At 66.7% G+C, this 115,343-nt stretch carries 93 protein-coding genes and 1 pseudogene (1 of these 94 running past the window's edge); 58 read left to right on the top strand and 36 right to left on the bottom strand.

Annotation, left to right across the window (positions count from 1 at the left end):
- A protein-coding gene (locus MC380_RS05725) for a DUF2268 domain-containing putative Zn-dependent protease (protein WP_242163559.1) crosses the window boundary here: on the bottom strand, window positions 1-62 show its beginning. The gene continues 889 nt to the left of window position 1, outside the view; only the first 62 of its 951 coding nucleotides appear in the window; the start codon lies at window positions 60-62; its stop codon lies beyond the left edge, outside the window.
- A 661-nt stretch (window positions 63-723) separates the two neighbouring features.
- On the opposite strand from MC380_RS05725, the gene MC380_RS05720 reads away from it, so the two are divergent.
- The 3 genes from MC380_RS05720 to xylA all read left to right on the top strand — a co-directional run bounded on the left by MC380_RS05720 (window position 724) and on the right by xylA (window position 4,463).
- Window positions 724-1,092, top strand: a complete 369-nt coding sequence (locus MC380_RS05720) for a hypothetical protein (protein ID WP_242163557.1) — start codon at window positions 724-726, stop codon at window positions 1,090-1,092.
- Window positions 1,093-1,521: 429 nt separating this feature from the next.
- Window positions 1,522-3,036 carry a xylulokinase gene (xylB, locus tag MC380_RS05715; RefSeq protein ID WP_242163555.1) on the top strand — a complete coding sequence of 505 codons (1,515 nt, stop codon included), beginning with the start codon at window positions 1,522-1,524 and terminating at the stop codon, window positions 3,034-3,036.
- An 89-nt stretch (window positions 3,037-3,125) separates the two neighbouring features.
- Entirely contained in the window at window positions 3,126-4,463 is a 1,338-nt protein-coding gene (xylA, locus tag MC380_RS05710; protein WP_242102543.1) for a xylose isomerase, read from the top strand.
- A 362-nt stretch (window positions 4,464-4,825) separates the two neighbouring features.
- Here the strand turns inward: xylA and MC380_RS05705 are convergent, their stop codons facing one another.
- A complete protein-coding gene (locus MC380_RS05705) occupies window positions 4,826-6,007 on the bottom strand; it encodes a LacI family DNA-binding transcriptional regulator (protein WP_242163553.1) in 1,182 nt (393 codons plus the stop codon).
- Window positions 6,008-6,144: 137 nt separating this feature from the next.
- Here MC380_RS05705 and MC380_RS05700 point away from each other — a divergent pair, with 137 nt between their 5' ends.
- From MC380_RS05700 to MC380_RS05685, 4 genes are all read left to right on the top strand, one after another.
- Window positions 6,145-8,358, top strand: coding sequence for an alpha-glucuronidase family glycosyl hydrolase (locus tag MC380_RS05700; protein ID WP_242163551.1), 2,214 nt, complete (start codon window positions 6,145-6,147; stop codon window positions 8,356-8,358).
- A 32-nt stretch (window positions 8,359-8,390) separates the two neighbouring features.
- Window positions 8,391-10,361: a sialate O-acetylesterase gene (locus MC380_RS05695; RefSeq protein ID WP_242163695.1), complete on the top strand. Its 1,971-nt coding sequence runs from the start codon at window positions 8,391-8,393 to the stop codon at window positions 10,359-10,361.
- A gap of 106 nt (window positions 10,362-10,467) precedes the next feature.
- A complete protein-coding gene (locus MC380_RS05690) occupies window positions 10,468-12,138 on the top strand; it encodes a glycoside hydrolase family 43 protein (RefSeq protein ID WP_242163549.1) in 1,671 nt (556 codons plus the stop codon).
- A gap of 36 nt (window positions 12,139-12,174) precedes the next feature.
- The gene (locus MC380_RS05685) at window positions 12,175-14,841 is read left to right on the top strand and encodes a beta-glucosidase (protein WP_242163547.1); all 2,667 of its coding nucleotides are present in this window, start codon (window positions 12,175-12,177) and stop codon (window positions 14,839-14,841) included.
- A 99-nt stretch (window positions 14,842-14,940) separates the two neighbouring features.
- Here MC380_RS05685 and MC380_RS05680 read toward each other — a convergent pair whose 3' ends face one another.
- The 5 genes from MC380_RS05680 to MC380_RS05660 form a co-directional block, all read right to left on the bottom strand.
- The gene (locus MC380_RS05680; protein ID WP_242163545.1) at window positions 14,941-15,978 is read right to left on the bottom strand and encodes an SMP-30/gluconolactonase/LRE family protein; all 1,038 of its coding nucleotides are present in this window, start codon (window positions 15,976-15,978) and stop codon (window positions 14,941-14,943) included.
- Between the two features lie 115 nt (window positions 15,979-16,093).
- On the bottom strand, window positions 16,094-17,608 hold the full coding sequence (locus MC380_RS05675) for a tryptophan halogenase family protein (protein WP_242163543.1): 1,515 nt from the start codon (window positions 17,606-17,608) through the stop codon (window positions 16,094-16,096).
- Between the two features lie 34 nt (window positions 17,609-17,642).
- Entirely contained in the window at window positions 17,643-18,665 is a 1,023-nt protein-coding gene (locus MC380_RS05670) for a cupin-like domain-containing protein (RefSeq protein WP_242163541.1), read from the bottom strand.
- A 5-nt stretch (window positions 18,666-18,670) separates the two neighbouring features.
- The gene (locus tag MC380_RS05665; RefSeq protein WP_242163539.1) at window positions 18,671-19,417 is read right to left on the bottom strand and encodes a SapC family protein; all 747 of its coding nucleotides are present in this window, start codon (window positions 19,415-19,417) and stop codon (window positions 18,671-18,673) included.
- Window positions 19,418-19,529: 112 nt separating this feature from the next.
- The gene (locus MC380_RS05660) at window positions 19,530-22,715 is read right to left on the bottom strand and encodes a TonB-dependent receptor (protein ID WP_242163537.1); all 3,186 of its coding nucleotides are present in this window, start codon (window positions 22,713-22,715) and stop codon (window positions 19,530-19,532) included.
- Between the two features lie 579 nt (window positions 22,716-23,294).
- Between MC380_RS05660 and MC380_RS05655 the strand changes: the two genes are divergently transcribed.
- Window positions 23,295-24,779, top strand: coding sequence for an MFS transporter (locus MC380_RS05655; protein ID WP_242163535.1), 1,485 nt, complete (start codon window positions 23,295-23,297; stop codon window positions 24,777-24,779).
- 28 nt (window positions 24,780-24,807) lie between these two features.
- Entirely contained in the window at window positions 24,808-25,827 is a 1,020-nt protein-coding gene (locus MC380_RS05650; RefSeq protein ID WP_242163533.1) for a glycoside hydrolase family 43 protein, read from the top strand.
- A 98-nt stretch (window positions 25,828-25,925) separates the two neighbouring features.
- Here the strand turns inward: MC380_RS05650 and MC380_RS05645 are convergent, their stop codons facing one another.
- Window positions 25,926-26,576 carry a gluconate 2-dehydrogenase subunit 3 family protein gene (locus MC380_RS05645; protein ID WP_242163531.1) on the bottom strand — a complete coding sequence of 217 codons (651 nt, stop codon included), beginning with the start codon at window positions 26,574-26,576 and terminating at the stop codon, window positions 25,926-25,928.
- Window positions 26,577-26,665: 89 nt separating this feature from the next.
- A complete protein-coding gene (locus MC380_RS05640; protein WP_242163530.1) occupies window positions 26,666-28,345 on the bottom strand; it encodes a GMC family oxidoreductase in 1,680 nt (559 codons plus the stop codon).
- 241 nt (window positions 28,346-28,586) lie between these two features.
- Between MC380_RS05640 and MC380_RS05635 the strand changes: the two genes are divergently transcribed.
- The 4 genes from MC380_RS05635 (at window position 28,587) to MC380_RS05620 (ending at window position 32,151) form a co-directional block, all read left to right on the top strand.
- A complete protein-coding gene (locus tag MC380_RS05635; protein ID WP_242163528.1) occupies window positions 28,587-29,492 on the top strand; it encodes a sugar phosphate isomerase/epimerase in 906 nt (301 codons plus the stop codon).
- A gap of 257 nt (window positions 29,493-29,749) precedes the next feature.
- Entirely contained in the window at window positions 29,750-30,100 is a 351-nt protein-coding gene (locus MC380_RS05630; protein WP_242102558.1) for a hypothetical protein, read from the top strand.
- Window positions 30,101-30,297: 197 nt separating this feature from the next.
- Window positions 30,298-31,062: a hypothetical protein gene (locus MC380_RS05625; RefSeq protein ID WP_242102559.1), complete on the top strand. Its 765-nt coding sequence runs from the start codon at window positions 30,298-30,300 to the stop codon at window positions 31,060-31,062.
- Window positions 31,063-31,266: 204 nt separating this feature from the next.
- A complete protein-coding gene (locus MC380_RS05620; protein WP_242163526.1) occupies window positions 31,267-32,151 on the top strand; it encodes a hypothetical protein in 885 nt (294 codons plus the stop codon).
- Between the two features lie 206 nt (window positions 32,152-32,357).
- Here MC380_RS05620 and MC380_RS05615 read toward each other — a convergent pair whose 3' ends face one another.
- Together MC380_RS05615 and MC380_RS05610 are read right to left on the bottom strand one after the other, a co-directional pair.
- On the bottom strand, window positions 32,358-35,399 hold the full coding sequence (locus MC380_RS05615; RefSeq protein WP_242163524.1) for an SBBP repeat-containing protein: 3,042 nt from the start codon (window positions 35,397-35,399) through the stop codon (window positions 32,358-32,360).
- A 445-nt stretch (window positions 35,400-35,844) separates the two neighbouring features.
- Window positions 35,845-36,867 (bottom strand): alpha/beta hydrolase, encoded by a 1,023-nt coding sequence (locus MC380_RS05610; protein WP_242102562.1) that lies wholly within the window; start codon window positions 36,865-36,867, stop codon window positions 35,845-35,847.
- 147 nt (window positions 36,868-37,014) lie between these two features.
- Between MC380_RS05610 and MC380_RS05605 the strand changes: the two genes are divergently transcribed.
- Together MC380_RS05605 and MC380_RS05600 are read left to right on the top strand one after the other, a co-directional pair.
- A complete protein-coding gene (locus tag MC380_RS05605) occupies window positions 37,015-37,920 on the top strand; it encodes an aldo/keto reductase (protein WP_277929292.1) in 906 nt (301 codons plus the stop codon).
- 440 nt (window positions 37,921-38,360) lie between these two features.
- Window positions 38,361-39,182 carry a DUF4344 domain-containing metallopeptidase gene (locus tag MC380_RS05600; protein WP_242102564.1) on the top strand — a complete coding sequence of 274 codons (822 nt, stop codon included), beginning with the start codon at window positions 38,361-38,363 and terminating at the stop codon, window positions 39,180-39,182.
- Window positions 39,183-39,239: 57 nt separating this feature from the next.
- Here the strand turns inward: MC380_RS05600 and MC380_RS05595 are convergent, their stop codons facing one another.
- Window positions 39,240-40,013, bottom strand: coding sequence for a phytochelatin synthase family protein (locus MC380_RS05595; protein ID WP_242102565.1), 774 nt, complete (start codon window positions 40,011-40,013; stop codon window positions 39,240-39,242).
- A gap of 244 nt (window positions 40,014-40,257) precedes the next feature.
- On the bottom strand, window positions 40,258-41,091 hold the full coding sequence (locus MC380_RS05590) for a hypothetical protein (RefSeq protein ID WP_242102566.1): 834 nt from the start codon (window positions 41,089-41,091) through the stop codon (window positions 40,258-40,260).
- Window positions 41,092-41,406: 315 nt separating this feature from the next.
- On the opposite strand from MC380_RS05590, the gene MC380_RS05585 reads away from it, so the two are divergent.
- The 3 genes from MC380_RS05585 to MC380_RS05575 are packed head-to-tail and all read left to right on the top strand — an operon-like array spanning window position 41,407 to window position 44,001.
- A complete protein-coding gene (locus MC380_RS05585) occupies window positions 41,407-42,216 on the top strand; it encodes an iron-containing redox enzyme family protein (protein ID WP_242102567.1) in 810 nt (269 codons plus the stop codon).
- Window positions 42,213-42,632 carry a VOC family protein gene (locus MC380_RS05580; RefSeq protein ID WP_242102568.1) on the top strand — a complete coding sequence of 140 codons (420 nt, stop codon included), beginning with the start codon at window positions 42,213-42,215 and terminating at the stop codon, window positions 42,630-42,632. The genes MC380_RS05585 and MC380_RS05580 overlap by 4 nt, the downstream gene beginning before the upstream one ends.
- A 22-nt stretch (window positions 42,633-42,654) precedes the next feature.
- Complete coding sequence (locus tag MC380_RS05575; RefSeq protein WP_242163521.1) at window positions 42,655-44,001, top strand: aspartate aminotransferase family protein; 1,347 nt, start codon at window positions 42,655-42,657, stop codon at window positions 43,999-44,001.
- 68 nt (window positions 44,002-44,069) lie between these two features.
- On the opposite strand, the gene adh is transcribed toward MC380_RS05575, so the two are convergent.
- Window positions 44,070-45,590, bottom strand: a complete 1,521-nt coding sequence (gene adh, locus MC380_RS05570; protein WP_242163519.1) for an aldehyde dehydrogenase — start codon at window positions 45,588-45,590, stop codon at window positions 44,070-44,072.
- Between the two features lie 268 nt (window positions 45,591-45,858).
- Window positions 45,859-46,665, bottom strand: coding sequence for a sterol desaturase family protein (locus tag MC380_RS05565; RefSeq protein ID WP_242163517.1), 807 nt, complete (start codon window positions 46,663-46,665; stop codon window positions 45,859-45,861).
- 95 nt (window positions 46,666-46,760) lie between these two features.
- Between MC380_RS05565 and MC380_RS05560 the strand changes: the two genes are divergently transcribed.
- Window positions 46,761-47,795, top strand: coding sequence for a helix-turn-helix domain-containing protein (locus MC380_RS05560; protein WP_242163515.1), 1,035 nt, complete (start codon window positions 46,761-46,763; stop codon window positions 47,793-47,795).
- 122 nt (window positions 47,796-47,917) lie between these two features.
- Here the strand turns inward: MC380_RS05560 and MC380_RS05555 are convergent, their stop codons facing one another.
- Together MC380_RS05555 and MC380_RS05550 are read right to left on the bottom strand one after the other, a co-directional pair.
- The gene (locus MC380_RS05555; RefSeq protein ID WP_242163513.1) at window positions 47,918-48,202 is read right to left on the bottom strand and encodes a hypothetical protein; all 285 of its coding nucleotides are present in this window, start codon (window positions 48,200-48,202) and stop codon (window positions 47,918-47,920) included.
- A gap of 403 nt (window positions 48,203-48,605) precedes the next feature.
- Window positions 48,606-48,920, bottom strand: coding sequence for a hypothetical protein (locus MC380_RS05550; protein ID WP_242102574.1), 315 nt, complete (start codon window positions 48,918-48,920; stop codon window positions 48,606-48,608).
- 207 nt (window positions 48,921-49,127) lie between these two features.
- Here MC380_RS05550 and MC380_RS05545 point away from each other — a divergent pair, with 207 nt between their 5' ends.
- Window positions 49,128-50,198, top strand: a complete 1,071-nt coding sequence (locus MC380_RS05545) for an oxidoreductase (protein WP_242163511.1) — start codon at window positions 49,128-49,130, stop codon at window positions 50,196-50,198.
- Window positions 50,199-50,301: 103 nt separating this feature from the next.
- Here the strand turns inward: MC380_RS05545 and MC380_RS05540 are convergent, their stop codons facing one another.
- The 5 genes from MC380_RS05540 to fabR all read right to left on the bottom strand — a co-directional run bounded on the left by MC380_RS05540 (window position 50,302) and on the right by fabR (window position 56,094).
- Window positions 50,302-51,858, bottom strand: a complete 1,557-nt coding sequence (locus MC380_RS05540) for an alpha-N-arabinofuranosidase (protein ID WP_242163509.1) — start codon at window positions 51,856-51,858, stop codon at window positions 50,302-50,304.
- A 282-nt stretch (window positions 51,859-52,140) separates the two neighbouring features.
- Window positions 52,141-52,464, bottom strand: a complete 324-nt coding sequence (locus tag MC380_RS05535) for a hypothetical protein (RefSeq protein WP_242163507.1) — start codon at window positions 52,462-52,464, stop codon at window positions 52,141-52,143.
- A 354-nt stretch (window positions 52,465-52,818) separates the two neighbouring features.
- The gene (locus MC380_RS05530) at window positions 52,819-54,648 is read right to left on the bottom strand and encodes a serine hydrolase domain-containing protein (protein WP_242163505.1); all 1,830 of its coding nucleotides are present in this window, start codon (window positions 54,646-54,648) and stop codon (window positions 52,819-52,821) included.
- Window positions 54,649-54,876: 228 nt separating this feature from the next.
- The gene (locus MC380_RS05525) at window positions 54,877-55,395 is read right to left on the bottom strand and encodes an adenine phosphoribosyltransferase (protein ID WP_242102579.1); all 519 of its coding nucleotides are present in this window, start codon (window positions 55,393-55,395) and stop codon (window positions 54,877-54,879) included.
- A gap of 45 nt (window positions 55,396-55,440) precedes the next feature.
- Window positions 55,441-56,094, bottom strand: a complete 654-nt coding sequence (gene fabR, locus MC380_RS05520; RefSeq protein ID WP_242102580.1) for an HTH-type transcriptional repressor FabR — start codon at window positions 56,092-56,094, stop codon at window positions 55,441-55,443.
- Between the two features lie 114 nt (window positions 56,095-56,208).
- Here fabR and MC380_RS05515 point away from each other — a divergent pair, with 114 nt between their 5' ends.
- The 7 genes from MC380_RS05515 (at window position 56,209) to MC380_RS05485 (ending at window position 62,653) form a co-directional block, all read left to right on the top strand.
- On the top strand, window positions 56,209-57,306 hold the full coding sequence (locus MC380_RS05515; protein ID WP_242163503.1) for a ferredoxin reductase: 1,098 nt from the start codon (window positions 56,209-56,211) through the stop codon (window positions 57,304-57,306).
- 8 nt (window positions 57,307-57,314) lie between these two features.
- A complete protein-coding gene (locus MC380_RS05510; RefSeq protein ID WP_242163501.1) occupies window positions 57,315-58,439 on the top strand; it encodes an acyl-CoA desaturase in 1,125 nt (374 codons plus the stop codon).
- Window positions 58,440-58,633: 194 nt separating this feature from the next.
- A complete protein-coding gene (locus tag MC380_RS05505; RefSeq protein WP_242163499.1) occupies window positions 58,634-60,442 on the top strand; it encodes a M14 family zinc carboxypeptidase in 1,809 nt (602 codons plus the stop codon).
- A gap of 101 nt (window positions 60,443-60,543) precedes the next feature.
- The gene (locus tag MC380_RS05500) at window positions 60,544-60,741 is read left to right on the top strand and encodes a hypothetical protein (protein ID WP_242163497.1); all 198 of its coding nucleotides are present in this window, start codon (window positions 60,544-60,546) and stop codon (window positions 60,739-60,741) included.
- A gap of 7 nt (window positions 60,742-60,748) precedes the next feature.
- The gene (locus MC380_RS05495; RefSeq protein WP_242163495.1) at window positions 60,749-61,081 is read left to right on the top strand and encodes a thioredoxin family protein; all 333 of its coding nucleotides are present in this window, start codon (window positions 60,749-60,751) and stop codon (window positions 61,079-61,081) included.
- Between the two features lie 207 nt (window positions 61,082-61,288).
- Window positions 61,289-62,074 (top strand): EF-hand domain-containing protein, encoded by a 786-nt coding sequence (locus MC380_RS05490; protein ID WP_242163493.1) that lies wholly within the window; start codon window positions 61,289-61,291, stop codon window positions 62,072-62,074.
- Between the two features lie 177 nt (window positions 62,075-62,251).
- Window positions 62,252-62,653: a host attachment family protein gene (locus MC380_RS05485; protein ID WP_242163491.1), complete on the top strand. Its 402-nt coding sequence runs from the start codon at window positions 62,252-62,254 to the stop codon at window positions 62,651-62,653.
- A gap of 9 nt (window positions 62,654-62,662) precedes the next feature.
- Here the strand turns inward: MC380_RS05485 and MC380_RS05480 are convergent, their stop codons facing one another.
- On the bottom strand, window positions 62,663-63,943 hold the full coding sequence (locus MC380_RS05480; RefSeq protein WP_242163489.1) for an APC family permease: 1,281 nt from the start codon (window positions 63,941-63,943) through the stop codon (window positions 62,663-62,665).
- 400 nt (window positions 63,944-64,343) lie between these two features.
- A pseudogene (locus MC380_RS05475) lies at window positions 64,344-64,838 on the bottom strand (pyridoxamine 5'-phosphate oxidase family protein); the annotation flags it as partial.
- Between the two features lie 277 nt (window positions 64,839-65,115).
- On the opposite strand from MC380_RS05475, the gene MC380_RS05470 reads away from it, so the two are divergent.
- Window positions 65,116-65,814 carry an AIM24 family protein gene (locus tag MC380_RS05470; RefSeq protein ID WP_242163485.1) on the top strand — a complete coding sequence of 233 codons (699 nt, stop codon included), beginning with the start codon at window positions 65,116-65,118 and terminating at the stop codon, window positions 65,812-65,814.
- An 86-nt stretch (window positions 65,815-65,900) separates the two neighbouring features.
- Here the strand turns inward: MC380_RS05470 and MC380_RS05465 are convergent, their stop codons facing one another.
- From MC380_RS05465 to MC380_RS05455, 3 genes are all read right to left on the bottom strand, one after another.
- Window positions 65,901-66,797: a dienelactone hydrolase family protein gene (locus tag MC380_RS05465; RefSeq protein ID WP_242163483.1), complete on the bottom strand. Its 897-nt coding sequence runs from the start codon at window positions 66,795-66,797 to the stop codon at window positions 65,901-65,903.
- 128 nt (window positions 66,798-66,925) lie between these two features.
- The gene (locus MC380_RS05460) at window positions 66,926-67,255 is read right to left on the bottom strand and encodes a metalloregulator ArsR/SmtB family transcription factor (RefSeq protein WP_242163481.1); all 330 of its coding nucleotides are present in this window, start codon (window positions 67,253-67,255) and stop codon (window positions 66,926-66,928) included.
- 18 nt (window positions 67,256-67,273) lie between these two features.
- Window positions 67,274-67,645, bottom strand: coding sequence for a rhodanese-like domain-containing protein (locus tag MC380_RS05455; RefSeq protein WP_242163479.1), 372 nt, complete (start codon window positions 67,643-67,645; stop codon window positions 67,274-67,276).
- 137 nt (window positions 67,646-67,782) lie between these two features.
- Here MC380_RS05455 and MC380_RS05450 point away from each other — a divergent pair, with 137 nt between their 5' ends.
- The 8 genes from MC380_RS05450 to MC380_RS05415 all read left to right on the top strand — a co-directional run bounded on the left by MC380_RS05450 (window position 67,783) and on the right by MC380_RS05415 (window position 76,520).
- Window positions 67,783-69,072, top strand: coding sequence for an FAD/NAD(P)-binding oxidoreductase (locus MC380_RS05450; protein ID WP_242163477.1), 1,290 nt, complete (start codon window positions 67,783-67,785; stop codon window positions 69,070-69,072).
- Window positions 69,073-69,105: 33 nt separating this feature from the next.
- Window positions 69,106-69,657, top strand: coding sequence for a cytochrome b (locus MC380_RS05445; RefSeq protein WP_242163476.1), 552 nt, complete (start codon window positions 69,106-69,108; stop codon window positions 69,655-69,657).
- Window positions 69,658-69,695: 38 nt separating this feature from the next.
- A complete protein-coding gene (locus MC380_RS05440) occupies window positions 69,696-69,911 on the top strand; it encodes a DUF2892 domain-containing protein (RefSeq protein ID WP_242163474.1) in 216 nt (71 codons plus the stop codon).
- A gap of 50 nt (window positions 69,912-69,961) precedes the next feature.
- Window positions 69,962-71,020: an efflux RND transporter periplasmic adaptor subunit gene (locus MC380_RS05435; protein ID WP_242163472.1), complete on the top strand. Its 1,059-nt coding sequence runs from the start codon at window positions 69,962-69,964 to the stop codon at window positions 71,018-71,020.
- On the top strand, window positions 71,013-74,252 hold the full coding sequence (locus MC380_RS05430; protein WP_242163470.1) for an efflux RND transporter permease subunit: 3,240 nt from the start codon (window positions 71,013-71,015) through the stop codon (window positions 74,250-74,252). Before MC380_RS05435 ends, MC380_RS05430 begins: the two co-directional genes overlap by 8 nt.
- 20 nt (window positions 74,253-74,272) lie before the next feature.
- The gene (locus MC380_RS05425) at window positions 74,273-74,752 is read left to right on the top strand and encodes an OsmC family protein (RefSeq protein ID WP_242102596.1); all 480 of its coding nucleotides are present in this window, start codon (window positions 74,273-74,275) and stop codon (window positions 74,750-74,752) included.
- Window positions 74,749-75,186, top strand: coding sequence for a thioredoxin TrxC (trxC, locus tag MC380_RS05420; RefSeq protein WP_242163469.1), 438 nt, complete (start codon window positions 74,749-74,751; stop codon window positions 75,184-75,186). The genes MC380_RS05425 and trxC overlap by 4 nt, the downstream gene beginning before the upstream one ends.
- A gap of 95 nt (window positions 75,187-75,281) precedes the next feature.
- Window positions 75,282-76,520, top strand: coding sequence for a cation:proton antiporter (locus tag MC380_RS05415; RefSeq protein ID WP_242163467.1), 1,239 nt, complete (start codon window positions 75,282-75,284; stop codon window positions 76,518-76,520).
- A gap of 24 nt (window positions 76,521-76,544) precedes the next feature.
- Here the strand turns inward: MC380_RS05415 and MC380_RS05410 are convergent, their stop codons facing one another.
- Window positions 76,545-77,360: an endonuclease/exonuclease/phosphatase family protein gene (locus MC380_RS05410; protein ID WP_242163693.1), complete on the bottom strand. Its 816-nt coding sequence runs from the start codon at window positions 77,358-77,360 to the stop codon at window positions 76,545-76,547.
- Window positions 77,361-77,561: 201 nt separating this feature from the next.
- On the opposite strand from MC380_RS05410, the gene MC380_RS05405 reads away from it, so the two are divergent.
- The 4 genes from MC380_RS05405 (at window position 77,562) to MC380_RS05390 (ending at window position 81,497) form a co-directional block, all read left to right on the top strand.
- A complete protein-coding gene (locus MC380_RS05405; protein WP_242163465.1) occupies window positions 77,562-77,729 on the top strand; it encodes a DUF2798 domain-containing protein in 168 nt (55 codons plus the stop codon).
- 40 nt (window positions 77,730-77,769) lie between these two features.
- Window positions 77,770-79,596 carry an alpha-amylase family glycosyl hydrolase gene (locus MC380_RS05400; RefSeq protein WP_242163463.1) on the top strand — a complete coding sequence of 609 codons (1,827 nt, stop codon included), beginning with the start codon at window positions 77,770-77,772 and terminating at the stop codon, window positions 79,594-79,596.
- Window positions 79,597-79,638: 42 nt separating this feature from the next.
- On the top strand, window positions 79,639-80,628 hold the full coding sequence (locus tag MC380_RS05395; RefSeq protein ID WP_242163461.1) for a hypothetical protein: 990 nt from the start codon (window positions 79,639-79,641) through the stop codon (window positions 80,626-80,628).
- Window positions 80,629-80,714: 86 nt separating this feature from the next.
- A complete protein-coding gene (locus MC380_RS05390) occupies window positions 80,715-81,497 on the top strand; it encodes a lytic transglycosylase domain-containing protein (RefSeq protein WP_242102602.1) in 783 nt (260 codons plus the stop codon).
- Between the two features lie 137 nt (window positions 81,498-81,634).
- Here the strand turns inward: MC380_RS05390 and MC380_RS05385 are convergent, their stop codons facing one another.
- Window positions 81,635-82,825 carry a PQQ-dependent sugar dehydrogenase gene (locus tag MC380_RS05385; RefSeq protein WP_242102603.1) on the bottom strand — a complete coding sequence of 397 codons (1,191 nt, stop codon included), beginning with the start codon at window positions 82,823-82,825 and terminating at the stop codon, window positions 81,635-81,637.
- 115 nt (window positions 82,826-82,940) lie between these two features.
- Here MC380_RS05385 and MC380_RS05380 point away from each other — a divergent pair, with 115 nt between their 5' ends.
- Entirely contained in the window at window positions 82,941-83,423 is a 483-nt protein-coding gene (locus MC380_RS05380) for a hypothetical protein (RefSeq protein ID WP_242102604.1), read from the top strand.
- Window positions 83,424-83,433: 10 nt separating this feature from the next.
- Here MC380_RS05380 and MC380_RS05375 read toward each other — a convergent pair whose 3' ends face one another.
- From MC380_RS05375 to MC380_RS05355, 5 genes are all read right to left on the bottom strand, one after another.
- Window positions 83,434-84,696, bottom strand: coding sequence for a cation:dicarboxylase symporter family transporter (locus tag MC380_RS05375; protein WP_242163459.1), 1,263 nt, complete (start codon window positions 84,694-84,696; stop codon window positions 83,434-83,436).
- A gap of 116 nt (window positions 84,697-84,812) precedes the next feature.
- On the bottom strand, window positions 84,813-85,550 hold the full coding sequence (locus tag MC380_RS05370; protein WP_242102970.1) for a L,D-transpeptidase family protein: 738 nt from the start codon (window positions 85,548-85,550) through the stop codon (window positions 84,813-84,815).
- A gap of 53 nt (window positions 85,551-85,603) precedes the next feature.
- Window positions 85,604-86,449, bottom strand: a complete 846-nt coding sequence (locus MC380_RS05365) for a MurR/RpiR family transcriptional regulator (RefSeq protein WP_242102606.1) — start codon at window positions 86,447-86,449, stop codon at window positions 85,604-85,606.
- Between the two features lie 9 nt (window positions 86,450-86,458).
- Window positions 86,459-87,556, bottom strand: a complete 1,098-nt coding sequence (locus MC380_RS05360) for a dipeptide epimerase (RefSeq protein WP_242102607.1) — start codon at window positions 87,554-87,556, stop codon at window positions 86,459-86,461.
- 85 nt (window positions 87,557-87,641) lie between these two features.
- Entirely contained in the window at window positions 87,642-89,048 is a 1,407-nt protein-coding gene (locus MC380_RS05355) for an SH3 domain-containing protein (protein ID WP_242163457.1), read from the bottom strand.
- 171 nt (window positions 89,049-89,219) lie between these two features.
- On the opposite strand from MC380_RS05355, the gene MC380_RS05350 reads away from it, so the two are divergent.
- The 4 genes from MC380_RS05350 to MC380_RS05335 all read left to right on the top strand — a co-directional run bounded on the left by MC380_RS05350 (window position 89,220) and on the right by MC380_RS05335 (window position 98,471).
- Window positions 89,220-90,728, top strand: coding sequence for a transglutaminase-like domain-containing protein (locus MC380_RS05350; RefSeq protein WP_242163455.1), 1,509 nt, complete (start codon window positions 89,220-89,222; stop codon window positions 90,726-90,728).
- Between the two features lie 139 nt (window positions 90,729-90,867).
- Window positions 90,868-93,765, top strand: a complete 2,898-nt coding sequence (locus MC380_RS05345) for a carboxypeptidase regulatory-like domain-containing protein (RefSeq protein ID WP_242163691.1) — start codon at window positions 90,868-90,870, stop codon at window positions 93,763-93,765.
- A 262-nt stretch (window positions 93,766-94,027) separates the two neighbouring features.
- Window positions 94,028-96,871: a TonB-dependent receptor gene (locus MC380_RS05340; RefSeq protein ID WP_242163453.1), complete on the top strand. Its 2,844-nt coding sequence runs from the start codon at window positions 94,028-94,030 to the stop codon at window positions 96,869-96,871.
- A gap of 34 nt (window positions 96,872-96,905) precedes the next feature.
- Window positions 96,906-98,471, top strand: a complete 1,566-nt coding sequence (locus MC380_RS05335; protein ID WP_242163451.1) for a serine hydrolase domain-containing protein — start codon at window positions 96,906-96,908, stop codon at window positions 98,469-98,471.
- A gap of 35 nt (window positions 98,472-98,506) precedes the next feature.
- Here MC380_RS05335 and MC380_RS05330 read toward each other — a convergent pair whose 3' ends face one another.
- A complete protein-coding gene (locus tag MC380_RS05330) occupies window positions 98,507-99,922 on the bottom strand; it encodes an SH3 domain-containing protein (protein WP_242163450.1) in 1,416 nt (471 codons plus the stop codon).
- Between the two features lie 72 nt (window positions 99,923-99,994).
- On the opposite strand from MC380_RS05330, the gene MC380_RS05325 reads away from it, so the two are divergent.
- The 12 genes from MC380_RS05325 (at window position 99,995) to MC380_RS05270 (ending at window position 111,084) form a co-directional block, all read left to right on the top strand.
- Window positions 99,995-100,696, top strand: coding sequence for a M15 family metallopeptidase (locus MC380_RS05325; RefSeq protein WP_343223541.1), 702 nt, complete (start codon window positions 99,995-99,997; stop codon window positions 100,694-100,696).
- 7 nt (window positions 100,697-100,703) lie between these two features.
- On the top strand, window positions 100,704-100,892 hold the full coding sequence (locus MC380_RS05320; RefSeq protein WP_242102613.1) for a CPXCG motif-containing cysteine-rich protein: 189 nt from the start codon (window positions 100,704-100,706) through the stop codon (window positions 100,890-100,892).
- A 164-nt stretch (window positions 100,893-101,056) separates the two neighbouring features.
- Window positions 101,057-101,479 carry an EF-hand domain-containing protein gene (locus MC380_RS05315; RefSeq protein WP_242102614.1) on the top strand — a complete coding sequence of 141 codons (423 nt, stop codon included), beginning with the start codon at window positions 101,057-101,059 and terminating at the stop codon, window positions 101,477-101,479.
- Window positions 101,480-101,590: 111 nt separating this feature from the next.
- Complete coding sequence (locus tag MC380_RS05310; protein ID WP_242102615.1) at window positions 101,591-101,809, top strand: hypothetical protein; 219 nt, start codon at window positions 101,591-101,593, stop codon at window positions 101,807-101,809.
- 85 nt (window positions 101,810-101,894) lie between these two features.
- Window positions 101,895-102,611 carry an HAD family hydrolase gene (locus MC380_RS05305; RefSeq protein ID WP_242102616.1) on the top strand — a complete coding sequence of 239 codons (717 nt, stop codon included), beginning with the start codon at window positions 101,895-101,897 and terminating at the stop codon, window positions 102,609-102,611.
- On the top strand, window positions 102,608-103,054 hold the full coding sequence (locus MC380_RS05300; protein WP_242102617.1) for a copper resistance protein NlpE N-terminal domain-containing protein: 447 nt from the start codon (window positions 102,608-102,610) through the stop codon (window positions 103,052-103,054). The genes MC380_RS05305 and MC380_RS05300 overlap by 4 nt, the downstream gene beginning before the upstream one ends.
- Window positions 103,055-103,157: 103 nt before the next feature.
- Window positions 103,158-103,835 (top strand): hypothetical protein, encoded by a 678-nt coding sequence (locus MC380_RS05295; RefSeq protein ID WP_242102618.1) that lies wholly within the window; start codon window positions 103,158-103,160, stop codon window positions 103,833-103,835.
- Between the two features lie 258 nt (window positions 103,836-104,093).
- Window positions 104,094-104,738 carry a 2-dehydro-3-deoxy-6-phosphogalactonate aldolase gene (locus MC380_RS05290; protein ID WP_242102619.1) on the top strand — a complete coding sequence of 215 codons (645 nt, stop codon included), beginning with the start codon at window positions 104,094-104,096 and terminating at the stop codon, window positions 104,736-104,738.
- Entirely contained in the window at window positions 104,735-106,345 is a 1,611-nt protein-coding gene (locus MC380_RS05285; RefSeq protein WP_242102973.1) for a sodium/sugar symporter, read from the top strand. Before MC380_RS05290 ends, MC380_RS05285 begins: the two co-directional genes overlap by 4 nt.
- 4 nt (window positions 106,346-106,349) lie before the next feature.
- A complete protein-coding gene (locus MC380_RS05280; protein WP_242102620.1) occupies window positions 106,350-107,255 on the top strand; it encodes an SMP-30/gluconolactonase/LRE family protein in 906 nt (301 codons plus the stop codon).
- Between the two features lie 546 nt (window positions 107,256-107,801).
- A complete protein-coding gene (locus MC380_RS05275) occupies window positions 107,802-108,566 on the top strand; it encodes a response regulator transcription factor (RefSeq protein ID WP_242102621.1) in 765 nt (254 codons plus the stop codon).
- Window positions 108,567-108,690: 124 nt separating this feature from the next.
- Complete coding sequence (locus MC380_RS05270) at window positions 108,691-111,084, top strand: two-component regulator propeller domain-containing protein (RefSeq protein ID WP_242102622.1); 2,394 nt, start codon at window positions 108,691-108,693, stop codon at window positions 111,082-111,084.
- Between the two features lie 125 nt (window positions 111,085-111,209).
- Here MC380_RS05270 and MC380_RS05265 read toward each other — a convergent pair whose 3' ends face one another.
- Window positions 111,210-112,922 (bottom strand): ATP-binding protein, encoded by a 1,713-nt coding sequence (locus tag MC380_RS05265; RefSeq protein ID WP_242102623.1) that lies wholly within the window; start codon window positions 112,920-112,922, stop codon window positions 111,210-111,212.
- Window positions 112,923-113,320: 398 nt separating this feature from the next.
- Between MC380_RS05265 and MC380_RS05260 the strand changes: the two genes are divergently transcribed.
- On the top strand, window positions 113,321-115,343 hold a 2,023-nt coding region (locus tag MC380_RS05260; protein ID WP_242163448.1), incomplete at its 3' end, for an isopeptide-forming domain-containing fimbrial protein.

The following is a 115,343-nucleotide window of genomic DNA, read 5'->3' as shown; positions in this document are numbered from 1 at the left end:
GCGAAGGCCAGCAGGCCAAGCAGGAACGCGGCCAGAATGTGCTTTGGGTTCGAACGTGTCATGCAGCAATTCCCAGTGTGGTGAACGAACCGGAGTCTGTCGCTATCCAACAACGATTCGACCTCCCGGCCAAGTCAGCGTAGCGAGGGTGATTGCAGCGTACCCGGGGCATTGGTCATGTCGCGATCCGGCCGGTGCAGGGCCTTGCCCGGGCGAGGTGTCCAGTCGAATGCCCGCCTGGAGCGCCAGCATCCGCTCAACGCATCGGCGAACGTCGGGTTCGATCGATGACTGGATGCCACCGCTGGAAGCAAATCCTCCAGGAAGAACGGCGACAGTTCCGGACGACCCGCAAGTCCGGACTCCGCATACTCGCGCCGGACACACGTGTGCCATCTTCTCAGCGGTACGACGTGCGGTGGGGGAACGTTCGCCAGCAGACGGGCCGCCGCCCGCGCCGTGCCGACAGAAGGTGCCGGCATCTGTCCGTCCTGGCCGCCTGTCGGCGTTGTCTGCGACCGAGCGGATGCGGCTCGGCGCATCGTGCGAGTCACCGGACAGCTTCCCAGTCGAGCCCAGCAGGAGCCAGCCGCGGTCAATGGGTGCGGATGATGCGAAGCGTGGAGCCGGCAGCGCCGGGGCCATGGCCGGGCGTCCGCGTTCATGCCCACGCGTCAGTGGCGATCACCCGGCCGGTCGCGCCGCCACAACCGGAGACATCCCATGAATCGAACCATCATGCTGGCCGCCTGCGTCGTTACCCTGGGCGTCCCCCTGTCATCTTTCGCGCAGGACATGGCGGTGACGGCGGGCGAGCAGGCCAAGGTCGTCCTGGACAACGACAAGGTCCGGGTGATCCAGCTGGACATCGCGCCCGGCGGCAAGACCGGCATGCATTCGCATGGCGACAGCCTCGTCGTATTCCTCACGGGGGCCGATGCGACCCAGACCGGCGCTGACGGCACCAAGACGCAGCGGCGTACCGAAGCGGGTGAAGTCATGTGGAGCGAGCCGGTCACCCACGACACCGAGAACACCGGCAAGGAAGCGGTGAAGGTGCTGGTCGTGGAGTTGAAGGAGCCGGCGAAATAGGAGGGGCGCTGCCCGGGTTGGGCGGTCCAGCCCGGGCTCGGCTGTGTGGCTTGCAGAGCTGGGATGGAGGCAGCCGCTCGCATAGTCGCGTTCCAGTGGATGCCTCCGCCCCGACCTCTGCGTCTGCATGCCGAAACGGCGCTCAGTCCGTCGCTCCGCAGCGCGAAAACGGGCCCGCCGCCAAGCCTTTTTGCACCGCAACATGCCTCTGGTGGATCCGCTGGTAGAGTTCGCCCTCTGCGTGTAATTCGGATCGCAAACGATGTTCCCGATCAGCCGTGCCAACGGCGCCTCCCCCACAACCGGCCGGACAGCGCCTTTTTTTAGGCCGCGTTCTGTTAGCGCTAACATCTACTTGGCCCAAATTGCCGTCGTGCCGGCATTCCGGCGAGAAGGAAGCGATCTGCCGGCTCCAGCCGGGAGGCTTGCATGAGCCTGTTCCTCGGACTCGATGTAGGCACCCAGAGCGTCAAGCTGATCGCCTATGACGCGCAGGCGCGCAAGGTCGTCGCCAGCCATGGCCATGCGCTGGAGCTGATCGCCCACGACGACGGCAGCCGTGAGCAGCGCACGGAGTGGTGGATCGATGCGATCCGCGCGTGTTTCGCCAGGCTTGAGCCCGTGCAGCGTGCGCAGGTCGTGGCGATCGGAGTGTCCGGGCAGCAGCATGGGTTCGTGCCCCTGGACGAAGCCGGGGGAGTCTTGGCCCCGGCCAAGTTGTGGTGCGATACCAGCACGCAGCTGGAATGCGACGAGATCATGGCCGCAGCCGGCGGCGCGGCGAAGAGCGTGCAGCTGGCCGGCAACCCGATCCTGGCCGGCTACACCGCATCGAAGCTGCCGTGGACACGCAAGCATCGGCCCGAGACCTATGCGCAGCTCGCATCGATCCTGCTGCCGCACGACTACGTCAACTTCTGGCTGACCGGCGAGCGCTGGATGGAGCATGGCGATGCGTCCGGCACCGGCTGGCTCGACGTGCGCACGCGACAGTGGTCGAAGCCGATGCTGGCCGCGACCGACGCGCAGCGCGACCTGTCGGCGCTGCTGCCGCCACTGGTCGCGGCCGATGCGAACTTCGCCATCTCACCGGACATCGCAGATGAACTCGGACTGCCGCGCGGCGTGCTCGTGAGCGCGGGCGGCGGCGACAACATGATGGCGGCGATCGGCACCGGCAACGTCGAGCCCGGCGTGCTGAGCATGAGCCTGGGCACCTCGGGTACGTTGTTCGCCTACGCCGACCACCCGGTGGTGGACGATGCGGCTGGATGGGCGGCGTTCTGCTCGTCCACCGGTGGCTGGTTGCCGCTGATCTGCACCATGAACTGCACGGTCGCCACCGAGAACGTGGCGAAGGCGTTCGGTTTCAGCACGCGCGACGGCGATGCGGTGATGGATGGCACCACGCCCGGCGCCGATGGCCTGGTGATGCTTCCGTTCTTCAACGGCGAGCGCACCCCGGATCTGCCGAATGCGCGCGCCAGCCTGTTCGGCATGGACCTGAACAATCTGAGTCGCGGCAACGTGTACCGCGCGGCGATGGAAGGCGCGACCTACGCGCTGCGCAATGGTTTCGATGCGCTGCAGGCCGCGGGCCTGCGTTTCGATGCCATCCGCCTGACCGGCGGCGGCAGCCAGAGCGCGGCCTGGCGGCAGATGGTGGCCGACGTGTTCGAAGTGAAGGTGGATGTCCCGGAACAGGCCGAAGGCGCCGCGTTTGGTGCCGCATTGCAGGCGCTGTGGGCGCATGGTCGTGCCAGCGGCGGCGACGCCGACATCGCCGACATCGCCCGCGAACACGTGCGCGTGGACCCCGCGCTGTCTGCGCATCCCGATCCTGTCGCGGTAGCGGCCTACCGCATGCATTACCCGCGCTTCCTGCGCCATCTGGATGTGGCGAGGGAACTCAACGCCAGCCAAGCAGGGACCGGCATGACCTGATGTCCCGCCGGGCAGCGCGCCCGGCGCGGTCCGGTTCATGCCCCGGGGTTACGGATTCCAGAACTCAACTCACGCCAACGAGCACAGCCATGAGCACACAACCCTTCATTGGTGCCAGGGAGTATTTCCCTGGTATCGGCCGCATTCCCTTCGAGGGCCGCGATTCCGACAACCCGCTCGCGTTCAAGGTGTATGACGCGAACAAGCGCATCGGCGACAAGACCATGGCCGAGCACCTGCGGTTCGCGGTGTGCTACTGGCATACGTTCACCAATGCCGGCCACGACCCGTTCGGCCCGGGCACCCGCAGGTTCCCGTGGGAAGCCGGTTCTTCCATGGCCACCGCCGAAGCCAAGGTCGATGCCGCGTTCGAGTTCATCACCAAGCTCGGCGTGCCGTATTACTGCTTCCACGACGTCGATCTGGCGCCGGACGCCGAAGATATCGGCGAGTACGAGAAGAACCTCAGGCACATGGTCGCCAAGGCCAAGGAGCGCCAGCAGGCCACCGGGGTGAAGCTGCTGTGGGGCACGGCCAACCTGTTTTCGCATCCGCGCTACATGAACGGCGCGGCGACCAATCCCGATTTCAATGTCGTCGCCCGCGCGGCGGTGCAGGTCAAGGCCGCGCTCGACGCCACGGTCGAGCTCGGCGGTGAGCATTACGTCTTCTGGGGCGGCCGCGAAGGCTACGCCTGCCTGCACAACACCGACATGAAGCGCGAGCTGGACCATTTCGCGCGCTTCCTGTCCATGGCCCGCGACTACGGCCGCCTCATCGGCTTCGAGGGGTATTACTTCATCGAACCCAAGCCGATGGAGCCGATGAAGCACCAATACGACTTCGACAGCGCCACCGTCGCCGGCTTTCTGCGCGAGCACGGCCTGGACAAGGACTTCAAGCTCAATATCGAAGCCAACCACGCCACGCTCTCGGGCCACACCTTCGAACACGACCTGCAGGTCGCCTCCGACCATGACCTGCTCGGCAGCATCGACGCCAACCGCGGCAACCCGCAGAACGGCTGGGACACCGACCAGTTCCCGACCGATCTGTACGACACCGTCGGCGCGATGATGGTGGTGCTGCGCCAGGGCGGCCTGGTCGGCGGCCTGAACTTCGACGCCAAGGCGCGGCGCGAATCGACCGACATGGAGGATCTGTTCATCGCCCACATCGGCGGAATGGATGCGTTCGCGCGCGGACTGGAAGTTGCGCACGGGTTGCTGACCGCATCTCCCTGGGAGCAGTGGCGCAAGGACCGGTACGCCAGCTTCGATGGTGGTGCCGGCAGGGACTTCGCCGACGGCAAGCTGTCGCTGGCCGAGCTGCACGCGCTGGCGGTGAGGAATGCCGAGCCGAGGCAGATCAGCGGCAAGCAGGAGCGCTACGAGAACCTGTTGAACCAGTATCTGCTGAAGGTTTGAGTTGCGAGGTGAGCCCTTCCCCGCAAGCGCGGGGAAGGCATGGACGGGAAGTTGTGGAAGGCGGCTTGTCCCGCACTTCAGCCTCCTAGCCCTTCCTGTAAACGGCGGAAGAAGCGGTGGATCGCGTGGTGAGCGGCGTCCGCGGGGCATGCGGATGCAGGGGTTTGACCACTACCAGGGAAGCAGCGGGCATGCGCAGCGCAATGCTTGGAAGTGCCACCTCTACGAACAGCGTGGCGAACATCCGCTTCATCGTTTCCGCCGCTGCTCGCGGTTATCGGACTGGCCAGTGCTCATGTGGAGGGCTGGGCACGCAGCTTCATGCCACCGACCACAGGCGCATTCCGCCCGCTGCGTCCCGGTCAGGCTCCGCTCCTCGTACCCGAGGTGCGCGCAGCCACCGAACCACGCTTGACCAGCACGTGCGCCACGACGTGGTCGACCACCACGCGCGTGTGTTGTTCCTTGCCCCGAATACTGCGCTGCAGGATGTTGACGGCCAGGTCCGCCATCGAGGCGACGGGCTGGTGGATCGTGGTGAGTTCCGGCCAGACATTGGTTGCGGCCGACGTATCGTCGAAGCCGACCACCGACAGGTCGCGCGGAACATCGAGCCCGCGACGGTGCGCCACCGAAACCACGGCTGCGGCCATGTCGTCGTTGCTGGCGAAGATCGCGGTGGGCGCCTTGCGACGGGCCAGCAGCTTTTCCGCGGCTTCCAGCCCGGACCGGTAGGTGTAGTAACCCTGTTGGACCAGGGAGTCATCGAGGTCGATGCCGGCCTCGCCCAATGCAGCCACATAGCCCTGGTAGCGCAGTTCGCTCGCGGTCTGGTTGGGGTGCCCCTTGATGTAGCCGATGCGGGTGTGGCCCAGCGCGGCCAGGTACGCGGTGATTTCCTTGCTTGCATGGAAGTCGTCGATGCGTACGCAGGAAATATCGTCGCTGGAGCGTCCCGACGCGATCGCCACTACCGGAATGCCGGCGCCGACCAGCTCGGAAACCACCGGCCTGGATTCGCACAGCGGCGGTGGCAGGATCACGCCGGCGACGCGCTTGGCGAGCATGCGCGCGGCGTGGCGCTGGGACTTGGCATCGGCCTCGTCCCAGGCCTCGATCACCAGTTGGGTCGCGGTGCGCGCGGTGCCTCGCAGCGCGCCCACCAGCAGCTCGCTGAGGTATGCGCCGCTGGGGTTGGTGTAGATCAGGCCGATGCGGGTGGCCTGGGCGGCGGCAAGCGAACTGGCGGCGAGGTTGGGTGTGTACCCCAGTTCCTCGACCGCGCGGATCACCCGCTCGCGCGTCGACTCACGCACATTGCTGGTGTTGTTGACCACACGCGATACAGTCATCGGCGATACGTTGGCGTGGGCCGCCACTTCGTCGATCGTGACCGCGTGGCCCCTACGACGAACCGATTTCCGGGACTTTGCTTTCTTGACGTTCCCCAAAGCTCGTCCCTCCAGGTGTGCGATGGCCGCAGTCGCAATCGAAAATCGCCGCCGCGCCGGCCGGATCGTGCAAGGCAAGAACCGGCAAGGCATAAGCCGGCAGCACGCAAAGGCGACGCGACGCAAGGCATGACGGTATTGGCCATGTTAGCGGGTACCGGCTGGACCGGCGACATGGCGCGCCGAGCCGCGAGCCGGGCGGACGCGATGAGGATGGACGGGCAGGGCAGATGAAGGGACCGCTCGCACTGCAAGCCGCGCCCGGCCGCCGCTACGGCAATTTCGCATTGAGCCGGGTTCTGGTTGCAGGCGCGTTGGTGCTGACCTCGATCCTGCCCGTGCAGCAGCTGCGCGCCGAGGACGGCTACGAGCTGTGGCTGCGTTACCGGCCGGTCGAATCCGCGCACTCAGGCGAGTACCGCGGTGCCGCCATGCAGCTGGTCGCGGCTGCCACGACGCCAACGCAGATCGTTACGCGCGCGGAGCTGCGGCGCGGCCTGAGGGGATTGCTCGGTGCCGCCGTGCCGCTGTCGGACGTGGTTACATCCAATGGCGCGCTCATCGTCGGCACGCCGGCCTCGTCGCCGCTGGTCGGGAAGCTGGAGCTCGACACCGGCCAACTCGGCGGCGATGGTTATCTCATCCGTAGCGTCGTCGTCGACGGACATCGGGCGACGGTGATTGCGGCGAACGATGATCTCGGCGCGCTGTACGGCGCCTTCCACTTCCTGCGCCTGCTGCAGACGCGGCAATCGCTCGATCGGATCGATGTGCGCGTAGTCCCTCGGATCAAGCTGCGCGTGCTCAACCACTGGGACAATCTCGACGGCCATGTCGAACGGGGCTACGCCGGGGCCTCGATCTGGGACTGGCACAAGCTGCCCGACTGGGTGGATCCGCGCTACACCGATTACGCGCGCGCCAACGCCTCGCTCGGCATCAACGGCACGGTGCTGAACAACGTCAATTCCAACGCGCTCAGCCTCACGCCGATGTACCTGGCGAAGGCGGCCGCGCTGGCGAACGTGTTGCGCCCTTACGGCATCCGCGTCTATCTCAGCGCGCGCTTCTCCGCGCCGAAGGAAATCGGCGGAATGAAGACCGCCGACCCGCTCGATCCGGCGGTGCGTCGGTGGTGGAAGGACAAGGCGGGCGAGATCTGCAAGACGATCCCGGACTTCGGCGGGTTCCTGGTCAAGGCCAACTCCGAAGGCCAGCCCGGTCCGCAGGACTATGGTCGCAGCCACGCCGACGGCGCCAACATGCTCGCCGACGCGCTCGCTCCGCACGGGGGCGTGGTGATGTGGCGCGCTTTCGTCTATTCCAGCGAACAGCCCGACGACCGCGCCAAGCAGGCCTATACCGAGTTCGTACCGCTGGACGGCAAGTTCCGCGACAACGTGATCGTGCAGGTGAAGAACGGCGCCATCGACTTCCAGCCGCGCGAGCCGTTCCATCCGCTGTTCGGCGCGATGCCGAAGACGCCGCTGATGATGGAGTTCCAGATCACCAAGGAATACCTCGGCTTCGCGACCCACCTGGCCTACCTCGGCACGCTGTACCAGGAGACGCTCCAGTCCGACACGATGGCGCAGGGCCAGGGCTCGACCGTGGCCCGGGTGATCGACGGGTCGCTGCACGGCCACAAAGTCACGGGCATGGCCGGTGTCGCCAACATCGGCACCGACCGCAACTGGAGCGGCTCGCATTTCGACCAGGCCAACTGGTACGCCTACGGTCGGCTCGCCTGGGATCCATCGCAGTCCTCGCGCGAGATCGCCCGGGACTGGGTCCGGATGACCTTCTCGAACGACCAGCCCTTCGTGGACTCCGTTGTCGACATGATGATGGGTTCGCGCGAAGCGGTGGTCGATTACATGACACCGCTTGGCCTGCACCACCTGATGGGCCGCGACCATCATTACGGCCCCGGCCCGTGGGTCGCCGGCGGACCGCGTGCCGACTGGACCTCGGTCTACTACCACCGCGCCGACCGAAACGGCATCGGGTTCGACCGCAGCGCAACGGGTAGCAATGCCGTTGCGCAATACGCGCCGCCACTGGCGGACAGCTTCGGCGATGTGAAGCGAGTACCGGAGCAGTTCCTGCTGTGGTTCCACCATCTGCCCTGGGATTACCGCACCCGATCCGGGCGCCCGCTCTGGCACGAACTGGTGCACCGCTACACGCGCGGCGTGAACGAAGTGAAGAAGATGCGCACGACCTGGAACGGCCTGCGCGGCCATGTCGACGCCGAACGCCATGCACAGGTCGCGGCCTTCCTCGCGATCCAGCAGAAGGAAGCGCAGTGGTGGCGCGACGCCAGCATCGCCTACTTCCAGCGCATCAATGGATTGCCGCTGCCGCCGGGATACGCACCGCCGGCGCAGCCGCTCGAGTACTACGAAGCGCTCTCATTTCCATATGCTCCGGGGAATGGGTGATGGCCAGGGCCTTGCTCTCGAAGGCACTGTCTATGTGCTCCGCGGCGGGTGCGCTGCTGGCGGTTTCGCTGTGCCTTGCGCTTCCCGCGCATGCTGCCGGAGGCGACGCAGCGCTCCTGCACGCGATGTTCCAGGACCACGCCGTGCTGCAGCGCGACCAGCCGATCCGGATCTGGGGTCGTGCGAGGCCGGCGGAGGAAGTACAGGTCGACTTCGCCGGCCACAAGGCGCGTACCCACGCCGGCGACGATGGGCACTGGGAACTGCAGATCCCTGCGCAACAGGCCGGCGGTCCCTATACGCTGACCGCGACCGCAGGCGACAAGGTCCAACGCATCGACGATGTGCTCGTGGGCGACGTGTGGCTGTGCTCGGGCCAGTCGAACATGGAGCTGCAGGTGCACCGCGCGCTCGACTCGCATTCCGAGATCAGCGGTGCTGGCAGCGAAACCATCCGCTTGCTCACGGTTCCACAGGCCGGCAGCGCGTTGCCGCAGGAAACCTTCTCCACGCCGACGCAGTGGATGAAGCTCACGCCGGAGACCGTGCGCGATTTCTCAGCCACCTGCTACTACTTCGCCCGCGAACTGCAGAAGACCGTCGATGTGCCGATGGGGCTCATCAACGCGGCCTGGGGCGGTTCGCGCATCCAGGCCTGGATCAGCGGGGATGCCCTGCGCGCCGCCGGTGGGTTCGATGCCGAGCTCGAAGTACTCGCCCAGTACGCAACCGATCCGGCGACCGCAGCGGGACGCTGGGGCGAACACTGGCAGCGGTGGTGGCGGGGGCTCCCCACGGTCGCGCCCGGCGAAGAGCCGTGGAATCCGGAGTACGGCGCCGATGAGGGCTGGGGCGATGCGCCGCGCGAACTGGGTGCGTGGGAGCACTGGGGCATCCCGGAGCTGGCCGACTTCAACGGCATGCTCTGGTTCCGCACCACGGTGGAGCTGACCGCCCAGCAGGCGGCGCAGGAAGCACGGCTTTCGATCGGTGCGGCCGACGAGATCGACGTCACATGGGTCAACGGACGCGCTGTCGGTAGCGCCTATGGCGGCGATGCGCGCGAGTACGCCTTGCCGCGCGGCCTGCTGCGCGAGGGGCGGAACATCGTCGCCGTCAGCGTGCTCGATACCTATCGCGAGGGAGGCCTCACCGGTCCGCATTCGGTACGCGCGCTGCGGTTCGGCGATGGGTCGAGCGTGCCGCTCGATGGCGCGTGGAGATACCGCATCGTGAGGGAAGACGCGAGCCAGGCGCCGCGCGCACCCTGGCAGACCGTGGCGGGCCTGACCACGCTGCATAACGACATGATCGCGCCGCTCGGCCGCTACGGCCTGCGCGGCGCGCTCTGGTACCAGGGCGAATCCAATACCTTCGAGGCCGATGCCTACCGCGACCTGCTGCGCATCCTGCGCAGCGACTGGCGCGCGCGTTTCGGCGCCGGGCTGCCATTGCTGGTCGTGCAGCTGGCCGCCTACGGCGATGCGCCGACCAAGCCGGTGGAGGGCGGATGGGCGGAACTGCGCGCAGCGCAGCGCGACGTCGCCACCGAGGAAGCGCGCAGTGCGCTGGCAGTCACCATCGACATCGGCGACCGCTACGACCTGCATCCGCCGAACAAGCAGGAACTCGGGCGCAGGCTCGCGCGCGCGGCGCGACACGTCGTTTATGGCGAAAAGCTGCCGCCGTCCGGGCCTGTGCCCCTGTCGGCGCGACGCTTGGCCGAAGCGGGCAAGGGCGACGCGGTCGTGGTCGCGTTTGGTGATGTCACCAACGGCCTGGTCGCCTACGGCGCCGACGCTCCGATCGGCTTCGAGCTTTGCGGCTCGGACGCCGGCTCCTGCCGCTACGCCGATGCCGAAATCCGCGGCAACGAGGTGCTCCTGCGCGCGCCGGTCGCGCAGCCCACGCGCGTGCGCTACGGCTGGGCCGACAGCCCGGTCGTCACATTGTTCGACGGCGCCAGGATGCCGGCCGGCCCCTTCGAGATCCATATCCAGTGACCAGCTCAAGCAACCCATCCAGGCGAGTCCTTCCACGATGAGCGCAGCATCCCGCACCGAAACCACCTTCCATCGCTCGTCGAACCGATGCGGGACGGGCGAGGCAATGAAGCAACGCCTGAAGGCGATATCCCTCCTGCTCTTCGCGCTGGCGGGCACGGCGCAGGCACGCGAACCGGTGCTGTTCGACTGGTTCGAGTACCGCGGCAACGACAAGGCGTTCGAGCAGCCGCTCCCGCCGGGTCGTTACCGCAACCCGGTGCTGGCCGGGTTCCATCCCGACCCGGCCGTGACCCGTGCCGGCGACAAGTTCTACCTCGTCAACTCGACATTCACCTACTACCCCGGCATCCCGGTGTTCGAGAGCGTGGACCTCGTGCACTGGAAGCAGATCGGCAACGTGATCGAACGGCCATCGCAACTCGACTTCGATGGCCTGGACGTATCGCGTGGCGTATTCGCACCCACGATCGCCTTCCATGACGGCATCTTCTACGTCGCCAATACCGCGGTGGACAGCGGCGGCAACTACATCGCCATCGCGACCGATCCCGCAGGCCCATGGTCCGATCCGATCTGGCTGCCGACCATCGGCGGCATCGATCCGTCGCTGTTCTTCGACGACGACGGCAAGGTGTACATCCTCAACAACGACGCTCCCCAGGGCACGCCGCGCTACGACGGCCACCGCGCGATCTGGATGCAGGAATTCGATCTCGCCGCGCGCAAGCCCATCGGCCCGCGCAAGGTGATGATCGACGGCGGCGTCGATCCTTCGACCAATCCGATCTGGATCGAAGGCCCGCACATCTACAAGCGCGAAGGCTGGTACTACCTGGTCTGCGCCGAGGGCGGCACTTCGGTCAACCATTCGCAGGTGGTGCTGCGCAGCCGCAAGGTATGGGGGCCGTACGTACCCTACGAGCACAACCCGATCCTGACCCAGCGCGACCTGGCCGCCGATCGCGAGGCCCCGGTGATCAATGCCGGCCACGCCGACCTGGTCGAGGGATTGGACGGCCGCTGGTGGGCGATTTTCCTCGCCAGTCGCGCCTACGACCAGGGGCACTACAACACCGGGCGCGAGACCTTCCTGTTACCGGTCGAATGGAAGGACGGATGGCCGGTGATCCTCGAAAACGGCCTGGCGATTCCCCAGGTCGCGAAAGCGCCCTCGTTCATGCGCGGAGAAGCGAAGCAAGCACCGATGAGCGGCAACTTCGTCTGGCGCGACGAATTCGACACACCGCAGCTCGATCGCGCATGGATGCACGTGCGGGTACCGAAGCAGCCGTGGGCCGACCTGCGCGCGCACCCGGGACGCCTGGCGATCCACCCGCTTGCGGAAGGCCTGGACACGCTGCGCAATCCTTCCTTCCTCGCGCGCCGACAGCAGCACATCGCCTTCGAGGCCAGCACGGCGCTGGCGATACCGGACGATCCCGGTACCGTGGCCGGCATCGCCGCGTTCCAGAGTGAGATGCACTGGTATTTCCTGGGCGTGCGCCGCGCGGGCAGGGCTGCAACGGTGTTCCTCGAAAAGCGTGCGGGAAAGGCCGTAGAAACCCTCGCCACGGCGAAGATCGCGCCCGGCGAAGCGCTCAAGCTGAAGATCGCTGGCAACGGCGGCGCCTATTCGTTCGCGCACGATGCCGACGGCAAGGGATGGAAGTGGCTGGTACGGGGCGACGACGGCACGATTCTCAGCACCGAAGTCGCCGGTGGTTTCGTCGGTGCGACGGTCGGGCCGTATGCGCGCGTCGAGCCAAAACAATAGACATGGGAGAAGCAGATGCATTCGCGTAGCGTTTCGATGAAGACCGTAGCCCTGAATGTCGCGGCGGTGCTGTTGCTCGCCTCCGCGCAAGGTGCCATCGCGCAGACCGCCGATGCAGCGCGGCCCTGGCTCGATACCAGCCGCAGTTTCGAGCAACGCGCGGCCGACCTCGTTTCCCGCATGACCCTGGAAGAGAAGGCCGCGCAGATGCAGAACAACGCGCCGGCGATCCCGCGCCTGGACGTTCCGGCCTACGACTGGTGGAACGAGGCCCTGCACGGCGTCGCCCGCGCGGGCGCGGCGACGGTATTCCCGCAGGCGATCGGCATGGCGGCGACGTTCGACATTCCATTGATGCAGGAAGTCTCGACCACGATCAGCGATGAGGCCCGCGCCAAGCACCACGAGTTCGCGGCGCGCGGCCAGCGTAACCGCTATCAGGGCCTCACCTTCTGGTCGCCGAACATCAACATCTTCCGCGACCCGCGCTGGGGCAGGGGCCAGGAGACCTACGGCGAGGATCCGTACCTGACCGCGCGCATGGGCGTGACCTTCGTGCAGGGCCTGCAGGGCGACGATCCCAGGTACAGGAAGCTCGACGCGACCGCCAAGCACTTCGCCGTGCACAGCGGCCCGGAAGCCGATCGTCATCATTTCGATGCGAAGCCGAGCGAGCGCGACCTGTACGAGACCTACCTGCCGGCGTTCGAGGCGCTGGTGAAGGAAGGCCAGGTCGCCGCTGTGATGGGCGCTTACAACCGGGTGTACGGCGAGTCGGCCAGTGCCAGCCAGTTCCTGCTGCGCGATGTCCTGCGTCGCGACTGGGGGTTCAAGGGCTATGTGGTGTCCGACTGCTGGGCGATCGTGGACATCTGGAAGAACCACAAGATCGTCGCCACGCGCGAGGAAGCCGCAGCGCTCGCGGTGAAGAACGGCACGGAGCTGGAATGCGGCGAGGAGTATTCGACGCTGCCGGCGGCAGTGCGCAAGGGGTTGATCGGGCAGGCCGACATCGACGATGCGCTGACCCGTCTGTTCGCCACCCGCATGCGCCTGGGCATGTTCGATCCGCCGGGACAGGTTCCATGGGCGCAGATCCCGTATTCGGTGAACCAGTCTCCGCAGCACGATGCGCTGGCGCGCCGCGCGGCACGGGAATCCCTCGTGCTGCTGAAGAATGATGGTGTGCTGCCGCTGTCGAAGGATCTCAAGCGCATTGCAGTGGTCGGGCCGACTGCGGACGACACGATGTCGTTGCTGGGCAACTACTACGGCACGCCGGCCGCGCCGGTGACCGTGCTCAACGGCATTCGCCAGGCGCTACCGGACGCGGAAGTCGTGTACGCGCCGGGCGCCGACCTGGTCGAGGGCCGCGACGATCCCGCAGCCGCACCGCTGATCGAAGCGCGCTTCCTGCGGCCATCGGCGGATGCAAGCGAACGCGGTCTGCTCGGCGAATATTTTCGCGGCCGCCAGTTCGATGGCAAGCCGGTGCTGACCAGGATCGATCCGCAGGTCGGCTTCCGCTGGGACCGGGAGGCGCCGACCAGCGACCTGGTCGCGCGTGGTGAGCTCGCGCCGGATACGGCGCTGAACGACGACGATTTCGCAGTGCGCTGGAGCGGGCAGTTGCTGCCGCCGGTGAGCGGCAGATACGAACTGGAAGTCGCCGCCAACGATGGCTATCGCTTCTGGCTCGACGGGAAACTGCTGATCGATGCCTGGAGCGACGCACCACGCCTGCGTGGCAAAACCGCCCCAGTCGAGCTGCAGGCAGGCAAGGCCTACGACATCCGGCTCGAGTACTACGAACACGAACACGACGCCGCAGTACGCCTGGCATGGCGGCTACCGGGAGCGAAATCCGCCTTCGACGAAGCGCTGGACGCCGCGCGCGATGCCGAGGCGGTCATCTTCGTCGGCGGCCTGACCGGCGACGTGGAAGGCGAGGAGATGGAAGTCAGCTATCCCGGCTTCGCCGGCGGCGACCGCACCGACATGCGGTTGCCCAAGCCGCAGCAACGACTGCTCGAAGCCCTGCATGCGACCGGCAAGCCCGTGGTGCTGGTACTGACCACTGGTTCGGCCATTGCCGTGGACTGGGCCAAGCAGAACCTGCCGGCGATCCTGGTCGCCTGGTATCCGGGCCAGCGCGGCGGCAGCGCCGTCGCCGACGTGCTGTTCGGCGATGCGAATCCCGCCGGTCGCCTGCCGGTGACGTTCTACAAGGCCGACGAGAAGCTGCCCGCGTTCGACGACTACGCCATGCGCGGCCGCACGTACCGCTATTTCGGGGGCGAACCGCTGTATCCGTTCGGCCATGGACTGTCCTATACGGACTTCGCGTACTCGGGGTTGAAACTGGATCGCAGCAATGCCGGCAGCAGCGACCAGGTGCGCGTCTCGCTGAAGGTGAAGAACAGCGGCGCCCGTGCCGGCGAGGAAGTCGTGCAGCTGTACCTGCGCCCGCTCGAACCGCGGCGCGAGCGCGCGATCCGGGAGCTGCGCGGCTTTCAGCGCGTGAGCCTGCAACCTGGCGAGGAGCGCACGCTGTCCTTCGTCATCTCGCCCGCAGCCGATCTCAGGCACTACGACGATCAACGCGATACGTACGCGGTCGATCCGGGCGACTACGAAGTGCAGGTCGGCGCTTCCAGCGCGGACATCCGACTGAGCCAGGGTTTCAGGATCACGGGAGACTAGCGATGCCTGGGAACAGGTCGCGTCGCCGCGCCAGGCAACGCCTGCGCGGTGACGCGACCCCGCCGCGTTATCGCGTGCGCTAGCGACGCGGGCCCGCGCCTAGCGGGGAAACCCGAGGCCGGTCGCCTTCACCCGGATGCGCGCGAGGAAGGTGTGCGAGCTCATATAGAGCGTTCGGCCCTCATCGCCGAAGGCGCAGTTCGAAACCGCGGTGCCGGTCTCGATGCGCCCCAGGCGCTTGCCGTCGGCGTCGAACACGAGCACGCCGCCGGGCCCCGTCGCAAAGATGCGGCCGTCGCCGGAGACGGCCATGCCGTCGGGCAGCCCCGGGCTGGCTTCGCCGACAAGGTCGGATGCATCGGCGAACACGCGTTTGTCGAGCACGGCGCCGCGGGCATCGAGCGAGTACGCCATCCACACCGGTCTGGCCGGGTCCGAGTTGGATACGTACAGGGTGCGCTCGTCCGGCGACAATGCGATTCCATTCGGAAAGCCGAGCCCGTCATCAAGTAAGTGGACCGTGCCGTCGGGATCGACCCGATAAACGCCATTGAACTTCAGTTCCTTGACCGGCGAATCGTCGAGGTCCTTCAGGCCGTAGGGCGGATCGGTGAAGAACACCGCCCCGTCGCTGCGCCGCACGACATCGTTCGGGCTGTTGAATCGGTGCCCGCCGTAGCTGGAGGCGAGCGCGGTCTTGCGCTTCGTCGCCGGATCGAGTCTGGCCACGATGCGCGTTCCGGAGTCCGCCATCAGCACCGTTCCCGAGGGTTCGGCGAACAAGCCGTTGGCGCCCGGTTCGCGCAAGGCGCCCAGGTCGGGACCGTCGTAGCCCGAGGGCTTGAGGAACACCGATAGCCCATCGCGTTCCGACCAGCGATACAGCGTGTTCTCGGGCACGTCCGTGAACAGCAGATAGCCCCCGGCCCGGATCCAGGCCGGGCCTTCGGACCAGGTGAAGCCTTCGGCGATCTTCTCGATGCGCGCGTCCGCCGCCACGACATCCTGGAAGGACGCGTCGAATGTCGTCAGGCGCCCGATCGCGGGAGAGTGCTGCGGTGGCGCTTCGGCCGTCGCGCAGGCGGCCAGCATCGCCAGCAGCGGGATCGCAAAAGCAGAGCGGGGCAGGTGGCTCATCGGGATTCTCCTGCGGATCGCCCACACGGCTTCCGGCGCCGGACAGGTCGGTGTCGTTGGCAATGGCAGCCGCGACACGAGAGTCTTGGCCAGATCATCGAAGCCTCTTGTGTATTCAAACCCGCTTCCCCCTGCCTTCCCATACTTCGGGAGGCGCCTTGCAGTAGCGTTCGATGAATTCCTGCTGCGGCGGCATCTGCGTCACCACGCGCGAGATCGGCTGCCGGATCGAGTCCAGCAGGTTTCGCAGGTCCGCATCCGACAGCGCCCGCGCCAGGGGATGGTGCTGCTCCGGCACGATACCCTGGCCAAGCAGGACGTGGGTCCACGAATCCAGCCGGAACAGCTCGTCCGCGCCCTGCCACGCGTGGGCGCGCTCGCGCCACGCGCGCAAGCGGATCGACAACGACTCGGGCAGGTCCATTTCGCGGCACTGCTTCCACATCGGTTCGTCGCGCTGGTTGGCGTGGTAGTGCAGGATGATGAAGTCGCGTACGTGTTCCATTTCGGCGCGGCTGACGTCGTTGTAGAGAGCGACCAGCGACGGTGCGATGCCGTCGAAGGGAAACAGCTGGATCAGGCGCACTACGGCGCTGATGGCGAGGTGGATGCTGGTCGACTCCAGGGGTTCGATGAAGCCGCTGGCCAGGCCAAGCGAAACCACGTTCTTGTTCCAGGCCTTCAGCCTGCGGCCAGTGCGGAACGGCACCAGCCAGGGATCCTTGATCGGCCGCGCACCGACGTCGCGTAATAGCTTGGCCCGAGCTTCGTCGTCGGACATGTGACGGCTGGAGAAGACGAGTCCGCAGCCGACACGGTGCTGCAGCGGGATATGCCAGCGCCAGCCGGCCTCGTGCGCGATCGCGCGCGTGTACGGCACCGGCGGGCCGATCGATTCGGTCTGCACCGCCACAGCACGATCGCTGGGCAGCCAGTGGTTCCAGTCTTCGTAGCCGGTGTGCAGGGTCTGCTCGATCAGCAGGCCGCGGAAGCCGGTGCAGTCGATGAACAGGTCGCCCTCCACGATCTGTCCATCCTCCAGCACCAGCGCTTCGATGGACCCGCTTTGCGAGTGCTGCCGGACCTCACGAATCTTGCCTTCGACGCGTTTCAGTCCGTAGCCCTCGGAGATACGGCGCAGGAAGCGCGCGTAAAGGCCGGCGTCGAAATGGTAGGCGTAGTTGACCTGGGGCTGTGTTTGAAGCGCGAACTGATCGCCGCGCGAAGCAACGGTTTCCAGGCAGAAGTCGCCCAGTTCAGATTGCATGCCGCGACGCAGACTGTCCAGCCAGAAATGATGGAAAGGACAGACAAGGGTGCCCTGCCCGGTGATGCCGAAAGGATGGATATAGCGCTCGCCTGGCCGGCGCCAGTTCTCGAAGGAAATGGAGAGCTTGAAGGTGCCGGCGACCGCGCGCAGGAACTCCTGCTCGTCGATCTGCAGGAAGCGGTGGAACGTGCGGATCGGCGGTACCGTGGATTCGCCGACGCCGACGGTGCCGATCTGCTCCGACTCGACCAGGGTGATGTCCAGCCGGTCGCGGAACTGATGCGACAGCGCACAGGCGGCAAGCCAACCAGCGGTGCCGCCGCCCGCGATCACTACCTTGCGTATCTGCCCGGTCTCCAATGCGGTCCCCTTGATGCGTGCCGGCGCAGCCGGCTCAACGGTTGAGTTTGCCGATCAGCATCGCGCGGATCTGGCGTGCCAGCGCATCGTCCACGGGTCCCAGCACCTTGCGCGCCGCTGTAGGCAGGTGCTCGCCGGCGCGTTCGCCGCGCCCGAAGACGTAGTAGTCGAAGACCTGACGCCAGGCCTGCTTTTCGCGCTCCGGGCGGTCGCGGATCGTCCACAACGCGTGTTGCAGCGCGAGCACCGGCGCCGGAATGTGTGCCGGCACGCTGCTCCACCAGTAGTTCACCAGCACGTTGAATGGCTCCAGCCCCTGCACATGGTGCCACCACAGGCTGGGAATGAAGATCGCATCGCCCGGTTCCAACACCGCGCTTTGTCCCGCCGCGAGCGCTTCGCGAAAGCGCGGATAGCGCTCGAAGTCGGGCGCGTCAAAATCGACCACGCTGACCGCCTGGCCGCCGGGCGTGGGCTCCAGCGGACCTGGATACAGGTTGCCGATCTGGTCCGGCGGAAACAAGGTGAAGCGGCGACGCCCGACCGCACAGCAGGCGATGTTGTTCTGCGCGTCGTAATGGCAGGACGCGGTCACGCGGTTGCCGATCCAGATGCTCGGCGGCGCGTGGATGCCGTGCGTGGCGAGGTCGAGGTCGTTCTGCGCGCGCAAGCCCGGTAGGCGCGTATCGACCAGCAGCGAGGCGAGGTACCAGGTCGGCGGCCGTGGGTCGTCGGCGTGCGCGGCGATCGCATCGAGCACCTCGTCCAGCGCGCCGCGCCGCACTTCGATGTTCAAGGCGGTGAAGTCGTCGTTGTAGAAAGGCCGCCCGGCGATCTCCGGGCCGCCGTAGGAGTAGGTCACCGGCTGGCCGTTCCAGGCGCCGCGCAACACGTCCATCGCCGCGTCCATGCCGCGCTGGCCGGCGCGGACCAGGTCCCAGTCGCGTGCCACGCCGCGCAGCACCGCCGGCTGGCCGGCGGCGAGCAGTTCATCCAGCGGCAACATGCCGGGCCGGCAGTCCGGCACCTCGCGCACGCTGGCGGCGGCCCCGGCCATCGCGCTCAGGCCGCCGCGGCGTCCTGCTGGCGCAGACGGCGCTGCTTTTCCGCCATCAGCCTGCGCAGGTTGTGCATCGAGCCCAGCATCAGGTACGCACCTTCGAGATAGCCGCTGCGGTGCAGCCGGTGCAGTGCGTCGGCGTCGAGCGCGGCCAGGCGTTCGCGGTCGATGCCGTGCAGTCCGGTCAGGCTCGCGCCGTGCTGCCCGTCGAACTTCAGCTCGACGTTCATCGGCTGGATCAGGCCCAGCTCGTCGAATGCGGCGAACATCGCCGTGCCGGCCTCGGCGCCGTCACGGATGCCGCGCAGCACGGTGATGACGTGTTCCAGGTACGGGCTGTGGCCACCGTGCGGCAGGAACACTGCCTCGCCTTCGCCCGCGCCGATGCGCGGGTGTTCCATGTCGACGTGCATCACCGGCTCCTTGCGCAGTTCGCCGTCGACGGTCTGTTCCTGGAAACCGATCAGGAACGGCCCGCGCGCGACGTAACCGGGTAGGTAGCCGGCGTTCCAGCGGCCCTCGCGCAGGAATAGGTTTTCGTTCGCCTCGAAGCCGAGCAGCGCGACCGCCTGCCATTGCCCGCCATCGCGCTCGCGGCGCAGGAAGATCGGGTATTCGCGCTGCAGCTCTGCGAACTCGGTGGGGAACGCCGGCACCATGCCGACCTCGTCGCCAAACGCGCGACCGAAGCCGGTGACGATACGCATGTCCTTGTGCGTCACATTGTTGAGCAGTTCGTATCTGGCCATGCGGGTTCGACTGCGGAGCCGGCGCGGGACACCGTTATGCCCCGCGCCAGCGGAAAAAGAAAGGGGACCACTGCCTGCGCAGCGGTCCCGTTCCGTCACGACATGCCAAGACTCAGAACTTGTAGCGGACCCCGATCATGTAGCGCGGGTTCTGGTCCAGCAGCTTGATGACCTGCTCGTCGGTGCGGCCGTGCCAGCGCACGTCCTCGCCGGTCAGGTTGATTACCTCGAAGCCGGCAGACCAGTGGTCATTGAACGCGTAGTTCACGTTCAGGTCCCACTGCTGATAGGCCTCGACGTAGAACGGATTGCGGCTGCCGCCCTGGTTGGCCATGATCAGGTACTCGTCGCGCCAGTTCCAGGCCAGGCGTGCGGACCAGCCGTACTTCTCGAACATGAAGGCGGCGTTGGCGCTGTCGCTCAGGCCGGTCAGCGAGAATTGGTCGATGCCCGGGTCGCCGCCGTCGTCGAAGCCCACGTCGCCCTTGACGATGGTGTAGTTGGCGAAGATGCCGAACCCGCTGTCGCCGAAGAAGTGCTGGCCGGCCAGTTCCCAGCCATGCAGTCCGGCCTTGTGCTGGTTGACCGGCTTGTTGACGTCGAACATGTACAGCGGGTCGTCGGCTTCGCCGACCAGGTTGTAGGCATTCTCCGTCGCCAGCGCCTGCGCGTCGGTGCCGTCGAAGGCTGCCAGCCCGGCCGGATCGTTGCGCAGCAATGCCGTCGCGGTGAACAGCGAAGTGTCGTTGGCCGAACAGGCCGCGGCATTGGCCGCGCCGACCTGGTCCACGCAGGCCTGGCTGGTCAGGAAGTCCAGCGCCGCCTGCGCGTCGGGACCGGACGTCGGGTCGGTCAATCCGTACAGGTTCTCGCGGACGACGGAGTTGCCGACGAAGTTGTCGACCGTCTTGCGCCAGTAGGTCGCCGCGATGAAGCTGGCGTCGTCGAAGTACCACTCCAGCGCCAGATCCAGGTTTTCCGATTCCAGCGGCAGCAGCCCCGGGTCCTGCGCGCTGCCGGTGGCGCGGGTGGACGGGTCGGTGAGGATCGAGCCGCTCGGGGCGTTCGGGCCCGGGCCCGCATAGAGGTTGCCGTAGGGCGCGCGTGCGATGGTCTTGCCGAACGAGGCGCGGCCCTTCAGCTCGTCGGTGAAGTCGATGCTGAAGTCCAGATTCGGCAACACGTAGCTGTAGCTGGCCTTCTCGCTGAACGGCTGCGTCTCGGCGGAACGGACGATGCGGAAATCATTGTTGGCCTGCCATTCGATCGCGCTGGGAATTGCCACCGCCGAGGTCGAGACCACATCGGTCTTCTCGTAGCGCACGCCGATCCGGGTGGCCGTCGGCATGCCGCCCAGTTCGCCCTCGAAGTCGACCTGCACATAGGCAGAGTTCGTCTTTTCCTCGACCCGGTTGTCGGCGGCGAGCACGTCGCTGACGCTGTTGCTGACACCATAGTGCTCGGCGGCCCATCGTGCCAGGTCGTTGGCGTCGCCGGCCCAGGCGCCCTGCGCCGCGCCGGAACCGTCGTAGTCGTCGAACAGGCCGACGATGCTGATCGGGTGCAGCAGTCCGATCAGGCCGTTGGCGCCGTCCTCTTCCACGTTTGCCACGCCCCAGTCGCCGAGGGCGGCATACATCTGGTTTGCCTGCAGGCGATGGGTCGATGACTTCGTGTTGTCGACACCGAACTGGAAGCGGCCATTGTCGAAGTTCCATTCGCCGTCGATGCGGGCCTGCTTGATTTCGCTGATCTGGGTCTGCGACTCGATCCGCAGCACCTGCGAGCCGAGCTCGCCCGGGGCGAAGTCGGCATTGATCACGCCGTTGGTCCCGGCGAGGGCATCGGCCTGGGTCGGATACCAGGTGCGCGCGGAGATGGGTAGGCCGTTGTTGAACCAGTACTCCTGGGCGTAGTAGCCGCCGCAGTGCGCGCTGGCGCTGCAGTTGTTGGTGCCGGCCAGGCTGAAGTAGGTGGCGCCACCGCCGGTCAGCGGGTCGTTGGGCCGGCTCTCGTTCTTGGAGTCGTGCATGTCGAGGCTGAGACGGAGACGGTCGTTGACGTCCCATGCGGCGTTGAAGCCGAGCGAACCGAGCTTGTACTTCTGCCGGTTGCTCTGCTGCTCGAGGCCGAAGTCCTTGGTCTGGACGATCTCGCGGATGTACACCGGCGTGGCCACGGCCCCGCTGGTGTCGAACTCGACGTCGGTGTATTGGCTGTTCTGCAGCCACATACCCTGCTCGCCGCGATCCTCGGCGATCTCATTGGTCGAGTAGGTGTAGTCCAGGGTCAGGGTGACGCTGTCGACCGGTGCGAACTGGATCACGGCCTGGCCGTTGATACGCTCGCGCTCGAAATCGGCGAAGGCATAGCGCAGGTCGTTGGGACGGCCGTACAGCTCGCCGAGCCCCGGCGCGTTGACCACGTCGGGGCCGCCCGGCATCGAGCCGGTCCACGGCTGGATGTTCCAGTTGTTCTCGGTTGCCTGCACCGAACCGCCCTTGCGCTTCTGATAGCTGGCGTTCAAGCCGATGCCGAAGGTCTTGTCGGGATTGGTCCAGCTGAAGATGCCGGACAGTTCCGGGGTCGCGTCGTCGCCTTCGAACGGCTGCGACTTGTCGTAGCCCAGCTTGGCGCCGGCGCTGGCGACCACGCCGGAGTGGTTGAGCGGCTTGTCGGTGAGGATGTTGATGGTGGCGCCGATGCCGCCGCTGGGCACGTGCGCCTGGCCGGTCTTGTAGACCTCGATGCCGTTGATCGCCTCGGAGGCCAGCTGGGCGAAGTTGAACGCGCGGGTGCCGCCGTCCACGCCGCCAACCGGCACCTGGCCGGCTGCGCCGAAGGCATCGGCGCCGGGGATCTGGCGGCCGTTGAGGGTGACCATGTTGAACTGCGGGCCGAAGCCGCGCGCGGTGACCTGCGCGCCTTCGCCATCGCGGCGCTCGATCGAGATGCCGGTGATGCGCTGCAGCGACTCGGCCAGGTTGGTGTCGGGGAACTTGCCGATGTCCTCGGCGCTGATCGCGTCGACCACGCCGGCAGCGTTGCGCTTGGTGTTCATCGAGTGCGCGAGCGCGTTGCGCATGCCGGTGACCACGACCGTATCGAGCGTGGTCGCGTCGGCCGGCGTCGGCGACGGCTGCGCCTGCTCGGTCTGCTCGGCCTGCTCCGTCTGCAATGCCGGCGGCGGTGCCTGCTGCGCCTGCGTGTCCTGGGCGAACGCAGGATTGATGACGATCACACCACCGATGATGGTGAACATGGCCTTCGATTTGAATCGCTTCAGCTTCTGATTCATGAGCGTGTCCTCAACCCTGGAGTTGTGCGGCCAACAGTGATGTGATCTCCGGTGTGCGACGCGGCTTGAGCAGCCATTGGGCTGTCACAAACCTGCGTCGCACCCGTCGTCATTGGTGCGAAGCATCGGCACCTGCAACCTCTCATCTGGATACCTCCCCTCTTGCGTTCGATGAATGTGATCGCCCCTCCCAAGGCATCCACAGGCTCGCCCCTGCACGAACCGCACGCGCGAAGCGCCCGGTTCGGCCATGCCGGCTTCGAACCCGCCTCAGAAACAAAAATCCGTGCGACAGCGCCACCGCCCTTGGCCCTTACCGATGGCGCCAAGCCCCCGTTAGCGGTAACAATGCGCATTGATAGCGCTATCATTTGCACTTGTCATCGTGCGGTGCAGCAAGGACATCATGGTTCCCTCGTCGCCGATTTCAGCAGCGCCTTCGTCAGCAGCCGGGACGCTTTCGGGCCGGCTGCCCCAGGATGATCGCGTTCGCGCGGCGTGCTCGCATGTCGGCCACAAGGCCGCGTATCGCCTCGCCAGCCAGACCCCGCCGCAGGACGGCGACATCACGACCCGGCCATGAACGACATCGCGCAAACCCTCTCCGTACGCGAAAAGGTCGGCTACAGCCTCGGCGACCTGGCGGCCAACCTGATCTTCCAGACCCTGGTCACCTTCATCGCGTTCTTCTACACCGATGTTTACCGGATTCCGGTCGACGTCGCCGGCACGGTGATCTTCACCGGGGGCCTGCTCGGTGCTTTCGTATTCACGCCGATGATGGGGCTGATCGCCGACCGCACCCGCACGCGCTGGGGCAAGTTCCGGCCATGGATCCTGTGGACGGCGATTCCATTCGGAGTGCTGTCGCTCCTCGCCTTCAGCACTCCGGACCTGGGCGAGCGCGGCAAGGTCATCTACGCGATGGCGACCTATACCTTGCTGGTGCTGGTGTACGCCGCCAACAACCTGCCGTATTCGGCGCTCAGCGGCGTGCTGACCGGCGACATGGCCCAGCGCAACAGCCTGTCCTCCTACCGCTTCGTCGCGGTGATGATCGCGCAGTTCATCATCCAGGCCCTGCTGCTGCCGCTGGTGCTGATCCTCGGCGACGGCGACAAGGTGCGCGGCTTCGAGAACACCATGCTGGTGTTCGCCGTGATGGGCACGATCTTCTTCCTGATCACCTTCCTGACCACGAAGGAGCGCATCGTCCCGGCGCCCGAGCAGAAGTCAACCATCCGCCAGGACCTGACCGACCTGGCGAAGAACACGCCATGGCAAGTGATGCTGGTGCTGACCGTGCTGGTCTTCGTGACCCTTGCCCTGAAGGGCGGCATGTACGTGTACTACTTCAAGTACTACCTCGATGAAGCTGCGCTGGCGAACTTCCTCGAGAACGTCGGCTTCAACCACCTCATCGCCGGGTTGAACTCGGTGCTCACCGGCGTGGGCCTGACCGAGTTCCAATGGCCTAAGGACGCGCCGACCTCGGCCTTCAGCCTGTTCAACGGCAGCGGCATCATCTTCATGATCGTCGGCATTGGTTTCTCCAAGGGCCTGGCCGACCGCTTCGGCAAGCGCGACGTGTTCGGCGGCGCACTGTTCGTGTCCACGTTGTGCCTGCTGGCGTTCTGGCTGTTCCCGCCGCAGGCGGTGGGTCTCGCGGTCGCGGCTCAGGTCCTGCACGGCTTTTTCTACGGCATCACGATCCCGCTGCTGTGGGCGATGGTGGCCGACGTGGCCGATTATTCGGAATGGAAGAACCACCGCCGTGCCACCGCGATCGTGTTCTCCGCGATCCTGATCGGCCTGAAGATCGGTCTGAGCACGGGCAGCGCGCTGGTGGCGAAGATCCTGGCCGCCCACGGCTACGATCCCGACCTCGCCGTGCAGTCGGCCGGTGCCGTGCGCGGTATCCAGATGGCGGTGAGCGTGTACGCATCGATCCCGTTCCTGCTGTGCGTCGCGCTCTTGTTCTTCTACAAGATCGACAAGATGACCGAGACGCGCATCGAGCAGGAACTGGCCGCGCGCCGCGCCGCGGGCATCGCGACTCCCTGATCGTCGCCGCAACGCAGCAGGAGCCCGCATGTCCGAAGAATTCGATCCGGTCGAGCTGCAAACGCTGGCCGAGAAGGCGATCTCGCCGCCGCTGGTCACGCACATCTACACCGCCGACCCATCGGCGCATGTGTTCGACGGAAAAATCTACATCTATCCATCGCACGACATCGATGCGGGCATTCCTTTCAACGATGACGGCGACCATTTCGGCATGCAGGACTACCACGTGCTGCGGATGGACTCGCCCGCGGATGGGGCAGCCGAGGATTGCGGCGTCGCATTGCGCGTCGACGACGTGCCGTGGGCCGAGCGTCAGATGTGGGCGCCGGATGCGGCGACCAAGGACGGCAAGTACTACCTGTACTTCCCGGCCAAGCGCGCCGACGGCCTGTTCCAGATCGGCGTGGCGGTAGGCGACCATCCTGCCGGTCCCTTCGTGGCCGAACCCGAAGCCATTGCCGGCAGCTATTCCATCGACCCGGCGGTGTACGCCGACGACGACGGTGCGTTCTACATGTATTTCGGCGGCCTCTGGGGCGGGCAACTGCAGAAGTATCGGGACAACGCTTATTCACCGGCGCACGAGGAGCCCGCCGATGGCGAACCTGCGCTGGGGCCGCGCCTGGCGCGCCTGTCGGACGATATGAAGCAGTTCGCCGAGGCGCCGCGGGAAGTCGTGATCTTGGATGAGGCCGGCGAGCCGTTGCGCGCGGGCGACCACGACCGACGCTTCTTCGAGGCGCCGTGGCTGCACAGGCACGACGGTCGCTATTACCTCTCGTATTCCACCGGCAACACGCATTTTCTGTGCTATGCGGTGGCCGACAATCCCTACGGGCCGTTCGTCTACCAGGGCCGGATCCTGACGCCAGTGGTCGGGTGGACCACGCATCATTCGATCTGCGCGTTCCAGGACCACTGGTACCTGTTCTATCACGACTCGCTGTTGTCCGGCGGCATCACTCACCTGCGCTCGATCAAGGTCACGCCGCTGCATCACGACGGGCAGGGCAGGATCCGCACCATCCATCCCTATGGAGAGTGACCCAAGGCGGTGCGATCAGGCGGTTCTAGAGTACGAACGCGAAGCGCAGCATCGTCCTGCGAGGCAATCTTTCGTCGCGTCACCGGTGGCGCGGGTCGTCAGGCGTGCGCCGCCCAGGCCGGCGATCCTGCGACGTAATCGATGCAAGGGTCGTAACGGCCCGGCACCTCGGTATAGCGCAGCGCCTGTGTGCAGCCGATCTCGGAGGTGAAGTAGCCCAGCAGGGCGAGCTCTTTCATCATGCGGAAGAACGTGGCTGGCTCGACTGGGGCGTCGGATGTGATCTCTTCCGCTTCGATGGAATCGTACGGAGGCAGCTGCGCCAGGCCCTGGCGCTTGCGGTCTTCGGCCTCGCTCTCGTACGCCTCCCGGTGTGCCTGGCGATCGAAGGCGGTCAGCACGGCCAGGCGTTGCTGCGGCGTGGCCTGCATGAACGGCACGTTGGCCGCCTTCGTCGCGGCGGCGTCGACCCGGCGCATGCCGTCGCGGAAAGTCTTCTGTTCGCCGGGGTCGTAACAATCGGTGACCATGAGCGCCATGAACGCGCCGACTTTCGCATCCTTCGCGCCCGGCGTCCTGGTGGCGGGAACGATCGTTTCCGCGACCTCGTCGAGGAACGCGATTTCCTGGGAGCTGAACTGGCCAAGACGCGTGTTGGCCGGGGCGCTTGCCGCCTTTTCTGCCGCCTTCTCCACGTCCTCCACGCGGCCGCAGCCGATCAGCGCCGCGCCGCCGAGCAGCAGGCTCACGCGTCGGATCGCCTCGCGCCGGGTGATCGTCGGGGCCTGTTCGGATTCGGATGGCATGGGTTGAGAGGACATGTTCATGTCGGCCCCGGTCACAGGTTGCGGCGCTTGAGCTCGTCCACGGCGAAGTTGGCCGCACGGGCGGTGATCGCCATGTAGGTCAGCGAAGGATTCTGGCAGGCGGAGGAGGTCATGCAGGCGCCATCGGTCACGAAAACGTTGGGCGCGTCCCAGACCTGGTTGTGCGCGTTGAGCACCGAGGTCTTGGGATCGCGCCCCATGCGCGCGGTGCCCATCTCGTGGATCGCCATCCCGGGGTAGGAGCCTTCGTCGTAGGTCTTGACCTTCTTCACGCCGGCCTGCTCGAGCATCTGCGCCATGTCGTCGATCATGTCCTTGCGCATCAGGCGCTCGTTCTCCCCGAGCGCGCAATCGATCTTCAGCACCGGCAGGCCCCATTTGTCCTTCTTTTCCGGGTCAAGCGCGATGTGGTTGGAATGCGCAGGCAGCATCTCGGCGAACGCGGTGGAGCCGATCGTCCATGGCCCCGGTGTGGTCGCCTCGTCCTTCATCTCGGCCCCGATCCCGAGCTCACGCACCGCGCGCTGCCAGCCCTGCCGGCTCGCGCCACCCTGGTAGCCGAAACCGCGCAGGTACTCGCGCTTGTCGCCAAACAGGTTGCGATAGCGCGGAATGTAGAACCCGGTCGGTCGGCGGCCGTAGTAGTACTTGTCGGCCAGGCCTTCGATCTCGCCTTCCGCGCCGCAGCGGAAATGATGGTCCATGAGATTGTGACCGAGTTCGCCCGAGCTGCTGCCCAGCCCGCCCGGCCACACGTCGGTCGCCGAACGCATCAGCAGCCAGGTCGAATTGAGCGTGGACGCGCACAGGAACACGATCTTCGCGCTGTAGTCGGTGACCTGCTCGGTCACCGCATCGATGACGCGCACTCCGCTGGCGCGTTTGCCGGTCTTGTCGAGCAGGACCTCGGTGACGATCGACCAGGGCTTGAGCGTAAGCCGGCCGGTCTTCATCGCCGCCGGCAGCGTGGACGACTGGGTGCTGAAATAGGCGCCGTACGGGCAGCCCAGCCAGCAGGCGTTGCGATACTGGCAGGGCGCGCGCCCAGGCAGTGCCTGGGTGGCGTTCGCGGTGCGCCCCGGGATGATCCGGCGCTTGCCGCCGAACGCGTTGCGCAGGCGTCCGGCAACCAGCTCTTCGCCGCAGTTCAGCGGCATCGCCGGCTGGAACTGGCCATCGGGAAGCTGCGCCATGCCCTCGCGGGATCCGGCAATCCCGGCGTGCTTTTCCACGTGGTCGTACCAGGGCGCGAGGTCGGCGTAGCGGATCGGCCAATCGACCGCCACGCCTTCCTTTTCGTTGGCCTCGAAGTCGAAATCGCTCCAGCGATAGCTCTGGCGGCCCCACAGCAACGAGCGCCCACCCACGCGGTAGCTGCGGAACCAGTCGAAGCGCTTCACCTCGGTGTACGGCGATTCCTGTTCGTTGACCCAGGCCGACTCGTTGGTCTCGTCCAGGAGGTCCCGCTTGAGCACGCTGTGCGCCTGCTCCATCGAATATGTGGCCCTGCCGCGATGCAAGTATTCCCAGGGCGCCTTGGTCGCGTTGACGTAGTCCTTGATGTGCTCGACGTTGCGGCCACGCTCCAGGAGCAGGACGCGCAAGCCCTTCTCGGTGAGCTCCTTGGCCGCCCAACCGCCGGAGATGCCTGATCCGACCACGATTGCGTCGTAATCTGTGGATTGCGCCACCATTGCCTCCGGGAAATTGACGAGGGACAAGCGCTGGATGCGTGCGCGTGATGCTATCGTATTTTCCGGATGAATGACTTGCGAGAAGCGATGCCCGCCTTCGGCTCGACTGCTTGCCGACTGCTGTCGCGTCCGTCCGCTGATTCTGCAAAGCGGCGACGCAGGCGCCTGGGCACGATCGGGTTCGGAGCACGCACGATGCTTTCGGTCCTGCCCCTTCACTCAAACGAAAGAGTCCGCCATGACCACGACGCGTAGACAATTCCTGGTTCGTTCGATCCAGAGCGGGGCGGCGCTGCTTGTGCCAGCCGTGCTGCCCGGCCGCGCCTTCGCCGGCGAGTCGGGCCGGCCGTACGGCATCCAGGTCTACGCGGTCAACCAGGCGTTCGAAAGTGATCCGGCAGGCACCTTCAAGAAGCTCCGGCAGATTGGCTTCACGGAAGTGGAATGCTATGCGGGCGGCAAGCTGTCGGCCAGGGAATACCGTCGAATGATCGACGACGCGGGCCTGGTCTGTCCCAGCACCCATCTGGATTTCGATCCGGCCAATCTGGAGGCGTCCTTCGAAACCGCGCATGCGCTGGGGGCGAAGTTCGCCGCCAGTTCTGCGTTGCGCTCGGCCATCGATCCCAAGGTATCGTGGGAATCCGACTTCAGTCTGGACGAAGCCAAGCGCACGGCCGAACTGGCCAATCGGATCGGCGAAGCGGCCAAGCGTGCCGGCCTGCAATACGCCTACCACAACCACGATTACGAATTCGCCGACGTGGGCGAGGGGACGAGCGGTTTCGACTTCCTGTTGCGCGAGACCGACAGCGACCTGGTCAAGTTCGAGATCGACTGCGGCTGGATGACGTTCGCCGGTCGCCGTCCCGAAGAGTATCTCGCCAGGGAGCCGGCCCGGTTCCCGATGCTACATATCAAGGACTATCTGGCCGCGAGCAAGCCCGCGGCCACGAAAGGTCCGCGGCCGGCCATGGTCGGCGCGGAACTGGGGCGCGGCACAGTCGATTACCGTCCGATCTTCGCCGCGGCAAGAAAGGCCGGCGTGCAGCACTACTTCGCCGAGCAGGAGGGGCCGTTCTCGCGTATGGATCAGCTCGATGCCGCCAAAATCGCCTACGAGTACCTGCGTTCCGTGCCGTGAGCAGGAAGATCGTGCGCAGTACGAGAGGACGGGCAAGCCGCTGAAGCGGCATCCACCCGTCTTCCGTCAGTGAAGTGGTTCGGCGGCGAAGCGCCCCGCTTCGGCCCGGAGTTGGCGATTTTACGCCTGCGCGGATGAAAAACTGAATCGTAGCCAGCATCGGAACGCGCATCTCACCGGCGTTTCACCACCGCAGCGGTATTGGACCTGCACCACACCCTGGAACGGAGGTTGTCGTGCGCAGGCTATTGCTTGGAATGTGTCTTGCCTTGGTGGCATCGGCCGCCAATGCTGATGGGGTGGAAAACAAATGGCGTCTGGAGCTCAGCGGCGGAGCCGAGTCGGCCGGCCGCATCGTGCTGCAGTTGGCGCCGGCCGAGGGGGATCCGATCCGTGCGACCGTGGACGTGGTCCAGGGACGCAGCGAGAACGGCATCGCCAATGACGTGCGCGATGCGCTGCAGGCGCAGGCGGGCAAGCGCTACAGCGTCGAGGTCGACGATGGCGAGGACGTGCTGGTGAAGAAGCACGAGGGCGAGCGCGACTTCGTCGTCACCATCGTCGAGAACAGCGTGCGGGGCGTGCGTATCAGCGTCAATGCCGAGTAGGCGCGCGATCCGGTAGGGGTAGGCGCGGGGTAGGGCGGAACCGCTGTGAGGCGTCCGCCCGTGTCGGAAAGTCGACCTGGATCTGATCTGGCAGCTGCCGCGGGCGGGGCTCTATCCGGGCGGAATCTGCACGATCGTTGCAACCATTGGCTCGGTGGGCGCATCCCATGCACTTCGACCCGATCGGAGGCAATGCGATGCGCAAGCTGCAATGGGGAATGGTGCTGATGCTGGTGGGGGCCTCGTCGGCCTGGGCGCAGGACGACTGCGCGTTCAGCGCGCCGCGCAACCTGGACCTGCCGGCAGGCGCGGTGAAGACCCTGGTGGTCCGCGCCGCGGCGGGCGGGCTGAAGATCGACGGCGAGCCAGGGCTGACCCAGGTGCAGGTGCGTGGCCTGGCCTGCGCCTCGAGCCAGCAGATTCTGGACGGGATCCGCCTGGTGCAACGGCGCGAGGGCGACCGGCTGGTGGTGGCCGCCGAGCTGCCCGAGACCGCAGGCCTGTTCGACGGCCAGCGCAGGCTGGACCTGGAGCTGCGGGTGCCGTCGCGGCTGGCGCTGGAGGTCAGTGACAGCTCGGGCGCGGCATCGGTCGAGCACGTCGCCGCGCTGCGCATGCAGGACAGTTCCGGCGATCTGCGTATCGCCCACATCCCGGGTGCAGTGCGCGTGGAGGACAGCTCGGGAAGCCTGAACGTGCGCGACGTCGGCGCATTGCATATCCCCAACGACAGTTCTGGCGAAACCAGCGTCTCGGGCGTGCGTGGCGATGCGATCATCGATGTCGACAGCTCGGGCTCGATCGAGATGCGCGACATCGGCGGCAACGCACGCGTGGGCCAGGACGGGTCCGGCAGCATTGTGGTCGAAAATGTCGCTGGCGATTTCACGGTCGAACGCGACGGTTCGGGCGGGATCGAGCATCGCGGGGTGCGCGGCAAGGTGCGCCTGCCAGAACGTTGAGCGCACCCGTCGCGAAACAGGGCGGGTACGCACATCGGTCGGGCACGAAGCGAGCGCATCCTATGCAGTGGCATGGGTTGCGCCTCGGTGCGGCTGTAAGTCATAACGGCGGCCCCGCAAGCGCAGGTTTCGCAGGAGTGCGATGGCGGGGACTGGGGCTGTCGCTGCCACGTATCACCGCCGGGACTCAGGAATCACGAACGAGTGACTGACACATGGGATGCCTGGATCAGCCGGCTGGAACGCGACCATTCGCTGTTGGAACCGAACCGGTTGCGCCAGCGTATCGAGGTGCTGGATCGACTTGAAAGTCATCCCACCTGGGGGGCGGGTCGAGGTGGCGGCGCAGACCCACGGCTATCGACAGAGCTCCATGACCGGATGGGTCTCCTGTGTGCGGATCTCGAAGCGGCCAACCAGCGGGTCTACGCCTCGATCCGCGAAGCGATACAGCAAGGTAACGGCGCGCAGAGCCTGCTGGAGTGGGCGGCTGGTCCGGTCGACGATGTACGGCACCGGGTCGATAGCGAGGGTTACGACGGCCTCGATGCGCTGCTCAGCGGTGTCCTGCAGATTGAGGAACCCAGCCCAGAAGCCCAGCTGGCGGCTGAAATGGTGTTCTATCAACCCACGCCGGCGCGCCATATCTTCGAACTGATTGTCCGTACCGGACTTTCCGAACATGACGTGCTGTTCGATCTAGGGTCCGGGTTGGGCCACGTTCCGCTGCTTGCCGCCATCTGCACTCGCGCCCGTTGCGTCGGCATCGAGTGGGAAGCGGCCTATGTCGATTGCGCACGGCGCTGCGCGAAAGCACTCAATCTGGCCAATGTCACCTTCGCGCGCCAGGATGCGCGCGCGGCCGATCTGTCGTCGGGGACGGTGTTCTACCTGTACACGCCGTTTACCGGTGCAATGCTGGGCGACGTACTGGCGATGCTGCGGCGGGAAGCGGCCGCGCGCGAGATCCGCATCGGCACACTCGGGCCCTGCACCGCGAACTTCGCCCGCGAGCCTTGGCTGGAGTACGCGGGCATGCCCAATTCGAGTGGGTTGGCGGTGTTCCGGAGCGTGGATCTGAGGGTTTGACGTCTGTATAAGCGGCTGGCTATTTGTCGACTAGCGTAGGCGACTAACGGTCGTGCCGCGGGTTTGGCCTGAGTGGGTGATCTGTCACGTCATCATCTTCCCCGCGAACCGGCACCACAATCCACGCGATATAACTCTTCCGGTGACGCAAGACCCCGCAGAAAGGCGGAGCCTTCTATTGCGCTTTCCAGCAGCCAGTCACAGGTTCAACGCACGATTTTCCAGGACTGGTTTGCCACAGACACCAGCGTCTGGGAATTGCTGGCGCTACCGGAGCGCCACAGGACATTTGCCCCGGTGGTCTGGTTGCGCATGAGGATGTCGGAGCGCCCATCCCCGTTGTAATCGCCTATCGCGCTGATGGCGAACTGGAGATTCACATTGGGCAAAGATGTTTTCCTTGCATAGTCGGCATTGCGCCAAATGACGGCCTGGCCGGTGGTGGGCTGGAACCAGAGGATGTCCGATTTTCCGTCGCCCAGAAAATCTCCGATGCCCGCGACCTGCCAGGACAGATTTGTCAGGTGTGTGATTGCCTGCGGCGTAGTGAAGTCACCGGAAAGCCAAATCGCATTCGCGCCCGTACCACTGTGGCGCCACAGAATGTCGGAGACGAAGTCGCCATCGAAATCGCCCAGACCTGCCACCTTCCAGGCAGTGTCGGTCACGCTCCTGACGGACTGCTGCGTCGCGTAGTCGCCCGACAACCACACCGCATTGGCGCCCGTACTGCCATGACGCCACAGGATGTCCGAGCGGCTGTCCAGGTTGAAGTCGCCTATCCCAACGATTTGCCATTTCTGATCCGTCACGGCGTGGAGAATCATGACGTTGCTGGAAGATGCGCCCCTCCATATGTGATTCGCGCCCGTACCCGAATTGCGCCAGAGGATGTCGGCCCGGGCATCTCCGTCGAAATCTCCGGTTCCCACCAACTTCCACGGACCAACCGGCACGTTCGTAAGCGTCGTCGTCGTCGTGCCACCTGCAGACCGCCACACGGCGTTTGCCCCGGTGGAAGAGTTCCTCCAGAGAATGTCGTCGGTCCGGTCGGCGTTGAAGTTGCGTGCGTTGGTGCGCATGCTGCGGATACCGTAGCGGGTAACGAACGCGTCCGAAGCACCGCTGTTGGCCGATTTGAACGGCAGCAGTGTCGAGAAGTTGGTCGAAGCCGTCGAGCCACCAAGGAAAATGCTGCTCGATCCATAACGCGCAATCGCCGCGCCTTGTTCGTTCCCGCTTCCTCCCAGATAGGAGGCCCAGAATCTCTCGCCTTCGTCGGAGTAGCGCGCGGTCATCGCGTCGAAGCCGCCGCCATTGGCGTGCTGCAGGCCAAAAACCGACGACGTTCCGATCAAATCAGTCGAATTCGTCGTGCCGATCACATACGCAGTTCCAAAGTCGTCGACCTTCACGTCCGTCAGGCGATCCTCTCCCGAACCTCCCAGATATGTGCTGTAGGCGAGCGCGGGAGTGGCACCGAGGGTAATCTTTGCCACGAATCCATCTATGCCGCCGGCCGACTCGTCCTGCGCAGGGTTCGCGGTCGGAAACGGCGCTGCCGAGGTTGCCTCGGTTCGGCCTACGACGATCACGTTGCCTTCTGGATCCAGATCGATACCCTCGCCAGCATCTGTGTTGGCGCTGCCGAGGTAGGTACCCAACTCCATTGCGATGTATGGGGCGACAGCAGCAGGGCTTAGCACCACGACAAAAGCGTCGGATCCGCCTCCAAGGCTGGTCTGGATCGCGGTCCCGGCCGACACGGGAAAATCGGTGGACGCGGTTTCGCCCGTGAGGTAGATCGCGCCTGAGCCTCCCGGTGACGGATCGACCGACATCGCGCTGATCTGATCAGTTCCGCCCCCACCAAAATACGTACTGAAAACCAGCGTGTCGCCCGACCGCGTCAGCTTCGCGAGGAATCCGTCTCTCGTTCCCCCGAGCGAGGCATCCATCGCAGAAACCCTTGGAAAGTTGCCCGACTCGGTTGAGCCGGCCACATAAAGATCACCCGATGGAGGCAGATCGATTGCAGTGCCCAGGTCCGCACCAGAGCCCCCGAGGTAGGTACTGAAAGCGAGAGCTCCCGCGCTATCGAGCCGTGCAACAAAAGCATCTTCCAGACCCCCATCCGCGGCATGCGTTCTCTGCAACGCATTGGCCACCGGAAAATTCGTGGATTTCGTGTGCCCGGTGATGTAGGCATTTCCGTGGATGTCGACGGCAATGCCCGTGCCGCCGTCGGCATTGCCGCCTCCCATGAAGGTGCTGTAGACCAGAGCGTTGCCATCCGTGTTGAACTTTGTGACGAAGATGTCGCCGCCACCGCGATTGCTGGACTGGATCGCGTTCTTGAGCGGGAAGTTGAGCGAAGCGGTAGTGCCTATGGCGTAGAGATTGCCGGCGTCGTCGGCAGACAGCGACGCAATGCCATCATCCCCACTTCCGCCGAAATAGCTCGAGTAACCCAGCACCGGGTCGATGATGAGGGGTTTGGCCGTGTCGTACGCCGCGACCTCGAAACCGACGCGATCCCCGCTCAGGAGACGGTAGCCGCCTTGCACAGGCTTGCGCCGGCCATCCACCTGCTGGTAGAGCACAGGTTTTTGCTGGGTGAGCGTGCCCGAGGCGGTTTCCAGGATGAGGTTGCCGTCCGGGTCCAGCCGCAGCCCGTCGACGCCACTGAACTTGACGTTGATGCGCCCCGGATTTCTGCCGGGCGCCACCACGAAGTCGTACTCGAGCTGCTGTTGCTTGCCGTAGTAGACCATGTCGATGCCGGGGTATACCTCGCGGTAGCGCACCCGGTCGTAGCGCTGGACATCGCGTTGCCATTGGTTGGGCGTGGAACCGTAGTAGTAGTGGCTCTTGCCTTGCTGCAGGCCGGCGCCCTCGACGACAGGCTCAGTGCTGGCGCCGAGCAGGGACATGCGTACCACCGTGGGTGCGCCCGCCTGTGTGGACACCTTCGTGGACCCGGGCTTGGATGGCAGGCTCAGCACTGCTTCGGTGGCGGTCAGGAAGATGCCGTACCCCGGACCCCGCGCCAGGAACAGAACCTCGGGATCCGTCTGGCCCACATTGCGCTCGAACGCAAGGGGGATCTGCGCATACCTGTGTTCGGTGCTGGCCACTGCACTGGGAACCGCCTTTGCCAGGATCGGCATCTCTTCGGAATCTGTGCTTGCCCACAGCGCGACAGCGGTACCTATGGCGCCTACCGCAAGCCAGTACGTCTTTTTCATCACTCAACCCGATGTGGCTGGAAGTCCCAGAAAACCCATTCTACTGATTGGCCGGACGTCGTCCATCGACCATTTGTAAGCGTAGCCGTCCACTTCCGGGCCGGCTCATGATGTGCGAGGTGTGGACCACGCTCGATCGGAGTCGGGCCGCGACAACCCGGCATTCCGACGGGCGCCTGCACCCTGTTCAGGAGGACTTGCGCTCCGAGAACACCCCGGGGGCAGTCCGCGGTCCAGGGCTCGATGCACCGACCACCGGCTGCCGGACCAGAAGTCCCGGCTGGAGGCTTTGGGTGGACGGTCACAGTGGGGCCGCGGTGGGTGGCGACATCTGCAGGAGCATCGACGACACCCAGCAGTGTGTAGTCGGACCGCACGACAGCAACGCGCCCGAGCCGGCCAGAGCGGAAATGATGGCTCGCGTGAACGCGGCTGAGACGACGCCCTACTCTTCGGTGCCTACCGATGCTCCAGGCAATAATGCGACAACGGCGTCCGCGATCACCTGCGGCTGGTCGAGCTGCATGTCGTGCGAGGAGTCGGGGACGTGCTGCATGCGACCTTGACGTGAACTGGCGACGATCGCGTCGTGGGTCGCTGCGCGCGCGGCCTGCATTCCCTTGCGCAGGTCTTCCGGCACGCTTGCATGCCCGTTGCCGGCGGCCAGCAGCACCAGCGGCGTCGTACCGTGCGACTCGTCCGGCGACACCGCCGAGCCGAAGATCGCTGCATTCTCGGTGAGTTCCGAGCGCAAGGTGCGCCAGTAGGCCGGCCGTTGCTTGTAGGCAGCAACGGAAGCGGCGACGCGTTCGCTCATCCACGGTGGTGCTGCCCGCAGGCAGCCTTGCAGCTCGGGCGGTGGTACTGCGAGCCTGCCGGTCTGCGCTCCCTGTTCACAGCGATCGAGGAACTGGTCGCGCTGCGCGATCATCGCGGTGTCCTGCACCTTCCACTCGGCTGGGAGGAAGGCGGCCAGATTCTGCTCGGGCGGATCGACCAGTACCAGGCCCGCCACATCACCGGGGTGCTCTTCAGCGTAACGCCGTGCGATGTTGCTTCCGAGCGAATGACCGACCAGCACGACCGGGGTCCGCACACCGGCGGCCTGGATCAGGGCCCGCAGGTCGGCCACGTCGGCGTCGAGCGTACGCGGCTTCGGTCCCTCGTCGCTGAACCCGTAACCGGCGCGATCGTATGCACATACCCGCGTTCGCGCGGCGATCAGCGGCTGCACCCGGAACCACGCGGTCGAATCGGCGTTCGCACCGGCCTCCAGGATCACGGTGGGCGCGCCATCACCCTCGCAGCGGAGATTGAGGCGACGATTCTCCGCGATGTTCACGAGATCGCCAGGGTCGGCGTAGGCGTCGGGCGTGCGTTCCGTAACGGTACTGGCGCCCGCTGTCGACGTGCAGCACGCTATCAGGAGCGCGGCGAGCAGAACGCGGCCCGAGTGGGTTGCCTTCATCGGGGTCTCTCCATGGGGCCGGGAGCCGGGATTTTATCCCGTGTACCTAGCGCGGCATGGTCAGCTTCAATCAGCACCATCTTCCAAATCTGGCGTGCCGGGGCAAGCGGGCTCATCATTCCAGTTCGCCATCATTCCCTGTCACCCATGACTCCATCCGCTGGCCCCCATGTCCACAGCAGTTCGCTCCGCCTTTCGCCCATCGTCGCCGGATGCTGGCGCATGGTGGAGTGGAACAAATCGGTCGAACAGCGCCTGCGCTGGATCGAAGACTCGCTGGCTCTTGGCGTCACCAGCTTCGATCACGCCGACATCTACGGTGGCTACCAGGCGGAGGGTCTGTTCGGGGAGGCATTGGCGGCAGCGCCGGGCTTGCGCGATCGCATGCAGATCGTGAGCAAGTGCGGCATCCGGCTGGTGTCCCCGCAGCGGCCGAGCCATCGCGCCAAGTGCTATGACACATCGCAGACGCACGTCGTGGCATCGGTGGAAGAGTCGCTGCGTGCGCTGCGCACCGACCGGCTGGATCTGCTGCTGATCCACCGGCCCGATGTGTTGATGGACCCGCACGAGCTCGCCCGGGTGTTCGAATCGCTGCATACCGCCGGCAAGGTACTGCACTTCGGCGTGTCCAACCATTCGCCTTCGCAACTTGCGCTGCTACACCAGTTTCATCCGCTGGTCGCGCATCAGATCGAGCTTTCACCCCTGCAGCTGGCGTCCCTGCATGACGGCACGCTGGATCAGTGCATTTCGCTGGGTCTGCGTCCCATGGCCTGGTCGCCACTGGGCGGCGGCCGGTTGTTCAACAACGACGACACGCAGGCGCTGCGCGTGCGCGATGCGCTCGCCCACCTGGGCAAGCGCCACGGGGTGTCGGAGGCGACGATGGCGTATGCATGGATCCTGCGACATCCCTCGGCGCCGTTGCCGATCACCGGCAGCGGCCGCATCGACGGCCTGCGCGATGCCGTGGCCGCGCTCGACCTGCGGCTGTCCGCGGAAGACTGGTACGCCGTCTGGCAGGCGGGCGCGGGTCGCGAAATCGCGTGACGGCGGCGGACCGACTTTGTCAGCGCAGCGATATTACCCACGCTTGTGATCTCGTTCACAAGTCGGGTGCTCCTGCAGCGTAACAGCCAGCCGCACCAGCCTTCCTACCGCCAACCGGAGGCGATCGAGCGAACGCAGATCGCGCGCGATGCTGTCCTGGCGCCAGGACGCCGCCAGCAGGACGGGCTGATTGCCGCCGTCGTTGTCCTCGTCAATACTCGGTGACACTGACTACATTGCTACCTGGTACACGGCGCGGTGGATGTCGCCAGCCGCGCAATAAGGACCGGATGCTACTCAGGGCCTCAATCATCTGGTTGTCGATTGGGCTGGCCGCAGTCGCTGTTGGCGGGTGCGCGTACGGAAGCATGCCGGCGGCAGTCAGGGCGCCACAGGTCGCCGAGGGCGGAAGTGTTCCACGTAGGTGGTCGCAGGCGGTCGTGCGCGCCAGGACCATCGAGCCTGGCGGGAAGCAAAGGCCGGCCGGGCCGGCGTTCGAGTATCAGTACCTGGCGCCGGAGTCGCCCGCGTTGCAGCCGATCTACACGCGGGTGCGTGAAGCCGATCTGCTGCATCGGCTCCCGGCGGTGCAGCAGATCGACGGAATGTTCCAGCTGCCGCGCCCGCTGCGTTATGTCACAGCGGAGTGTGGCGAGTTCGGTGCGTTTTACGTGCCGGAGACCACACGGATCGTGCTCTGCTACGAGACCCTGCGGACGTTGTACGAGCGCGGTCAGATGCAGCATAAGGCTGGCGGCCTCGATCCGGATTATCCCCTGCGCTACACGCGCGCCAATGTGCGTTTCATCGTGCTGCACGAAACCGGTCATGCGCTGGTCGACCTGCTCGATCTGCCGGTGACCGGTCGGCAGGAAGATGCGGTCGATCAACTCGCGGCGATGCTGATGCTGCATTTCTCCGGCGTCGACGAATCGCCCGAACAGGTCATCGAAAGCCTTCGCATGGCGGCCAACTGGCTGCTGACGCGCAGTACCGGCGCATACGACCTGGACGCCTATGCCGATGAGCACGCGCTGGGCGAGCAGCGCTATTTCAACCTGCAGTGCCTTATTTTCGGCACCGACCCAGTCAGATATGCCGAGATCGTCACTGCCGGCGACCTGACGCCGGCGCGCGCCAAGGCATGTCCAAGAGAAACGCGTCAGGTCGGACGCGCCTGGTTGCGCCTGCTCCTGCCGCACCTGGCTCCGAAGTACGAGATGACCGAGGCCGAAGCGATCCGCTACTTCGAGCGGCGGTGAGTGCGCCTGGCGGGAGGAAAGGCGCGCGCCATGATGGGGCAGGGCCCGGATCGCAATTCAGTGAGGGCCGAGAGAGACCAAGGCGCTCACCGGCATGTCGCCCTGGTCACCCGCGCGCCCGTGGACAATGATGAATCCCCGGGTGACGGATGTTTCGGGATTCAACGGCGCATTCATCGCATCCCAGACTTCATCCAGGCGAACCCAGACAGGCGGATATTTGTGCGCGGCAACATCGAGGATGAGCACTCGGTCGCTCTGCGCATGGTAGGCGGCCAGTGGTGAGATGTGCCCTGACTGCGCCTGTCCAATGTGCTTCCGCTCGTAGTTGATCAGCACGTAGTCGCCGTCACGGTTGAGGTTGGTGCGCACCACCTTTCGAAAGGCATCGGCATTCGTACTCGATGCGTTGATGACGCTGACGTTGGCGCCGTGCGCCGAAAGCAGGTCCCCCAGGTCCCGCAGCGACATCCCGATGAAGCTGACTTTCCATGGATTTGCATCCACGGATGGATTGGCGAACAAGGTCTGCTGATCGAGCGGCGTCCCGGCCACCCCGGCGGCATTGAGCGTCGTAATCGCAGTGGCCACACCGCAATACCCCTTGCGCGACTGGGCGACGAAGTTCGCCAAAAGTTCGTCGTAATCGGCGACGGCGTCGCTCTCGTCCAGAAGAGCCTGCCCCATCGTTGAGTCAAGCGGGATCAGGTTCGACGGGAGTGGTTGGTGCTCGACGGGTGGCGCGCGCAGATACTCGTTCCACACGACTCCCGTGCCCAGCAGAAGGGCAATGCCCGTCACGAACGCAAAACCAATAACCAGCCGCTTCATGGCGGTGTCGGAGCCTGGAACGGGGCGCGAACGGTGGCGCCATGCGATGAGATCGCGACAGGCATCAAGTCGTGGTGAAAGCAGTTTTTCGCGGCCATCGCCAGCGGCCGACGACAGAACCGAGCTCACTCCAAGGCGAGCGCGAAGGGGGTGGCTGAACCGAGCGCGGAAATCCATGCGATCGCCGCCCAATGGCGCAGGGCGACATCCACCTGCGATGGTTCGATCGATCGACGACGCGGTGTCAGGAACTGCCGATACCAGGTACGCCCGGGCGCCGACGCGCACGTCGTTCGCGCAACGACATGCGCATCTGCCGCAGCGGTTCCTTGAAGGGCAAGGCGATGCGCCGATAGAAGAAGGATAACGCGCGCCGCGAATCAGGTATCCGGTGCGCCAGTCCTTCCTCGATGGTGTACACGCAAGGCGCACAGATTCCGCAGGGCCTGCCGTGGGCCGGACTGTGGCAGAACCATGTCATGTCCATGATGCCGCCCCAGCCTTCGGCGTCGGCCCGCTGGCCCATGCGCACCTTGTCGAGGTGGAACAGCGGAAAGCCGAAGTAGCGGAACAGTCTGAACTCGGCGGAGTCCGCGTGCCTGGGGTCCACGCGGATGCTGCGATAGCCAGCCGGATGTTCGAATTCCATGGCGAACGGACGCACAAGCGCCTGGACCTTGTCGTCGATGTGGACGCCCAGCTCCATGTCGACGACTCCGTTCTGCTTGCAGAACGCCGGCAACCACGCGTACTGACTGCCAATGAAGACCCGCTTGCGGATCTGTTGCAGCGCCGCCGCGATCTCCGGATCCTCGGCGACATCGCCGACTTCAGCGATGCGCAACGGCTGCAGCAGCGCGCGCGTCTGCGGGTACATCTCGCGCAGGTGGTCGCCGATGCGCGCCATTGTCGAAAGTTCGGTCTGGGTCGAGGCGCGCGTCGGATCTTTCAGGTAATGGGGAACGACCTGGACCCGATGCAGCAACAACAGCTCCAGCAGCCGAAAGGTCGAATCCCAGCCGCCGGTCCAAAGCAGATTCGCGCAAGGGCTGTCTGCAGTGGCGAGGGGTGCATTCATCGGCGGGACTTTCCTCGTATACCTGCGCAGCCACATCGTTTTGGCATGCTGCCGGATAAGTTGCGTAATCGTGTCCGCTCGTAACGAAACATAAACATCACGATCACGTTACGAAGATGAATGCGACTTTGTCGCGTACGAAAGCGCTGCGAGGAGCATGGCAGCGACGGAGTCGACATTACGTTGCGTTCGTTAATGCAAAATGAACTGTGATGCCGATGTCGCAGAGTGTGATCGCAACGAGGTGTTATTCGACTGCCAAGGGCGCAATCGGACGCTACACTCATGCGCGATTTCGTTACTTGGATTGGAAGCGTGACATTGCAGAATGAACTCGGCACGTCAGCGACGCGTTCGGTTCCGGGCCTGGCGATACCGCCCGGTGCGTGGGATCGACAAACCTTCTGGCGCTTCGCCGACAATGCGAAGGAGGCGACCGAAGCCCTGGCCCAGCAGAAGATGAAGGCGTTGGCGCATGCGCCGGTCGAAGCGATGCGCCAGATCTGCACGCAGTACCGCTTCTTCACCATCGACTACATCAGCGACCTTGCACTGCTGGTGGCCAAGCTGCCCTTCGGCGGCTTGCGCAGCCTGTTGAGCCAGATCCTTGCCGAGGAGCTCGGTGAAGGCGACCCGGACAAGGCGCACCCCGAGGTCTACGACCGCTTCCTGGCGAGCATCGGCGTGGAGCCGGAGCAACTGGAGCGTCCCCTGCCCGCGAACCACGCCATCCTGAGCGGACTGACCGAGGAGTTGTCGCGTCGCGGTCCGGCCTTCGGCGTGGGATTGCGCGGGATGGGCGGCGAATGCCTGTGCCAGACCTATCTATCGGTCATGTTCGAGCACCTGCGCGGGCACCCGTATATGCGCGAGCACGAGAGCAGCATCGACTGGGAGTTCTGGACGATCCATACCGGCGAAGTGGACATCGTCCACGGCGAACTGACGCGCCAGGCCATCGACGATTACATCCGCCAGGACCCCGGCGCGCTGCCGGAGCTGGCACAGGGCTACGAGCGTAGTATCAATGCGTGGAACCTGTTTTGGCACAACATCTTCGATGCGTATGGTTCCCGGCCCAGAGCCGTGTCCCATGAGCACGCTGTCATGAGCATGACGCCATGAGTTCGATTGCCCAGTTCCACCTCGCTTTCCCGGTGCGTGACCTCGACGAGGCGCGCCATTTTTATGGCGAATTGATGGGTTGCCCCCAGGGCAGAAGCGACACGACCTATCAGGACTTCGATTTCTTCGGTCACCACCTGGTGGCGCACATCTCCGGCGAAGGCGCCCCACTGCACAGCGGGCGCTTCGATGGCGAGGCGGTGCCGATTCCGCACTTCGGCATGAATCTCGACCGCGGATCGTGGGAAGCGCTGGCGAAGCGGCTGAAAGCGGCCGACATCGAGTTCCACGAGGAGCCGCATCTGCGGTTGAAGGGCAAACCGGGGCAACACGTGACGATGTTCCTGTTCGATCCGTCGGGCAACGCGCTGGAGTTCAAGTCCTTCGACGACCCCGAACAGACCTTCATTCCCTGAGCGCGGCGATCCAATGCGCGACGTGAGCGTCGATGCCGTATCTGCTGCCCGCGGCAGCGATCGCAGGCATGTGCTGCATTCGTGGTCGGCACACGGCACCCTGGAGCCGGTCGTGGTTGCGGGCGCCGAAGGCGCACATTTCTGGGACGAGGACGGACGACGCTGGCTCGATTTTTCCAGTCAGCTGGTCAACGTCAACGTCGGCCACCAGCACCCGAAGCTGATCGCCGCAATCAAGGCGCAGGCCGAAACCCTGTGTACGGTAGCGCCGTATCACGCCAATGCGGCCACCAGCGAGGCGGCGCGCCTGATCGCCGAACTCGCCCCGGGCGACTTGAACCGGGTGTTCTTCACCAATGGTGGTGCCGAAGCGGTCGAGAATGCGATCCGGATGGCACGCCTGCACACCGGCCGCCACAAGATCCTGACCGCCTACCGCAGCTACCACGGTGCGACCGCCGGTGCGATCGCCGCGACCGGCGAGCCGCGACGGTGGCCGTCCGAACCGGGGCCGCCGGGGTTCATCAAGTTCTGGGGGCCGTATCCGTACCGCTCGGCATTCCACTCCGGCAGCCCCGAGGAGGAATGCGAACGCGCGCTCGCGCATCTGGCCGATACGATCATGGTCGAAGGCACGCAGGGGATCGCGGCGATTCTGCTGGAGACGGTGGTCGGGGCCAATGGCATCCTGGTGCCGCCGGACGGCTACCTGCAGGGCGTGCGCGCGTTGTGCGATGCGCACGGCATCATGATGATCGCCGACGAGGTGATGGCCGGGTTCGGTCGTTGCGGAGAATGGTTCGCGGTCGATCGCTGGGGCGTCGTGCCGGACCTGATCACCTTCGCCAAAGGCGTCAACTCCGGTTACGTGCCCCTGGGCGGGGTGATCCTGAGCGAGGCGGTCTCCGCCAGCTTCGCGAGCCGCGCCTATCCTGGCGGCTTGACCTATTCCGGCCATCCGCTGGCCTGTGCGGCTGCGGTCGCGTGCATCGGCATCTACAAGGAAGAGAACCTGATCGCCCGCGCGCGCCGTTTGGGTGAAGAAGTGATCGGACCCGCACTGCACGCGATGCAGGGGCGGCACCCTGCGATCGGCGAGGTACGCGGGCTCGGTGCGTTCTGGGCGATCGAGCTGGTCCGCGACCGCACGACCCGCGAGCCACTGGTACCGTTCAACGCTTCCGGCGCGGCCGATGCTGCCATGGTCGAACTTGCCGCGGCCTGCAAAAGGCAGGGCCTGTGGCCGTTCGTCGTATCCAACCGGATGCACATCGTGCCGCCGCTGAGCATCGACGAACAGGCGTTGCGCGATGGCCTGGCGATTGTCGACGAAGCGCTGCACGTCGCGGATCGCCACTACGTCGGGTAGCGGGTGGCCGCAGTTTTTAGACACGCCGCGAGGCCGCCCCAACGCGGCCCCGCGGCGCTCTCCCCGAATCAGAAGAAGCCGAGCTTCTTCGGCGAGTAGCTCACCAGCAGGTTCTTGGTCTGCTGGTAGTGGTCGAGCATCATCCGGTGCGTCTCGCGCCCGATGCCGGATTGCTTGTACCCGCCGAACGCCGCGTGCGCGGGATAGGCGTGGTAGCAGTTGGTCCACACGCGTCCGGCCTGGATCGCGCGGCCGAAGCGGTAGGCGCGGTTGGCGTCGCGCGTCCACACGCCGGCGCCGAGGCCGTACAAGGTATCGTTGGCGATCGCCAGCGCTTCCTCGTCGGTCTTGAACGTCGTCACCGACACCACCGGCCCGAAGATCTCCTCCTGGAAGATCCGCATCTTGTTGTGGCCCTTGAACACCGTCGGCTGCATGTAATAGCCGCCCTCCAGGTCGCCTTCGAATGCCTGCCGCTCGCCGCCGATCAGCACCTGCGCGCCTTCCTGCCGGCCGATGTCGACGTAGGACAGGATCTTGTCGAGCTGCTCGCTGGAAGCCTGCGCGCCGATCATCGTCTCTGGATCCAGCGGATGGCCCTGCTTGATCGCGGCCACGCGCTGCAGCGCGCGTTCCATGAAGCGCTCGTAGATCGACTCTTGGATCAACGCGCGGCTGGGGCAGGTGCAGACCTCGCCCTGGTTGAGCGCGAACAGCACGAAGCCTTCGATCGCCTTGTCGAAGAAATCATCGTCGGCGGCGGCGACGTCCTCGAAGAAGATGTTCGGCGACTTGCCGCCGAGTTCCAGCGTCACCGGGATCAGGTTCTGGCTGGCGTATTGCATGATCAGCCGGCCGGTACCGGTTTCGCCGGTGAAGGCGATCTTGGCGATGCGCTTGCTGGAGGCCAGCGGTTTGCCCGCTTCCAGGCCGAAGCCGTTGACGATGTTGAGCACGCCCGGCGGCAGCAGGTCGCCGATCAGCTCGGCCCAGACCAGGATGCCGACCGGCGTCTGTTCGGCCGGCTTGAGCACCACGCAGTTGCCGGCGGCCAGCGCCGGCGCAAGCTTCCACGCCGCCATCAGCAACGGGAAATTCCACGGGATGATCTGGCCGACCACGCCCAGCGGCTCATGGAACTGATAGGCGACGGTGTCCTCGTCGATCTCGCCGATCGAGCCTTCCTGCGCGCGGATGCAGCCGGCGAAGTAGCGGAAGTGGTCGATCGCCAGCGGGATGTCGGCTGCCGTCGTCTCGCGGATCGGCTTGCCGTTGTCCCAGGTCTCCGCGCGCGCGAGCAGGTCCAGGTTCTGTTCCATCCGGTTGGCGATGCGGTTGAGGACATTGGCGCGCTCGGCCGGCGCGGTCCGGCCCCAGGCGTCCTTCGCGGCGTGCGCGGCGTCGAGCGCGGCTTCGACATCGTCGGCATCCGATCGCGGGATCTGGCAGAACACCTTGCCGGTGATCGGCGTGATGTTGTCGAAGTAGCGGCCGTTGCGCGGCGCGACCCATTGGCCGCCGATGAAGTTGCCGTAGCGCTGCTTGAACGACGGCGGTTGCGTGAACTGAACCTTTTCCAGCTTGGTCATGGCGGCCCTCCCGGGGGCGGGTGAGTGTGCGGAGGTGCGCGTCACGCCGGTGGAAGCGGATCGCGGCAGGGTCAGGATGGGCGCCCTGCCGGCACCGCGCCTTGAGCTGGGTCAAACCAGGATGCGATCGTGGAATCGGAAGGGCTGCCCGGTTTTCCGGAGAGGCGGTAGGGTGCGCTCCCGTCTTCTGACGCCCTGAGACCGGACGCACGGCCTGCAGGCCGACCCGGCGCGGTCAACGCCCGCAGTCGGCTGGGAGCGAAGCGCCTCAGCGTTGCTGCATCGCTGCGCCGGCGATCGCCGGCGTTGACCCGGACGCCTGCGGCGGCGGCTCGGCGATATCGCGAAACATCAGCATGTCGCCGATCCGCAACGACGCGCCGTCGTAGAAGCCGGTCGCAGGCACGAAATCGCACGGATTGTGAAACGTGCCGAACAGCAGATCGAACACCGGCAGGTTCGCATAGTTGTCGCGATGCACCCCGGTGGCGTGATGGTACGAATGACTCTCGGGACGCTGCACGATGTAGCCGAGCCAGCGCGGCGTGCGCACATTGGCATGCTGCAGGATCGCCAGCAGCGTCAGGACCAGCAGCACCACGGTCGCCGCCTCGGCGGTGATGCCGACGACCACGGTCAGGGCGAAACTCGACACCGCGGTCCAGCCGATCATGTCGGCAGGGCTGAACCAGAACGCGCCGAAGGTGTCCAGCCGCTCGGCGCTGTGATGCATCTGGTGCAGGCCGCGCCACAGGATCGTGCTGCCGTGCATGCTGCGGTGCCAGGCGTATCCGCACAGTTCGTACACCAGCAGGCCTGCCAGCGCACCGCCCCAGGTGCCCAGGGCGCTCAGGTCGAACAGCTGCAGCGGCAGCAGGTATTCCGTCCACAGCAGCGGCAGGTACGACGAGAGCAGGAAATAGACGGCGAAGGCCGCGAGCCCACGCAGCTGCCAGCCGCGCGCGGCGGGCAGCTGCCGGGCCGGAAGCAGGAATTCCCACAGCATCAGCGCGGCGTAGATCGCCAGCACCGTCAGCGAGATGGGGTCGAACAGCAATTCAAGGATCGATGGCATGGCCGTGGCCTGTCTGGTTTACTGGGGCAGGCACGTTAGCCCCGGTACCCTCGACCGGATCAAGCCGATTCGGCAGCGGAAAGGACATTTCGGCCATGTCGCCCGATCCGCAGCAAAAAACCGTCGCCATCCTCGCGATGCCCCAGGCCGGCGCCTCGGTCATCTACGGCATGTACGACCTGTTCCGCTCCGCCGGGCGCGACTGGCAGCTGATCGTGGAGGGAACGCCGGGAGCCGGCGTCCTGCAGCCGGTCGTGGTCTCGGCCGACGGCGCGGCGATCGCCGTGGTCAACGGGGTGCAGGTGGTACCCGAGGCCTCATTCGATGACATTCCGATCCCGGACATCGTCTGCGTGCCGGAGGTGGCGGTGCATCCGCACGAACCCCTGGCGGGGCGATTCGATGCCGAGATCGACTGGCTCAGGCGCTGCCATGCCCACGGCGCGATTCTCGCGTCCGCGTGTTCGGGCGCCCTGTTGTTCGCCGAGGCCGGACTGCTGGACGGTCAGGAGGCGACCACGCATTGGGCGTTCTGCGATGCGCTCGGCGAGCGGTTTCCGACCATTCGCATGCGCCCGCGCAGTGCGTTGATCGCCTCCGGCGAGGGCCAGCGCTTGGTCATGGCCGGAGGCGGAACGTCGTGGGCCGACCTGACGCTGTATCTGATCGCGCGCGCCGCCGGTGTGGAAATCGCCATGCAGGTCGCGCGGGTCAATGTCATGGACTGGCATACGGTCGGGCAGCAGCCGTACGCGCAGCTGGCGCGCACGCGCCAGGTCGAAGATGCGGCGATCGCGCGCTGCCAGGTGTGGCTCGGCGAGCACTACAACGAGCCGGCACCGGTCGCGGCGATGGTGCGCCTGAGCGGGCTGGCCGAACGCACCTTCAAGCGCCGCTTCGAACACGCCACGGGGCTGTCGCCGCTGGAATACGTGCACAACCTGCGGCTGGAGGAAGCCAAGCACATGCTGGAGACGGGCGAAGACCCGATCGAAGCGGTGGCCAATGCGGTCGGCTACGAGGATGCGGGCTTCTTCGGCCGGCTGTTCAAGCGCAAAGTCAACCTGACGCCGGCGCAGTACCGGCGGCGTTTCGGATCGATGCGACGGATGCTCGAAAGCGGGCCTTGAGATGCGCGACCGTGTCTCGCTGGCATCCGGCCGGGCATGGGAGATGGGCTGACAACCAATCCGGTGCCAACGAGGCGCAGCGGACATCGCCAACGCGTCCGCACGACGATGGCTGCTGGCGATCAACGCCGCATGCGGCTCGCGCGTTCGGCGATCGCCTTGAGTTCGGCGCCCGAAAGCTGGCCGTCATCGTTGGAGTCGAGCCGGTCGAAGTGCTTGGCGATACGCGGCAGGCTGGTGTCGGCTTCGGATCGCGAAATGAGCCCGTCCTGATTGGCGTCCGCGGCCACCAGGCGTTCCTGCACGGCGGCGGGATCGGGGCGCGACGATGGCTGGGTCTGGGCCATGGCGGAGATGGACTGGGCGAACACGGCATAACCAACGAACAGACGCATAACGGAGTTCATTGCGGGATCCTGGATATGAACAGTGGGGTTGGCCGTCCTTGGCCGGGTGGGCCCGGCGGTCGCCACACGATGGGCGCGAGGGGTCGCCGATGCGTGCCTAGTGCTGATTGCTGAATTCGCGCGCTGCGCGAACCACAGGTTCGATTGCCGGGGTGGAAATACCCTATCGCCGCGCCCCGCAGCCGGCGTTGCCCATGCGTCAGCGGATGTGTCGCCTCAGGCCGGCTGAAACACCTGCTTACAAAGCCGATGGAGAATGCGCCAGCCGGCAGCGCGGGAACGCCCGGACCATCGCCAAGCGCCTGCGAAAGAAGCCTCCGAGGAGGGGCGTGTCCGTCGGCGTCGGTGCCGCGCTGGCTGCAACGCCATGCGAGGCCCGCGGACGGTCAGGGCCCGCGGACGATCAGGACCCGCCGTTCCGGCGCTTCGATGCGCGGCGTTGCCACCAGCGTTCGAGCGCATCGAGCGCGCGTCCTGTCGGGCGGCGCAGAAACGGCAGATCCTGCGCCAGCAGCAGCACGCCCAACGGCAACATCCACACTCCGAGAATCGGCAGGAACGACAGCACGCCGCCGAGGATCAGCACGATCCCCAGCGGAATGCGTACCCAGCCCGATGCGGGTTTTCTCACCCACCCGAGGAACCGGCCGAACGGCCCAGGCAAGGCCTGTTCCAGGCGTTGGTAGCGCTGCTCGAATTCGTCGTCTCGCTCGTCCATCGTTCCGGATTCCGACCCTGCAGTGCAGGGACGAGAGTTTGCCTGTTATGTGTAGACAGGGTCAGGTCCGTTCATTTCGCAAGCGCGAGCTCGCAGCCGACGGGCCCGGGGGAACGGACCCACGCATGGGTTCGCGTCGATTGCGGAGCCTGACCACCGCCTTCATCGCCCGCCGCTATCTTGTCATCTCCCGAGCACCCGATCCCCATGAATCAACACACCGCTCAAGTCCATGTTGCCCTGATTGGTTACGGCTTTGCCGGCCGCACCTTCCACGTGCCGTTGATCCAGTCGGTGCCTGGCCTGTCGCTGGCGCTGGTCGCTTCGCGCGATGCGGGCAAGGTCCGGGCGGACCTGCCGGATATGGAGGTGATCGGCGAGCCGCTGCAGGCGGCAACCGATCCGCGGATCGGGCTGGTGGTGATCGCCTCGCCCAATCACACCCACGCGCCGCTCGCGCGCGCGGCGCTCACGGCGGGCAAGCACGTCGTGGTCGACAAACCATTCACTCTCGATCTGCGTGAGGCCCGCGAACTGGTGACGCTGGCAAGGCGGCAGGAGCGGGTGTTGTCGGTGTTCCAGAACCGGCGCTGGGACAGCGATTTCCTGGCGGTGCGCGAAGCGATCGATGCGGGTCTGATCGGCGAGGTGGTCCATTTCGAATCCAGGATCGAGCGTTTCCGTCCCCAGGTCCGCGCGCGCTGGCGCGAGCAGGCCGGCCCGGGCAGCGGCCTGTGGTGGGACCTGGGGCCGCACCTGGTCGATCAGGCGCTGCAGTTGTTCGGTCTGCCCGACACGGTGCATGCCAGCCTCACCGCGCAGCGCACGGGTGCGACAACCGACGATTGGGCGCACGTCGTACTCGGGTTCGGCACGCGTCGCGCGATCCTGCACGCAGGCATGCTTGCGGCCGGAAGCGTCGCGCGCTTCATCGTGCATGGCTCGAAGGGCAGCGCGGTCAAGCAGCGCCCCGACCCGCAGGAGGCGCAGCTACTCGCAGGCCTGCGTCCCGGGGCCGCACGCTGGGGCCTCGATGACGACGCCCTGCAACTCCATGACGGCAACGGCATCCAGCTTCGACCGGCGCCGCGCGGCGACCAGGCGCGGTATTACGCGTTGTTGCGCGACGCGGTGCTGGGCATCGGCGACAACCCGGTGTCCCCGGCGCAGGCGCTTGCGGTCATGGCGGTGCTGGAGGCCGCTGCGGCGTCCGCGGCGCAGGGACGCACCCTGGCGCCGGCATTGACCGAAGAGGAACGCGCGGCGTTCGGGGAATGATGGACGCGGAGGCGCGCTGTTGCAGCGCGCGTCACTCGGAACCCCATGGAACTCGCCATAGCCAGCCCGGAGGCCCGGAGCGCCACGGACCGCACGCGCCGATTCAGTCGAGTCTGACCACCACCACCGACTTGGCCGGAAGCGCCAGCCGGAGTCTGCCGTCGACCAGGCGCGCACCGGAGTAGGGTGCGGGCGCCAGAGCGGCGGGCTGACCGGGCACGTTGTGGGCATCCATCCTGTCCGCCGTCAGGACTTCCCCCGACACGGCCTTGACCTGCAGCCCGGCCAGATCGATGTCCAGATCGACGCTGTCCCGTGGCGCCATGTTGGCGATGCCGATATGGATCTTCCCGTCGGCGCCGCGTGCGGCCGATGCGCTGACGGCGGGCACCGGGATGCCATCCACGACGGCATTTGGGGTGGTCAGGTCCAGCGGGAGCGAGGTCGCATCCTGGAACGGCACGTACATGCGGAAGGCGTGGTACGTTGGCGTGAGCGCGATCTTGGCGCCGTCGGTCAGGATTACCGACTGCAGCACGTTGATGGTCTGGGCGATGCTGGTCATGCGCACACGGTCGGCATGCCGGTGGAAGATGTTGAAATTGACCGCCGCGAGAACGGCATCGCGCAGGGTGTTCTGCTGGTAGAGATAGCCGGGATTGGTGCCCTTCTCGACGTCGTACCACGTGCCCCATTCGTCGACATACAGGCCCACCCGCTTGTCCGGGTCGTGCTTGTCCATGATCGCCGAATGACGGCCGATGTAGTCGTCCATCTTCAGGGTACGGGCGAAGGTATCGGCCCATTCCTTCGCGCTGAAACCGGTGGCGGGGCCTTTGACCTTCCAGTCGCCGGTGGGCAGGGTGTAATAGTGCAGGCTCAGCGCATCGAAGGCGTCTGCGGCGTTCTCCATCAGCACCTGTGTCCATCGCGTGTCGTCGCCGTTGGGACCGGTGGCCACGCGCAGGCCCGTGTTGTCCTGGTTCTTGTGGAAGAAGGCGCTGAAGCGGCGAACTTCGTTGGCGTAGTACTCGGCGGTCATGTTGCCGCCGCATCCCCAGTTCTCGTTGCCGATCCCCCACAGCGCCACTTTCCACGGCTTGTCGCGCCCGTTGCGGCGCCGCTCCTGGGCGAGCGTGTCCTGGCCGGGCGAGGTCATGTATTCGATCCATTCGCGCATCTCCCGCGGCGTCGAGCTGCCGACATTCACCGAGACATAGGCTTCGGCCCCGATCTGCTCGACGAAATCCATGAACTCGTGGGTGCCGAAGGCATTGGTTTCCGGTGCGTCGCCCCACCAGTTGTTCTTGCGGACCGGCCGCTGTGCACGCGGGCCGATGCCATCGCGCCAGTGGTACTCGTCCGCGAAGCATCCGCCGGGCCAGCGCACCAGCGGCGTCTTGAGCGCTTTCAGCGCGGCGACTACGTCGCTGCGGATGCCGCGCACGTTGGGAATGGGGCTGTCCTCGCCCACCCAGATGCCATCGTAGATTCCGCCGCCCAGATGCTCGGAAAACTGGCCGTAGAGGTTGCGGCTGATCTGCGGTCCAGGCTTGTCGGCATGCAGGATCGCCTTCGCCTGAAGCGTCTCTGCGATCGCTGCGTGGGTGCTCAGGCCCAGCGTCAGTGAGATGACGGTCACCGCAAGTGCCTTGAGCATCGAATCCTCCTCGTGTGTCGGCGCAGGTCTGCACACGGATTGGATACGTTTTTGCGCGTTTTATCCAGCGCCGCCGCCATATCGTGATCGCGCATGAACATTGCATTCGACATGTTGCACAGACATATATCGTTTGCCGCGGGCGCGTATATGGAATCTGGATACGAACGCCGCCTCGAGGCAGGTGCCACGGGCCAACAACGGGCTTGGGAATTTCGGAGCTCTGCTCGACCGTCCGCATGATCGCCAGACGCATGGCTGGGCGGCGGCTTTCGCCGCGACTCACTTCCGCTTCGACTTTCTCTTCGGCTTGCGCTTCGCAGCCTGCTTCTCCGCCGCCTGCTGCGCGCGGACCCGCTCGATTTCCGCGGGTAGTTGGCGTTCCAGCAGCGCGAGAAGATCGGCGGCCGCGTCGCTGTCGATGGGCCCGCCGTGCAGCGAGGTCGCGGTGACGCGGGTGGCGGTGACGGTGTCGCCGCTGGCCAGCGGCAAGCCCCGCGTGATCAGCAGGAAGGGTTCGCCCCGGTAACGCACCGAGTACAGATCCATCATCTGCGAGCGACCGTCGTACACGGCGTCGGGCAGGCGCACGACGATCTGGCCCACCGCATTCCAGGTATCCAGTTTGTCGGCTGCAAGGACGAACTCACCGCGTGTGCGCATGGGCGTTGCCGGTGCAGCCGCTGCTTCGGCCTGGGCGGATTCCGGTGCAGGTCGGGTCGCGCAGGAGGCCAATGCGATCAGCAACACAGCTGCAGCAGGAAAGCGGGTGTGCATGCAGACGGAACGATCAAGCAAAGGAGGTGCTGCAAGTCTGTCCACGGCCGATGCAACGCGGTGTAAACAGCAGCGGTGCGTCGCGCCCGACGGCACGGGCGCCCAGTGGCGCTGCGGGCCAACCGCGGGCAGATGCGTGGAAACGATCGAGCGGCGGCGCCAAGCGTGCGGATGACGACGGACTCAGCTCCACATCCGCAGTGGCATCAGTCCCCACCCTGCCAGCACCGCAGCGAACTGCAGCACGGCCAGCATCGACACCACATCGATCCAGGCCAACGCGCGCCATGGCCGGCGTGGCAACATCAGCGCCAGCCCGGCCAGCATTGCCACCGGCAGCAAACCGGTCACCGCGGCAAGCAGGCCACTGGCCGGGGTGAGATCGCCGAGCTGCAGGAACGACTGTTGCAGGAACAACGGCAGCGGCAGCAACAGCGCGGCAACACCGAAGAACGGAACGATCGCGGGATGCGACCATGCAGCGCGTCGCAGTGCGACCAGGCGCACGATACCGGCCACCAGCAGCCAGGCCAGGCCCAGCAGCCCGGCGACCAGGCTGATCCACAGCGGCATCAGCCTGGAGAGCGACACTTGCTCATAGTTCTGCGTGCCGGTGCTGATCGCGCGCCTGCCTTCGGGTGTCGCCACAAACGCGTGCGAGGCGATCACCCGGTCCTTGGCGCGGAACAATGCGCCGCCGGCAGGCGTCAGCGCGACATCCTCCGACTGGAAAGGCTCGAGACGTAATCCGCTCCCGTCGCGGGCGACGCGCAGGAAGTTCAGCGTCGTGTCGAGCCAGGCGAGGTTCGCGAAGCGGTTGGGCGAGGGCACGTAATAGCCTTCCCACGCGCGCGTATCGACCCGCGTCGCCTCCGGTTGCCGTGCTGCCGGGGCCTGCACGCGCAGCGCCTCGATCAGCAACCGGTCGAAGCGTCCATAGTCCGCTGTTTCGTGATCGGCGTTGTGCGCGACAAAGAACGCGCGCTGCTGTTCCGGGAACAGGCAGAGCATGGCGCGATAGCCGACGGTACTCCCGCCATGACATTTGCCGACCGCACCATGCCGGTCGCGCAGCGCCATGCCCAGGCCATAACCGACGCGCAAGCCGGCCACCGCGGCTTCGGTGGTGCTCGCCCGTCCCATTGCCGCCAACAAGGTGCTGTCGACGAACGGACGTCCGTGCACGCTGCCATCGCCCATCAGGAAACTGGCGAAGCGCCCCATGTCTGCGGCCGTGGTGGTGAACTGCGTGGCTGGCCGCACATATGTGGGCACCGCGGCCTGGCGCTTCCCGTCTTCGAAATGGCCCATGGCCAGGCGCGGATCGGCATGCGGCCCGTCCTGGGTAGTGAAGGCGAAAGTGCTGTCGTGCATGCCCAGCGGCCGCAGCAGATGCGTTTCCAGATAGGTTTCGTAGCGCGCACCGGTGACCGCCTCGATCACCATGCCGAGCAGGGTGAAGCCGGTGTTCGAATACGAATGACGGCTGCCGGGCCGGCTGCGCACGCGCAGCGGGCCGCGCCCGCGAAAGGCATCCGCCAGCGGCGTGTCGGCGTTGGGCTGCAGGCTGAAGACCTGGGAAAAACGCGCATCGTCCAGCCCGGCCGTGTGATCGAGCAGATGGCGGACAAGCACCGGATGGCTGGAAGACCACGGATTGTCGAAGATCATTCCGGGCAGCAGTTGCGACACCGGCGTTTCCAACGCGAGCCGGCGCTCGGTGACCAGGCGCAGCACCCCGGTCGCCAGCAGTGTCTTGGCCACCGAACCGACATGGACGCGCGCATCGGCGCGCAGCGCCTGGCCCGTGCGTGCGTCGGCAATGCCCGCGGCACCGGTGGCGATCGTTCCCTCCGCCACGATCGACCAGACCGCGCCTTCAAGCCCCTGGGCCCGCAGCTGCGCAGCCATCGCTTCATGCAGGCGCGCGCTTGCCAGCGGGGTCTGTGCATCCGACGTCCAGGGCATCAGCAGCCCAAGCAGGAGCACGGCCGTGAACGCCGGTACCCGCATCACGTGCGCCAGGCAGAGGTGGAAGGGGTGCCGTGCATGGAGCGGCAGCTGAGTGGTCTCATGCCGCCAATGTCGGGCCGGCCCGATCCGCTGTCCCGTGTCCGAGGTCATGGTGCGATGCGTTGCGTATGCGGTGACCACGCGGCCTTGCGGCGAAAAGGTCGGTCATCGCGGCCGCACTCAGCCGCATCGCCGCGCAATCCGGGATGCGGTGCAGCGGCAGTCGCGCTACATCACCAGCGCCGCATGCAACGGGGCGTTGCCGTTCCAGCGCCCGCGTCCGCCCAGTGCGGCCAGCTCGATCAGCACCGTCGCGCCCACGACTTGCGCCTGCAACTGTTCGGCCAGGCCGTGCGCCGCAGCCAGGGTGCCGCCAGTGGCCAGCACGTCGTCCACCAGCAGAACGCGCGCGCCAGGGGGCAGGGCTTCGGCCTGCACCTGCAACGCATCCTGGCCGTACTCCAGCGTGTAGGCCTGTGCCAACGTGGGCCCCGGCAGCTTGCCCGGCTTGCGCACCGGCACCAGCCCCGCGCCCAGCGCCCGCGCCAACGGCGCGCCCAGCAGGAACCCGCGCGCCTCGATGGCCAGCACCGCATCGATCCGTTGCGTTCGCCAGGGTGCGGCCAGCGCGTCGATCGCCGCGCCGAACGCCTGTGCATCGGCAAGCAGCGGGGCGATGTCCCTGAAGACGACACCCGGCTTGGGGAAATCCGGCACGTCGCGAATCAGTCGGGTCCAATCGGTCATGCAGGGCGCCCGCGGGAAAGCGCCATCATGCCGCGCCTGCGGCGCTCATGTCTGGGGGCGCGTGCCCGCACCCAGGGCGCGCGATCCGGCCAGGATCATCCGCACCATCTGGGTGAGCTGCGCAATCAGCTCCCGGTCGCGTTCGGCCGGCAGATCCATGGCGGTGGCGCCCATCGCGAACACCAGGCGGGTGATGGCGCGTGCGACCAGCCTGGGTTCATGCAGGGCGACGCCATCTGCGCGGCTCAGCCGCAACAGGTCGGCGTGCAGTTCCTCTTCGAAGAAGGTCAGCTCGCGGTCGACGGCTTGCTTGAACGCATCCGATCCCACCGTGCCCTCGCGCAGCAGCACGTGCAGCAGCTTGTCGTCGGCGCGCACCTGCTCCATGAAGGCCTCCACCGAACCGCGCACGATGCTGCGACGGGTGCGCGCGCGCTGGCGCGCTTCGCCGACGATCCGGCGCAGCGACTCGCCCGCCAGGCCGATCAAGGCCACGGCCAGCTCATCCATGTCTCGGAACTGGCGATAGAAGCTGTTGGGTGCGATCCCGGCCTCGCGCGCTACCTCGCGCAGGCTGAGCGTGGACACGCTGCGATGCGGGCCGATCAGGCGCAGCGCTGCGGCGAGGAGGTCCTCGCGTGAAATCCCGGTCTTGCGGGCAGAGGCCAGGTCGGTGTCCGGGGGAGGTGGAGGGTTCACGGGCTCAGGCTGTGACGTCGATCCGGCTTTGGAACCTGAAGCTACACGTGATCGTCTCGACGCACGAATATACATGTGTATACACAGTTGTGTTTCCGCCTGTATAGTCCTCGCATGACCACTCTGGCCCTGCTTTCCGCCCCCTCCAGCCTGCCGCGCCGCCTGCTGGCGCCCGTGGTGGACCCGAAGGTGTTCGATTTCTGGGCCTCGCGGGTGCATCCGGCCTGGTCGTGGGCACGTCCGCTGGCGCAGATCGTCGAGCGCCACCGCGCCAGCGCCGATGCCGTGACCCTGGTGCTGCGCCCCAACCGTCATTGGACCGGCTTCCGGCCGGGGCAGCACGTGAACCTGGGAGTGGAGGTCGATGGCATCCGCCTGACCCGCAGCTACAGCCCGAGCGCCGTGCCGGGCAGAGGCGGGCGGATCGCGATCACCGTGCGCCAGGTCGACGGCGGCAAGGTCAGCACCCAGCTGTGCCGTGACGCCCGCATCGGCGACGTCATGGAGATCGGCCCTGCCTTCGGTGCCATGACCCTCGACGATGCGCCGGCCTGCCCGAGGCTGTTCCTGGCCGCTGGCAGCGGCATCACCCCGCTCATGGCGATGCTGCGCCAGCGCACGGCGCAGCCGATGCCGGCACCGCTGACCCTGGTGTACTGGGCGCGCCGACGCGCCGAGTTGTGTTTTACCGACGAACTGCGTGCACTGGCGCAATGCGACGCCGGATTCCGGCTGCATTTCGGACTGACCGGCGAAACGCCGGACCAGCCCGACGAATTCACCGGACGGATCGATCCGGCGCTGCTTGCAGCGCTGGTGCCCGACCTGGTGCTACAGCGCGTCTACGCGTGCGGGCCCGGCGGCTTTGTCGACGCTGCACGCGCCGCCTGCGCGACCGCGCAGGCGTTCGATGCCGAAGCGTTCACTCCGCCGCCGCGCGCGAGCGATGAATCCGGCAGCGTGCAGGTCACCCTGGCGCGCAGCGGCCGTGTGCTGGAACTGCCACGCGGCGAACCGCTGCTGACCGCGCTGGAGGCGCAGGGCTTCAAGCCGGCTTCCGGGTGCCGCATGGGCATCTGCAATACCTGCGCTTGCGGCAAAGCGTCCGGCAGTACCCGCCATCTGCATACCGGCATCGCCGAGCACGAGCCAGTGTCCGCCCTGCGCCTGTGCGTGAACGGCGCCGCCAGCGACCTCGTCCTCGATCTGTGAACGTCACCATGACCTCGAACCGCAATCGCGCGCTCAGCGTCGCCGAACTCGAATCCTTCGGCGCCGAGCTCGATGCCGTGCGCGCACGCACCGCCGCCACCATCGGCCAGCGCGATGCCATCTATATCCGCCGGATCGTCGCGGCCGTGCGCTGGACCGGCTTCGCCGGACGCGCGCTGCTGATGCTGGGCGCCGTTGGCGGCGCGTTCCTGCCGGCGCTGCTGTGGCCGGCCTGCATCGCCGGCATGGTGCTGCTGGGGCTGTCGAAGATCCTGGAGAACATGGAACTGGGCCACAACGTCATCCACGGCCAGTACGACTGGATGCGCGATCCGCAGCTCGATGGCCGCACCTACGAATGGGACATCGCCGGCACCAGCGAGAACTGGCGCCGCTCGCACAACTTCAAGCACCACACCTATACCAATGTGCGTGGGCTCGACGACGACATCGGCTACGGCCTGCTGCGCATCTTCCCCGAACAGCGCTGGCGTCCGTTCTACCTGCTGCAGCCGGTGGTCGCGGTGGTGTTTGCGGTGCTGTTCGAGTGGGGCGTTGCGATCCAGGAGCTCAAGCTCGGGCGCTGGTTGGCCGGCAAGATGAGCACGGCGACGCTGCGCAAGAAATTCCGCCCGGTCGGGCGCAAGATGCGCCGCCAGATCGTCAAGGACTACGTGCTGTTTCCGCTGCTGGCCGGCCCGTTCTTCCTGCCGGTGCTGCTCGGCAACATCGGCGCCAACATCCTGCGCAACCTGTGGACCTACATGATCATCTTCTGCGGCCACTTCACCGCGGACGTGGAAACCTTCCCCAGGGAATCGATCAAGCACGAGTCGCGCGGTCAATGGTACGTGCGCCAGCTGCGCGGGTCGTCCAACATCGGCGGCGGCCGCTGGCTGGACCTGCTCTCGGGCAACCTCAGCCACCAGATCGAACATCACTTCTATCCGGACATCCCGGCCAACCGCTACGCGGAGATGGCGGTGGAGGTGCGCGCGATCTGCGCGCGCTACGGCCAGCACTACAACACCGGCTCGCTGCCGCGCCAGTTCGGACAGGTCATCTGGCGCATCCTGCGACACGCCTTTCCCAGTCGTCCGCCGGGACGGGCGCTGGTCGCGCAGGCCGCATAAGGCGCCGATCTCCGCGTTGCCAGCGTTGGCAATGCGGCGATGATTTCGCGATGTGCTCGAGCCGTGACGGCGCGCGCCGTGCCGGAGCGAGAAGCACTGCCGAGACAGGCTTGCGCCTTGGGCACGTCTGGTCGAATCCGCGGGTGATCGGGATACGATGCACTGCCACCAGCCGGATCCGTTGAGGAAGCGCAATGACCCTGCATACCCTTGCCGAGCAAAGCCAGTTTCGTCGCACCGGGCGACTCGACGAGGTCGATGCGCTGTGCGCGGCGTTCGTCGCGCGCTGGCCCGACGCGGTGCGCAGTTTCGTCTACGGTCGTTCGCCCGAAGGGCGGCCGATGCGCGCGCTAGTGGTATCGCGCAGCGGCGCGCTGACGCCCGAGGCGCTGCGCGAGCGCGGCGTTCCGCTGCTGATGATCCAGGCCGGCATCCATCCGGGCGAAAGCGACGGCAAGGATGCGGGCTTCGCCGCGCTGCGCGAACTGCTCGGCGGCGAGTGTCTGCTTGAGGTCGAAGCCGGGTCCCATATCGCCATGCATCCAGCTGCCGAGGGCCTGCTCGAGCGCATCGCCGTGCTGTTCGTGCCGGCCTTCAACGCCGACGGCCATGAGCGCTTCGGGCGCTGGAACCGACCCAACCAGGTCGGGCCGGAGGAAACCGGCTGGCGCGCCACCGCGCACAACCTCAACCTCAACCGCGACTACACCAAGGCCGACGCACCCGAGATGCAGGCCATGCTCGCACTGCTGCGCGAGTGGGACCCGCTGGTCTGCGCCGACATGCACGTGACCGACGGCGCCGACTTCGAACCGGATATCTCCATCCAGGTGGAGCCGGTCAATCAGGGCGATCCGCAGCTCCGCAACGACGGGATCGCGCTGCGCGATGCGCTGATCGGCAAGCTGGCGGCGCAGGGTTCGCTGCCGCTGCCGTTCTATCCCGATCTGACCGAGCCGGACGATCCGTCTTCGGGCTTCCAGCTCAGCGTGTATTCGCCGCGCTTTTCCAGCGGCTACTTCCCGGCACGCAACCGGTTCACGGTCCTGGTCGAAACGCATTCGTGGAAGGATTACGCCACCCGGATGCGGATCGCGCGCAACACGATCGTCGGCCTGGCCGAGCTGATGGCCGCGCGCGGTGTGCAGTGGCGCGCCGCCGTGCTCGATGCCGACGAGCGGGCGAGCCGCCTCGGCGGCGAGGAGGTCGAACTCGATTACGCCGCGGGCTGGCGCGAGCCCACGGCGGGCGAGGCTGCCGCGCCGGCGGAGGCGGGCGCCCAGGCCCAGGTCACCACGATCGAATTCCGCGGCTACGCGTATACCCGCGAGCTCTCGCCGATTTCCGGCGAGCCGGTGACCGTGTACGACCCGCGCACGCCGCAGGTCTGGCGGGTGCCGTTCCGCCGCAACGTGGCGCCGACGCTGAAGGTGCGCGCGCCGCGCGGCGGCTACGTCATCCCGCTGGCCTATGCGCCCGCGATCGGCGAGAAGCTGGCCCTGCACGGACTTGCGTTCCGGCCGTCGCAGCAGGACATCGCAGCGCTGGATGTGGAAGAGTTCCGCGCAACCCGGATGCGTTTTTCCGCGACCCCGTTCGAAGGCCGGATGCCGCTCAGCCTGGAGGGCCAGTGGCATCAACAGGCGCAACCAGTGGCTGCCGGCGCGCTGTTCGTGCCGATCGCGCAGCCGCGCGCACGGTTGCTCATGGCGCTGCTCGAGCCGCAGGCCCCGGACTCGTTCGCGGCGTGGGGCTTCTTCAATGGCCATTTCGAGCAGAAGGAATACATCGAGGACTACGTCACCGAGATCTTCGCTCTGAAGATGCTGGAGGAAGACGCCGCCCTGGCCGCCGAATTCAGGCGGCGGCTTGCGCAAGATGCGGAGTTCAGCGCCAATCCCGAGGCTCGGCGCGAATTCTTCCAGCGGCGGCACGCGTCCTGGGATGCGCGCTACGGCGTTTATCCGATCTACCGCACGGACAGCCTTCCTGTCCTGGCGTGAGCCAAGGGCGGCACACCGCGTGCCTGCGTGCGTCGCGTCCACGCCTTCGATACGGCGGCGCGCCTAGGATGCGGCTCCGACCCCCGGATCCGGAGCACGCCATGGCCGAGGCCACCCGCGAGGACATCGTCATCAAGCTCGACCAGATCGACACCGCACTGGAGGCGCCCGATGCCGACAAGGCGGCGATCCTGCGCGAGGCCGACACCTGGCGCAGGGCGCATCCTGCGCGCGAGGACGCCGATACGCTGTATTTCGCCGAGCGCCTGCAGGCCATCCGCGTCCGCCACGGCGCCTGATCGCGCCATGCCGTTCACCGCACGCTACGCAAGCAGCGAGCCGACACGCGCGGAAATCGATGCGCTCACCGGCGACACGCTGCTCGAGTTCGGCGCGCCCTGGTGCGGACACTGCATTGCCGCGCAGCCAGCGATCGAGGCGGCGTTGGCCCGGCGCGACGTCCGGCACCTCAAGATCGAGGATGGACGCGGCAAGCCGCTGGGACGGTCGTTCCGGGTGAAGCTATGGCCAACCCTGGTGTTGTTGCGCAACGGCATCGAATGCGCGCGTGCGGTGCGTCCCACGACCCTAGCGGAAGTCGGGAGCCTGCTGGAGGGGTGCTCCAGCGGCGGCGATTGAACATCTGCATTTCGCATTGCAGCACGAATGCACAACGCCTCCACACGATGACGACATCGCTGAATGCAGTTGTCTGAACGCATTCAACACTCGCGGCACCAGTACGCTGCAATATCACGGCGTGTAAAGGAACTCGCGTGCATGTTGTCGCCACCTGCGCAGGGGCGCGGGTTTCGATTCCCCTCGCGAACACACCGGAGATACAGAATGAAACTCCAGAACCATACTCTTGTCGCGCTCGCGATCGGCGCCGCGTTGGCGGCACCGGTAGCGCTTGCGCAGAACGCCAACGCCAATGCCAGTGCCAATGCTGGCGCGCAGGTGCAAGGCGCCGCCAATGCGCAGGTGCCAGATCCGGTGCCAGCCGCGGACCGCGCGGTCGAGCGTACCAGCGGCGCGGTACAGGACAGCACCCAATCCGCGCTGCAGGCAACCGAGCAGGTGCAGGACAAGGCGCACGACAAGATGCAGGACACCACGACTGCCCAGACCGACGACATGGACGATGCACAGGACGCCACGCAGGATGCACCGCCTGCACCGCCGACCCAATCGCAGGGCGCCGCCAATGCCGCCGCGCATGCCTCGGTCACCCAGCGCGATCTGTGGAATCGCCTCGATGCCGACAAGGACGGCATGATCAGTGCCACCGAAGCCGATGCGGATGCCGATTTCGATGGTCGCTTCGCGGCAATGGACAGCGACGGCGACGGATCGATCTCAGACGCCGAATACACCACCTATGCCAAGACCAGCCTTGCCACCAGTGGCGAACACGCCGCCGATCATTCCCAGGCGGCGATGACCAGCGTCTGGAGCAATTTCGACCAGGACGACGACGGCAAGCTGAGTGCGACCGAGGTGGAAGCCGACGCGAACCTCAAGGTGTCGTTCGCCGACATGGACGGCGACGATGATGGGTTCGTCACCCAGGACGAGTATCGCGATTACGCGATGGTCAATCGCAAACCGGCGGAGTCCGAGTCGCCGTAAACAACTAGGCTACAGACGTTGAACATCGGCCGGGGCGCATTGCGCCCCGGCTTTGTTTTGCGCTGCACCATGGCTATGCGCTCGGCGCGGGCCAGATCGTGCGAATCCTCATGGACAATGCGCTGCCATAACCCTTCAGCCAGTACCGTATCTGCTTTGCTCCGAAGGAGACATACGATGAACAACACGGTCATTCCCCCAGGCACGCGCGTTGTGGTGGCCGATGGCGGCGGCGCGCGCATCCTGCGCAATGCGGGTAGCGATGGCGAACTGTCGCTGGAGCAGGTGGAACTGATCGACCCGGCGCAGCTGCCGCTGGCCACGCCTGCGGGCAGCCAGCCGCCGGAGCAGAGCGGGGAGGAAGCCGAGGAAGCCGGTTTCGCCAAGCGGCTGGCGCAGCGTCTCAACGACGACGCGCTCAAGCACCGCTACGAGCATCTGGTGCTGATGGCCGATGCGCAGACGCTCGGCCAGATGCGGCCGCTCCTGCACAAGGAAACCCGGGCGCGGCTGCTCGCGGAGTACGACAAGAACCTGGCGAACTCGCCGCTGGAAGACATCGCGCGCGCGCTCTCCTGAGCGCAAGCGTCAGGCGGCGGGCTGGGGCCCCGGATTGTTGCGTCTGAAGCGGTACAGCACCGCACCGGACGCCAGTGCGATCGCCCCCGCCAGCAGGTTGACGGCGCTGGCGCTGGCGAGCAGGGCCGCCGCCAGCAATGTCGCGGCGATCGGAATCGCCGGACCACCGGGCAGCTGTAGCGCGGCCTCGCGCTCGCCATGACGACGACGCAGCACCAGGACCGAGAGCGCCGTGCCGATGTAGGCGCACAGGCGTGCCACCACCGACAGCAAGGCCAGCTGCACGAACGAGCCCGACAGCGCCAGCACCAGCGAAAGCGCGCCCACGGTCAGGATCGCCGGCACCGGCGTGCGGAAGCGCGGATGGATCGCGGCCAGTACGCGCGGGCCGTAGCCATCCATCGCCAGCGCATGCAGATAACGTGGCCCGAGCATCACCGTGTTGCTGTTGGTGCCCAGGATCGAGACCGCCGCGCCCACGGTCATCAACAGCGCCAGCCATCCGCCGGCGAAGCCCGACGCGGCTTCGGCCAACGGCGTCTGCGACCGGGCCAGGCCCGGCAGCGTGCCGAGCGCGATCCACTGCACGCTGAAATAGATCAGGGTGACCGTGGCGATCATCGACAGCATGGCGAACGGCACGTCGCGCTTCGGATTGCGGTACTCACCCGCGGCGGCAGGCAGGTTCTCGAAACCCGCGTAGGCGAACATCAACAGCAGCGCGGCTTCACCCAGTGCGCGCGGCGCGGGTGAGGAAGCCAGGGGCGCGGCCAGCGACATGTCCACGTGCCATGCGCCGATCGCCACGAACAGCAGCAACGGCAGCACCTTGGCGATCGACAGCAGCACGCCCGTGCGTGCGGCCGCGCGGACGCCGACCACGTTGATCGCCACCAGCAGCGCCAGGGAACCGGCGACGATCGCCACCCGCATGCCGCCGCTGGCGGCGTCGGGCCAGAAGTGGGTGACCGCTTCGGCCAGGCCATTGCTCAGCGCCGCCGCGCTGGAGATGCGCGTAAGCAGCAGCATCCAGCCCACTTCGAATCCGATGAAGGGCCCGAACGCTTCGCGTGCATACAGATAGCCGCCGCCGGGCTGGTCGAAATAGCTCGCCGCCTGCGCGTAGCACAGCACCAGCAGGCTCACCGCCAGCCCTGCCAGCAGCACCGCCCACAGGCTCGAGGGTCCCAGCAGGGCCGCGGCCGCGGCGGGCAGCAGATAGATCCCGCTGCCGATCACGTCGTTGATCGACAATCCGTACAGCTGCCAACGGCCCACCGCCCGGCGCATGGTGGGCTCCGCCCCAGGCGAGATGGGTGTGCGTGCCGGAGGACTCATGCGCGGCACGCTAGCACGATGCGCGGCAAGTCCGGCGGCCGCGCGCGGCGCACGGGCGCCGGTCGAATCGTTTCGTTTACATCTGGCCGGGGCTCGGCATTGCGCGCCAGGCTCAGCGCGTGCGCACTGCGCGCTTGGCCGTGGCAGCCTTCTTCGCCGTCCTGCGTCCCGTCTGCTTGCGTGGCCCGGGCTTGACGGCCGTCTTCGCCTTCTTCGCCGCCTTCGCAGGCTTGACGGGCTTGCCGGCGCCGCGCTTGCCGATCGCCTTCCTGGCTGGGGCCTTTGCGGTTCTGCTGCGCGCGCCGGCTCCGGGGCGATCGCTGCCCGGCGGCTTGCGGCTGCGTCCGGTGGCCACGTCGACGATCCGGTTTTCCGCCATCACATCGTCGTTGCCGGTCACGCTGGCGATCGCGAACGTGACCGCCTTGCCGATCCAGGTGCCCGGGCCGTCCCAGTACTCCACCGTGCGCAGCGCAACCTCGATCAGCACCAGGTTCGGATCCTGTGGACCCTTGGGAAAGAACGCCTTCAGCGCATCGTTCCAGAACCGGTCGATCAGCGCCTGGTCGCGATTGATGCGCGCATCGCCCGCGGCCGAGAGGTAGGTGTTGGCATCCTTCGAGCTGTAGGCCACGTTGATCCTGGGATGGCGACGGATCTCGGCGACCTTGGGACTGTCCGCTTGGGTGAAGAACCACACGCGTTCGCCGTCGAACGAGGCCGCCTGCGTGGACAGCGGACGGCTCACCAGGTAGCCGCCCTGGCCAACGGTGGTCAGCATCGCGATGTCGATCTTTTCCATCTGCTTGGCGAGGTATTCGAGCTGCTGTTTGCGCGTGGTCATCATCGGCTCCCTGGCCGCGTGATGCCTGAGTTTGCGAATCCGTCGACGCGCGGCGCGTGAAGACGCGGGCTCATCCACTTCCGGATTAACAGGGTGAGCTGAAAAGTTCAGGCTGTTCGCCTCGCCGTTGGCGCAGACCTGGATGCGCGGCGTATCGCGGTTGGAACCTGCATGCACGCAGTCACCGATGGAACGCGGACTACACCGGGCCTCGTGGCGCCAGCTGGCGCCGGGGGGCGCATGCATCGTTAGAATCACACCCTTCGTACGGGAGTCGTCCATGGCCATCCAGTCGTTGCAGGAATTCATCGCCAGGTCGAAGGAGAAGGACGCCAGCGGCGAGGCCTTCGAGCTGGAAAGCCCGTACATGCTGGAAGTACGACTGGACGGCATGGTCTGGGCCAAGGCCGGCGCCATGGTCGCGCGCAAGGGCGAGGTGAAGTTCACCCGCCAGGGCGTGCTGGAACAGGGGCTGGGCAACCTGCTGAAGAAAACCATCAGCGGCGAAGGCATGAGCCTGATGAAGGTCGAGGGCCGTGGCCGGGTCTACCTGGCCGACGCCGGCAAGAAGATCACCCTGCTGCGGCTGGCCGGCGAGTCGATCTTCGTCAACGGCAACGACGTGCTGGCGGTGGAATCGGGCATCCGCCACAAGATCACGATGATGCGCAGCATGGCGGGCGCGATGTCGGGCGGGCTGTTCAACGTGCAGCTGTCGGGCAGCGGCATCGTGGCGATCACCTCGCACTACGAACCGCTGACCCTGCCGGTCGGCGGCGATGCCGGCGATGTCTACACCGATCCCAACGCGACGGTGGCCTGGTCCGATGGCCTGCGCACCGAGATCGTCGCCGACATTTCCTTCGGCACCCTGATCGGCCGCACCAGCGGCGAGACCGTGCAGATGAAGTTCAGCGGCAACGGCTGGGTGGTGGTGCAGCCCTACGAGGAACGGCCGATCCTGCAGCCCCAGACCTGAGCCGCGCATCCCCGGCCGCGCAGGTCGGGGCTACGTCCCCGCCGCAGGCATCGACAACCCCATCGCGTCGGCGCGGTAGCGCCGACCTACCGCAATGTGCGCTCGAACAGCGCCAGGGTGCGTTTCCACGCCTCCTGCGCCGCAGCGGCGTCGTAGCGCGGCGTGGTGTCGTTGTGGAAACCATGCTGCGTACCGTCGGGCTGATACACGGCATATTTCACTTTCGCCGCCTTCAGTGCCGCTTCGTACGGTGGCCAGGTCGCATTGACGCGCTCGTCGGTCTCGGCCAGCACCACCAGCAATTCGGCCTTGACCTGTTTCGCCTCCTCCGGCGCCGGAGCGGGGCCGTAGAACGGAGCCGCCGCATCCAAATCGCTCAACTGCGTCGCCAGCCAGTGCGACATGCCGCCGCCCCAGCAGAAGCCGACTACGCCAAGCCGGCCGTTGCCGCCATCGAGCTTCTTCGCGAAGCGCGCCGCGGCCAGGAAGTCCTGCTTGCTCTTGGCCTGGTCGAGCTTGGCGAATTCGGCCCGGGCCTTGTCCTCGTCGCCGGGATAGCCGCCGAGCGGGAACAGCGCATCAGGCGCGAAGGCGATGAAGTTCGCGACAGCAAGGCGTCGCGCCACGTCCTCGATATGCGGATTCAGGCCGCGGTTCTCATGGATCACCAGCACCACCGGCAGCTTGCCTTCGGCCCTGGCCGGCCTGGCGAGATAGCCGCGCGCCTTGCCGTTGCCGTCGGGCGAATCGAAATCCAGAGGCGAGGTCGCGATGCGCGGGTCGTCCGGCTTCACCTGCTGCGCCGCCGCGAACTGCGGCGCAAGCATCGCCAGCAGGCCGGTCGCCGCCGCCATGCCACCGGCGATGCGCGCGGTACCGGAAAGAAACCCGCGGCGATCGATGTCGCCGTGCACGTACTGGTCGAACAGGCGCAGGACTTCCGGGTCGAAATCGCGCGCGGTGGGGCGTGGCATATCGGACATGGTCGCCTCGCGTGGGAGTCAGGATTGCGGGAGCCTAGCCCAGCCGATGTTAGTGCCGCGCCAGCGGTCACACGCGCGCTGTGTTCGACGGTGAATTGCGGATCGGGAAGCGCCGCGGCCGGCGCGGCTCAGCCGCGCGCGCCGCAATAGACCGCATGCAGGGTTTGCAGGATGCGCTCGGCCGGCCCGGGCGCGATCGAATACACGATGCTCTGCGCCTCGCGACGGGTGCGCACCAGGCCGTCGGCGCGCAGCACGGCCAGGTGCTGCGAGAGTGCGGACTGGCTCAGGTCGAGCTGTTCGTTGAGCTCATTCACCGACCGCTCCGCCTCAACCAGCAGGCACAGGATCATCAGCCGCTTCTCGTTGGCCAGGGCCTTGAGCAGCTGGGCGGCGTCGCCGGCGTGATCGCGCATCTGCTCGGCGTCGATGGGGTAACTGGCAGCGCGTCGCGCCATGTCCGCTCCGTTACGGTGTCAGTGGGCAGGTTCGGGCACATGCACCGGCAAATCGGCTTCGGCCCAGCCCATGATGCCACCGGCGATGGAGCGGACGTTGCCGAAGCCCAGTTCGCCCAGGGTCAGCGCCGCCAGCGCGGCGCGGCCGCCGCTGCGGCAATACACCACGACCGGCCGCTGCGGGTCTTCGAGCGACGGATGCGATCCGACCTGGAATTCGAGCACGCCGCGCGGAATGTTGACTGCGCCCGGCAGGTGCCCGGAGACGAACTCGGCGGGTTCGCGCACGTCGATCAGCACGCACGCGGCCTCGGCGGCGGCTGCGTGCGGGGGGATTTCGACGATCCGTTTGCGGGCCTCGGCAACCAGCTGGTCTGTACTCAGGGGCATGAGTGGATCCTAAATATTAGTTGACACTAATATAAGCAAACACTAAAGTAATTGCAAGCAGCGCGTCGCGGGCTTGATCAGGGTCAATACGGCCCTGGCTGGCTCCGACAAACATGAGCCATTACCGGAGGTCCGCCATGGCCAATATCGTCGTTCTGGGAGCCGGCCTGGCCGGCATGAGCGCTGCCTACGAGCTGCGCGACCGGCTGGGAAAGTCGCATCCGATTACGGTGATCGGCGACGGCGAGCGGTTCAGTTTTACGCCCTCCAATCCGTGGCTGGCGGTGGGTTGGCGCCAGGCCGACGACTTCACGTTCGCGGTTGGCGAGTACCTGGCGAAGAAAGGCATCGACTTCGTGCCGCATCGCGCCACGCGCATCGACGCAATGGGCAACAGGGTCGAAACCTCCGACGGCCGGGTCTTCGACTACGACTACCTGCTGATCTGTACCGGTCCGCGCCTGGCCTTCGAGGAAGTGCCCGGCACCGGGCCCGCATCGGGGCATACGCAGTCGGTCTGCACCACGCCGCATGCACAGGAGGCGTGGGACGCCTATCAGGTTTTCCTCAAGGACCCCGGGCCGATCGTGATCGGCGCGGTACAAGGTGCGAGCTGCTTCGGGCCGGCATACGAGTTCGCGATGATCGTCGATGCGGACCTGCGCAAGCGCAAGCTGCGCGACAAGGTACCGATGACCTTCGTCACCAGCGAGCCCTATATCGGCCACATGGGACTGGGCGGGGTGGGCGATTCCAAGGGGCTGATGGAATCGGAAATGCGCCAGCGGCATATCCAGTGGATCACCAACGCGAAGGTCAAGGAGGTGCGTCCAGGCGAGGCGATCGTGGTCGAACACGACGGGCAAGGGCAGCCGACCGGCGAGCGGACGCTGCCGTTCAAGTTCTCAATGCTGCTGCCTGCGTTCAAGGGCGTGGATGCGGTGGCCCAGGTCGAAGGGCTATGCAATCCGCGCGGGTTCGTGGTCATCGACAAGCATCAGCGCAGCCCGCGCTACCCAAACATCTTCGCCGCGGGCGTGTGCGTGGCGATCCCGCCGGTGGAGGCCACGCCGATCCCCACGGGCGCGCCCAAGACCGGCTTCATGATCGAGTCGATGGTCACCACCATCGTGCGCAACATCCAGGCCGAACTCCAGGACAAGCCTGCGGACTTCGAGGGCACCTGGAACGCCGTGTGCCTGGCCGACATGGGCGATACCGGTGTGGCGTTCGTGGCGCTGCCGCAGATCCCGCCGCGCAACGTGACCTGGACCAAGGTCGGCAAGTGGGTGCACGTGGCCAAGATCAGCTTCGAGAAGTACTTCCTCTACAAGATGCGGCACGGCACCTCGGAGCCGATCTACGAGAAATACGTGATGAAGGCGCTGGGCATCGAGCGCCTGAAGACCAACGGACACGGCAAATAAGCCCGGTTCGCGACGACCTGGAAATGCGCAGCCATGCAATGGAAAAACACCACCGATCGCTACGGCTCGCTGTCGATCGCGATGCACTGGCTGATGCTCGCGCTGCTGGTGGCGGTGTATGCGTGCATCGAGCTGCGCGAGTTCTATCCCAAGGGCAGCGATCCGCGCGAGGCGTTGAAGCAGTGGCACTTCATGCTCGGGCTGGCAGTGTTCGTGCTGGTGTGGCTGCGGCTGGCCCTGCGGATGGCGGGAGCAGCGCCGCAAATCCGGCCCGCGATCGGCGTCTGGCAGCACCGCGTGGCGGTCGCGATGCATCTGGCGCTGTACGTGTTCATGCTCGCCATGCCGCTGCTCGGCTGGCTGCTGCTGAGCGCCGAAGGCGAGCCGGTGCCGTTCTTCGGCCTCGAGCTGCCGGCGCTGGTCGGAATTGACCCCGCGCTCGCCGATTCGGTCGAAGAACTCCACGAAACCATCGGCACCGTCGGCTACTACCTCGTCGGCCTGCACGCGGCGGCGGCGCTGTTCCACCACTACTTCCGGCGCGACAACACGCTGCTGCGGATGCTGCCGCAGCGTCGGCGCTGATCAACGGCTTCGCCAACCCTTCTGCAAGGAGAACTGAAATGAGTCTGGACCGTGCCGTCATGGCCTTCGCGGGCGTGATGATCCTCATCAGCGTCGCGTTGAGCCAGCTGGTTTCGCCGTGGTGGTGGCTGTTGACCGCCTTTGTCGGCCTGAATCTGCTGCAATCGAGCATCACCGGCTTCTGTCCCGCCGCGATGCTGCTGCGCAAGCTTGGCGTCGGCAAGGGCATAGCCCCGGGCTGCGGCTTCCGCTGATCGAAGCCAGAGAGCGAAGCGCCGCCATGCCGATCCGCAGGAGTTTTCTCGTGGCAGCCCTGCTGCTGGCCCTGACCGCTTGCGGCAGCGAGCCGCCGCAAGCGGGATTGCCGCCTTTGCCTGCGTTGCAGACGGTTGTGGCGCGGGTTGCGGACGACACGCACGGTCGCAGCTGGGACGGCGTAGTCGAGGCCGTGCAGCAGGCGGTGCTGACTGCGCAGACCAGCGGGCGGGTCGTTGCGGTCGACGTCGACGTCAACGACCGGGTCGTGGCCGGTCAGGTGCTGCTGCGCCTGAGCGCGGTCGAGCAGCAGGCCGGAGCGAACACCGCCCGGGCGCAATTGCGCGCCGCGGAGGCTGCGGCGGTCGAGGCCGAAGCCAACTACCGGCGCTTCGCCGCATTGGCTGCGGACCGATATGTTTCCCGCGCCCAGATCGACCAGGCGCGCGCAAGCCGGGACAGCGCGAACGCCGCGCGCGATGCGGCGCGTGCGCAGCTCGCGCAGGCCGGCCAGCAGGCCGACTACACCGTGGTGCGTGCGCCCTATGCCGGAATCGTCAGCGCGCGCGAGGTGGAGCCGGGCGAGAGCGTGGCGCCAGGCCAGGACCTGCTGTCCGTGTACGCGCCCGGCGCGTTGCGCATCCAGGTGCAGGTGCCGCAGTCCGATGTGGCCGGCATCCGCGCCGCGAATCGCGCGCGCATCGTGCTGGGCGACGGACGCATCCTGGATGCCGCGCAGGTGATCGTATATCCGGCCGCGGACCCTTCCACCCATAGCGTGGCCGTGCGGGTGATGCTCCCCGATACCGCGGATGCGCCGCAGCCGGGCGTCACAGCCAAGGTCGTGTTTCCGATTGCAGGCGACACCGGCCTGGTGCGCCTGCCTGCCGCCGCAGTCGTGCAGCGTGGCGAGCTGAGCGCCGTCTACGTGCTGGCCACGGGCAATCGCCTGGTCCTGCGTCAGGTGCGGCTCGGACGACGGATTGGCGACGAGTTCGAGATCGTCGCCGGGATCAAGGCGGGCGAGAAGATCGCGCTCGATCCGGTCGCGGCCGGGCAGGCGCTCGCCGTGCAGCGCAAGGCGGTCGCCGGAGTCGGACATGGCTGACAGTACCCGGATGGGACTGTCCGGGCGAATCGCCGCCGCATTCCAGTCCAATCCGCTGACCCCGATCCTGGCGATCATGGGCCTGATGCTGGGCCTGGTCGCGGTGCTGATCACGCCGCGCGAGGAAGAGCCGCAGATCGACGTGACCATGGCCAACGTGTTCGTCCCCTTCGCCGGGGCCAGCGCGCGCGACGTCGAGCAGCTGGTCAGCACGCCGCTGGAACAGAAGCTGTCGGAAATCGAGGGCATCAAGCACATCTATTCGATCAGCCGTCCGGGCATGGCGGTGCTGACGGTGGAGTACACCGTGGGCGTGGAGCGCCAGCCGGCGATCGTGCGCCTGTACAACCAGGTCTATTCCAACCAAGACTGGATGCCGGCCGGTGTCGGCGTCGGGCAGCCGCTGATCAAGCCCAAGGGCATCGACGACGTGCCCGTGATGGCCCTGACCGTGTGGACGGACGACCCGCAGCGCGGCGCCGCCGAGCTGGCCGAGGTCGCGCACACGCTGGAGACCGAACTCAAGCGCATCCCCGGCACCCGCGACGTCTACACCATCGGTGCGCCGGATCGGGTCGTATCGGTCACGCTGGATCCCTCCAGGTTGGCCGCATACGGCCTGGCGGTATCCGATCTGACCCAGGCCCTGCAGGCGGCCAATGCGGTGCGCCAGGTCGGCGAGCGCATCGGTGCGCAGGGCCCGGTGCCGGTGACGGCGGGCCGGTTCCTGGCCAGCGCGGACGAGGTCGCCGAGCTGGTGATCGGCCTCGATGGCGGCCGCCCCCTGCACCTGGCGGACGTCGCGGACGTGCGCGCCGGCGGCGACGTCGCCCTGCGCTACGCCTGGCACGGCGCGCCCGCCGGGCGCGAGGGCCCGGCTTCCGGGCTGGCGCCTGCGGTGACGATCGCGGTGGCCAAGAAGCCAGGCAGCAACGCCGCCGACATCACCGGCGCGATCGCGACGCGCCTGGACCAGCTGCGCGGCGAGCTGATTCCCGAGGGCGTGCATGTCACCGTCACCCGGGACTACGGGCTCACCGCCACCGACAAGGCGCAGAAGCTGATCCAGAAGCTGGCGTTCGCCACCGCTTCGGTGGTGCTGCTGGTGCTGTTCGCACTCGGCTGGCGCGAGGCGATCGTGGTCGGCAGCGCGGTCGTGCTTACCCTGGCGATCACCCTGTTCGCCTCGTGGGCGATGGGGTTCACCCTCAACCGCGTTTCGCTGTTCGCGCTGATCTTCTCGATCGGCATCCTGGTCGACGACGCGATCGTGGTGGTGGAGAACATCCACCGGCACATGGCGCAGGGCGGCAAGACCCTGCGCGAGGCGATTCCGCCGGCGGTGGACGAAGTGGGCGGGCCGACCATCCTGGCCACCTTCACCGTGATCGCGGCATTGATGCCGATGGCCTTCGTCTCGGGCCTCATGGGGCCGTACATGCGCCCGATCCCCATCAACGCCTCGGTGGGCATGCTGATCTCGCTGGCGGTGGCGCTGGTGGTGACGCCGTGGCTGTCGCTGAAACTGCTGTCGCGGCATGTGGCGACAGCGGAGCAGGAGGCACACAAAACCGCGGACTCCCAAGGCGGGGAAACGCGCCTGCACCGCCTGTTCGGCGCCATCATGCGACCGTTCCTGGACCCGGACGCGGGCCGCCGCCGCCGCAAGCTGCTGTTCGCCGGCATGGCCGCACTGGTGGTGCTGGCTGCGTCGTTGACGGTGCTGCAGTGGGTGGTGCTGAAGATGCTGCCGTTCGACAACAAGTCCGAGATCCAGGTGGTCGTGGACCTGCCCGAGGGCAGCGCGCTGGAAGACACCAATGCGCTGCTCGTCGACCTGGCCGCCGTGGTCGACACGGTGCCCGAGGTGCTCGATTACCAGGGCTATGCCGGCACCGCGGCGCCGATGAACTTCAACGGCCTGGTGCGGCAGTACTTCCTGCGCAGCGGCAGCAACGTCGGCGACCTGCAGATCAACCTGGTCGACAAGCACGAGCGCGACCGTCAGAGCCACGAACTCGCGCGCGCGCTGCGCCCGAAACTGGCAGAAGTCGGCGTGCGCCACGGCGCGTCGGTGAAGGTGGTGGAGGTGCCGCCCGGGCCGCCGGTGCTCTCGCCCGTGGTGGCCGAACTCTACGGCCCGGACTACGCGCGCAGCCGCACTCTGGCGCTGGAGCTGGAAAAGCGCTTCCGCAAGACCGAGGGCATCGTCGACGTCGACACCAGCGTGGAGAGCGATGCGCCGCGCGAAGTGCTGACCGTGGACCGCGAACGCGCCGCGCGCCTGGGCGTGCCGCAGGCCTCGATCGCCGATGCCCTGGCCGCCGCGGTGTCGGGGCTGGACGCGACCTACGTGCACGATGGCAGCTCCAAGTACCCGCGCGCCGTGCGCCTGCGCCTGCCCGCGTCGGAGCAGGCCGGCATCGAGCGCCTGCTGGCGCTGCGGGTACGCGGTGGGGAAGGGCAACTGGTGCCGCTGTCGGAACTGGTGAGCGTGCAGCGTGCGCCGTGGGACGGCGCGATCCATCACAAGGATCTGCTGCCCGTGGTCTATGTCACCGCCGACGAGGCCGGGCGGCTGGACAGCCCGCTGTACGGCATGTTCGATCTGGTCGGGCAGCTGCGCGATGCCAGGGTGGGCGGACAGCAGATCGCCCAGACCTTCATCGCGCAGCCGCAGGACACCAGCGATTTCGCCGTGAAATGGGACGGCGAGTGGCAGATCACCTACGAGACCTTCCGCGACATGGGCATCGCCTACGCGGCTGGCATGGTCCTGATCTACCTGCTCGTGGTCGCGCAGTTCCGCAGCTATCTGGTGCCGCTGGTGATCATGGCGCCGATCCCGCTGACCGTGATCGGCGTGATGCCGGGCCACGCGCTGCTCGGCGCGCAGTTCACCGCCACCTCGATGATCGGCATGATCGCGCTGGCCGGCATCATCGTGCGCAACTCGATCCTGCTGGTGGACTTCATCAACCAGTCCGTCGCCGCCGGCCGCAGCGCGGCGGACGCGGTCGTGGAAGCCTGCGCGGTGCGCGCCAAGCCGATCGTGCTGACCGGATTCGCGGCGATGCTGGGGGCGTTCTTCATCCTCGACGATCCGATCTTCAACGGCCTTGCGGTGGCGTTGATCTTCGGCATCCTGGTCAGCACCGTGCTCACGCTGGTCGTGATCCCGCTGCTGTACTACGTGCTGCTGGCGGCGCAGGCGCGCCGCGCCGTGGCCTGATCTTGCTACCGGAGAACACGATGAGCGTAGATGAAGCGATCCGCGTCACCCTGGAACAGGAGGACGATTACGCCTTCCGCATCCGGTTCGACAAGGCAGGGATCGCGCCCCTGCTCGGCGACGAAGCCGCCCCGTTGGGTCAGGACCGCGGTCCCAATCCCTCGCGGCTGCTGCTGGCCGCCGTCGCCAATTGTCTCTCGGCCAGCTTGCTGTTCGCGCTGCGCAAATACAAGAACACGCCGGGCCCGGTGCGCGCCGAGATCACCGCCACGCCGATGCGCAACGCCGAAGGACGCTGGCGCATTCCCAAGGCCTTCGCCGAGATCCGTCTGGCCGAGGGCGGCGAAGCTCACGAACACCTGGACCGGATCCTCGAGCAATTCGAGCAGTTCTGCATCGTGACCCAGAGCGTACGCGAAGGCATCGATGTCGAAGTGACGGTGAAGGACGCGCACGGCCGGGTGCTGCTCGGCAACAAGAGCTTCGAAGCCGGATCATGAGCGACACGATCCTTGTCGTGTGCCCGCACTGCCACGCGCCCAACCGGGTGCCGCTGGCGCGGCTGTCCGAAGCGCCGGTGTGCGGACGCTGCAAGCGCGCGCTGTTCGATGCCCAGCCGGTGGCGCTGGATGCGGCCTCGTTCGAGACTCACGTCATGCGCGGGGAGCTGCCGGTGCTGGTCGACTTCTGGGCGCCATGGTGCGGGCCGTGCCGGATGATGGCGCCGCAGTTCGAGGCCGCCGCCGCGCAGCTGGAGCCGCGGGTGCGCCTGGCCAAGGTCAATACCGAGGCGGAGCCCGCGCTGGGCGCACGCTTCGACGTGCGCAGCATGCCCACCCTCATCCTGTTCCGGCAGGGGCGTGAGGTGGCGCGCCGGGCCGGTGCCAGCGGCGCGGCCGGCATCGTGCGCTGGGCGCGTTCGCAGCTGTCCTGAGGCGCGCACTGCGGGTCCAGTTCGCCCAACCGCAGGGGAGCGACCGGCTGCGATAATCGGCCCGGCCCGCCCGGGCGCCGACCGGTGATTCAGCCATGCAGCACTCTGTAACCACGACCGAACTGTTCCTTGTCGCGATGGCGATCATCTTTTCGGTGCCCTACCTGGTATGGCGGGTGGCCCGCACCGAGTATTTCGCGCCCCTGGTCGTCGTGCAGATCGTGGCCGGCGTGCTGCTCGGGCCGGGTGTATTGGGACATGCGTTCCCCGAGTACTACGCCACGGTCTTCACCAAGGACGTGATCACCGCACTCAATGGTGTCGCCTGGTGGGCGGTGATGCTGTTCGTGATGATCGCGGGCATCGAGCTGGACGTGCGCAAGGCCTGGAGCAGCCGGCGCGAAAGCGGGATCACCGCCGGGCTCGCACTGGGAGTGCCGCTGCTGTTCGGCTGCGCCGCGGCGACGGCCCTGTCGTTCTTCCCAGGGTGGATGGGTGTACGGGCGCAGTCGTGGCAGTTCGTGGTGGGCGTGGGCATGGCCTGCGCGGTCACCGCGCTGCCGATCCTGATCCTGCTGATGGAAAAGCTTGGCCTGCTGCGCCAGCCGATCGGCCAGCGGATCCTGCGCTACGCCAGCCTCGACGATGTCGCGATCTGGGGCGTGCTCGCGCTGGTGCTGATGGACTGGGAACGGATCGGTCGCCAGGGCGCGTTCCTGCTTTCGTTCGCCGTGGCCTGCATCGGCTTCCGCGCGCTGATGCGGCGCCTGCCCGAGCGCGATCGCTGGTACGTGGCGCTGGTGTGGCTGGCAGCCTGCGCGTTCGGCGCGGACTGGTCGGGCCTGCACTTCATGGTCGGCGCTTTCCTGGCCGGCGTGGTGATGGACGCGGAATGGTTCGACCAGGAAGCGATGGACAAGCTGCGCCACCACGTGCTGCTGGTGCTGATGCCGGTGTTCTTCCTCAGCACCGGGCTGCGCACGTCGTGGACGCTGGGCGGGAGCGTGGTGTTCCTGGTCGCCGGCGTACTGCTGCTGGCATCGGTGAGCGGCAAGCTGACCGGTGTGCACCTGGCGGGACGGATCCTGAAGTGGCCGCGTGGCGAAGCCTCGATCATCGGCTGGCTGCTGCAGACCAAGGCCCTGATCGAGATCATCTTCGCCAACATCCTGCTCGACAAGCAGCTCATCACCAGCGAGATGTTCACCGCGCTGCTGCTGATGGCGGTGGCCAGCACCATGCTCACGGTGCCGGTCGTGGCGCCGAAGCTGCGACGCGCGCTGCTGGACAAGGCGAGTCGCATCGGTATCGCGCGTGCGGCGGATGCGCCCTAGACAGCCGCGAGCCCGCGACCGCCTTCAGCGCAGTTCGACCAGCAGCGGGAAATGATCGGACGGATAGCGGCCAGCCTCGTTGGTGTCGAGCGTGGTGGCGGACAGCACCTCGAAGCCGCGCACCAGCACCCAGTCGATGCGCTGGTCGGGCTGGCCGGTGAAGCCGTGGAAAGTGCCCTCCGGGCCTGAACGCCGCGCCGCGACGGTCCAGGCATCGCGCAGGGCCGATGTCGCCGCGGCATGGGTCGGGCTGCCCGGAGTCGCGTTGAAGTCGCCGGTCACCACCACCGGCACGTCGGACGGCAGCGCGGCGATGCGCGACACGAGCAGGCGTGCGCCGCGCGTGCGCGCGTCTTCGTCTTCTTCGCGGTAGGGCAGGTGGGTGTTGAACAGGTAGAAGCGGCGGCCGTCGGCGATGCGCTGGAACAGCGCCCAGGTGACCATGCGTGGCAGGGGATGTCCCCAACTGATGCTCCCGGCCACTTCGGGCGTATCCGACAGCCAGAAATCGCCCGACTCCAGCACGCGCAGGCGGTCGCGGCGATAGAACACGCCCATGTGTTCGTCGCTGTGGTCGCCGCGCCGGCTGGTTCCGAACCAGGCATAGTCCGGCAGTTGCGAGACCAGGTAATCGCCCTGCGGCTTGTGCAGCTCCTGGGTGCCGATCACATCCGGGTCCGCGTCGCGGATCGTTTTCGCCGCCAGGGCGCGGCGCGCTTCCCAGCGGTTGGGTCCGTCGGACTCCACCGGCAGGCGCACGTTGAAGCTCATCACCCGCAGCGTCGGCGCATCGGTCCTGGTGGGTGGGGCCGATGCGCAGGCGGACAAGAGCATCAGCATGAACAGCGCAAGCATGCGGCGTGGAAGCGTCATGGTCCGGGGCACTCCGATGGCGTGGGGCGAGGATAGCGGCTGCACTGCGACACTGTGACGACGTCGTGCGAGACTGCCCTCGTGCCCGAGCTTCCCGCCTCAGACCCCGGATCCGACCCCGCGTCCAGGCGCGCCCGGCGCTTGCTGCCGGCCTGCCTCGCGGTATTCATGTCGGCCTTCGTCGCCGCCGTGGTGACGGCGATCAACACAGGCGTGGACCGGGGCTATCCGGCGCGCTGGCTGCTGGCCTGGATCATCGCCGGGCCGGCCGCGATCGTGGCTGCATACGTATTCCGGCCGCTGGCCTGGCGCCTGGCGCGTCGCTTGGCGCGCTAGCCGGCTTATGCTCGCGGGCCGACCCAACCGGAGGCCCCGCATGTCAGCCATCGCCCGCATCGGATCCGCACTCGCCGTCGCAGGCCTGCTTGCAGCCGGGTACGCGCCGGGCGCATCGGCGCAGGAGGCCGGCGCTTCCTATCGCGAACGCCTGCCGCAGGACGAAGTCGTGTACTTCGTGCTGCCGGACCGCTTCGCGAACGGGTCACCGGACAACGATCGCGGCGGCGTCGCGGGCGGGCGTCTGCAGCACGGCTTCGACCCAACCCACAAGGGCTTCTACCACGGTGGCGACCTGGCCGGATTGCTGTCCAGACTCGATTACATCCAGGCGCTTGGGGCCACCGCGATCTGGCTGGGTCCGATCTACAAGAACAAGCCGGTGCAGGGGAGGCCGGGACGCGAATCTTCTGGCTACCACGGGTACTGGATCACCGATTTCACCCAGGTCGATCCGCATTTCGGCACGCGCGAGGAATTCAAGGCGCTGGTCGACGCGCTGCACGCGCGCGGCATGAAGATCTACCTGGACATCATCACCAACCACACCGCGGACGTGATCAAGTACCGCGACTGCGATGCCGACCCGTGCCCCTATCGCGCGCTGGCCGACTATCCCTACACCCGGCGTGGCGGTATCGACGGCGCGCCGATCAACGATGGTTTCCTCGGGGACGATGCGGCGCACCAGGACGCGGCAAACTTCGCGCGGCTGCGTGATGTCGACTATGCCTACCAGGCCTACGTGCCCGATGGCGAGCAGGATTCCAAGACGCCCGCCTGGCTCAACGACCTGCGCTACTACCACAACCGCGGTGATTCCACCTGGAAGGGCGAAAGCGTCACCTATGGCGATTTCTCCGGACTCGACGACCTGCTGACCGAGCATCCGCGGGTGGTCCAGGGCTTCATCGACATCTTTGGGCAGTGGATCGATGATTTCGGCGTCGACGGGTTCCGCATCGACACGGCCAGGCACGTGAACCCCGAGTTCTGGCAGGCCTTTGTGCCGGCGATGCTGGCGCGGGCGAAGGCGCGCGGCATCCCGAATTTCCACATCTTCGGCGAGGTCTACGACCCGGACCCGGGCGTGCTGGCGCGCTTCACCCGCGTCGATCGCTATCCCACGGTGCTGGACTTCGCATTCCAGTCGGCGGTGGCCGATGCGATCGCCGGCAAGGCCGGCACGGACCGGCTCGAACGGCTGTTCTTCCTCGATGCCGATTACGAAGGCGGCCCGCCGGCGGCGCTGCAGCTGCCCACCTTCCTCGGTAATCACGACATGGGACGCTTCGCCCATTTCGTGCGCAAGGCGCGTCCCGGCATTGGCGCAGACGAGGTGCTCAAGCGGGTCGAACTGGCGCATGCGCTGCTGTTCCTGGCCCGCGGCGTGCCGGTGATCTATTACGGCGACGAGCAGGGATTCGCCGGCGACGGCGGCGACCAGGACGCGCGCCAGGACATGTTCGCCAGCCAGGTGGCCTCATACAACGACGACGCCCTGGTGGGCAGCATGCAGACCACGGCGGTGGAGAATTTCGCCAGCGACGGCCCGCTGTTCCGGACGATCGCGCGGCTCGCCGGCCTGCGTCGCGACGACCCCTCGCTGCGCCGCGGCGAGATGCGCGTGCGCTACGCCGGCGACGCGCCGGGGCTGTTCGCCTTTTCGCGCCTGCTCGATGGCGCCGAAACGCTGGTGGCGGTCAACACCGGCGACAAACCGGTGTCCGCGCAGGTGCTGGTCGATGCAGGCTCGCAGCGATGGGAATCCGCGGCCGGCAGCTGCACTCCCACCTCATCGGCGCCGGGCAGCGTCCGCGTCGAGTTGCCGCCGCTGTCGTATAGCGTGTGCCGGGCCAAACCCTGATACTGGCGGCGAGGAACGCGCCCGAGGGCGACAGGGGGTCTCATGCTGAAGGAAGTGCTGGCCGTGCTTGCGCTGGCCTGGCCGCTGGTGGCCATTGCGCAACAGGACGACGGTGCGGACGCGACGGCCGAGACGATCGAATGGCCATTGCCGTGGAAACAGGGCACGAGGATCGAGTACGACCAGAGTTACCGCGCAGTCGAGAGCCGCGACGGCAAGCAGGTCGCGATCACCGGCAGCGATCGGATCGTGCTCGAGATCGTGCGGGCCGACGAGGCCGGCTTCGTGCAGCGCTGGACCAGTACCGATCCCAGGATCGAGACGGGCGATCTTCCGGAGAGTCTGGCGGCGACGCTCAGGGCCACGATCGAAGCCATGCGCGACCTGGCGATCGACGTGCAGCTCGACAAGGAAGGCGCGTTCGCCGGCATCGCCAATCTGGATGAGATCCACCCGCGCTACCGCGAGGCGATGCGCGAAATGGTCGAGAACCTCACCGCGACGGGCAAGCCCGACGCCGCCGCGAAAGCGGCCGTGGACCGCATGATCGACATGCTCACTGCCAGGCCGGTGCTGGAACAGCAGCTGGCCGACATCCCCGCAGCCTACAACTTCGTCTCAGGCGGTGGGCTGGAGCTGGATGCCGAGTACGAGTACGAGGACAGCGGCACCAATCCGCTGGGTGGCGAGCCGATCCCGATGCGCAACCGCCTTCATCTCACCACGGCGGACGATCCCCGGTTCCATGCACTGACCTGGGAAGTCGAGCCGGACGCACAGGCGGCCTCGGCGCTGGCCGCACAGGCAGCCGAACAGATGCTCGCGCCTCAGGCGTTCGGGCAGGACGCGGGCGCGCAGGAGAAGCTGCAGCAGGCGCTGGAGCAGGCGCGCGCCGACGCGAAGTTCACGACCACCGTGAGCTATCTGGTCGACAAGGCGACCGGCGTGATCGAGCGCATGGAACAGGTCGAGGTCAAGCGGTTCGGGGGCAAGGACCAGAAGACTACGACGCTCCTGCAGCGTCGTCACTGAGTTCAATCGCGGGGTCAGGACGCAGTAACCGCCGCACGTCGGGCACGTGCGCAGGCGGTTCAGCTTCCGCGCCTAGAATGCGCGCCATGCTGTCCCGCGGCCTGCTCCTGCTGATGTTGTTTGCGGCCTGCGCCCTGCCGGTGCAGGCGCGCACGGTGTATCGCTGCCTGCGCGATGGCACGGTCAGCCTGGCGACGGCGGCCGAGCCGGGTTCGAAGTGCGAGGCGAAGCAGATCGAGGACCATCCGGCCAAGGTCACCAACATCTGGGGCGACCTGGGCGTGATCCACGGCACGCTGTACGAGTGGGAATCCGAGGGCAAGACCATCTACACCACGCGCAACCTGCCCGGCGCGAAGCCCTACCTGAAGTTCACCGTGGAAACGCCCAAGGGTTCACCCGCGCACGAAGGCCTGGGCAAGGTCGGCAAGCCGCGCCTGGACATGTACGCCTGGCAGTTCAAGGCTGCGGCGAAGGCAAACAAGCTCGACGATGCCTGGCTGCGCGCGATCGCCCACGCCGAAAGCGGATTCGAAGCCGATGCGATCTCGAGCAAGGGCGCGCAGGGCGTGATGCAGCTGATGCCCGAGGTGGCGCGCGAATACGGCGTCGCAAATCCGTTTGCCTCGTCCGATTCGATCAATGCGGGGGCGAAATATCTGCGCAGCCTGCTGCGCCGCTACAACGGCGACCTGACCCTGGCCGCGGCGGCCTACAACGCCGGCATCGGCGCGGTGGCGAAGTTCGGCGGTGTGCCGCCGTACCGGGAGACCCTGGCCTACGTGGGCAAGGTGCGCGCCCTGCACGAGCGCTACCGCGCCGCGATGAAGCTGCCGCCGCTACCGGGGCCGCTGCGCGCGGCGGAATGATCGCGCCGCGATCGCGCCGCGAGCACCTGCCTGCCGCGCCTACCCGCAAGCCGCCGCAGCGGCCCTGGACATAGACTTGGCGTGGTTAATCCGGCTTGCCGGCTCATCCGTCGTAGCGGAACGACACAGTAAGAATCTCACCCCGCCGGCATCAGCTTGAGCAGCCGTCCGCCACCGCCGTTGCGCTCGTCCTCGAGCAGCCAGACCGCGCCATCGGGACCCTGTTCCACTTCGCGGATGCGCGCGCCCATCTCGTAGCGGGCGGCTTCGCGCGCGCTGTCGCCGTTGACCTGCACATCGATCAGCGCTTGCGAGGACAGGCCGCCGATCAGCAGATCGCCCTTCCAGTCCGGAAACAGATCGCCCGAATAGATCACCAGCCCGGCCGGCGAGATCACCGGGTTCCAGCTGGTCGCCGGCGCGTGGAATTCCGGGCGCGTGTCGTGGTCGGGGATCGGCCGGCCGTCGTAGTGGTCGCCGTTGGACACGATCGGGTAGCCGTAGTTGTCGCCGCGCACGACCAGGTTGACCTCGTCGCCGCCTGCCGGCCCCATCTCGTGTTCCCACAGCCGGCCCTGCGCATCGAACGCGATGCCCAGCACGTTGCGATGGCCGAGCGTCCACACCTGGGAGGCGATCTCGCCCTGACCGGCGAACGGATTGTCGGTCGGCACGCTGCCATCGTCGTTGAGGCGCACGATCTTGCCCAGGTTGGACTTCATGTCCTGGGCCGGATCGAACTTCTGGCGCTCGCCAGAGCTGATGAACAGCGATTTGCCGTCCGGCGAGAAGACCATGCGATGGCTGTAATGACCACGTCCACTCACTTTCGGCACCTGCCGCCAGATCACCTTCACCTCGGACAGCGCTCCGGCGCCGCTCGCGTCCAGGGTGAGTTTGCCGCGCGCGACTGCACCGCCACGGGTGTCGCCATCGCCGGCTTCGGCATAGCTCAGGTAGACCAGGCCGTTGCTGGCGAACTGCGGATGCAGCACCACGTCACCCAGCCCGCCCTGTCCGCCGTGGTCGACCTCCGGTACTCCGCTGACATCGCCGGTCTTCTTCGATGCGATGTCGAACAGCTTGAGCTGGCCGGTCTTCTCGGTGACCAGCAGGCGCCCGTCCGGCAGGAAGGTCATCGCCCAGGGCTCGTCGAACTCAGCGAACGGCGTCGCCGTAAACGGTTTGCCGGGGGAGCGTTCCGCGGTGCCGGCCTGCGCCGTCTGCGCTGGCTGATCTGTCTCGGGCGCCGAATCGGCAGTGGCGGCGGTGCCGTTGCAGGCGACGAGTACCAGGGCGAGGCAGGTGGTCAGGGGCGCAATGCGCATGGCGATCTCCGAAGGAAGGCAGGCGGGCGTTGTAAACAAGCCGGTGCAAGCGCGCCGTGATGCCGCGCAAGGCGGCGGCTGCTAACGTGCCGAGTGTCTTCCCCCGGAGCGTCCCATGTCCAATATGTCCCTGACGATCCTGTGCGTGATCCTCCTGGCAGCCGGCTGTACGCGTACCCCGCCGGCACCGGAACAGGACACACCGGCTCCTGCCGCAGCAGCGAAGCAGCCGCCCGCGTCCGCGTTGGAAACGCCGCCGCCGATGCCGTCGAACGGGCAGGCCGATGCGAATGTCCCCGCCTTCGCCGACAAGGTCTGGCGCGTGGTTTCATCGACCGGCGTCGAACCGGGCACGACCTACGCGTTTCTGGCCGACGGCACCCTGGTGATCGAAAACCCGATCGGCAATCCGCCCGGCTACGGCAAATGGCGTTACCAGGACGGCAAGCTGTCGATCGAGGAGGAAGGCATCGCCTATCCCACCGACATCCTGCACATGGATGGCAACCGGCTTGAACTGCGCAGCCACAATCCTGGTGGCACTCTGGACATCATCCTGGAGCACGTGCCCGGCGCCACGTTGCCCGAAGCGCCGTAGGCCGGGGTCGTCAATCCGACGTCGTTGTCGGATCCGGGGCCGCATCGGGGCTCGCGCGCCGCGCCACCACCGCGGTAGCGGTCAGGTCGCCGGTGACGTTGCCCACGGTGGCGAACACGTCGGGAATCGTGTCCAGCGCCAGCAGGATGCCCAACGGTTCCAACGGCAGATGCATCGCCTGCGCCACCGGCAGGTTGGTGGCCATGAAGATGGCCTGGCCCGGCAGGCCCACCGAACCCATGCTCACCACGACCGCCAGTGCCGCGCCGCCCGCCAGCGTCACCGGATCGAGCGGAATGCCGTAGGCCCAGGCGATGAACGACGCCACGCAGATGTACTGCACCGGGCTGGTGATGCGAAACAGCGACACCGCCATCGGCAGCACCAGCGATGGCACCGCGACCGGATAGCCCAGCCGCGTGCGCGCCGATTCCATCATCGCCGGCAGCGACGCCAGCGAGGACTGGGTGCTTGCCGCGATCGCCTGCGCGGGGATGATCGCCGATGCAAAGCGGCCGAATCGCTCGCGGCCGGCCAGCACCGCCACCGGATACAGCAGCAGTGTGGTGATCACATACATCACGATCAGCAAGGCGATGTAGTACCCCAGCGCGGCCAGCAGGCTGTGGCCCACGGTCGCGGTGACCGCCAGCGCCAGCGCGAATACGCCCAGCGGTGCGGCCAGCAGCACCCAGCGCACGATCACGATCATGGTGTCGGCGATGCCGTGGACGATGCGCAGCAACGCAACGCGGCGCTCGTCCTCGATCCGGGTCAGGGCGAAGCCGAAGAACAGCGAAAACACCACCAGCGGCAGCATCGCCCCGGCCGCAGCCGCAGCGACCGCGTTGCTGGGGACCACGCCGGCGAGCCACTCTGCGAGTCCGGCGGTTCCGGCGGCGGCTTCGGTGGGTGCCATCGCACCCCGCAGCGCCTGCACCAGGTCCGGATTGCGCGGCAGCAGCGCGAGGAAGGTGGGGGCAAGCACGGCCGTCAGCGCCGAAGCCAGCGACAGCAACACCACGAACACGATGACCGCAGTGCGCGCCGTGCGTCCCGTGGAGGCAGCGCTGCGCGCGGCGTTGATGCCGATCACGATCATGGCTGCGACCAGGGGCACCACCGTCATCTGCAGCGCGTTCAACCAGACCTTGCCGATGGGCTGGGCGATGGCCGCGACGCGCGCTGCCGAATCCGCATCCCAGAAACCCAACGCCAGGCCGATCAGGGCGCCAAGGGCGAGGGCGAGCAGTACGCGGGTGGTGTTGGACATCAATCGACCTCGGATGTGGGCAGGGAACGGAACGGCGCTGCGAGGATTGTGGGGGCGACATAAGTCGCGAGCTTTTTGGGGGGAAGCGTTCGCGACTTACGTCGCTCCTACGCACATCAGGGCAGATCCCAGCTCTCCTGCAGCCGCTGGTATTCGACCTCCGGCAGCAACACGAACACAGGCTGCATTTCCGGTTTCAGCCAGCGGTACAGCCGCGCCATTGATTCGGGCGCCATCGCGGTGCAGCCCGCGGTGGGTTGGCCCGGCGCTTTCCACAGATGGGCGAAGATGCAGCTGCCGCCGCTTTTGATCGCTGCGGCGTTATGCAGGATCACGAATCCGTTGCGGTAGCGCTCGTCGCCCTGGTTGTGCAGGTCCAGGCGCATCGGCTCGGTCGAGCCTTCCACCGCCGCCGCGCCCACCTCGCGGGCGTCGACGATGCGGTTGTACAGTGGCGAAGCAGGTACATCCATGCACCAGCTGTCCGCGTGCATCTGCTGGTAGGGCAGGGCCGTGTCGGCGCGCGCCGCGTAACCGAAGGCCGGGCCGATGGCGAACACTCCGGCGGGAGCGCGACCGTCGCCTTCGCGTTTCTGCACGCCAGGCTGGGTCGGGTGCAGGCCCACGCCCCAGGCGCTGCCGCTGCGACCGACGGTGATTGCGACGCTATCGCCCTGTTCCTGCCAGCGGCCGCCGGCGCTGCGTTCGTAGGTGCGCAGCAGGCCCTGGGTCGCGTTCCAGTCGGCAGTGGTCACCAGGATCAGCTGCCGCGACTGCGACCATGCGTTGCCGCCAGATGCGCGCCCGCCCTGCGTGGCACAGGCGGCGAGAGCGAACGCGTAGATCAGCGCGATGGTTGCGGTCAGGATTCTGGACGACACGAAGCCACTCCGGGCCTGCAGGGGATTCAAGTATCCAGCATCGGCTGGATGCGTTCGAGGTTGGTCTCCAGCTGGTCCAGGCGTCCGCGATCCTCGCACAGCACCAGGCCGACCAGATCCAGCAGCTGCTGCAGTGCCGCCTGATACAGCATCGGCTCGACCTGGGTCCGCTCGTCATGAGCCGAAACCAGCAGCGACAGGTTGGCGTGCGCACGCAGCGGATTGGCGCTGTGCCGGGTGATGGTGACCACGGTGCCATGGCGTTCGCGGAACAGCTGGCCGATCCGGCACAGCGAGGCCTGGCGACCGTGTTCCGAGAATACGAACAGCACATCGCCGGCGCCGGCCGACGAGACGCCTGCCGGCATCATCACCGGATCGAAGTGATAGATCGCCAGCACGCCGAGCAGCGACAGCTGCATGGCGAAGGCGCGGGCATGGATCCCGTCACGGCCCAAGCCGATCACGAACACCTTGTCCGCGCCGCGGATGGCGTTGGCGATGGCGTCGATCTTCTCCGGCGGGTTGAGCGAGCGGGTCTCGGCCTCGGCGCGCGCCTTGGCGTGCCAGAGCTCTCCGGCGAGGGCCGCATGCGGATCGTCGGGGTGATCCGCGGCAACGTCGCCGCTCTCGGCGCCATCGCCGCGCGCCAGCGATTCGCCGATCGAGAACTTCAGGTCCGGATAGCCCTTGAAGCCGAGTTTCTGGCTGAACTTCACCACGCTCGACTGGCTGATCCCCAGCGCGTCGGCGAGCTGCTGCGAGGAGTAGTCGCGCAGCAGCTGGGCGTTGTCGAGCAGGAAGTCGGCGATGCGCCGCTCGATCGCCGACATGCTGTCGCGCTCGGCGCGGATCCGGAGCAGGGGCGACATGTGCGTGGCTCAGCCGGGAATCGGTTCCAGGCCGCGGATCTCGCGGATCCCCAGCCCCGGTGCGTCGGAGATCGAGATCTCCGACTCGTTGAAGGTCACGCCACCATCGACCGGGTCGAACCTGGCGAGCGAGGGCCCGTCCAAGTCGACCTTGGTGATGACGTCCGCCTTGGCCACGGCCAGGTGCACCGCCGCCGCCACGCTGATGCTGGTCTCGATCATGCAGCCAATCATGCACTGGACACCGTACAGCGCGGCGATGTCGGCGATCCGCACCGCGTTGGAGATGCCGCCGGTCTTCATCAGCTTGATGTTGATGATGTCGGCCGCGCGGCGCTCGATCAGGTCGATCACCTGCAGCGGCCCGAACACGCTTTCATCAGCCATCACCGGCGTATGCACCCGGTCGGTCACGTACTTCAGACCGCTGATGTCCTGTGCCTTCACCGGCTGCTCGAGCAGTTCCAGATGCACGCCCGCTTCTTCGAGCAGATGCATGGCGTGCACCGCCTGCTTCGCGGTCCAGCCCTGGTTGGCGTCCAGCCGCAGCAAAGCCCGCCCTTCGACCGCGGCATGGATCGCCTTGACCCGCTCGATGTCCACGCCGATGTCCTTGCCGACCTTGATCTTCAGCGACTCGAATCCGCGATCCACGGCCGAAATCGAATCGGCCACCATCTTGTCGATGTGGTCGACGCTGATGGTGATGTCGGTGGTGATTACCGGCTCGCCGCCGCCGAGCATCTGGTACAGGGGCGCGCCGTAGAGCTGGCCCCACAGGTCGTAGACCGCGATCTCGACCGCGGCCTTGGCGCTGGTGTTGCGCTCCAGCGCGGTCTGCACGATGCGGGTGATGCGGTTGAGGTTGGCGATGTCCTCGCCCACCAGACGCGGCGCGATGTGCTTGCGGATCGCCTCGATGATCGAGCCATGGGTATCGCCGGTGATCGGCGCGGTGGCCGGCGCCTCGCCGTAGCCGACGTTGCCGCTGTCGGTATGGATGCTGACCACGATGTCCTCGACGGTATCCACCGTGCGCAGCGCGGTCTTGAACGGTGTCTTCAGCGGCACCCGCAGCATGCCCAGCCGGATCTCGGTGATCTTCATCGTTTTCCTTGTTGCGTAGGGCGGGTCTTTAGCCGCCATCGTGTTGTTGCAGTTCGGCTTCGGGTTCGACGGGCCAGGGCCCACCCTACGGCCGGATCCGTTGGATATTGGTCATCCGATCGATGTAGCTGTGCTCCTGGTCGAACCGCAGCGGCGTCAGCGGCGTGACCGAGACGCCGTTGAGGTGCCCGGAGACCAGCCGGCCGTCCGCGCCACGCCAGCTGCCGCCATTGGTGTCGTGGATCACGTAGGGCATGCCCTGGTCGTGCCCGATCACCATCATGACGTGGCCGGGAATGTAGACCAGGTCGCCCACCCGCAACTCGTGCGCCAGTTGCGCGCGCCTGGCCGCGTCGTCGGCTTCCGTGAGTGCGATGCGGTTGAGCACAGGGGTTACGCTCTGGTCGCGGGTGTTGCGCGGCAGGATCACCCCCATGCTGCGATAGACCTCGGACACGAAGCCGCTGCAGTCGCGCGCGTCGTAGTCGTGGCCCCAGCCGTAACGTTCGCCGAGGAACTTGAAGCCCTGCCGGAGCAGGTTGCCCGGAGTGAGCGGCAGGTAGTCCGGCGACACGTCCGCGGTGCGCGGCAGCAGCGCCGGCGCGATCCGCAGGCGTCCATCCGGGTCGCGGACCGGCAGCTCGATCACGTACGAAGCATAGGCCGCCTGGCCGTTGACGCCGCGCTCCCCGGGAAAGTCGCGCAGCCACGGCACACGCACGCCCATGTCCAGCTGCAGGTCCGACAAAGCCGGTTGTTCGGGCGTGGTGGTGGTGCGGACCTCGGCCCCGGTGACCACGAGGTAGGGCGTCCTGTCGGCGTAACCGAGCACCGTGGCCCTGTCTCCTTCCGCCACGAAACGCTTCTCGATCCATGCCGCGTAGAGATTGCCGACTACGAACCACCAGTCGCGGTCGCGGCTCTCGTGCACGATCGCCACCGGAGTACCGGGAAAGAACGCGTTCTCCTGGAAGCGGTCGATGTCGGTGTCGCCGATGCGGTTGAACACGCGGGTCCGCGTCGGGAACGTGCGCAAGGGCGCGCGCTGGACGATCAGGCCATAGCGGGTCGGCTGCGACGGCGGGATCGCCCCCAGGTCGAGCGCTTCGACCCAGCCGTCCGCCCTCGCGGCCGGGATTTCCGCGCCGCCCTGGTCGTATAGCGTGCGCGCCGGGCGCGACGACAGGGCTTCGATCCAGGCGCGCACCTGCGTCGCGGACAGCGCGTCGGGCAAGGTGGCGATATCGCGGGTCGAGGCGTCCGTCTGCAGCAGCCGCCGGTTCTGCGCGGCGATCGCGTCGCGCTCGAGGACGACGGCGTCGGGCCTGCGCTGGAGACCAATCCAATAGGTAGGGTCGAGCTGTGCGGTGTCGACGCCGACGACGCCGGTCGCGCGCGTGGTTTCGCGTGCCTGCAGTGCCGGCTGTACCAGCAGCAGCGCGATGGCGGCCAGCCCGATCCAGCGTACCAACGCCCACCTGTGCCTGGTCATTGCAGCCTCGCGGGCAAGCGGCCCGAGGGCATCATGGAATACATATTTCTTGATTTGCAAGTTCCTAGAATAAATTATTGACGCCCCCCGGACGCCGTGTTACACAGCGATGACGGGGGATCACAGGGCAAGGGGACGAGACCGGTGCAGCGCGGCACGCCCCAGACAACGATGCGGGTCGGCGGCAGGGCGGTTCCGGCCGTGCTGTATGCCTGCCTGCTCGGTCTGGCATGGGCACAGCAACCCGCCCAGGGAAACGACCCCGAAGCGCGGGTGCTGGCACTGATCGACGCGGGGCGCTTCCGCGACGCCGAAAGCGCCATTGCGCAGGCCCAGGCCAGGCCGGGCATCCCGTCCGACCAGCGCGACCGCCTCGGTTTCCAGCGCGAGCGCATGCGCCGGATCCTGCTCGACTTCACCCTGGACCGGGCCGCGCTCGAGGCCGGCGTACGCAAGCAGATTCCCGACCTGACCGATGCCGAGTTCGGCCGCTGGCTCGCAGCCGGCCTGTTCGAAGCCAGGACCATCGACGACAGGACGCTGTACTTCAAGCGCGCCCCGTCCAACCTGTTCCGCCTGAGCGCCGAAGCGCTGGGCAGACGCGATCCGAAGCTGCCGCCGATCACCGACGGACCCATGGAAACGCTCAACCCGCACCAGCGCGCGATCCGCGATGCGGCTTTGGAACAGGGCCGCACCAGCGTGCGTCCGCTGCGCGTACGCATGACCCAGACATTGACCGTCGACGCCGACGCGGTGCCGGCCGGGGAAACCGTGCGCGCCTGGATTCCGTATCCGCGTGCGATCCCGGGCCAGCAGCAGGACATCCGTGCCATCGACAGCCAGCCGGCGCAACGCAGCATCGCGCCGGAGTCCGCGCTGCAGCGGACCGCGTTCCTGCAGCAGCCGGCGGTGGCGGGCAAGCCGACCACGTTCTCGGTCAGCTACGAGCTGACCATCTTCGGGCGCCACCACGCCATCGATCCGGACCGGGTGGTGGCCGCCACGATCACACCGGATCTGCAGCCCTTCGTGCAGGAGCGCGCGCCGCATGTGGTGTTCACCGATGCGATGCGCGCCTATTCGCGCAAGGTGGTCGGCGGCGAAACCAACCCCTACCGCATCGCGCAGAAACTGTTCGCGGCAGTCGACACGATTCCATGGGCCGGCGCGCTGGAATACTCGACCATCGGCAACATCAGCGACTACGCCCTGCACGCCGGCCATGCCGACTGCGGCCAGCAGACCCTGCTTCTCATCACGCTGTTGCGGCTCAACGGCATCCCGGCGCGCTGGCAGTCGGGCATGGTGTTTTCCGACGGCTCCTACGACAACATCCACGACTGGGGCCAGCTCTATCTCTCGCCGTACGGTTGGGTGCCGATGGATGTGACCACCGGTCGCCTGTCCGCCGACAAGGGCACCGGCGACGACCCGTCGATGGAATGGTTCTACCTGGGTGGCCTGGACAACTGGCGCATCGCCTTCAACGACGACTGGTCGCGCGATTTCGTCCCCGCCAAGCGCCACTTCCGCTCCGACACCGTCGACTCGCAGCGCGGCGAAGTCGAGTGGGACGGCGGCAACCTGTACTACGACCAGTGGGATTACAGCTTCGAGTGGCAGCTGCTGCCGCTCGCCGGCGAACAACGCACGGCCGCCGCCGTGAACCATCACTAGCACTCCATCGAACGAGGTCAACGCCATGAGCAGCCGGTCCAGGAACATTCCATCCAGGCGCAGCCCGTCCGCGAGCCGCCCGATCCCAACCGTGCGCAGGACCGTCCTTTGCTTGGCCACCGGACTGTTCCTGGCCACCATGGGCGCGCCAACCGCATTCGCGCAGAGTGCCACGGGCGCGGTGGTCGGACGCGCAGGCGCCGGGGCGCAGGTGACCATCACCAATCCCGACACCGGCTTCAGCCGCTCCGTCACCGCGGGCGCCGATGGCAGCTACCGCCTGGCCCTGTTGCCGCCGGGCGATTACACGGTGCAGGCCGCCGGCGGTGACCCGGTACAGGTCACGGTGTCCCTAGGCAATGCCACCACGGTGAACCTGGGCGACGCCGGCGCCACCACGCTCGGCGCGGTGCAGGTCATCGGTTCGCGGATCGTCACGCCGGTGGATGTGACCTCGACCGAGTCTGCGACCAATATCAATCGCGAGCAGCTGCAGCGGTTGCCGGTCGAACGAGACGCGCAGGCCGTCGCCCTGCTGGCCCCCGGTTTGGTCAAGGGCGAATTCGGTGGCATTTCGTTCGGCGGTTCGTCCGTGGCGGAAAACGCCGTCTACATCAACGGCCTGAATGTCACGGACTTCTACAACCGCGTCGGATTCTCTTCGGTTCCGTTCGCGTTCTACAAGGAATTCCAGGTCAAGACCGGCGGCTACTCGGTCGAGTTCGGGCGTACCACCGGCGGTGTGATCAATGCGATCACCCGATCGGGCACCAATGAGTTCGAGTTCGGTGCCGAAGCCGTGCTGGAACCCTTCTTCAAGGCGGATGGGCGTGATTACTACAACGCAGACGGGGACCCACGTCTGATCAGCAGTCATGACGATTACGACAGCGCCAGCCTGAACCTGTGGGCGTCCGGTCCGATCGTACGCGACAAGCTGTTCTTCTTCGCGATGTACCAGGGGCGGGATTTCGAGCCGGAGAACACCAACGACGAGGGTTCCAACTTCAATCAGGGCAAGTCCGACGACGGATTTTGGGGAACCAAGCTCGACTGGCAGATCACCGACAACCACCTTCTGGAACTGCTGGCTTTCTCGGACAAGAACACGACCACAACCGATATCTACGACTTCGATCTGGAAGCCGGAGACAAGGGCGAGTACCAAAGCACGCGCTATACCGAAAGTGGCGGCAAGAACTGGTCGTTGACGTACACGGGATACCTCACCGACAACTTCTCGATGAAGGCGTTGTACGGCAAGAACGAGCGCAACTCTTCCGGCTTCAGCAACAACGACGTTGACTGCGCGCGCGTCCGCGACCTGCGCGACGTAGGCGAAGGCGATATCGGTTGCACGACCAGCCCCAGCGTGATCGAGCGCTCCGACGAACGCGAAGCCGCGCGGCTGGATTTTGAATGGACACTGGGCGACCATCTGCTGCGGTTCGGCCTGGATCGGGAAGTCAACACCTCGGAACACGAACAGTTCTATCCGGGGCCCGAGCGCATTCTTTATGAGATTCGCGATGTCACCCCCGGGTCGACGCTAGAAAACGGTGGCGTCGTGCCGGCTGGTGTCACGGCCTACGTGCGCACGCGCACCAACGCGGTCGCCGGCACATTCGAGTCGGTGAATTCCGCGTACTACCTGGAAGACAACTGGTCGGTCACGGACAGGCTGCTTCTCAATCTCGGCGTTCGCGTCGAGGCCTTCGACAACAAGGATTCCGACGGCAACAGCTACATCAAGATCGATGACATGATCGCCCCGCGCTTTGGTTTCAGCTGGGACATGAACGGGGATGGCCGCTCCAAGGTATTCGGCAATGTCGGTCGCTACTTCCTGCCGGTCGCGAACGTGATCAACATCAAGCAGGCAGGCGCGTTCGAGGACAATCGTTACTTCTATGCCTTCAACGGGCTGGAGGACTTTGAGTACAACGGTGTCACCTATCAGCGTCCGATCCTGGGGCCGCAGATTGGCGGGGTCTACTCGCAGGGCGACGGCACCGTGGGGGACCTCCGCGGCGAGATCGACAACGACATGGACCCGGTGTACCAGGACGAGTTCATCCTAGGTTTCCAGTCGATGATCGACGACAAGTGGTCATGGGGCGTGCGCGGCATTTACCGCAAGCTGCACAATGCCATCGACGACATGGAGATCACGTCCACCGGCATCATCTGCGACGGAGAGCCGGTCAGCGCAGGGTACATCATGGGTAATCCCGGCAAGGATGCGACGATCTATACCGATACCGACTGCGATGGCGAGGCCGACGGCTACGTGACCATCGACACCTCGAAGGCGGGTTGGGCGCTGTACGACGACGAGGGCAACTATGTAGGCGATACCGGCTACTCGAATCCCAAGCGCAGTTACCGCGCGCTGGAGTTCGTGCTCGACCGGGCCTGGGACGAGAAGTGGTCGTTGAACGCGTCCTATACCCTGGCCTGGAATAAGGGCAATGCCGAGGGACCGGTCAACTCCGATACCGACTTCGCCGACAGCGGACGGACCGAGAACTTCGACGATCCATGGGTCAATTACGGCGGGTACGGCTATCTTCCGAACGACCGTCGCCATCAGGTCAAGTTGCGCGGCACCTATGCCTTCAACGAGAACTGGCAGCTGGGCGCCACATTGAACGCCCAGTCGGGCCGACCGATCAACGAATTCGGCGTCGGCAATCCGTTCGATGGCACCAACTACCACAGCTTCTTCATCTGCGTGGAGAACTGCACCGCCGAGAATCCGTCTGAGCGCGTCTACGAACTTCGCAGTCGCGGTGCAGGGGGACGCCTGGACTGGACCTACGACCTGAGCGCCAGTCTCACCTATCTCAAATCGTTCGGCGACCGCGCTGATCTTCGGGTGAAGTTCGCGATCTATAACCTCCTCAATCAGCGCAGGACGATCGAAGTCGACGACGAGCTGGAATCGGAGATCGGCACCATCAATTCGGAGTACGGGCGTCCCACCGGATTCCAGTCGCCACGCTATGGCCAGCTGACGGTCTCGCTTGACTTCTGATGCGTTGATCGACCGGGCGGCCTGCTAAGGCGGGCCGTCTGATAACACCGTAGACAGGAGTGCAGGCACTCTTCGGACCTGCAAGGAAAAGCAGCGCCCGCAGCCGCTGCATGTGAGTGCCAGGGAGCGCAAGCGATCACCCTGTGCTGCTGCGGCAGGCCGGGTTGACGGTGCAGCCCTGTCATGCCTCAATGCAGACGGGTCAATCGCGCGCGCGGAAGGTTCGCGCCCATGAGGCTGTCGGAACCACGGGGAGGTGGTCATGCGAGTGCATCGTCTTGGCAGCGTGCTGTGTACAGGGATACTGGCCGCATCTGCGGTTCCTGCTGCGGCGCAGTCGGCAGACACCGCGGAGCGGGCCGAAGTCACCACCCTCGACCGGATCGCGGTCACCGGCTCGCGCATCAAGCGCACCGAGGTGGAAGAGGCGCTGCCGATCACGGTGATCGACAGGGCGCAGATCGATCGCGAGGGCATCACCTCGGCCGAGCAGCTGCTGATGCACCTGAACATCGCCGGCAACGGCTCGGACAACCTGGCCAGCAATGCTGGCATCGTCCACGAGGAGCAGCGCGGCAACAACGGCGTGTCCGGCGCGAATCTGCGCGGGCAGGGCGCCGACGCCACGCTGGTGCTGCTCAACGGGCGTCGCGTCGCCACCCACGGCCTGAAGGGACGGGCGGTCGACCTGAATTCGATTCCGTTCGCGGCGATCGACCGGGTCGAGGTGCTGCGCGACGGCGCATCGGCGATTTACGGCACCGATGCCATCGGCGGCGTGATCAACTTCATCACCAAACGCGATTTCCAGGGCGGGCAGGTGTCGGCCTTCGTGGATGCGACCGAAGCCGGCGGCGGCAACATCTACCGCACCAGCCTGCTGCTCGGCGGCGGCGATGTCGAGCAGGACGGCTGGAACGCCTTCGGCGCGCTGAGCTTCAAGAAGAACGAGATCCTGCGCGGCACCGACCGCGATTTCTCCAACGCTTTCCAGCCCGAACGCGGGCTGTCGCCGGACACGCGCGGCACGCCGTTCGCGACCGTATTCAACCGTTCGTCCGATCCCAACCTGATCGGTGCCGGCCTGACCGATCCCGGCGACGGCGCCACGGTGACAGCGATCAACCTGCTCGACCTGCCGGGTGGGCCGGGCTGCGAGAGCGGCGGCGAACTGATGGGCCCGTACGACCACCGGCTGTGGGGCCTGGACTCGTCGCGCTATGCCTGTGCCTGGGACTACCCGGCGGCGGCGGTGATCCAGCAACCGCAGGAGAGCGTCGACTTCATCGGCCGCGCCACGTTCAAGATTGCCGACAACCACGAAGCGTATGTCGAGCTCACCGGCTCGCGCGTCGACGTAGAGAAGACCTTCGAGCCCAACCAGATCTCGCCCGGATCCACGTTCGGCCCCGACACCTGGTATCCGGTCACCGGTCCGGCCTACGACATGATCTACGACGGGCTGGCTGCGTATTTCGGCGCGGACCAGTTGAACTACGGCGAGCGCATCGCCTACCGCTGGCGCTGCATCGCCTGCGGGCCGCGCCGCATCGAAACCGAAACCACGGCCTACCGCCTGCTGGTCGGTTTCCAGGGCACGCTCGGACGCTGGGATTACGACGTCGGCCTGGCCCGGGCGTCGAGCAAGTCCGAATCCACGCTCGGCGGTGGCTATCACTACACCGACGGCCTGCAGGCGCTGCTCGGCAGCGGGATGCTCAACCCGTTCCTGCTGCCAGGCCAGTCGCAGACGGCCGAAGCGATGGCGGCGCTGGAAGCGATCTCCGCCACCGGCGCCAAACTCTACGGCGGCGAGTCGATCCTGACCCAGTTCGACGCGACCCTGTCCGGCGACATCGGGCTGGAGCTGGCCGGCGGCAGCATCGCGATGGCGGCCGGCATCGATCTGCGCCGCGAGGAGTTCGAGTTCACCGCCGACGATCCCGATGAGCGGCGCCCGATCTTCAACGCGCCTTTCGACGACAACAACGTGCTGGAGAACGTCAGCCGCGACATCAAGGCGGTGTTCGCCGAAGTCTACCTGCCGATCTTCGACAGCTTCGACATCACTCTGGCCGGCCGCTACGACCGCTACGACGGGTTCGGCAGCACCACCAACCCGAAGGTCTCGTTCAAGTACCAGCCGATCGATTCGCTGCTGTTCCGCGGCGCCTACAGCACCGGCTTCAAGGTGCCCTCGTTCAACCAGCTGTTCAATGGGGTCAGCGAGCTGCCGTACACAGGACTCGATCTTGCCGACCCGGAAACCTGCCCCGGCGCGGTCGCCGATCCCAACGTGCCCGGGTGCGAACTGATCCAGCCCGACGAGCTGTTCGGCGGCAAGGAGGATCTGGAGCCGGAGGAATCCACCCAGAAGAGCTTCGGCGTGGTGTTCGCGCCGAACGAATCGCTCAACATCGCCGTGGACTGGTGGGAGATCGAGCGCGAGAACACGATCCAGGCGGCCAACCGCGACGTGCTGATCGAGTTCTACGACGTGTTCCGGGACAACTGGATCCGCGACGCCAGCGGCGAAGTCGTGGCGATCGATCGCCGCTACATCAACTCCGGTGGCAGCCTCAGTCGCGGCGTCGAACTCGACGCCAACCTGTTCGGCGAGTTATGGGGCGGGCGCTGGCGCATCGGCCTCAACGGCAGCTACATCGACACCTTCAAGACCAAGGCGCTGGAGTCGCTGCCGTACACCGACAACCTGGTGGGCGAGTACGTGCGCTATTACAACTTGCCGATCAAGTGGAAGCACACGCTGAGCCTGGGTTACGAGTACGGCGACTGGTCGCACAACTTCAGCCAGCTCTACCGCGGTGGCTACGACGACGAGGAACCTGTCAGCGTGGCCAACGGCAGCTACGTGCCGCCGGATTGGGATCCCGAAGTCGACAGCTACATCACCTACAACTACAGCGTCACATACACCGGATTCGAGCAGCTCAAGCTCGGCTTCGGCGTCAAGAACCTCTTCGACGAGGATCCGCCGTTCACCGCGCACCAGAACGACTTCGCCGCCGGCGCCGGTTGGGAAGCCAGGGTGGGCGACCCGCGTGGTCGCTCCTATACCGTCCTGGTGGAGTACAACTTCTTCTGAGCAGGATCGGGGCAATCATCTGGACAGAAGGCGCATGAGGATCGCTTTCGCGGCAGGATTGGCCGCTTTGCTGATGCACGCCGGTTCGACATCCGCGTCGGATGCGGTCTTCGACCGCCATGTCGACGAGGCGATCGCGCGCTACGACTTGCCGGGGATCGCGGTCGGCGTCGTACAGGACGGGAAGGTGGTGTACACGCATGCCGCCGGGGAGTTGGTCACAGGCAGCGGGCGAAAGATCGACAGCGATACCCTGTTCAAGATCGCCTCCAACAGCAAGGCGATGACCGCAGCGCTGCTGGCGCGGCTGGTCGACCAGGGCAAGCTCAAATGGGACGATCCGGTAGTGAAGTACCTGCCGGACTTCCGCATGCATGACCCCTGGGTGACGCGCGAGATGCAGGTGCGCGACCTGTTGATCCACAACAGCGGGCTGGGGGCCGGTGCGGGCGACCTGATGCTCTGGCCAGACCCGAACCTGTTCACGCGCGCGGACGTAATGCACGGGCTGCGCTATCTGAAACCTATCTACAGCTTCCGCTCGCGCTACGCCTACGACAACACCTTGTACATCGTCGCCGGCGAAGTCGCGGCCGCGGCGGGCGGTGCGACGTATGAGGAACTTGTCCGGCGCGAGCTGTTCGAGCCGCTGGGCATGCGCCGCTGCCAGGTCGGCGAATTCAAGCGCGATGCGGTCGGTAATGTCGCACAGCCGCACGCCAGGCGCGAGGGCAGAAACGTGCCGACCCGCGTGGATGGCGACACCATCCCCAACGTGCCGATGATGGCCGCCGGCGGTATCCGGTGCAGCCTGGACGACATGCTCACATGGACGACGATGTGGCTGCAGCCGGACAAGGCCGGCCTGGTGGACGGCAAGCCCTGGCTGTCGCAGCAGCAGCGTGAGGAAGTATGGAAGCCGCACACGATCATGCCGCTGAGCAAGCGCATGCGCGAGTGGGACCACAGTCATTATTCGGCTTACGGCTACGGCTGGCGCCTCACCGACGTCGACGGCACCTGGAAGGTCTCACATACCGGCACCCTCGGCGGCATGTACTCGGCGCTGACCCTGCTGCCGGAAAAGAACGTCGGCTTCGTGATCATGATCAATGGCGATGCCGACGACGCGCGCACGGTGCTGACCCAGGCGCTGGTCAAGCATTTCACCGCACCGCAGTCGAATCCCGGCGTCGCCGGCTACGCGGCGATGCTTGAGGCCGGGCAGCGACAGGCAGCCGTTGCCAGGCCGGTGGCGGACACTTCCGACCGGGTACCGGCAACGGCCGCCGACCTGGCGGGTAAGGCCGGCGTCTATCGCGATCCCTGGTTCGGCGAGGTTTCGCTCTGCGCGCAAGACAACGGCGTCGCGTTCGCTGCAGCCAAGTCGCCGAAGATGTCCGGCAAGGTCATGCGTTCGGGCAAGCGTCTGCTGGTGCAATGGCACGGTCCCGATGCCGAAATCGAGCCCTGGCTCGAGTTCCCCGCCGTCAGCGGCAACGCGTCCGTAGCCATGCGCATGGCCAAGATCGACCCGGACGGCGATTTCAGCAGCGATTACGAAGACCTGGCGTTCGAACGGATTCGCGACTGTCCGTGACGGTCCCTATACCGGCCCTGTAAAGCTACACGCAATCATTTCACCGGCCGCATGCGCACGATCGCGGTGATCCGGTCGGTCATCGCCTGCGCTTCGCCTGCGCGCAGCGGCAGCAGCGGCGTCACCGAGACAGCGTTGAGCGGGATGCGTTGCAGCGCGCCCTGGGCGTTGCGCACGCTCACGCCCTGCACGTCATGGATCACCCAGGGTTCGCCGCGTTCGCGGCCGATCACCATCATCACGTGGCCGGGCACGTAGACCAGGTCGCCGACCTGCAGCCGGCGCAGGGCCGCAGCGCGCTGTTCGGGCGTGGTTGTTGCATCGAACGCAATGCGATCGAACGCAGGGCCGCGCGCCTGGTCGCTGGTGTTGCGCGGCATCAGCACGCCCATGCTGCGATAGACCTCCGACACGAAACCGCTGCAGTCGCGGCCGTTGTAGTCGTGGCCCCAGCCGTAGCGTTCGCCCAGGAACTTGAAGGCCTGGCGCAGGATGTTGGCGCGGGTCAGTGGCAAGGGTTCGCGCGCCACGTCCGCGTTGCGCGGGATCAACGCCGGCGAAAACGCAAGCTGGCCGTCCTCGGTGCGCACCGGCAGCTGCACCGGCCAGGCCGCATACGCCAGCTGCCCGTTGATCACCGCGGTTGGCGGCACAGCGGTCAGATGCGGCACGCGCGTGCCCATGTCCAGCTCCAGCTCCGACAGCGCTGGCGCGCCCGGCGTGTAGACGGTGCGCACCTTGGCGTCAGTGACGGTCAGCGTCGGCGTGCGGTGCACGTAGCCGAACACGTCATCGCGCGTTCCTTCCGCGACCGCCGAACGTTCGATCCAGCCGGTGTAGAGCGGGCTCACCACGAACCACCACTTGCGGTCGCGGCTCACGTGAGCGATCACCACCGGCGTGCCCGGAAACAGCGCGGTTTCCTGGAAACGGTCGATGTCGGTGTCATCGGGCGCGGTGAACACGCGCAGGTGGGTGGGGAAGGTGCGTAGCGATGCACGACGCACCACCAGCCCGAAACGGGTGATCTGGGTCTGCGGAATCGCGCCCAGATCCAGCGCTGCCACCAGGCGGTCGATCTGGCGCTCGTTGCCCTGCTTGCCGGCCTCGTCGTACAGCGTCTGCTGCGGCCGCTGCGAGCGGGCGTCCACCCAGGTCTTGACCTGCTCCGCGTCCAGTGTCTGCGGCAGCGCCTCGATGTCGTGCCAGGTGGGATCGGATGCGCGCAGTCGCGCGTTCTGGGCCTCGATCGCCGCCGAATCCAGGATCCGCTGGTCGGGACGCTCGAGCTTGCGGATCCAGTAACCCGCGTCGAGTTGCCCCTGCGAGACGCCGAGTGGATCGGGGGGCGGAAGCTCGATCTCCTGCGCGCGCGCCTGCCACGCCAGCGATGCCAGGCCCAGGCACAGCGCCTGTAGCCACCAGAGCGGACGCACCATCGCGAATGTCATCGGCAACAGCCAACCCGAGCGGAAAAAGCAAGGATACTATCGACTGGTTAAGGTGAAGCAGAAGGCAGGGCAATGCGCATATCGATGCTCGCGGCCGTTGTCCTTGCATGCACGGCCTGCGCCAGCGCCGGTGGCGTGCGCACGTCCGGCGCGGCGGACGCGCAGGCAGCGGGCATGGTGGACGTGGCCACACTGGCACCCGGCATCCGCTTCGACATGCGCTATGTGGGCAGCGCCAACTTCGTTGGCGCGCCGGTACGCGGGTACGAAGCACCGCGCTGCTACCTGCTACGGCCGGTCGCCGAGGCGCTCGCACGCGTGCAGGCCGCCGTCGTTGCACGCGGACAATCGCTCGTCGTGTTCGACTGTTATCGCCCGGTGCGCGCGGTACAGCATTTCGTCGCATGGTCGAGGGATCTCGGCGACCAGCGCACGAAGGCCCAGTATTACCCCAGGCTCGACAAAACCGCGCTGCTCGGCGATTACATCGCGGAGACCTCGGGCCACAGTCGCGGTGCGACCGTCGATCTCGGCCTGCTGACCTGCGCGGATTCGCATTGCCAGGAGGTCGACATGGGCACACCCTTCGATCTATTCGATCCACGCGCAAACACCGCGTCGCAGGAAGTCACGCCGATGCAGCAAGCCAACCGGCGCAAGCTGCTCGAAGCGATGCGGGCTGCCGGCTTCGTCAACTATCCGATGGAGTGGTGGCACTACACCTTCCAGCCCGAGCCCACGCCTCAGACGGCCTACGACTTCCCGGTTCGCTGATCCAGCCATGCTCCACGCACAGATCTGCCAATGCCCGTACTGCGGCGAAGCCATCGAACTGGTGACCGATGCGTCCGCCGGCGCCCAGGCCTATATCGAGGACTGCCCGGTGTGCTGTCGCCCGATTCAGGTGCGGGTTGATGTGGACGACGCCGGTGAGGCGGTCCTGAGGCTCGCGCATGAAGATGACGCGTGATCATCGCCAGTTTGGCGGCTGGGGCTAGCGCTTTTTTTTTATTGCGTGGTTAAGACAACGTAACCATAACAATCACTGAACGGCGGAGGTTCATTTCGCCGCTGGCATGGTGGCCGCACGTGGCGCAGACCGCGTACTCCAAACCCCCCTCCATGGAGACCGAAATGAAGTCCCGCAATGTACTGTTGACCGCCCTGTCACTGGGCCTGACGCTGTCGGCGCCGCTCGCTTTCGCGCAGGACCAGACCGCGTCACCGACCGCGCAGGAGCAGACGGCCGCCGATCCCGCGACGCCTGCCACCCCGGCACAGCCTGCCGATCCGGCCGCGCAGACGGCCGCCACCCCGGCAACGCCGGCCACCCCTGCTTCCCCGGCAGAAGGCGAAACCAAGAAGATCACCTGGTCGGATCTCGACGCCGACAAGGACGGCAAGCTGACCAAGACCGAAGCTTCCTCGGTGCAGGCCCTGACCCAGGTGTTCGATGATGCCGACGCCGACAAGGACGGCGCGCTGACCCCGGACGAGTACAAGGCCTTCGTCGCCAAGAACCAGGCCGACGCCGCGCAGCCGCAGAACGAAGGCTGACCGCAACACCCAGTCGCCGCGGCCCGCGCTGCGGGTCTGCGGCGGCGTACCTTCGCTAGTCGCGCATCGCAGGAAGATGATGCCGTCATGACATTCTGGAGCACACACAAGATGAAGACCCTTCGCACCCCGGCGCTGGCTCTGCTCGCGTTCGCCACGCTCGGCCTTGGCGCCTGCGCCAGCACCAACGACGAGAATGCCGAGTCCCCGGCCGCCGAAGCCGCGCCGATGGACAGCAGCACCGCGCCGCCCCCGGCCGATCCGTCCGCGCCGCCGCCGGCCGACGCGACCGCGCCGACCGAAACCCCGCCGCCGGCAGGTACGCCCTAGCCGCGACCTGGCGCGCAGGCGACATGCAACATGCGAAGGCGGCCGAGGGCCGCCTTCGTCGTTCCGGGCGACGTAGACTGTCGCCATGCGCAATGCTTCCGCCATCCGTCTGGTCGGCTTCGATGGTGACGACACGCTCTGGAAGAGCGAGGACTACTACCGTGCCGCGCAGGACGAGTTCGAGCGCATGCTCGCCACCTACGTCGACCTGGACGACGTGTACCAGCGTCTCTACGCCGTGGAGAAGCGCAATCTGGCGCTGTTCGGCTATGGCGTGAAGGGCATGGTCCTGTCGATGCTCGAGGCCGCGTTCGAGATCACCGACGGCGCGATCGGCAGCGACGACATGCATCGCATCGTGCTGCTGGGCAAGTCGCTGCTGCAGCATCCGGTCGAACAGTTGCCTGGGATCCGCGACGCCGTCGCGGCGATCGCCGCCGACCACGCCGTGGTGCTGATCACCAAGGGCGATCTGTTCCACCAGGAAGCCAAGGTTCGCGATTCCGGCCTGGCCGATCTGTTTCCCAGGATCGAGATCGTCAGCGAGAAGGATGCATCGACCTACGCGCGGGTGCTGGACGAATTCGGGCTGCAGCCGCATCAGTTTGCGATGGTGGGCAATTCGCTGCGTTCGGACATCGCGCCGGTGGTCGCGCTCGGCGGCTGGGGTGTGCACATGCCCTACCACGTGACCTGGGCCCACGAGGAGGAAGCCGAGCCCATCGCCGACGGCGCAAGGGTGCGACGGGTCCTGACTCCGGCGGAAATCCCTGCCGCGATCCGCGCGCTGGGGCCGGCATGATCAAGCGCGCCCCGATCCGTGGTTGGGTGCTGCTGGCGGCAGTCATGCTGGTTCTTGCCGCGTGCAGCCGCGACGCAGGGGACGCGCCGGCGATCCTGGCGCCGGTGGAGCAGGGCGACGGACGGCTCGAGTGGGCCGGCATGCAGCCGTGCGCCGATTGCGACGGGATCGAGACCCGGCTGGCGCTGGTGCGCGAAAGCGGGAAGCGCAGTTTCGTGCTGACCGAGACCTACCTTGCCGAGCGGCCGGTGCGCTTCGTCTCCAGCGGCCGCTGGGAGCGCGAGGCCGATCTGCTGGAACTGCAGGCCGACGATGGTGCACGACTCAACTATGCGCTGCTTGGCGACGGCAGCCTGCAACCGCGGGATGGGCGTGGGCGTCGGCTGGCGGGCAACGATGCCGACGGCCTTCTCGTGCCGGTGACATCCTCGCCCCGCCGCTGAACGCCTCAGGGCGGCGCGGTGCGATTTCAACACGCATTCACGGCCGCGTCGCATGATGGCGTTCTCGGCCGCGCAGCAGCGACCACCCCACCGGAGGCTCCCCATGCGGCATCACAGGATCAAGGCCATCGCCCTCGCCGTTGCGCTGACGGCTGCGGCAGGCGCCACATTCGCACAGGACTACGTGTTCAGCTGGAGCCCCCGCACGGGCGACGTGTGGGTGGACACCCGGCTCTCCGACATCAACGACTACGGCTACCGCTATCGCGAGCCCTTCATCAACGAGATGACGCGCTATTACGGCGCGCCGCGCGATCTGGTGTTCGACCTGATCGTCAACCGCCGATGGGCGCCGGGTGACGTTTACTACGCCTGTTCGCTGGCCCAGATCATCGGCCGGCCATGCCGGTACGTGGTCGACGAATGGGAGCGCGACCACGGCCAGGGCTGGGGTGTGGTTGCCCAGCGCCTGGGCATCAAGCCGGGTTCGGCCGAGTTCCATCGGCTCAAGCGCGGCTTCGTGCCGACCTACGACCGCTGGAACCGTCCGATCGTGCTCGACCGCGATCTGGAGCGTGATTTTCCCAATCGCGGCAAGGGCCCGTCAAAAGCCGCGCCCGGCAAGGGCAAGCCGGTGCAGGCCGGCTCGGGCCGCGGCAAGAGCGATGCGCAACCGGCAGACAAGTCCGGCGGCGGCAAGTCGAAAGCGCAGGGCAAGCCCGCTGGCAAGAGCAGCGGGCAGGGCAAGGACAAGGGCGACAAAGGAAAGGGCAAAGGCTGATCGCCTTTCCAATCCGTTAAAGGACCGGCGGCCATGCGCCGCCGGTCCTGTTTGTGACGGACAGCGACGCAGACAACGGGCGGGAACGTTCCGGCGCGAGCGCATCCCGTGCGGCCCCCGCCAACGATTTCGAACCGTGCCGCGGGATTCCCGTCGCCACGTAGAACCTTTGGGGGTCACCCTGGTTTTTGCGACGGCGTACCGTCGTAATTGGACTGGTGCTTGCCGCGCTGCCCGTGCTGAAGGAGCATTGCGCACATGCTGCCCTCCAACGACACCGCGCCGCTCGTCGTCGCCATCCTGCGCGGTATCACCCCAGACGAGATCCTGGACGTCGCCGAAGCGCTGGTCGCGCGCGGCGTGGGGGCCATCGAGGTGCCGCTCAATTCCCCCGACCCGTTCACCAGCATTGCCCGTCTGCAGAAAAGCTTCGGCGCCGATTGCCTGTGCGGCGCCGGGACCGTGCTCGGGCTGGCGCAGGTCGAACAGTTGCACGCCACGGGGGCACGCCTGCTGGTGGCGCCCAATACCGATGCAACGGTGATTGCACGTGCGCTCGAGCTCGGCCTGGTGCCGATGCCGGGCGTGGGCAGCGTCAGCGAGGCTTTCCAGGCAATTGCCGCCGGCGCCACCGAACTCAAGCTGTTCCCGGCCTCCACTTATGGCCCCGGGCATCTGCGCGCGCTGCGCACGGTATTGCCGACCGGCGTACGCGTGCATGCGGTGGGCGGCGTGGACGCGCGCAACGCCGCGCAGTGGCTCGAAGCCGGCGTCGACGGTTTCGGTCTGGGCGCCAGCCTCTATCTGCCCGGCATGGCCGCGGCCGAAGTCGGCGCGCGCGCCGATGCATTCTTCGCGGCGCTGGCCGCATCTGCCGAACGCGTCGAGGGAGGCGCGACCTGATGCTCTCAACCATCGACCTGGCGGTCATCGGCGTTTACGCGGTGGCGATCTTCGTCCTGGCGCAGTGGGTCGCGCGCGAGAAACACGGGCACCAGAAGGACAGCAACGACTACTTCCTGGCATCGAAGGCGTTGCCGTGGTGGGCGATCGGCGCGTCGCTGATCGCCGCCAACATCTCGGCCGAACAGATCGTGGGCATGTCCGGCTCCGGTTACGCCATCGGCCTAGCGATCGCCTCGTACGAATGGATGGCCGCGCTGACCCTGCTGATCGTCGGCAAGTGGTTCCTGCCGATCTTCCTGCGCAACCGCATCTACACGATGCCGCAGTTCCTCGAGCAGCGTTACGGCCCGACCATCCGCACCCTGATGGCGGTGTTCTGGCTGGCGCTGTACATCTTCGTCAACCTGACCTCGATCATCTGGCTGGGCTCGATCGCGGTGACCAAGATCGCCGGCATCGACCAGGACACCGCGCTGTACCTGCTGGCCGCATTCGCCTTGCTCTACCAGCTGTACGGCGGGCTCAAGGCGGTGGCACTGACCGATATCGTGCAGGTGACCTTGCTGGTACTGGGCGGCCTGCTGGTGTCGGGACTGACGCTGGCGAAGATCGGCGGCGATGCCGGGATCCTCGGCGGCTTCCAGCTGCTGACCCAACGGGCGCCCGACCACTTCCACATGATCCTCAAGCCCGACAATCCCTTCTACAAGGACCTGCCGGGGCTGTCGGTGTTGCTGGGCGGCATGTGGGTCGCCAACCTGAGCTACTGGGGCTTCAACCAGTACATCATCCAGCGCGCGCTGGCGGCCAAGGACCTGCGCGAGGCGCAGAAGGGTGTGGTATTCGCCGCGTTCCTGAAGATGCTGATGCCGGTGATCGTGGTGTTGCCGGGCATCGCCGCGGTGATGCTCGCACCGGACCTGGCCAAGCCGGACGAGGCCTACCCGACGATGATGCGGCTGCTGCCCCCGGGCATCCTCGGTCTGGTGTTCGCCGCGCTGATCGCCGCGGTGATCGCCAGCACCGCGTCCAAGATCAACTCGATCGCCACGATCTTCACCCTGGACCTCTACGCCAAGTTCCGGCACGTTCCCAGTCGTGTCGAAGACGGCATTTCCGCGAATGGCGGCGGCGACGCCGCGCACGAGCGCCGGCTGGTCCGGGTCGGACGCATCGCCGCGACGGTCGCGGTGATACTCGCGGCTCTCACCGCGCGGCCGCTGCTGGGCAAGTCCGACCAGGCGTTCCAGTTCATCCAGGAATTCACCGGCTTCTTCACCCCCGGCATCACCGTGATCTTCCTGCTCGGGCTGTTCTGGAAACGGGCCAACGAGGCCGGGGCGATCGCGGCCGCGGCCGGCTCGGTGGCACTGTCGTATCTGTTCAAGATCTTCTGGCCGGAACTGCCGTTCCTGGACCGCATGGGCCTGGTGTTCCTGATCACCCTGGCGCTGGCGGTGGTCATTTCGCTGCTGGTACGTGCGCGCGCGAACGCTAACCGCATCGACACCCAGGATGTCAGCTATCGCACCAGTACCGGGTTCAACATCGGGGCACTGGCAGTCGTCGGCGTCCTGGTGGCGCTCTACGCCACCTGGTGGTGAACGCATGACGCGATTGCTGGAAGTGCTTCCGGTCGCGCATCTGCACGGCGAAGGCGTGCAGTGGAATGCGGACGATGGCTGTCTGTGGTGGACCGACATCAGCGGTTGTGCGCTGCATCGCTATCACCTGGGGCGGGGCGCGCTGGAATCCTTCGCCACCCCGGAACGTCCGGGCTGTTTTGCCTTCATCGAAGGCGATGCGCGCCTGCTGGTGGCGTTCGCCACCGGTTTCGCGCTGTTCGATCCGCGCGACGGGCGGGTGCGCTGGCTGGATCGATGCGAACAGGCCGACAGCGGGCGGCGCTTCAACGATGGCAGGGTGGATCGCCAAGGGCGGTTTTGGGCCGGGACGATGGTCGAAGATGCGACGCGTGCCGTGCCGTACAGCGCAAGCCTGTACTGCCTGGACCCGGACGGCAGGGCAGTGGAGCGGGAGCGCGGGATCGGCATTTCCAACGGCCTGTGCTGGAGCCCGGACGGACGCACCATGTATTTCGCCGATTCCCCCCGGCACACGATCCATGCCTATGACTTCGACCCGGACAGCGGCCTGCCGTCGCGGCGCCGCGAATTCGCGCGCACCGGCCCGGGCGCGGAGCCCGATGGCTCCACGGTCGATGCCGAGGGCGCAGTGTGGAACGCGCAATGGGGCGGTGGCCGGGTCGTGCGTTACTCGCCCACCGGCGAGGTGCTCGAAACCGTCGATACACCCGGCGCGATGCAGCCCAGCTGCGTGGCGTTCGGCGGCGATGCGCTCGAATTACTGTGCGTGACCTCGGCGTGGATCGGCCTGGACGCAGCCGCGCGCGTGACACAGCCGCAGGCGGGCCATGTGTTCCTCTACGAGACCTCCGCACGTGGCCTGCCGGAGAACCGCGCGCGGCTCGCGCCTGCGGTGCTGGCGGCATGAACGGCCGGCGCCGTCGGCTTTGGAACGGACATTTGTTCGAGACGAAAGCAAGGCGAACCAGCAAAGGGGTTCCTGGTCCTGCATCGCCACGAGTGTTTCTGGCGAAACCTTGGCCGTTCCCAGCGCTCCGATTCTTCGTGTTGGTCGTTCTCGCTCAGCCAGGTGCGCTGTCGCAGTCCCGTCCCATAAAACGCCTTCTTCTTGTCTTCCGACCTACCCCGCATCGCACTGTCAGCACGGACCCTGCGGATGGCTGGATCCGCGGTCAAAATGATCGACCGGAGTCGCGAGCCGGCGTCTAGGCGATGGACGTTGCGTTCGCACGCTGGTAGCGTTAACAGCGAAGCGTTGCGCGATGGTTGCGCCGGGCCGCGGCGGCGGTACATGGGGACAACCCGGATGCTGGAACGCATTGGCAGGTTCGGCGCCACGGCGCGACGCCGGTACGCAGGGTCGGGCGAGGGAAATCGTGAGGAAGCGGGCATCGCCCTCGCGCCATCACCGGGCGGGTGACGGCAGCGGCGGTGGTCGAAGGGGAAGACGTTGATGGAATTGCAGGGAAGTTACGACGCGGGAGGCTCGGATTCGGCCCGCGATGCATCGGAAGCGCGATCGACAAGCGACCGGATTACCCTGGCGGTGGTCGAAGACGATGCCCAGTACAGGGAATCGTTCCTGGTTCCCAGGCTGGCGGCGGCCGGTTTCTCGGTGGACGGCATGGCGAGCGCGCTGGATCTTTATCGGGCCATGACGGCCCGGCGCTACGACCTGGTGCTGCTCGATGTCTCGCTCCCGGACGAGGATGGCTTCGGCATCGCCGCGCACCTGCGCAGCCTGTCGGGCTCGATCGGAATCGTCATGCTGACCGGCCTCAGCTCGGTACAGGACCAATTACGCGGCCTGCGCGCCGGCGCGGACGTCTACCTGCACAAGCCGACCGACATCGAGACGCTGACGGCCACGCTGTGGAACCTGAAGCGCCGTGTCGAAGCCGCACCGGCCGCGCCAGCCCCCGTTCGAGCGCAGGGCTGGCGTATTGACGAGGCCGCGTGGCGGATCGTGACGCCGGTCGGTGCGGAGGTCGAGATGAGCCTGGCCGAACGCCAGGTGCTTTCGATGCTGGCGGCGCAGCCGGGCATTCCGGTCCGGCGCGATGCGCTGATCGAACGGTTGGTGGAGAACGTGCACGATTTCGATCCGCACCGGCTGGAAATGCTGGTCTACCGGTTGCGCCGCAAATGCCTCAAGCACGCGGGAGTGGAATTACCGCTGCGCGCTGTGCGCGGGATCGGCTACGTGCTGGTGTGGTGATCGGCCGCGACCTGCCGCCCCGGCTCCGATCCGGAGCACGTCATCCGCGTTTCGTGCAGGCGTGGCACCGCCCGCGCCGGCCTTCCGCAGCCTCCGACATGGGAAGCCGCGTACGGTGAGGTCGATGCGCCTGCCGCTGGCGGCGTTCGTCCTGCTGACGATCTGCGCCGTGGCCATGGCGGAGGAGCGCGTGGTTCCGGACTACCGGTTCGTGCCGCGGGCGTTCACCCACGACGACGGATTGCCGCAGTCGGGCGTGAACGCCATCGTCCAGGGCCGCGACGGCTACCTCTGGCTGGGGACCTTCGGCGGGCTGGCGCGATTCGACGGATCGACGTTCCGCATCTTGCGCGAACGAACCGCCCGGGACGCGCCATCGGCGATAGGCGGACGCCGCGGCGGGCCGGCCAGCGATCGCGTCCTGTCCCTGTTCGAGGACGACCGCGGACGCTTGTGGATCGGTACCCAGGACGCCGGGCTGAGCGTGTTCGAGCGCGGTGCATTCCGTCATCTGTCGATCTGCGGCGGTACCTGTCAGGTTTCCGCGATCGCGCAGGCGCCGGACCGCTCGATATGGGTCGCCAGCGGCGACGGCATTTTTCGGCTCGATCCCACCAGCATGCGCGCCATGCGCCTCGCGCGCCCGGGCCGCGCCGGCTACAACAACCTAGTCATCGACGGCAGCGGCCGGGTGTTCGTCGGCGGCTACGAAGGCTTCCACATCGTGTCCGGGAACAGCTTGCGCGACGTGCCGCTGCCCGATGGCGAGACGGACGTATACATGCTCGAGCGCGACGGCGACGGCCTGTTGGTCGGAACTCCGCAGCGGCTCTACCGCTACCGTCACGACGACCGGCGCTGGACGTCGCAGGACGTGATCCAGCCCAGGTACGCGGCCCGGGACGCGAACGGCCGGTGGTGGGTCGCGCAGGGCGACAGGCAGGTCTTGCGCGAACACGCGCCGGGAAGCTGGCGCCGCGTGTCCGAACTGTCCGGAACCGGCATCAGCAGCCTGGCCCGCGACGATGAGGGCAATCTCTGGATCGGCACCACCAGCAGGGGCCTGCTGCGGCTTCGCGACCCGGTGTTCGGCCTGCTTGCGAAGGCGCAGCTGGGAAGCGGCCGATCGGGGCGCGCGGTGGCGCCGGACGGTCGGGGCGGGTTCTGGTTCGGCTTGGCCTGCGGTGCATTGCGCCATTTCGGCGCCGACGGCCGCGTGCGCGAATGGCCGATCGGCGAGGTCCTGGGCAACGACTGCGTTTCCAGCCTGCTGCTGGATCGCAGCGGTGCGCTCTGGATCGGGACCAGTTCGGGCGAGTTGGGGCGGATGACCGATGGTGCGGTCGAGCGCATTGCCTCCTGGCCGCGAATCGGCTCCATCGGCATCGGGCAACAGGACGATGGCGGCCTGCTGGTCAGCGCCGGCGCGTCGACCTTCGTGCTGCGGGTGGACGGCGAAGGGCGTGTGCTCGATCGGCGGCGTATCGCCGCGGTGCAGGGCATGCGCATCAATCGGTTCGTAAAGTCCGCACGCGCCGGGACCTGGTTCGTGGGCGACCAGGGCGTGGTGCGGTTGGTGGGCGATCGGGTCGTCGAACGCTGGTCGCCGCAGCAAGGTCTCTCCTCGCGCTTTGCCCGCGACCTCTACGAGGACCGCGACGGTGCGCTATGGGTGGGAACCTACGGCGGCGGCCTCAACCGCATCGTGGGCGATCGCGTGCACAGCTACGGCAGCGACAATGGCCTGTCGGACGAGGCCGTGTCCTGCATCCTTGCCGACGACCGCGGTCGGCTGTGGCTCGGAGGCAACCGCGGCGTGACCTTGTTGCCGGCGCCGGGCGGGGCGGGAGAGACGATCGAGTCGGTGGTGTTTGCGGCGGATGAAGGCCTGATGCCGCCCGAGATCAACGGCGGGACCACCTCGCCCTGCCTGCGCGACGCACAGGGGCGGCTGTGGTTCTCGCTGGTGGAAGGGTTCGCCGTGCTCGACCCGGAGCGTATCCCCGAAGTCCGTCCGGCGCCGCCACGTGCGCATATCGAAGATGTCGCGGCGGCCGGTGTGGCGCGCGAGATCCCCGATGCCGTCCTGAATCTGGCCTCGTTCACCCGCAATCTGCAGATCCGCTACACCGCGATCAATCTGAGCAGGCCGCGGGAAACCCGCTTCCGTTTCCGCCTGTCCGGTTTCGATGCGGACTGGGTGGAGGCCGGACAGGACCGCAGCATTCTCTATCCCTCGGTTCCGTGGGGCGAGCACCTGTTCGAAGTGCAGGCACGCGTCGCCGGAGGCCCGTGGTCGCCGGTGGCGGCCAGGCTGCGCATCATGCACCCGCAACCGTGGTACCAGCGACCCTGGATCTGGACGCTGGCGACCTCGATGGGGCTGGTGGTGTTGGTTGGCGGCACCCGGCATGAGCGCGTGCGGCTGCCGTCCGCGATCGGCCGCCGCCGGCCTGCCGGTAGCCTCGGCCAGGGACGCGATCGGCACCGCGAGCCCGGCGCCGCGCCCCGCGAATGATCCGAGTAGATCGTCGCTTCGCCGCGCCCGTGTAGAGCTCTTCGAAGGCTCGGCCCCATTGTGAATGACTGCCGTCATTCCAGCGAAGGTGGGAATGACGAGCAAACCAGTGGTTCGGATCTTCCTTAGGCGGCGCGCAGGGCCTGCAACAATCGCTCGTTGTCGAGCGGTTTGGGCAGGTGCACGATCCGTAGGTCGTCGAGGTCAGAGAGGAAGTCGTCCGCCAACAGCATGCGCCGTGCATTGGGCAGCACGTTGCCCAGCTGCCACAGCAGCGTGGCGCCATCGATATCCGGCAAATCCTGGTCGGCGATCACTACGTCGACGTGGCTGGTGTACAGCGCGCACGCCAATGCTTCATCGCCTAGCTTCGCGGCATCGACATGGCAGCCGCCGGCGCGCAGCGCCTGCGCGGCCTGCGTCATGATCGCATCGTCCCCGGTCACCAGCAGTACCCGCAAGCCGTCCACCGCGTCCGTCCGCGGGTCGTCGCCTGCCGCGGCCAGCGGCAGGCGCAGGTGGATGAGCGTGCCGCGTCCGGGCGCGCTGTCGACATCGATCCGCCCACCACTGTCGGCGACGAAGCGCTGCACGATGGTCATGCCGATGCCGGTGCCGCGATCCCGGGGTTTGGTGGTGAAGAACGATTCGAACAGGCGCGCGCGCACCTCGTCGGTCATGCCCGTGCCGGTGTCTTCGACGCGGATCAGCGCGTGGTCGCCGTCGCGTTCGACGGCCAGTCCGAAACGGCCGCCCTCGGGCATCGCATCGCTGGCGTTGCTGGCCATGTTGAGCAGCGCCAGTTCCAGCTCATCGCGGTCGGCCTCGACGAACAGGCGCAGCGAGGTCCTGTCCAGGCGGACGCGGACGCCGGAGTGGAACATCGGTTCGATCAGCGGGCCCATGCCGGCGACGGCTTCGGTGAGATCGAACACCGATACCTGGCGCTCCTGGTTGCGGCTGAAGCTCAGCAGGCGGCGGGTGACCACCGCGCCGCGCTGGGCCGCCTGGAGGATCATCGCCAGCGTGCCGTCGCGTTCCGCTTCCTGCGAGGTGGGCGAGCTGGCGAGCCCCAGGATCACATGCAGGATGTTGTTGAAATCGTGCGCCGCGCCCGCTGACAGACGACCGATCGCCTCCATCCGTTGCGTGTGCAGCAGGCGCGCATGGGCGCGCTCGTTCTGTTCGATCTCGCGTTCGAGTTCCGCGTTGGCCGCATCGAGGGCATTGCTGCGCTCGATCGCGCGCTGCGAGGACAGGATCAGCCGATCGAGAATCACCGCCAGGACCAGGAAGTTCAAGGTCGACAGCACCAGGTCGGGCAGGACCTGCGCAGACGCCGCCGCGTTCGCCGCCCGCATCAGGTCGATGCGCGCGCCGAGCGCAAGGGCGACGCCGCTGGCCAGCGCCGTCCACCAGACCGCGGCGCGGCCGAGCAACAGTCCGGCGAACAGCAGCGGAATCAGATGCGTCATCTGCAGGCCGGCCTGCGCCTGCAGTCCGTAGTTGGCGTAGCTCACGCCGATCAGCACCATCCCGCCGCAGACGGCGAAGGCCGCCGACAGCCGGTAGCGGCTGCGGCGCAGCAGCCACAGGCAGCCCAGCGCGTAGACGGCGATGGCCAGCGGCCCCCAGGTTTCGCTGCTGGCCGCGTCGCGTCCGCCGAGCAGCGAATGCACCGCCATCGATCCTGCGGCGGCAACCGTGATCGCGAGGACGGTCTGCAGCATCAGCGCGTTGCGGCGGTCCTGCGGCGGGACGGCGGGTGCGAGCCCGGGCGGGTCCGCCATGCGCCGAACGGCGCGCTGCGCCTCGGCGCCTACCGTCAGCGGTTCCATCTCTCTTCCCTTCGCGCGTGTTGGTGGCCAGCGGTGGACAGGATAGACACAGGCGTCCCGGAGCGATTGTCAGGTCTGTCGCAGAAACAACCCGCTTCCGGTGAGGATTGGTGAGAGAACGTGATTGATGTCGCATTTTTCCCTGCCTAAAGTGCGCGCGCTTCTTGACGCACTTCACAAAGCCTGGGACTGCACCGGGCGCGTCGGAAGCCCGGTTGGGAAGCCAAGGCTTCGCATCGATGAAGTGTCCGGCGTGACGGACGCCTACCCCTGACCGTGACCGCATGACGAAGACGGCACCGACGCGCACCCATGCGCGCCGGTACGCCGCGGACTTTCCAAGGGGGTTGCAGGTGCGATCGAACAGTATCCGGTGGGCCAGGGCGGCCGCCGCAAGCATGGTGCTGGCGCTGGTGGCCGGGTTCTGCGGGCTGACCGCCCCGCCCGCCCGAGCGCAGGCGGCTTCCGTCACCAATACGGCGACGATCGCTGCAGCGGACGGCACCAGCGACACCAATCCGAGCAACAACACCGACAGCGCGACGGTCGCAATCGCAGCGGCGGCGAACTACAGCTTCTGCACGGCGCCGGGCGGAGGCGCGACTTCGAACGCCGTCTACAACATCGTCAACGGCGTCCAGGTCTGGCGCTACGAGCCCGGCGCTGGCGCGGATGCGGTGGTGCCCGAGCTGGCATTGCCGACGGTGAGCGGCAACGTCAACGCGCTCATGGTCGACCCGGTCAACGATCGCCTGCTGTTCCACGCCACCACCGGATCCATGCTCTGGGCCTACGACGCCGACAACGGTGGCTGGTACCAGGCGCTTCCCGCGGGCATCCCGAACGGCGACCTGCCGCGCGCCGGCATCGGCCCGGACGGCGTCGGCTACCTGATCGGTAGCGGCAGCTCCCCGGTGGTCTACCGGCTGACCGCGAACGCGACCGGCTTCGGCTACGGCGTGCAGCAGATCGGCAACCTGCAGTACGACGTCCCGCCGACCAACACCGGCTCGGGCGATCTCGCCTTCGACGGCGAGGGCTTCGGCTGGATCGCGACCGGGCAGGACCTGTACCGCATCGACTTCTCGGCGCCGGGCAACCCGCTGGCCGTCCGCCAGACGCGGCCGCTGCTGGGCGGGCAGCCATCGACAATCCAGTGGGCCGGCATCGCCTATGGCGACGACGGCCGCCTGTACTTCGCCAACAACAACAGCCCCAGCCAGTACTACGCCTACGATCCGGCAACGGGCGCCCTGACGCCGTCGGCGCCGACCGGCGCGGGCGGCGCGCGCGACCTGGCCTCGTGCGCGTTCCCGATCCTGGCCGAGCCGGAACTCTCGGTCGAGAAGACCTTGGCCCAAGTCAACGGCCAGCCCTACGTCGACGGCGCCGCGGTCGTTCCGGGCGACGTGCTCACCTATGCCATCACCATCGAGAACACCGGTGGTGCCGCCGGGACGCTGTTCGGTGGCGACGTGGCCGAGACCGTGCCGGCCAACACCACCGACGTGGCGACCGGCAACGACTTCACCTGCACTGGCACCGCCTGCACCAACACCAGCGCGGTCAACCTGCCGGCGAACGGCAGCGCGGTGCTGGACTTCGTGGTGCAGATCGACGATCCGGTGCCCGCGGGCGTGTCCGGCATCGCCAACGCGGTGACCTTCCCCAACGATTCCATCGACTGCACGGCCGCCGGCAACGACTGCGAGGAAACCACGCCCTTGGGGCCGGCGACCAGCGTCGCCAAGAGTTCCGATCCGGCCTCCGGCACGGCGGTAAGCGCCGGCGACACCATCGCCTACACGCTGACGGTGACGGTGGCGAATACCGCGACGACCGAAGACATCACGCTGACCGATACGCTGGGCGACGGCCTGACGCTGGCCGGCGCGCTGCCGGCCGGCTGCTCGGCCAGCGGCCAGGTGGTGAGCTGCGTGCTGGCGGCGGGCGCCACGGTCGGTCCGCACACCTTCGCGTACGGCGCGACGGTGGACGCCGACGCGATCGGTTCGGTCGGCAACGTGGTGGTGCCGACCACGCCGCCGGGCGGCAGTCCGGACCCGGAGTGCACGAGCTGCGAGACCGAGCATCCGCTGACGTCCTCCGCGACAGTGGCGAAGACATCGAACCCGGCCAGCGGCGCGGCGGTCGCGGTTGGCCAGACGATTGCGTACACCCTGACCGTGACGGTGGCGGGCGCGCCGACGACCGAGGCGATCACGCTGACCGACACGCTGGGCGACGGCCTGACGCTGGCCGGCTCAGTCCCCGCAGGCTGCACGGCGAGCGGTCAGGTGGTGACCTGCGTGCTGGCGGCCGGTGCCGCGGTGGGCTCGCACGCCTTCGCGTACAGCGCGACGGTGGACGCCGACGCGACCGGTTCGGTCGGCAACGTGGTGGTGCCGACCACGCCACCGG

Origin of the sequence: Lysobacter sp. M15 (genome assembly GCF_022662515.1) — a bacterium.
Lineage (GTDB): Bacteria > Pseudomonadota > Gammaproteobacteria > Xanthomonadales > Xanthomonadaceae > JAKPBU01.
The sequence above is the reverse complement of the archived record's forward strand: the minus strand, read 5'-3'. Positions and strand labels throughout refer to the sequence as shown.

What these genes read in the sequence shown, in the direction of transcription:
- MC380_RS05315 (WP_242102614.1), top strand. Translation starts at nt 101,057, where the DNA reads ATGAAGTCCCGCAATGTACTGTTGACCGCCCTGTCACTGGGCCTGACG.
- MC380_RS05440 (WP_242163474.1), top strand. Translation starts at nt 69,696, where the DNA reads ATGAGTCTGGACCGTGCCGTCATGGCCTTCGCGGGCGTGATGATCCTC.
- MC380_RS05350 (WP_242163455.1), top strand. Translation starts at nt 89,220, where the DNA reads ATGCGGGTCGGCGGCAGGGCGGTTCCGGCCGTGCTGTATGCCTGCCTG.
- MC380_RS05630 (WP_242102558.1), top strand. Translation starts at nt 29,750, where the DNA reads ATGTGTCTTGCCTTGGTGGCATCGGCCGCCAATGCTGATGGGGTGGAA.
- MC380_RS05480 (WP_242163489.1), bottom strand. Translation starts at nt 63,943, where the DNA reads ATGCGCCGGGCGGTGGGCCGTTGGCAGCTGTACGGATTGTCGATCAAC.
- MC380_RS05415 (WP_242163467.1), top strand. Translation starts at nt 75,282, where the DNA reads ATGCAGCACTCTGTAACCACGACCGAACTGTTCCTTGTCGCGATGGCG.
- MC380_RS05330 (WP_242163450.1), bottom strand. Translation starts at nt 99,922, where the DNA reads ATGACATTCGCGATGGTGCGTCCGCTCTGGTGGCTACAGGCGCTGTGC.
- MC380_RS05700 (WP_242163551.1), top strand. Translation starts at nt 6,145, where the DNA reads ATGAAGGGACCGCTCGCACTGCAAGCCGCGCCCGGCCGCCGCTACGGC.
- MC380_RS05685 (WP_242163547.1), top strand. Translation starts at nt 12,175, where the DNA reads ATGAAGACCGTAGCCCTGAATGTCGCGGCGGTGCTGTTGCTCGCCTCC.
- MC380_RS05660 (WP_242163537.1), bottom strand. Translation starts at nt 22,715, where the DNA reads ATGAATCAGAAGCTGAAGCGATTCAAATCGAAGGCCATGTTCACCATC.
- MC380_RS05400 (WP_242163463.1), top strand. Translation starts at nt 77,770, where the DNA reads ATGTCAGCCATCGCCCGCATCGGATCCGCACTCGCCGTCGCAGGCCTG.
- MC380_RS05490 (WP_242163493.1), top strand. Translation starts at nt 61,289, where the DNA reads ATGAAACTCCAGAACCATACTCTTGTCGCGCTCGCGATCGGCGCCGCG.
- MC380_RS05335 (WP_242163451.1), top strand. Translation starts at nt 96,906, where the DNA reads ATGAGGATCGCTTTCGCGGCAGGATTGGCCGCTTTGCTGATGCACGCC.
- MC380_RS05610 (WP_242102562.1), bottom strand. Translation starts at nt 36,867, where the DNA reads ATGAAGGCAACCCACTCGGGCCGCGTTCTGCTCGCCGCGCTCCTGATA.
- MC380_RS05595 (WP_242102565.1), bottom strand. Translation starts at nt 40,013, where the DNA reads ATGAAGCGGCTGGTTATTGGTTTTGCGTTCGTGACGGGCATTGCCCTT.
- MC380_RS05665 (WP_242163539.1), bottom strand. Translation starts at nt 19,417, where the DNA reads ATGGCCAGATACGAACTGCTCAACAATGTGACGCACAAGGACATGCGT.
- xylB (WP_242163555.1), top strand. Translation starts at nt 1,522, where the DNA reads ATGAGCCTGTTCCTCGGACTCGATGTAGGCACCCAGAGCGTCAAGCTG.
- MC380_RS05465 (WP_242163483.1), bottom strand. Translation starts at nt 66,797, where the DNA reads ATGTCCGATATGCCACGCCCCACCGCGCGCGATTTCGACCCGGAAGTC.
- MC380_RS05560 (WP_242163515.1), top strand. Translation starts at nt 46,761, where the DNA reads ATGTCGCCCGATCCGCAGCAAAAAACCGTCGCCATCCTCGCGATGCCC.
- MC380_RS05510 (WP_242163501.1), top strand. Translation starts at nt 57,315, where the DNA reads ATGACCTCGAACCGCAATCGCGCGCTCAGCGTCGCCGAACTCGAATCC.
- MC380_RS05530 (WP_242163505.1), bottom strand. Translation starts at nt 54,648, where the DNA reads ATGCGGGTACCGGCGTTCACGGCCGTGCTCCTGCTTGGGCTGCTGATG.
- MC380_RS05525 (WP_242102579.1), bottom strand. Translation starts at nt 55,395, where the DNA reads ATGACCGATTGGACCCGACTGATTCGCGACGTGCCGGATTTCCCCAAG.
- MC380_RS05540 (WP_242163509.1), bottom strand. Translation starts at nt 51,858, where the DNA reads ATGCTCAAGGCACTTGCGGTGACCGTCATCTCACTGACGCTGGGCCTG.
- MC380_RS05275 (WP_242102621.1), top strand. Translation starts at nt 107,802, where the DNA reads ATGGAATTGCAGGGAAGTTACGACGCGGGAGGCTCGGATTCGGCCCGC.
- MC380_RS05625 (WP_242102559.1), top strand. Translation starts at nt 30,298, where the DNA reads ATGCGCAAGCTGCAATGGGGAATGGTGCTGATGCTGGTGGGGGCCTCG.
- MC380_RS05345 (WP_242163691.1), top strand. Translation starts at nt 90,868, where the DNA reads ATGGGCGCGCCAACCGCATTCGCGCAGAGTGCCACGGGCGCGGTGGTC.
- MC380_RS05550 (WP_242102574.1), bottom strand. Translation starts at nt 48,920, where the DNA reads ATGGACGAGCGAGACGACGAATTCGAGCAGCGCTACCAACGCCTGGAA.
- MC380_RS05615 (WP_242163524.1), bottom strand. Translation starts at nt 35,399, where the DNA reads ATGAAAAAGACGTACTGGCTTGCGGTAGGCGCCATAGGTACCGCTGTC.
- MC380_RS05375 (WP_242163459.1), bottom strand. Translation starts at nt 84,696, where the DNA reads ATGTCCAACACCACCCGCGTACTGCTCGCCCTCGCCCTTGGCGCCCTG.
- MC380_RS05635 (WP_242163528.1), top strand. Translation starts at nt 28,587, where the DNA reads ATGACCACGACGCGTAGACAATTCCTGGTTCGTTCGATCCAGAGCGGG.
- MC380_RS05340 (WP_242163453.1), top strand. Translation starts at nt 94,028, where the DNA reads ATGCGAGTGCATCGTCTTGGCAGCGTGCTGTGTACAGGGATACTGGCC.
- MC380_RS05450 (WP_242163477.1), top strand. Translation starts at nt 67,783, where the DNA reads ATGGCCAATATCGTCGTTCTGGGAGCCGGCCTGGCCGGCATGAGCGCT.
- MC380_RS05565 (WP_242163517.1), bottom strand. Translation starts at nt 46,665, where the DNA reads ATGCCATCGATCCTTGAATTGCTGTTCGACCCCATCTCGCTGACGGTG.
- MC380_RS05460 (WP_242163481.1), bottom strand. Translation starts at nt 67,255, where the DNA reads ATGGCGCGACGCGCTGCCAGTTACCCCATCGACGCCGAGCAGATGCGC.
- MC380_RS05720 (WP_242163557.1), top strand. Translation starts at nt 724, where the DNA reads ATGAATCGAACCATCATGCTGGCCGCCTGCGTCGTTACCCTGGGCGTC.
- MC380_RS05395 (WP_242163461.1), top strand. Translation starts at nt 79,639, where the DNA reads ATGCTGAAGGAAGTGCTGGCCGTGCTTGCGCTGGCCTGGCCGCTGGTG.
- adh (WP_242163519.1), bottom strand. Translation starts at nt 45,590, where the DNA reads ATGACCAAGCTGGAAAAGGTTCAGTTCACGCAACCGCCGTCGTTCAAG.
- MC380_RS05310 (WP_242102615.1), top strand. Translation starts at nt 101,591, where the DNA reads ATGAAGACCCTTCGCACCCCGGCGCTGGCTCTGCTCGCGTTCGCCACG.
- MC380_RS05405 (WP_242163465.1), top strand. Translation starts at nt 77,562, where the DNA reads ATGTCGGCCTTCGTCGCCGCCGTGGTGACGGCGATCAACACAGGCGTG.
- MC380_RS05380 (WP_242102604.1), top strand. Translation starts at nt 82,941, where the DNA reads ATGTCCAATATGTCCCTGACGATCCTGTGCGTGATCCTCCTGGCAGCC.
- MC380_RS05355 (WP_242163457.1), bottom strand. Translation starts at nt 89,048, where the DNA reads ATGACCAGGCACAGGTGGGCGTTGGTACGCTGGATCGGGCTGGCCGCC.
- MC380_RS05695 (WP_242163695.1), top strand. Translation starts at nt 8,391, where the DNA reads ATGTGCTCCGCGGCGGGTGCGCTGCTGGCGGTTTCGCTGTGCCTTGCG.
- MC380_RS05425 (WP_242102596.1), top strand. Translation starts at nt 74,273, where the DNA reads ATGAGCGTAGATGAAGCGATCCGCGTCACCCTGGAACAGGAGGACGAT.
- MC380_RS05505 (WP_242163499.1), top strand. Translation starts at nt 58,634, where the DNA reads ATGACCCTGCATACCCTTGCCGAGCAAAGCCAGTTTCGTCGCACCGGG.
- MC380_RS05295 (WP_242102618.1), top strand. Translation starts at nt 103,158, where the DNA reads ATGCGGCATCACAGGATCAAGGCCATCGCCCTCGCCGTTGCGCTGACG.
- MC380_RS05390 (WP_242102602.1), top strand. Translation starts at nt 80,715, where the DNA reads ATGCTGTCCCGCGGCCTGCTCCTGCTGATGTTGTTTGCGGCCTGCGCC.
- MC380_RS05590 (WP_242102566.1), bottom strand. Translation starts at nt 41,091, where the DNA reads ATGAATGCACCCCTCGCCACTGCAGACAGCCCTTGCGCGAATCTGCTT.
- MC380_RS05360 (WP_242102607.1), bottom strand. Translation starts at nt 87,556, where the DNA reads ATGAAGATCACCGAGATCCGGCTGGGCATGCTGCGGGTGCCGCTGAAG.
- MC380_RS05290 (WP_242102619.1), top strand. Translation starts at nt 104,094, where the DNA reads ATGCTGCCCTCCAACGACACCGCGCCGCTCGTCGTCGCCATCCTGCGC.
- xylA (WP_242102543.1), top strand. Translation starts at nt 3,126, where the DNA reads ATGAGCACACAACCCTTCATTGGTGCCAGGGAGTATTTCCCTGGTATC.
- MC380_RS05680 (WP_242163545.1), bottom strand. Translation starts at nt 15,978, where the DNA reads ATGAGCCACCTGCCCCGCTCTGCTTTTGCGATCCCGCTGCTGGCGATG.
- MC380_RS05670 (WP_242163541.1), bottom strand. Translation starts at nt 18,665, where the DNA reads ATGGCCGGGGCCGCCGCCAGCGTGCGCGAGGTGCCGGACTGCCGGCCC.
- MC380_RS05325 (WP_343223541.1), top strand. Translation starts at nt 99,995, where the DNA reads ATGCGCATATCGATGCTCGCGGCCGTTGTCCTTGCATGCACGGCCTGC.
- MC380_RS05410 (WP_242163693.1), bottom strand. Translation starts at nt 77,360, where the DNA reads ATGCTGATGCTCTTGTCCGCCTGCGCATCGGCCCCACCCACCAGGACC.
- MC380_RS05300 (WP_242102617.1), top strand. Translation starts at nt 102,608, where the DNA reads ATGATCAAGCGCGCCCCGATCCGTGGTTGGGTGCTGCTGGCGGCAGTC.
- trxC (WP_242163469.1), top strand. Translation starts at nt 74,749, where the DNA reads ATGAGCGACACGATCCTTGTCGTGTGCCCGCACTGCCACGCGCCCAAC.
- MC380_RS05485 (WP_242163491.1), top strand. Translation starts at nt 62,252, where the DNA reads ATGAACAACACGGTCATTCCCCCAGGCACGCGCGTTGTGGTGGCCGAT.
- MC380_RS05705 (WP_242163553.1), bottom strand. Translation starts at nt 6,007, where the DNA reads ATGCCTTGCCGGTTCTTGCCTTGCACGATCCGGCCGGCGCGGCGGCGA.
- MC380_RS05545 (WP_242163511.1), top strand. Translation starts at nt 49,128, where the DNA reads ATGAATCAACACACCGCTCAAGTCCATGTTGCCCTGATTGGTTACGGC.
- MC380_RS05430 (WP_242163470.1), top strand. Translation starts at nt 71,013, where the DNA reads ATGGCTGACAGTACCCGGATGGGACTGTCCGGGCGAATCGCCGCCGCA.
- MC380_RS05500 (WP_242163497.1), top strand. Translation starts at nt 60,544, where the DNA reads ATGGCCGAGGCCACCCGCGAGGACATCGTCATCAAGCTCGACCAGATC.
- MC380_RS05280 (WP_242102620.1), top strand. Translation starts at nt 106,350, where the DNA reads ATGACGCGATTGCTGGAAGTGCTTCCGGTCGCGCATCTGCACGGCGAA.
- MC380_RS05305 (WP_242102616.1), top strand. Translation starts at nt 101,895, where the DNA reads ATGCGCAATGCTTCCGCCATCCGTCTGGTCGGCTTCGATGGTGACGAC.
- MC380_RS05605 (WP_277929292.1), top strand. Translation starts at nt 37,015, where the DNA reads ATGACTCCATCCGCTGGCCCCCATGTCCACAGCAGTTCGCTCCGCCTT.
- MC380_RS05265 (WP_242102623.1), bottom strand. Translation starts at nt 112,922, where the DNA reads ATGGAACCGCTGACGGTAGGCGCCGAGGCGCAGCGCGCCGTTCGGCGC.
- MC380_RS05650 (WP_242163533.1), top strand. Translation starts at nt 24,808, where the DNA reads ATGTCCGAAGAATTCGATCCGGTCGAGCTGCAAACGCTGGCCGAGAAG.
- MC380_RS05555 (WP_242163513.1), bottom strand. Translation starts at nt 48,202, where the DNA reads ATGAACTCCGTTATGCGTCTGTTCGTTGGTTATGCCGTGTTCGCCCAG.
- MC380_RS05270 (WP_242102622.1), top strand. Translation starts at nt 108,691, where the DNA reads ATGCGCCTGCCGCTGGCGGCGTTCGTCCTGCTGACGATCTGCGCCGTG.
- MC380_RS05470 (WP_242163485.1), top strand. Translation starts at nt 65,116, where the DNA reads ATGGCCATCCAGTCGTTGCAGGAATTCATCGCCAGGTCGAAGGAGAAG.
- MC380_RS05320 (WP_242102613.1), top strand. Translation starts at nt 100,704, where the DNA reads ATGCTCCACGCACAGATCTGCCAATGCCCGTACTGCGGCGAAGCCATC.
- MC380_RS05580 (WP_242102568.1), top strand. Translation starts at nt 42,213, where the DNA reads ATGAGTTCGATTGCCCAGTTCCACCTCGCTTTCCCGGTGCGTGACCTC.
- MC380_RS05385 (WP_242102603.1), bottom strand. Translation starts at nt 82,825, where the DNA reads ATGCGCATTGCGCCCCTGACCACCTGCCTCGCCCTGGTACTCGTCGCC.
- MC380_RS05655 (WP_242163535.1), top strand. Translation starts at nt 23,295, where the DNA reads ATGAACGACATCGCGCAAACCCTCTCCGTACGCGAAAAGGTCGGCTAC.
- MC380_RS05495 (WP_242163495.1), top strand. Translation starts at nt 60,749, where the DNA reads ATGCCGTTCACCGCACGCTACGCAAGCAGCGAGCCGACACGCGCGGAA.
- MC380_RS05690 (WP_242163549.1), top strand. Translation starts at nt 10,468, where the DNA reads ATGAAGCAACGCCTGAAGGCGATATCCCTCCTGCTCTTCGCGCTGGCG.
- MC380_RS05455 (WP_242163479.1), bottom strand. Translation starts at nt 67,645, where the DNA reads ATGCCCCTGAGTACAGACCAGCTGGTTGCCGAGGCCCGCAAACGGATC.
- MC380_RS05445 (WP_242163476.1), top strand. Translation starts at nt 69,106, where the DNA reads ATGCAATGGAAAAACACCACCGATCGCTACGGCTCGCTGTCGATCGCG.
- MC380_RS05515 (WP_242163503.1), top strand. Translation starts at nt 56,209, where the DNA reads ATGACCACTCTGGCCCTGCTTTCCGCCCCCTCCAGCCTGCCGCGCCGC.
- MC380_RS05365 (WP_242102606.1), bottom strand. Translation starts at nt 86,449, where the DNA reads ATGTCGCCCCTGCTCCGGATCCGCGCCGAGCGCGACAGCATGTCGGCG.